Source organism: Providencia sp. PROV208 (assembly GCF_028479465.1).
Taxonomy (GTDB): domain Bacteria; phylum Pseudomonadota; class Gammaproteobacteria; order Enterobacterales; family Enterobacteriaceae; genus Providencia; species Providencia alcalifaciens.
This window is the reverse complement of the sequence record NZ_JAMPNS010000008.1, coordinates 173,014-264,641: the sequence shown is the minus strand read 5'-3', so window position 1 is coordinate 264,641 and position 91,628 is coordinate 173,014. Positions and strand designations below refer to the sequence as shown.

Sequence of the window (91,628 nt, the reverse complement as noted above, 5' to 3'; positions counted from 1 at the left end):
CTGCTGAAGAAAAAGCAGAGCGTGAGCGTCAAGAAGCGGAAGCGGCACGTCTCGCGGAAGAAGAAGCGCAAAGACAAGCGGAAGAAGCCGCAAATGCCCAGCCAATCGAACAAGAAAAACCAAAGAAAGAAGGTTTTTTTAGTCGCCTGAAAAAAGGCTTATTAAAAACGCGTCAGAATCTTGGTTCGGGTTTTCTCGGTTTATTTAAAGGCAAAAAAATCGATGACGACCTTTTTGATGAGCTGGAAGAGCAGTTATTAATTGCGGATGTTGGTGTCGAAACTACCCGTAAAATTATTGATAATTTAACCCATCATGCTTCCCGTAAAGAACTAAAAGACGCGGAAGCGTTGTATGGCAAGCTGCGTGAAGAAATGTCTGATATTTTATCTACCGTGGATAAACCATTAGTGATCGAAGGTAAAAAACCTTATGTTATTCTTATGGTTGGTGTCAACGGCGTGGGTAAAACCACCACGATTGGTAAATTAGCGCGTCAGTATCAATCTGAAGGCAAATCGGTGATGTTGGCTGCGGGTGATACCTTCCGTGCTGCGGCAGTGGAACAACTGCAAGTATGGGGTGAGCGTAATAAAATTTCCGTTGTCGCTCAACATACTGGGGCAGACCCTGCTTCGGTGATTTATGATGCGATTCAATCAGCCCAAGCAAAAGGCGCGGATGTTTTGATTGCAGACACGGCAGGGCGCTTACAAAATAAAGCTCACTTAATGGAAGAGCTGAAAAAAATCGTTCGTGTGATGAAAAAGCTTGATGAATCAGCACCTCATGAAATCATGCTCACACTCGATGCTAGCACTGGACAAAATGCGGTTAGCCAGGCGAAAATTTTCAATGACGCCGTAGGGTTAACAGGAATTACACTGACAAAGCTCGATGGTACTGCAAAAGGTGGCGTGATCTTCTCAATTGCCGACCAGTTTGGTATTCCAATCCGTTATATTGGTATTGGGGAAGGTATTGAAGATTTACGTCCATTTAAAGCCGATGACTTTATCGAGGCTCTATTTGCCCGAGAGGAATAATTTTCGATGATTCGCTTTGAACATGTTAGTAAAGCTTATCGCGGTGGCCGCCAAGCGCTTCAAGGGGTAGATTTTCATCTACGCCCTGGCGAAATGGCATTTTTAACGGGTCACTCAGGTGCAGGTAAAAGTACATTACTCAAACTGATTTGCGGTATTGAGCGCCCAAGTGCGGGTCATATTCTGTTTAATGGTCACGATATCAGCCGACTAAAAGACAGAGAGATCCCTTTTCTGCGTCGACAGATCGGTATGATTTTCCAAGATCACCATCTGCTCTATGATCGCACTGTCTATGATAACGTGGCGATGCCTTTGATTATTTCAGGTGCGAGTAGTGAAGATATTCGCCGTCGTGTTAGCGCCGCACTCGATAAAGTCGGTCTGTTAGATAAAGCGAAAAACTTTCCAATTCAGCTATCTGGTGGTGAGCAGCAGCGAGTCGGTATTGCACGCGCGGTGGTGAATAAACCAACGATGCTTTTAGCCGATGAGCCAACGGGTAACCTTGATAGCGAATTATCTGAAGGAATTATGCGTTTATTTGAAGAATTTAACCGTGTCGGCGTGACTGTCTTAATGGCAACGCACGATATTGCGTTGATTGAACGTCGTCACTTACGTGTTTTGACCTTAAGCGAAGGTCGAATGCTTGGAGGTCAACATGGCTAAGAATGTCCGCAAAGCGAAGCCTGAACGTACCATGCAATCGAAAAGCAAAGCACTCAAAGGTGGTTGGCGTGAACAGTGGCGCTACTCTTGGTTAAATGCGTTAGCTGATATGCTAAGGCAGCCTTTGGCAACCTTTTTGACGGTAATGGTGATTGCTATTTCATTAGCGCTGCCAAGTTTGTGTTATATCGTTTGGAAAAACGTTTCCCAAGCAGCTGAGCAATGGTATCCGACACCTCAGTTGACAGTCTATTTGGATAAGTCTCTCGATGAACAAGGGGGACAAAATGTAGTGACTCAGCTGGAAGCTCTGGACGGTGTCGCGCATGTGAATTACTTATCTCGTGATCAAGCGATATCTGAATTCCGTAGCTGGTCTGGCTTTAGTACCGCCTTAGATATGTTAGAAGAAAATCCACTTCCTGCCGTTGCGATCATTACGCCAAAATTGGACTTTGAAGGATCTAATGCTTTGACAACACTGCGTGACCGCGTAAGTCAAGTTAACGGTATTGAAGAAGTGCGAATGGATGATAGCTGGTTCTCTCGGTTAGCGGCACTAACGAGGTTAGTGGGGCAAGTAGCATCTGTGATTGGCATTTTGATGATTGTTTCATTGTTTTTAGTGATTGGAAACAGCGTACGGTTAAATATCTTTGCTCGTCGCGATACGATTAATGTGATGAAACTCATTGGGGCAACCGATGGTTTTATTATGCGTCCATTCTTAAATGGCGGAGTTGTATTAGGCGCCCTCGGTGCGGTCATTGCCCTTATTATGACGTTTTTGTTAGTGTGGCAGCTATCGGATCTAGTGGCGCAAGTTGCGAGTGTATTCGGGACACAATTCCACATTGAAGGGCTATTGTGGGAAGAATCCTTGCTGATTATCCTAATGTCTGCGATTGTGGGTTGGGTAGCCGCATGGCTGGCAACATTACAACATTTACGTCATTTCAGACCTGAATAATGTTATTTATTCCATCGGTGCTAACGTATTGGCACCGATGGAAAAACTGAAATTCTGCGAACTTCTTTTCTAATTAAGTGTCAGATATTGACCTGCTGTTAACTATTCTTGTATATAATTTATTTAACGGGGCTAAGCTGATAAACTACGGTTTGTCTGTATCGAATCTCTCCCATTTCAGTACAATTCATAGAGGATCTTAATGACCAAAGATATGCAATCATTAGCGCTTGTTCCACAAGGAAGCATTGAAGCTTATATGCGAGCTGCCAATGCTTACCCTATGCTGACCGCAGAGGAAGAAAAGGAACTTGCTGAACGGCTGCATTACGATGGTGACCTCGAAGCTGCTAAGCAACTGATTTTATCTCATTTGCGTTTTGTGATTCACATTGCGCGTAGCTATGCAGGTTATGGTTTGCCACAAGCTGACTTAATTCAGGAAGGCAACATCGGTCTGATGAAGGCTGTGCGTCGTTTTAACCCTGAAGTGGGTGTCCGTTTGGTTTCTTTCGCGGTACATTGGATCAAAGCTGAAATTCATGAATACGTTCTACGTAACTGGCGTATTGTTAAAGTTGCCACGACAAAATCTCAACGTAAGTTATTCTTTAATTTAAGAAAGAATAAAAAACGTCTTGGTTGGTTTAACCAAGATGAAGTCAATATGGTTGCACAAGAACTGGGCGTAAGTACAAAAGATGTACTCGAAATGGAATCCCGTATGGCAGCGCAGGACATGGCATTTGATATGTCCGACGACGATGATAGCGGTGATTTCGGCGGTCCAGTTGCACCTGTGCTTTATTTGCAGGATAAGGCTTCAGACTTTGCAAATACCATTGAAGATGATAACTGGGAAAGTCATGCAACTGACCGCTTAGCGGATGCATTAGCATCGCTCGATGAGCGTAGCCAAGATATTATCCGTGCTCGCTGGTTAGATGATGACAATAAAACCACATTGCAGGAACTTGCTGATAAGTACGGTGTATCTGCTGAGCGTGTTCGTCAACTTGAAAAAAATGCCATGAAGAAACTTCGTTTGGCTATGGAAGATGAAGACGACGAGATGTAATCCTTTCAATAGGATATCTGCATGAAAGATTATCTGCATTTATTTTTGCTGTCATTAGCATGGAATATAAATGCAGATAACTCATTCACCCACTATTCAGTCATAACGTTTATTCGCGGGAATAGAGCTCTAACGGTAGCCCATCAGGGTCTGCAAAGAAGGTAAAACGTTTCTGAGTATAAGGGTCAAGGCGTACCGCCTCACAAATCACCTGATTTTTTGCCAAATAGGCAATCCACTCCTCGATATTATCCACTTCAAACGCTAAATGACGTAAACCTGCGGCTTCTGGATAACTGAGCCTTTTTGGCGGGTTTGCAAAACTAAACAGTTCAATTTGATAATGCTCACCAAAAGCTAAATCTGCTTTCCATGAATCATTTTCTGGGCGGTAATGTTCCGAGAGTAGCTGTAGCCCAAGGATCTGACAATAAAAATGCTTACTCTGAGTAAAGTCAGAACAAATAATAGCAACGTGATGAATTTTATTAAGTTTCATATTAATGGCTCGATATGTCTCTGCCAGTTTTGATCGTTTTCTGTTGGGCGAAAACCACAGGCTGAAAGAAATTGTTCTAGGGCGATTTTGTTTTGTGGTTCGATACCTTGCAAGTTAAAGATCCAAGTGTGAATTTCAGGTAATTGACGGCAAATCTCTTGTAAAAGGTACAAACCTACACCTCGTCGGCGTGTCACTTCACGAACATTAAAATCATAAATAACCCCTTGTTGTTGATGAATAGACACTTTAGCGGCTGCGAGTAATCTTTCATTAAAACGAGCGCCATAAAATTGCACACCAGACTCAAGGTTTTGGATAAGCTGTGACCGATTCTGGTCTATCCAGATCTTCGAGAGGTCGATGTACTGTTGCTCAGTAGGATTGACCAGAGGAATGATGGTTAGTCTCATTTATTTTGATCCATTTCATGGTGCATGTTACACGCTATTCTAACAGCAGAGTGATCTGTAACCGATTTTTTAATTTTAAAGAGAAAAATTTGGTCTCTCTGCATTTTCCGAGTTTCACTCGGATTAAGCTAAATTTAACTGGAATATAACACTAGTATTTACAAAAAATACACGTTTTATCATTAGGTTTTTATTCTGTAATTGATGTAAATACCTACTCTATTCATTTGCTATTTAGCATAATTCTCTTGTTTAATGGTCTGAAATATATAGCCTTATTGGCTATGTTTTGAAATATCAGGCATTGAACCTGTCAACGATAATAATTGATTATAAATCAATCACAAACACTCACAATCATACACACAATATTGATGGCGGGGACGCACGAATGAAGAATAGTAATAAAGCATTATTAGCAGGTTGTATCGCAATGGCATTAAGTCCAGCCGGATGGGCGAAAGAGATTAAAATCGCAGTCGTGGGCGCAATGTCGGGTCCTGTGGCACAGTATGGGGATATGGAATTTACGGGCGCTCGCCAAGCAATTGCAGATATCAATGCTAAAGGTGGCATTAATGGGGATACGCTTGTTGCCGTTGAATATGATGATGCGTGTGATCCAAAACAAGCGGTTGCCGTCGCCAACAAAGTGATTAACGATGGCATTAAACACGTTATTGGGCACCTGTGCTCCTCTTCCACTCAGCCAGCTTCAGATATTTATGAAGATGAAGGCGTTCTGATGATTACCCCTGCTGCAACCAATGCTGATTTAACTACGCGAGGTTATCAGTTAATCATGCGTACCACAGGATTGGATTCTGACCAAGGTCCAACGGCAGCAAAATACATTATCGAAAAAATCAAACCGAAACGCATTGCTGTGGTTCATGATAAACAACAATATGGCGAAGGTTTAGCACGTTCAGTGCGTGAAAGTCTGAACAAAGCGGGTGTGAAAGAAGTGATGTTTGAAGGGGTTACCGCGGGAGATAAAGATTTCTCTGCGCTGGTGGCTAAGCTGAAAAAAGAGAACGTAGATTTTGTTTATTTCGGTGGTTACTACCCAGAAATGGGGCAAATTTTACGTCAATCGAAACAATCAGGTTTGAATATTCGTTTTATGGGACCTGAAGGTGTCGGCAACTCTTCACTTTCTAATATTGCGGGTGATGCATCCGAGGGAATGCTGGTGACGTTACCAAAACGTTATGATCAAGTACCTGCTAACCAACCCATCGTCGATGCGATTAAAAACAAAAAAGAAGATCCGACAGGACCGTTTGTTTGGACAACCTATGCGGCAATTCAAGGCTTAACCACGGCAATGCAGCGCACAGGAAGTCAGGAACCCGACGTTCTTGCGAAAGATTTAAAAGCAAACCCAGTGGATACTGTGATGGGGCAATTGAGCTGGCAGCCAAATGGTGACCTGAAAGGTTTCGAATTCGGTGTGTTTGAATGGCACAAAGACGGAACCTCTACTGCACAAGAGTAATTCTCATTTTTGATTGAGAAATTGAGTATTCAGTGATGAGCTGGAGGCTTGGAAACAGGCTTCCAGCTTCTGCTCTCCATAGAGGGACAGTAGTTTGAAAGGATAATCTTATGTCAGACCAAATTCTGTATTTTATTCAGCAATTCCTCAATGGTTTAACGTTAGGAAGCACTTACGCGCTGATTGCTATCGGTTATACCATGGTGTATGGCATCATCGGAATGATCAACTTTGCCCATGGCGAAGTGTATATGATTGGTAGCTACGTTTCGTTCATTGTTATCGCGGGCTTAATGATGCTCGGTATTGATGTGGGCTGGATCCTTGTTGCGGCAGCCTTTGTTGCAGCCATTGTGGTATCGAGTTCCTACGGTTGGAGCATTGAACGAGTTGCTTATCGCCCAGTTCGCCATTCTAAACGCTTGATTGCGCTGATCTCTGCGATCGGGATGTCTATTTTCTTACAAAATTATGTCAGTTTATCTCAAGGATCACGAGATCTGGCATTACCGAGTTTGATCACCGGACAGTGGATCATTGGTGAAAGCGATGGCTTCTCTGCCATTGTGACCAAAATGCAGCTCACTATCTGGATAGTGACTTTCCTTGCCATGCTGGCATTAACCCTGTTTATCCGCTACTCCCGTATGGGGCGTGCGTGCCGTGCTTGTGCGGAAGATTTAAAAATGGCGAGCTTGCTTGGCATTAACACTGACCGTGTGATCTCCCTGACGTTTGTGATCGGTGCAGCGATGGCGGCAGTGGCGGGTGTGTTATTAGGGCAATTTTATGGGGTCATTAACCCATATATTGGTTTCATGGCAGGAATGAAAGCGTTCACTGCGGCGGTGTTAGGCGGAATCGGTAGTATTCCTGGCGCAATGCTAGGCGGCTTGATTCTGGGGGTTGCGGAAGCGATGACCTCTGCATATCTAAGCACGGAATACAAAGATGTCGTTTCATTTGGTTTATTGATTGGTGTTCTGTTGATCATGCCAACTGGCATTCTGGGTCGCCCGGAGGTCGAAAAAGTATGAGAAAAGAAAATTGGATCAGCGCCATTATTGCCTCCGTCACCTTCTTTATTTTAGCGGTATTTATGATGGGGCTAAAATTAGGCCTCGATGGCACTAAGCTGATTGTGGAATCTGGGGGAGACGTTCGTTGGAATTGGATCTTCGTCGGCATCGCCATTATCTTTGTGTATCAATTAATTCGCCCCGCGTTAAGCAAAGTGTGGCAAGGCGTGCCCAAAAAATCGTGGGCGTTACCAGATTTTGACGGCGGCTCGCTCAGACAAAAAATTATCGGCATTGCCATTATTGTTGGTGCCATTATTTGGCCCTTTATGGTTTCTCGTGGTAGCGTCGATATTGCCACATTAACCTTAATCTACGTGATGCTGGGGTTAGGCTTAAACGTGGTTGTTGGGTTATCCGGGTTATTGGTACTCGGCTATGCGGGCTTCTACGCTATCGGCGCCTATACCTTTGGCTTACTTAATCACTATTATGATTTCGGTTTCTGGGAAAGCTTACCGATTGCCGGCTTAACGGCGGCATTAGCTGGGTTGTTATTGGGCTTCCCTGTTCTGAGGCTGCGAGGGGATTATTTAGCAATTGTGACCCTCGGATTTGGGGAGATTGTCCGTATTTTATTATTAAATAATACGGACATCACAGGGGGACCGAATGGGATTAGCCAACTGCCAAAACCCACCTTTTTTGGTTTAGAGTTTAGCCGTACAGCAAAGGATGGATGGGATACATTTCACCACTTTTTTGGGTTGGATTATAACCCCGGTGACCGGATCATTTTCCTCTATTTTGTCGCGTTACTGTTGGTCGTGCTCACGTTAATCGTGATAAGCCGTTTACTGCGTATGCCATTAGGGCGCGCGTGGGAAGCGCTGCGCGAAGATGAGATTGCGTGTCGATCATTAGGGTTAAGCCCAACGCGTATAAAATTAACCGCCTTTACCATCAGTGCAACATTTGCAGGGTTCGCAGGTGCATTATTTGCTGCACGGCAAGGCTTTATCAGTCCGGAGTCCTTCACATTTGCTGAATCTGCGTTTGTGTTAGCGATCGTGGTACTCGGGGGAATGGGATCGCAAATGTCCGTGATTTTAGCGGCGATCATCTTAGTGGTTTCACGGGAAATGATGCGCGATCTGAACGAATATAGCATGCTGCTACTGGGTGCATTGATGGTGTTAATGATGATCTGGCGCCCACAAGGCTTATTACCGATGCAGCGCCGCCAAATGAAGCTGAAAAGCGCACAAGGAGGCGGAGCATGATATCAACGACACCTTTATTGAAAGTAAGTGGCTTAACGATGCGTTTCGGTGGTTTATTAGCCGTGAATAATGTAGAGCTCACGCTAAACCAAGGGGAAATTGTCTCGTTGATTGGTCCCAACGGTGCGGGTAAAACCACGATATTTAACTGTTTAACCGGGTTTTACAAGCCAACCAGCGGAGCTATTTTGTATCGTGATAAACACCTAGAAGGGCTACCTGGGCAAGCTATTGCTCGCCTAGGCGTCATCCGTACCTTTCAGCATGTTCGCTTATTTAAAGAGATGACGGTCATTGAAAACTTACTGGTTGCTCAGCATCAGCATCTTAAAAATGGCATCTTTTCAGGATTACTAAAAACGCCCGCATTTCGTCGAGCAGAAGCGGATGCATTGGATAACGCGGTGAACTGGTTAGAGCGCGTCAATCTTTCCGAGTTTGCGAATCGTCAAGCTGGTAACTTGGCATATGGTCAGCAGCGCCGCTTGGAAATAGCACGCTGTATGGTGACACGCCCTGAAATTTTGATGTTGGACGAGCCCGCAGCAGGACTGAATCCCAAAGAAACTAACGATCTGGATGAGCTGATTGCCGAATTACGTAGCCACCATAACGTCTCTATTTTATTGATTGAACATGATATGAAATTGGTGATGGGGATCTCTGACCGTATTTATGTGGTAAACCAAGGTACGCCTTTGGCGAATGGTACACCCAATGAAATTCGGCAGCATCCTGATGTCATCAAAGCCTATTTGGGAGAAGCTTATTAATGTTGGAATTTAAACAAGTTTCCACCCATTACGGGAAAATTCAGGCGCTGCATAACGTCAGCTTGAATATACAAAAAGGGGAAATAGTCACCCTGATTGGCGCGAATGGAGCAGGGAAAACGACGCTACTCAGTACTTTATGTGGCGATCCTAGAGCATCATCCGGTCAGGTACTTTATCGTGGGGTGGATATTACTCAGCTACCGACGCCGCAAATTATGCGTAAAGACATTGCATTGGTGCCAGAAGGTCGTCGGGTCTTTTCTCGTATGACCGTCGAAGAGAACCTCGCCATGGGCGGTTTTTTCGCGGATCGCCAGCAGTACCATGAGCGTATCGATCGCGTTTATTCGCTATTTCCTCGGTTGCATGAGCGCCGCAGCCAGCGTTCAGGAACCATGTCGGGTGGTGAGCAACAGATGCTGGCTATTGGGCGAGCCTTGATGAGTCAGCCGGAGTTATTGCTCCTGGATGAGCCATCTCTTGGGTTGGCTCCGATTATTATTATGCAAATTTTCGACACAATTTTGCAGCTACGGGAAGAGGGGATGACCATATTCCTTGTGGAGCAAAATGCTAACCAAGCTTTGAAACTGGCTGATCGAGGTTATGTGCTAGAAAATGGGCATATTGTTCTGGAAGATACTGGAAAATCATTATTAGCAAATGAAGCCGTGCGTAGTGCATATTTAGGTGGATAATCTAATATTATTTGGATAAAAATACCCCATAAAATAGATTAGATATTTATGGGGTATTTTATTTCATAGAGATTAATTATACTTCTGAGTGATTTTTATGGTTAATAAATAATTCTTATTTGGATCTTGAGTTAATTCACCATTATTATGACTGACTAGGTAACTTTTTCTCTCGGTAAAAAGTACCGTATTTTCTAATATTTTCTCTGGTTGTATTTGCTTTAAATAATATTCATTTCTAGAAGTGATGATGTAATTATTATCTTCCGTTTTCTCGATATTAATCGTTAATTTATCATTTTCTTTTGACTGAGGAATAATATAGTCATAATTTTTATTTTTCATTGTCAGAGTAATATAAGGCTCTGCAAGATGGCCTTGATGGGCAATTTGGCACAGTTTTTCCGCGTGTGGAAATGTGACAAATTCAATCAAAAATCGCAATCTTTCTTCTTGCGTAAATTGGTTACTAAATTCGGGCATTTCTAAACCTAAACATGTCATGGTGTAGTTTATATGATTGAAATCTTTGAGAAATTGTTCTGGTAGTTTATCTGCATCTCTAGGATTATGAGTTTCAACCCGCTGGTCTGCACTGTTTGGTAGGTAGGGTTCTAGCGTTTCATTCCATTGATAAACGACCGCGCTATCTTTAGTTTCCATCTCCGCTATTTTAGGAATTTCAAAAGTTTCATTTAAAAATTGCGTAGCTTGGTATTGAGTATTGGATTGCGTTACTGCGGGTATTTCTTTTTTAAAAGAATTTTTAAATTTATCCCAAAAAGAGAGATTGCTTTGATTGGTTTTTTTTATATGGTTATTTTTAATTGTATTTTCTGATTGATTGGCGGAATAAATTGATGGGTTTGAAACTTGATTTAATTTAGACATAATTGTTCCATAGTTTATTAATTAATCATGAATTGATCGTATATTAAACGAGTTAGCTTATTAAATATTGCAAAAAAGAATGATAAGCGAATCTCTTATATCCACTATGTATAGTGATGAGTGTAGTTATATAAAAGTATAATTTATTCGCTACTAATAAGTGGTGGTAAGCATAAAAGGTGTGTATCGGCTGTAACTGCTGCGTAGTTAATGTGAGGTTTCTCTCATTTCTGTTATTTGCTTGTTTCTGCATAAAAATTTAAATGTATATACAAGTTTCTGTGTAGAAACAGCATCCTAGTTATTGTTGTCTAACTTTTCTTCATCTTCCTTCTCCACTGTTGAGACAAAAATTCAAATTTAAATGTATATACTTTGTGAACTAAATGTATATATATTTAATTATCAACTAAGCAAACCAAGCAGAAAGACAGTATCTAGCCATTATTATTTTTATTTAATTTATTGATAATAAAAGTAAGTTTTAATATTTTCACTGCCTAGAAACTGTCTGTTCGCCATGATCTCAACAATGATAAATAACCAAAATTGTTAATTTTGCGTTAAACCAAGTGGATGGATAGGGGATAAAACAATGTTAAACCGTACAGATGCAACACGTGTGATCCGTGCCCCGCACGGTAGCCAAAAGAGCTGCAAAAGTTGGCTGACCGAAGCCGTATATCGCATGATCCAAAACAACTTAGATCCTGATGTTGCCGAACATCCACAAAGTCTTGTTGTGTATGGTGGAATTGGTCGTGCCGCCCGCGATTGGGAATGCTACGACAAAATTTTAGACGTATTAAAAAACCTCGAAGATGATCAAACCTTACTGGTGCAATCAGGTAAACCGGTGGGGGTATTCCCAACGCATGTAGATGCTCCGCGAGTGTTAATTGCTAACTCAAACATCGTACCCCATTGGGCTAACTGGGATCATTTCAACGAATTAGATCGTAAAGGCTTGATGATGTACGGGCAGATGACAGCAGGCTCGTGGATCTACATTGGCTCACAAGGGATTGTTCAAGGCACTTATGAAACCTTTGTTTCACTCGCAAAACAGCATTTTAATGGCAACCCAGCGGGTCGTTGGATTCTGACGGGGGGCTTAGGTGGAATGGGGGGCGCTCAGCCATTAGCCGCAACGATGGCAGGCTTTAGCATGATAGCGGTTGAGTGTGATGAAAGCCGTATCGATTTCCGTTTAAGAACGCGTTACGTCGATAAAAAAGCGACGTCTTTGGATGAGGCTCTAGGCTATATCGAAGAAGCGAAAGCGAGCGGTCAGCCAGTGTCAGTCGGCTTATTAGGTAATGCGGCGGATGTGTATAGCGAGTTAGTTAAACGCAATATTACGCCAGATTCAGTCACTGACCAAACCAGTGCCCACGATCCCGTTCATGGTTATCTGCCTCAAGGTTGGACATTAGCTCAGTGGCGTGACAAGCAACAAAGCGCACCCGCTGAAGTGACTAAAGCGGCGAAGAAAAGTATGGCGGTGCAAGTTGATGCCATGCTGCAAATGCAAAAACGTGGCTCAGCAGCATTTGACTACGGCAACAACATTCGTCAAATGGCAAAAGATGAAGGGGTCAGTAACGCTTTTGATTTTCCAGGATTTGTGCCTGCTTATATTCGTCCTCTGTTCTGTGAAGGCATTGGTCCTTTCCGTTGGGTTGCACTGTCTGGTGATCCAGAAGATATCTATAAAACTGACCAGAAAGTGAAAGAGCTGATCCCTGATGATAAGCATCTGCACAATTGGTTAGATATGGCGCGTGAGCGTATTGCTTTCCAAGGTTTGCCAGCTCGTATCTGTTGGGTGGGTCTGAAAGATCGTGAAAGATTAGGGCGTGCATTTAATGAAATGGTGAAAAATGGCGAGCTGAAAGGTCCAGTGGTGATTGGTCGTGACCACTTAGACTCCGGCTCTGTCGCAAGCCCACATCGAGAAACCGAATCGATGAAAGATGGCTCAGATGCCGTATCTGATTGGCCATTACTGAATGCGCTGCTGAACACTGCGGGTGGTGCAACATGGGTTAGCTTACATCACGGTGGTGGTGTGGGTATGGGCTTCTCGCAACATGCTGGTGTGGTGATTGTGTGTGATGGCACTGATGCGGCAGACAAACGCCTTGCTCGCGTACTGCACAATGACCCTGCAACTGGGGTAATGCGTCATGCAGATGCAGGTTATGACATCGCTATTCATTGTGCGAAACAGCAAGGGCTTAACTTGCCGATGGTTAAGTAATGTCGAATGCCGGTTCAATAGAGTCGGCACCTTTTAGCCTCACATAAGGAATTCATGATGAATACGGCAACGACCCAAAAACCACACGGACCTTTGGCGGGGATCAAAGTGATTGATTTAAGCCGTGTACTAGCAGGACCTTATTGCACCGGAATGATGGCAGATTTGGGTGCTGAAGTGATCAAAATTGAAGTCCCTGATCACGGTGATGATAGCCGTCATTTGGGGCCTTTTATTGATGGTGAAAGTGTTTATTACGGATTGATCAATCGCGGGAAGCGCAGTATTGAGTTGGATCTTAAAGCGGATGCGGATCGTCAGATTTTATTCCAATTGATCACAGAAAGTGACGTGGTGGTGGAAAACTTCCGTCCTGGCGTGACCAAGCGTCTTGGGATCGATTTCGACAGTGTTAAACAGCTAAATCCTAATATTATCTACGCCAGCATTTCAGGGTTTGGACAAAACAGTCCTCTCGCAAGTTACCCAGCCTATGACATTGTGGCACAAGCAATGTCTGGATTGATGAGTGTGACAGGCTTCCCCGAATCGGGACCGACACGTAGCGGTGAATCCATTGGTGATGTGTGCGCAGGCGTATTTGCCTCATGGGCGATTAGCAGCGCGCTGTTTGCTCGCGAACGTCACGGTGAAGGCGCTCAATATATTGATGTGGCGATGGTGGATGTCTTACTCAGCATGCAGCTTACCGGACTGTCGAATTTATTTGCGAATGGTAAAGCCCCAAGTTTGGTGGGTAATCGCCATCCAGTTTCAACACCATTTGATACTTACCAAGCGAAAGACGGTTTAGTGGTGATAGCGATCGCGAGCGAAAAACTCTTCCAACGCTTATGTGAATGTATGGAGAAGCCGGAATTACCCCAAGATTCGCGTTATTTAAATGACCCTGTTCGTACTATTAACCAAGCCGCATTGCGCCAAGAAATTGAAGATTGGATAGGAACAAAAAGCGTCGAGGAAGTGTGCGATTTACTGCTCAATGCGGGAGTACCTGCTTCACCAATCCACAATTTACAGCAAGCCACACAAAGTGAGCATGCTCAAGTACGCCAAGTATTAACCCATTTAAACGATGGCGGTACTCCACTGATTTCTCAGCCAGTTTTCTTTAATGGCGTGAAACCGAAAGTGACCCAAAGAGCCCCAGTTCTTGGGGAAGGCAATGAACGTTATAAGCCAACAACAATGATGAAAAGTGCGGAGACGATGCAATGAGTTTTGAGATTAACGAAACGGAATACGCGATTGTAGATGCCGTGGAAAAAGTGTGCCGCGATATCCTGCAAGCGAACGCTCAACGCTATGATGAAGAAGAGATTTTCTGTGCGGAAAGCTTAACTGCATTGGGTGAAATGGGGTGTTGGGGGATTAACTTACCCGAGCAATACGGTGGTTTTGGTATCGGTAGCATTGCGATGAGCATGATCGTTGAAGCGGTGGCGGCAGCGTGTGCTTCAACATCATCAGCACTCACCGCACATTTTTTAGCCACAGACTCAATCTTGATTGGTGGCACTGAAGCGCAAAAAAATGATTGGTTACCGAAAGCAGCGAGTGGGGAATTGCTGGGTGCGTTTGGATTGACAGAACCCGCTGCGGGTTCAAACCCCGCCGACATGCGCACAACCGCCACCCGTGAGAATGGTGGTTGGCGAATTCGTGGTAATAAACACTATATTACCAATGCTAAAGAAGCTGATTTCATTGTGCTGTATGCCAAAACAGATGTTGAGGCGGGTGCCCGCGGCATTAGTGCATTTATGATCCCGAAAGGCACTGAAGGTGTGGCGTTTTCTCACCCAGAAAAAACCATGGGCCTGCGTGGTAGCACTATTTATGAGTTAGCACTCAACTGTTGGTTACCTGAATCGGCTTTATTGGGGGAGGAAGGCAAAGGATTTCACACGGCAATGGAAGTCTTGGATAAAGGGCGAGTGGAAGTGGCAGCCACCTCTCTGGGAATTGCTCGCGCAGCGATGGAGAGCACATTAGGTTGGGTGAAAGAGCGCCAAATAGGTAAGAAGCCATTGGCCGCCTACCAAGGAACACAGTGGAAGCTTGCTGATATGCACACACAATTAGAAGCTGCTCGCATGTTGACGTGGAATGCGGCTGAACTGCGTGATTCTGGGCAACGTTTTAGTTTGCAATCAGCAACGGCAAAATTGTTTGCTGCGGAATGTGCGGGTTTTGTTACCGATGCGGCCTTACAGCTACATGGTGGGTATGGTTATATTCGTGATCTACCCCTAGAGCGCTATGTACGAGATGCCCGTATTTTGCGTATCTTTGAAGGGACGTCAGAAATTCAAAAAATCATTATTTCTCGCGCCGTTCTCGACGCTTAATTTTGATAGGTTCGACCCGATAGGTAAGACAGGACTTATCGGGGTTTCTAAGTAATAACAGGAGCACTACCCTGACAACAGGATCATGGACTTAAAAACACAACAACAATCAGGTTTAAGAATGTATTTCAATTATTAATGACGGGTAGATATAACAATAAAATACCTGCATCGCGTCAAATGCCTGTGCCTAACCGCATAGAGAATCCATTGCTGACGGCTAATTGGTCCATTCTTTAAGCCAGCCTTGCTTAAAGAGGAGTTACCATGACAGTTTCCAACGATATCATCGGGCAAAAGCAGTCTCGCCAAGATAACGTTCCACTTATCGAAGCACGTTCCATTGACTATATTCCTGAATCTGAGCGACATGGCACCTTATCGAGCCAGTTTACATTATGGTTTGGTGCGAACTTACAAATCACGGCAATCGTCACCGGGGCGTTAGCGGTCGTGTTGGGTGGGGATGTATTTTGGTCGTTGATCGGTTTGTTTATCGGACAATTACTGGGAGGCGCGGTAATGGCGCTCCACGCAGTGCAGGGGCCGAAGCTAGGTTTACCGCAAATGATCTCCAGCCGCGTTCAGTTCGGGGTTTATGGTGCGGTGATCCCTATTTTATTGGTCTGTATGATGTACGTTGGGTTCTCTGCTAGCGGTACGGTATTAGCAGGGCAAGCCGTTGGGCAATTACTGAACGTTAGCGACTGGATGGGGATCGTGATTTTTGGGATAGTGATCATTGGTATCACTATCTGTGGTTACCGCATTATTCATATTTTAGGTAAAGTGGCGAGTGTCGTTGGTATTATCGCATTCTTCTACCTGTTCTTCCGTTTGTTCTATATGAATGACGTCTCTGTATTATTGGCAAACCGTCACTTTGATTGGACAAATTTTCTGCTAGCAATGTCATTGTCAGCGTCTTGGCAAATTGCTTTCGGTCCTTACGTTGCGGATTATTCCCGCTATTTGCCGACTAAAACTCCCACCATTAAAGCTTTCTTAGCGGTAGGTTCGGGTACAGTAATTGGAACCCAAGCCTCTATGATCCTTGGGGTATTTGCCGCCGCGCTGGCAGGCAACCAATTTGCAGGTCACGAAGTGTCCTACATTGTTGGACTGGGGAGTACCGGTTTAATTGCAGCGCTACTGTATATCAGTATTTTCTTCGGTAAAGTCACTATCACTGCGCTGAACGCTTACGGTAGTTTTATGTCGATGGCGGCGATTTGGTGTGGTTTCCGTGGTAAGCAGCAAATTTCCCGCGGTCAGCGACTGTTCTTTATTATTCTTATGGTGAGTTTCTCGACGATACTTGGGCTTGCGGGACAGCACTCATTCTTAAAATTATTCTCTGCTTTCTTACTGTTTTTATTGGCATTTTTTACACCATGGAGTGCCATCAACCTAGTGGACTACTACTGGGTAACCAAAGGTCGTTATGACGTACCGCAATTATCTAATCCGAATGGCCGCTATGGTCGCTGGAATAAGGTGGGGATCATCACTTATGTGGTAGGTGTGTTGATCCAGATGCCATTTATTGCGACAGGATTCTATACCGGACCGTTGGTGGAAAGCTTAGGCGGCGTGGATATTTCATGGATTGTCGGCTTAGTGGCAACCAGCATTATCTACTATGCAGCTGTTAAAATTTGGCCAATGTCAGTGGCGCCAAGTTTGATATTACCTGAAACCAAATAAGATTTATTTCTTATATAACATCTTAATTTTCCAAATATAAAAATAGTCAGTGATGGCGTCCTAGCAGTGAAAAAATTCACTGCTATGGGCTCCTTCATCCTAAAAAAATTAAATATTCAACAGATGCAACAAAGTGCGTGATAGGAGTGGTTATGAAAATTTTAGTCGCGGTGAAACGAGTGATTGACCATAACGTTAAGGTGCGTGTTAAAGCGGATGGCTCAGGAGTTGAGCTGGCGAATGTAAAAATGGCAATGAACCCATTTGATGAAATCGCGGTAGAAGAAGCAGTACGCTTAAAAGAAGCGGGTAAAGCTACTGAAGTTGTCGCGGTATCTATTGGCGAAGCCAGTGCACAGGACACCTTACGTAGTGCAATGGCGATTGGTGCCGACCGAGCTATTTTGATTCAACGGCCCGTAGATCTGGTATTAGAGCCATTGGATATCGCCCGTCTTTTACAGCAGGTTGTTAACCAAGAACAGCCGGATTTAATTTTGCTGGGTAAACAAGCTATCGATGACGATTGCAACCAAACCGGTCAAATGCTTTCAGCCTTATTAGGCTACGCCCAAGCTACGTTTGCTTCACAGGTAGTGGTTGAAGGTGCAAGGCTGCAAGTCACCCGTGAAATTGATGGTGGTTTGGAAACGTTATCCATGGGGTTACCCGCGATTGTGACAACGGATTTACGCTTAAATGAACCTCGCTATGCCACATTACCTAACATCATGAAAGCAAAGAAAAAACAATTAGATATTATTGATGTGGCGACATTGAACTTCAGCCCATTAGGGCAAGTGAAAACCTTAAGTATTACTGAACCAAAAAAACGTTCTGGGCAGTGCACTATGTTGAATGATGCCATTGCATTAGTCACTGAACTGCAAGCTAAAGAAGTGATCTAATAGGGAGCCTGAATATGAGCCAATTATCCGTTTTAGTCGTTGTTGAGCACGATAACCAAACCATTAAATCCTCAACATATAACAGCATAACGGCTGCGCGCGAAATCATTGCACAAGGAGGGGGTTTGCATGTCCTCGTGGCTGGAAGCCAAATAGCTTCTATTGCTCAATCTGCGGCGACGCTGAGTGGCGTAGAAAAAGTTATCACAGTGGATGCCGAGCCATTGAAGCATGCCCTTGCGGAACCAATGACTAACGCAGTCGCTGCGGTCGCACAAGGGTATAGCCACATCATTTTCCCTGCGACCACATTTGGTAAAAATATTGCACCACGAGTGGCTGCAACGTTAGGTGTTTCTCAGATTTCAGATATTACTCAGGTTGTGGATGCTCAAACGTTTGTTCGCCCGATTTATGCCGGAAACGCATTGGCAACGGTACAAAACAATGGTCATCAAGTTGTGATCACCGTAAGAAGTTCTGCTTTTTCTGGTGCCGTCGATACCCAATCCCCCGCAGTGATAGAACCCGTAGTGGTCACAGAATTAAATCAACTCTCAGAACTGACTAGCCAGTCATTAACGCAGATGAGCCGCGCAGAATTGAGCTCTGCCAAAGTGGTGATCTCTGGGGGGCGTGGTTTAAGTTCGGGGGAAAATTTTGCCTTATTGGAAACCATCGCCGATAAATTAGGTGCTGCGGTAGGTGCATCGCGTGCCGCAGTGGATGCGGGGTATGTACCGAATGATTACCAAGTGGGGCAAACGGGCAAAATTGTTGCGCCTGATCTCTACATTGCGGTTGGGATCTCCGGTGCCATTCAACATATTGCGGGCATGAAAGAGAGCAAAGTGATCGTCGCGATTAACAGCGATCCAGAAGCCCCCATTTTCCAAGTGGCAGACTACGGTATCGTCGGTGATCTGTTTGAGATCTTACCTGCATTTGATAAAGCGCTGGCATAAGGAAGGACACCATGACTACCGACAATAGTGCCAATATCACGGCGTCTTCGACGCGAGAATCAATGGAATTTGATGTCTTGATTGTCGGTGGAGGACCCGCAGGATTATCGACGGCAATTCGTCTTAAGCAACTCGCAAGCGAAACAGGTAAAGACCTTAGTGTCTGCTTAATCGATAAAGGCTCAGAGGTCGGCGCGCATATTTTATCGGGCGCGGTCATCGACCCGCGAGGTCTTAACGAGCTATTACCTGACTGGCAACAAACGGTTTCTGCATCACTTACGCCCGTTGGTGAGGACCGCTTCTTATGGCTCAAGGAGCATAAAGCTAGCAAGCTGCCATTAGCTTTGTTACCTGCCTGCCTGAAAAATCATGGCAACGTGATTGGTAGCCTTGGGCAAGTCAGTGCTGCACTTGCGGCAGAGGCTGAGCAGCTTGGCGTCGATATTTTTCCTGGATTTGCTGCCACAGATATCCTTTTTGATGATGCAGGACAGGTGATGGGCGTGACCACAGGGGATATGGGGTTAGACAAGCAGGGTAACCCCACTGCTATGTATCAAGCGGGAATGAACCTACTGGCAAAAATGACCTTCTTTGCAGAAGGGTGTCGAGGGCAGCTAGGTAAGCAGTTAATTGCTCATTTCGACTTAGCGGTAAATCGTGGTAAGCAGACTTATGGATTAGGTTTAAAAGAAATTTGGCAGATCCCTAAAGAGCAGCATCAAGCGGGATTAGTGGTGCACTCAGTAGGGTGGCCTCTCGATAATCAAACCTACGGAGGTGGATTTGCGTATCACTACGGGGAAAATTTGGTTGCGGTGGGGCTGGTGGTCGGGCTGAATTATGAAAATCCGTATTTGTCCCCGTTTGAGGAGTTCCAGCGTTTAAAGACCCATCCTGCATTTAGTGAGTTTCTACAAGGTGGTGAGCGAATCAGTTATGGTGCACGTACCATGGTTGCTGGGGGCTTACCTGCTCTGCCTGAATTAAGTTTCCCCGGTGGTGCATTGATAGGGGATGATGCGGGATTCTTGAATGCGGCACGGATTAAAGGCAGTCACTGCGCAGTGAAAAGTGGCATGCTAGCCGCTGAAGCACTATTTGAAGCATTTGCCGACGATCAGGTCGATTACACGCAATTTACCCGCCAGTTTCAACAAAAGTTCGAACAAAGCTGGTTATATGATGAGTTATACCAAACGCGTAATTTCAAGCCTTACATGAAAAAAGGGCTGGTGCTCGGATCATTGCTATTTGGGGCTGAGCAATGGTTATTAAAAGGGCGCACCCCATGGTCGTTAAAGCTTAAAATGGATGACCATCAAGGGCTTAAACCTGCAAGCCAATTTGAGCCAATATCTTATCCGAAGCCGGATGGTAAATTAACGTTTGATAAGCCGTCATCGGTATTTTTATCGAATACTCACCATGCGGAAGAGCAACCTTGCCATCTACGCTTGAAAGATATTGAAATACCTATTCGTGTCAATTTATCCATTTACGCTTCACCGGAAACTCGGTATTGCCCTGCGGGGGTCTATGAAGTTGTGAATATACAGCAGCAGGAAAAACTGCAAATAAATGCGCAAAATTGCCTGCATTGCAAAGCCTGTGACATTAAAGACCCTCTGCAAAATATTACGTGGACAGCACCGCAAGGGGGAGAAGGACCGATTTATCAAGGTATGTAGTTTTGTTGTGATGTTGATGTGTTGATACCACTGTAATTTCTGTGATGTGGAAATTATCGAGGTATATTATTGTGTTATCAGTCGTTTTGGGGCAGAAGTGCCCCATTTTTTATGGCAGAAAAGTTAGTTTTCAATGCGAGAATGTAATTTCAATTTATAGCGAGAACCTGCGCTGATCATATTGACGTAACTGATCAATATGTTGCCTGTCCATGTCCGGCGGCTGAGTTGTAAACAAGGGGCATTTTCTTTGATGGATAGGGCTTGAGCAAGCGTTTTACTTGCTAGGATAGCCTCAATCGTGTGCTCCATTTCACTGACAGGAAAGTGGCGTTGCAAATAGCCGCTAGGGGTTTCAGTATGACCAAACTGCTGCTGAACAAATTCAGGAACAAGTTCATGATTAACAAAGCGTTCTTCCAACATCAGTGGAATATCATTTTCAAAATGCAGCATTTTACAGTAACCAATGTTACTGCCTTCCGTGACACCGAGTTGAAAGGCTATGTCTGCTGTCGCAGGAATGACCTTTAATTGTAATTGGTGACCTGCATATTTATTTCCACTAACCGAAATTTCATCAAAAATATCAAACGCTTTGGTTACAGGAAGTTCATGTTTTTGGGTAGCGACAAACGTACCTTTCCCTGCAATACGATTCAAGATACCTTTCTGACTCAGCTCAGAAATCGCTTTATTCACCGTCATACGGCTAACATTAAATTGGGCGCATAGCTCAAGCTCTGTGGGGATTTGAGTTTCGGGTTTAAAAATCCCTAAATCAATACTCCGCAAAATGTAAGATTGAATTTGCTTGTAGGCCGGTTTTGATGTCATCACATTTATTCAAATTTGTCGTTAACGGTAGGTATAAAATAATCTATTTTTTTGGACTCATGGCATTCAAAATAACGCATAGGCGCCAGTCTAACAGTAATTATTTCCTTTACTAGAGTTGGGTCTCATTTTAAGAGTAAAACAGGTATTTACCCACTTTTTGCTGTTTTGGCTTTTAACCTGTAATTATCCGAATTGTTTTATTATAAGACAACTTTGACTAGGGCAATATACCTTTATTTATTATCATAATATTAAATTAACTATAACAAATAGGCATCATTAATGGGTGTTCAATATTTTCAGGTTAAGCTAATCCAGTGCGACTATAAACATGTTTCACCAATGGGCATGGTAAGGCTAATTACATCGGATAAAGTGTTTTTCTTCAATGCTGAGGATTTTGAAAATAGCCAAATATTTTTGGAACGATTACAAAAAGATGACACATTGATTATCTCTGCTGAACAACTGAATGACGGTAGTTATTGGCTAAATTGGGTTTATCATCCTGAGTATGGACGCTTGGAACCAGACAGAAATCTTAAGTTTGACAAAGGATTAGTGAAACAATACCTGCTGTCTTTAGGGCTTACAGCTCTCTTTATACCTGCCTATTTTTGTCTGTTTACTGATGAAGATAGTGTGTGGTTAATTGTTATTGCATCATTACTCGCGATGGCTGCCTTCACGGGGGCTGTTTTGTTGTATATGTGTATTTCACAGACCTTCACCATTTTTAGTCGAAAACGAAAAACAATTTTGCGCGCCCTAGATTTGGTGATTGATGGTAAGTTTCAGGTATTGTCTGGCGAAAATCTGATCCAGATTGAGGGAATTAAAAATCCAAAATCTAAACCACTTAAAATAAACCCAACTTTGGATAAATTGCCCCCTGAACCATCTTTGAGCGTGACAAAGGGCAACGTTAACCTCAAAAACATCAATATTATTGAATACTATTATCGTGGCAATACGACTATTCGCCATGAAGTCGAGTTGCAGGTGAATAAAAGCCATTTGAATTTAAAATTAGATGGCGCGAAACCTTTCTTTAATAATCATAGTTTTTTTCTGGCTCAGGGTGATGAGGTTGAGGTTTATCACTCTAAATTATCGGAAAACCAGCCTGATAACGTGGTGTTTGGGGTATTCAACTATCAAGATAATTTAGCCTATACCTTATCTGCTCGAAACATGGCGCAGGAGCGAGGATTGTATTTAGGATTATGGTGGATTACCGGCATTATTTTGGCATTGTTGCTGGCAGTGTTTGGGGCTATTTCCATTATGGAGATTCAAGACCGAGGTGGTCACTGGGACTCATGGGATTGGCTATATCTACTGGATAATGATTTGATATTTATCGGATTTGCTAGCTCAATAACACTTGGCATCTGCTTTTTAATCGCTTTGGGGATGGCGGCATATTATCAGTTTTCTAAACGCGGTCGTGCCTACTATCAAACTCAAGCCATTTTGAGCACATTACGTCGCCAACAAGGTAAAGATGGTTACGTTATGGAGGTACGCTAATGAATCCATTTCTGAGTTGGCGATTTCTGGTGACGGGCGCCATTTTTTTTGTGTGCTTAGGGGGGACGCTATTTTTGGTATTCCGTGGGGATGATAGCCCCTGGAGATGGAAAGATAATTACCAAGAGAGCAGTGCCTATATTGCGGATTATGATTATGCCAAAACCTATCCGGCGAAAAATGGCACGCTGATAATTACTCAGAAAAATCGTCGCTCGTCATATTATTACAATCGTCTCGATGCGTATGCGTCTGGCAGAGAAGACCGTTATCAGGTGTTATTTGCTAATCAAGAAGGTGTGCGTTTCATCACCCAAGATGACAACAGCTTTTATAATGTGGTGTGTGATGATACTCAGTGTCTGTTAATGGTGCGGGGTGGGTATCGCACCGTGAATTTATCTGACTATTCAGTGGGACCATTAACCCCTTGGAAAGAGGGTGATGGAGAATATGTTTATTCGGCAATCACTGGGAATATTTACCAAAGTAGTCCGGGTGAGCCTTACGTGCTGATAGATAGTCAAAATATTTTTACCAGTGCAGACAAAGGGTTAACATGGCAATATTTGATGAATCCTCGCGAGTTAGTGAAACGCTTTTATCCTGAAGAGATCGCTGACAACTCCACGTTTTCATATGCTGTGCATCATGGCAATGTAGTGATGTGGTATAGCTACGGTAACGAAATGGGCTCCCTTGAAGTGGTGGTCAATATTGCCCAAAAAACGGTGGTGAGCCATCGGTGGCTACCGATTCGTATCAACGAAGCCGCCCAAAATCTGAAAGGGGACATTTACCTGATTGCGCAGGAGCCTTCGCGCAGATTATTTTCTCTGTATCAGTATCAAAATGGTGATTTTAAGTTGATCAGGGAGGCGGGTTATAACCATTTGCAAGATATGAAAGTTGCCAATGATGGTTTGCTTGTGGCGGAATATGCCAGAGGTGCTCTGCAATATTTAACGCTCGACTTTGCTAGCGGTCAGTTACATCGTCGTTCTGACTTAGAATGGTATAACAAATTATTTATTCCTGAGCTGCAAGGATTTATTGAGCTATCAACCGATTATAGTGATGAATCCGCGTTGGCTGCGGGAACACAACTTCGTTATCGTACAGCGTATTAATTTAAGACGATGGAATAGGGGCATTGTGCCCCTATTGATGATAGGCAGGCTATGGTCGTTTTTTGGGAAGTAAAATCACTGCGGTGGCGGCAATCACGGCGACGATAGAAAACGCAATAAAGTTCCAACTGGTGGCAATTCCTAAGCTCGCGATATACGCGCCGAACATCGGACCGGTCATGGCACCAATGCGTGAAAAACTTAATGCCCATCCAGTGGCGGATGCGCGCGCTTTTGATGGATAGTAATTGGCAATGTAACCCGTCAAAATCAACGCTGCGGAAATACTACCAACCCCTGCAAATGCCACAAGTAGGTAGTTAATATAAATATTTTGTTTGAAAACCATGCAGCCAATTCCGATTGCCCCTAATAGGAAGAAAAAGGCAACAGACCCTCGAACGCCACGCTTATCGGCGATTTTTCCTAAGAATAACCCGCCTAATGCTGACGCTAAGCTAAATACGACTAAAAAGGTTAAGCTGGAGCCTAAGTTATAACCTTCCTTACGCATGATGGAAGGTAGCCATGTATTTAAGCCATATACCAGCAACATTCCGCAGAACAACGCTACCCAAAAACAGGCTGTTGCGCGCAAATGAGTCCACGCAAAAACCACGGAGACTATCTCTTTTAAGCGTTGAGGCTGCTGTTTTTGTTGTGCGGGCGGTGCTTGATATTCAACATCTAATGTTTGTGCTAGTGATTGTGCTTCAGCATGACGACCTTTATGGGTGAGGAATTCTAAGGATTCAGGTAGTAGGCGAGCCATGGGCCAAACGAGCAAGAGTGGTAAAGCGCCAAAGCCAATAACACTGCGCCAACCAAATTGTTCCAGTAGCCACATTGCTACCAGTGCTGCGCAGAGGATCCCAAGCGAGTAGCCAGAATACATAATGCCGTAGTTAAATGAGCGTTTTTCAGCGGGAGAATATTCGATGGTCAATGCTGCGGCGACAGGGATCACCCCTCCTAAGCCAATACCACCAATAAAGCGCATAAGCCCAAATATCCAAGGCGTAGGTGCAAGAGCCGCAGCGAGCATTGTCAGTGAAAACAAGGTAACACAGGCCAAAAGCATGCGACGACGACCATAGAGTTCACTCAGTGTTCCGATAATAAATGCTCCAAAAAACATACCGACTAAGGCGTAGCTACTGAGAGCACCAAGCTCTAACGGGGTAAGATTCCATTGTTTGTATTCTGCGAGCGTCGGTAGAACGGCGCCCATCACGCCGACATCATAACCTTCAAATAAAATACTCATCCAGCAGATCAATAACACTTTTGAGGTGGTTTTAGTGGAGCCAAAAGATTTAATGGCGACGGTCTCTGTTGTCATGCTTCACTCTCTTATTGGGTGCTTAATTTTGTCGAATGCAGAGTTGCAGGTGTTGTTATTATTTAAATTGCCACCCATACACTCATCTTTTCTGCAAAAAATGACAATTGAAAGTGTTAATAAAAGGTTAAATTAATGCAGTAAATGGATAGGGTTTGCAGTAAACATGAAATACGGGCAGAAACGGGGAATTAAACAGTGAAATGAAGCTCTAATATTACATTGCAGTTATGTTATCGATTAATAAAAGGTGTGGTATGAATTTAAAAGCAGTATGTCTCGTTGGGTTTGCGATTGCGGCATTACCGATGTTGTCGTCAGCAAAATCGACCTCAGCATTAAAATCCCCAGAAAAAAACGTACTATGCGATAAGTATGTCTGCTTTAGCGCCAAAGATGGGGTATCTACGGAGCTGACTAAGAAGTATTTAGGTGATAAACGCGCGAAAGTAATTGAGCAAGGTGGCGATTTTGATAAAACGGTCATGACGTTTACCAATGGGATTTTCTGCGATATTAATGAGCAGAAGTGCCATATCGACCGTTACTTTGACGTGGATGGAAAGCGCAGTGCGGTATCGAAAGAGTATACTCACAAGCTATTTGAAAAATAATGTTTAGAGTGAAATTATTTAATTGATATCATTAAGTAAAGCCTTTGTATAAGGCTTTACTTAATTCAAATATATTCTCAGTGAAATGACTTTTTAACGTTAATAAATTAATTTTAAAATCACTATTTATTATTTAATTATAAAACAAAATCAAATTATTAACGTTTATTTAATAGTTGTTTATCTAAATAATATTGTGACCATAATCATAGTGTGAGGGGTTATTTAACACATTTTGTGATGAAGATACAAATAACAGACAATTGCTATTAAATTCATCTGAAAATTGTTATATACCATACTCAAGGTTGTACTAATTCCTTACTGATGGGAGTCCTAGTATGTTTCTTTTAAGTGAGTTACTCATGTCGAGGCGCTTCTTCTATCTGAAGAAATGGTTCAATATTGATATTTCTTTAGCTTATTTTTTTCCGCACAAATAACCTTTCTTTTTTCTCTCTCCCAAGATCTATTCGCTTATTTTTATAAGTTCGAATTTCTGTTTTTATTATTTAATGAAAAATTAAAGGTATTATCATGGCTAAAAGAATCGTAGAACCGTTCCGTATTAAAATGGTAGAAAACATCCGTATTCCATCCAGAGAAGAGCGTGAAGCAGCATTAAAAGAGGCGGGTTATAACCCATTCTTGTTACCAAGTAGTGCGGTGTATATTGACCTGTTGACTGACTCGGGTACTAACGCCATGAGTGACCGTCAATGGGCAGCGATGATCACCGGTGATGAAGCGTATGCAGGTTCTCGTAACTATTATGATTTAAAAGATAAAGTTAAAGAAATGTTTGACTACGACTACGTGATCCCTGCTCACCAAGGTCGTGGTGCTGAAAATATGTTATTCCCTGTTTTACTGAAAGTAAAACAAGAACAGGGCGGTGCGAAAAAACCGGTATTTATTTCTAACTTCCACTTTGATACAACAGCGGCTCACGTTGAATTAAATGGTTGTAAAGCTATTAATATTGTTACCGAAAAAGCCTATGATTCTGAAACTTATGATGATTGGAAAGGTAATTTCGATATTCAAAAATTAAAAGATAATATTGCAAAACACGGTGCCGAAAACGTGGTTGCCATTGTTTCAACCATCACCTGTAACAGTGCGGGTGGTCAGCCAGTTTCAATGGATAACCTGAAAGAAGTTTATGAAATCGCGAAACAGCATAATATCTTTGTTGTGATGGACTCTGCGCGTTTCTGCGAAAACGCGTATTTCATTAAAGAACGTGATCCGAAATATAAAAATGCCACAATTAAAGAAATTATTCTAGATATGTACAAATATGCTGATGCGCTCACTATGTCAGCGAAAAAAGACCCACTGTTAAATATCGGTGGTCTGGTGTGCATTAAAAATGATGAAAAAATCTTTACGCTGGCAAGACAACGCTGTGTACCAATGGAAGGCTTCGTGACCTACGGTGGTTTAGCGGGTCGTGATATGGCCGCGATGGTACAAGGTTTAGAAGAAGGTGCAGGGGAAGATTATTTGCATTATCGTATTGGTCAGGTGAAATACCTCGGTGACCGTTTACGTGAAGGCGGTATTCCAATTCAGTACCCTACCGGTGGTCATGCAGTGTTTGTTGACTGTAAAAAATTGGTTCCACATATCCCTGGAGACCAATTCCCAGCACAAGCGGTAATTAACGCACTGTATTTAGAGTCTGGTGTTCGTGCGGTTGAAATTGGTTCATTCCTATTAGGTCGTGACCCAGAAACAGGTAAGCAAAAACACGCCGATATGGAGTTCATGCGCTTAACTATCGCACGACGTGTTTATACCAACGATCATATGGATTACATTGCAGATGCTCTGATTGGCTTAAAAGATAAATTCGCAACCTTGAAAGGTTTAGATTTTGAATATGAGCCGCCAGTATTAAGACACTTTACTGCAAGATTGAAACCTATCAAATAATAAATAGTAGTTCTGCGGGTTCCCGTGCAATGCGGGAACCTTATCCCTTATTTTTAAGGTGAACAACATGAACAATTCGGCAGCCAAGAAAGAACCCTCCATAATGGTAGGGGGTTTTGTGCTAGGCGGAGCTATGATAGGGGCAGGTATGTTTAGCTTGCCAACTATTATGGCAGGAGCTTGGTTTATTAACTCGATTGTAATATTACTGATTGTTTGTTTTTTTATGTTTCATTCAGGGATCTATATTTTAGAATGCATATCCAAATACGGAGCAGGCACCAATTATTTTTATATATCTAAAGAATTATTACCAAAATGGGCATGTTATATTGCTAACGCAGCACTCATATTTGTTTTATATATATTGATATATGCTTATATTTCCGCAGCCGGATCTGTTATTAAAGAGGCAGCTGCAATATATGGGTTTGAGATTAATTTAAGATTAATATTTGTTGTTTTCACTATACTATTAGGCGCAAGTATTTGGTGGAGTGGAATTGCAGCAAGTCGATTAACTTCATTATTCTTATTTATCAAAATTATTTTATTTATTCTCGCTTTTTCAGGGTTATTTTTAATTGTAAAAACTGATTTACTATTAAAATCGCCTGTAGGGGATAGTCAGCTATCATTACTGCCATTTGTCTTTATTATTATTCCTTACGCTATCACCTCTTTTGGCTACCACGGTAATGTATGTAGCTTATATAAGCTGTATCATGAAAATGAGCGCAAAGTGGTTAAGAGTTGTGTGATTGGTTGTGTGCTTGCCTTAATACTCTATTTCCTTTGGATATTAGGCACCATGGGGAACTTACCGCGAACAGAGTTTCTGACCATTATTAATAAAGGGGGGAACCTTGATGCATTTATTGAGTCACTGTATGCGGTGCTAAGTAGTCCACATATTGCGACTTTCTTATTATGGTTCTCGATTAGTGCGGTATTTTGTTCATTCTTAGGGGTTGCTATTGGTTTATTCGACTACATTCTTGCGTCATTAAGCTTTAAGGATAACTCCTCCGGTAGAATGAAAGCGGCACTATTATGCTTTATACCACCTCTAGTTTTATGCATGTTATTCCCAAATGGTTTCTTAATTGCTATCGCTTATGCGGGAATGGCTGCGTGTATCTGGGCGATTATTTGTCCAGCCGTTATGGCATTAAAAGTGAGAGAGCGTTTCCCTAATGCGAAATTCAAAGTATGGGGAGGCAAAGGGCTAATTTATGCCGTTATAGCCTTTGGTGTTGTGGGTATTATTTGTCAGTTGTTAGCGCAGTTTAATGTATTACCGATATACCGTTAATTTTTCAAATTAAGATGTCATCATCACTATCAAAGGTACAGCGAGGGTTTGCTGTACCTTTTTTATGACTTAGCGAAATTAATAACGATTCAATACCGACTGGCTGCCATCTTTTTTAAAGCTAACGACCGAATATGGTTGTGTAAAGCCACTTGGCTGTTCCATGCCTAAGCTGCCCGCTGGCATGCCACCTACCGCAATGCCTGCAACATCATCAGGAAGGGTACTTAGTTTGGCTAAGCTATCGAGCGGCACATGCCCAACGACCAATTTGCCATTAATTTTAGCGGTATGGCAGCTACGTAAAGAGAGGGGAAGGTTAGCTTCTTGATTTATTTTATCTATTTCTTGATAGGAGACATCGTGGATTTTTACATCGTAACCTGCAGCTTTGACAGCTTCGCCCCAAAGATGACAGCAGCCACAGCTCTCTTCTTTGTATAGATCGACAACTTGAGTTGCGGCAACAGAAGAGAAAGATGCCGCCAGTAGCGCGGTGAGTAACAATTTTTTCATATCAGTATCACTCCAAAAATAAGGCATTGTTATTTAAATAAAATAAGGGTGAGAACTAAAAAGCAGGTTTTTATTTTTCTTATTTGAGTCCTTGATCGAACCTCAGCACCATAAAGCTTCCTGTAGGGGGAAGCTCAAGTGATAAAACAGATTTTTGCGTATATTTACAGAACCTGATGATGAATGTGGCATACAGAAAACGAGGATGACTATGCGAGTTCAATCACAAACTGGAAGATAAGGTAATTGTACAAAAGTAGAACTACGATGGATAAAAAACAAACATTATGTCTCTAAAATCAAGTAGTAACCCAATTTTCAATCGGATAATTTTGTGTTTTTTGTAATGTCTAAAAGTCGGAAAGCAATTGAAAATAATTAAATTTTTCTCTTTTACCGCCGATAAATTAAACAAAGATCATTTTATTTTATCAAAAGAGAAATTCCATGCAGAAACTTCGAAATTATTCAATACGTGCTGTGATGCTCGTGCTACTTGGCATTTTATGCCTAAACCTAGGCGGAATAAGTCTGTATAGCGGCTGGTCCTTATCTCGTATTTCCGATGGTATTCAGGTTGACCGACAATTGGTTAAGCAGATGACGGTTCTGAGCCAAGGTAATGACCAGTATTTTCGTTTTGTGACTCGTCTAACTCGTGTGATGGAAACGAAAAATGAAGGGAAAGAAGGGGACTATACACTGGTTAAAGAGGCGCTAGTGAATATGGAGCGTTATCTTGAAGAGATGAAATCAATTTCACCAGGACCGATGGATAAAGCGATTTCAGACCAAGTCATTAACAGCTGGCAAGCACTCCTAGATGATGGGGTTAAACCCCAGCTTGCTGTCTCAATGGGGGATGATAAAGCGGCGTATCTGGCTCATGCCCATAATGTCACACCTGCACTAAGCCGTACATTTGGTGCCGCTATTACGCAATTTAACCAAATGGCGGATGTGATGATTGAGCACACACGAGAAGCCGTTGATGAGCATATGGACATGACGCGGATCGTGATCATTATCGCCACGATTTTTGGCGTGTTGATTTTGATCTTTACTGACCGCTATCTACTGCACATGATGCAGCGCCCACTGGAAATGATCCGTCAATATTTCGATAAAATTGCGAAAGGTGATTTAAGCCAACCAATAGCGCCATTTGGTCGTAACTGTGTCGGTAAACTTTTCCCGCTATTAGAAGAGATGCAAAACAGCTTACGTGAAGCGGTGTTGACCATTCGTAATGGCAGTGAAAGCATTTATCGCGGCGCGACAGAGATCTCTAATGGCAATAGCGACCTTTCCTCTCGTACCGAAGAGCAAGCGGCAGCGTTGGAGGAGACCGCAGCGAGTATGGAGCAAATTACCGCAGCAGTGCAATTGAATGTGGAAAATACTCACCAAGCAAACCAGCTAGCCGCAGAAGCGTTTGTAGTCGCAAATCAAGGGGATGCAATTGTTGAATCCGTCGTGAGCACAATGGATGAAATTTCTCAGAGCGCCAAGAAAATTTCTGACATTATCAGCATGATGAATGACATTAGCTTCCAGACAAATATTTTGGCATTGAATGCCTCTATTGAGGCAGCGAGAGCGGGTGTGCATGGACGAGGGTTTATGGTGGTTGCCGCTGAAGTGCGTAAGCTGGCAAGTCACAGTGCTGATGCTGCAATGGAAATTGAAAAGCTCATTGCTGAATCGACTTCGTGTGTGGAAAAAGGAACGCATTTGGTTCATGAAATGGGTTCAACGATGAGTAATATTCTGCAAGGGATCAATGACGTGACTGCGATTATGAAGCAGATTACCATCGCATCTGAAGAGCAGAGTAAGGGGATAGAACAAGTGGGTGTCGCGATTACTCAAATGGATAGCGTGACACAACAAAATGCGTCTTTGGTGGAACAAGTGGCAACCGCTGCAAGTTCGTTAGAGCATCAAACCGAAGAGTTACAAGAATCGGTGAGCAAGTTCCAGCTAACCAGCGATGGAAGTGCATTCACCGACGCCAAGGTTGTTGCCGCCTAATAGCGGCAAACTATCAAGCAACGGTAATCCATTTAGCCCAGTACAAACACAGGTTTGTACTGGGTTTTTTTATTGATAGCTCATGGTTATATTCTTGAGCCAATTTTCTGCCTTTTCTGCGGCTAAGTGTTGTGTGGGCGCTGTTGTAATCACGTAACCAAGCCGGCTATAGCTATCTTTTAGTGTATTGACATGTACAGGAGTAGGAACAAAATTAAACAGTAATGGTAGATCTAAGTGAGAGTTTGCATGGAAATCAAGGATAGTTCCTTGTTTTTCGGAGGTTAAAAATCGAATAGACGCATACTGTTTGTTGAGCGTTAATGTGGACGCATAGGTCATACCTTTTACATGTAACGCAAGATAGCATTCAATTAAATCAAACCCTGTTGATTGATAGCAAAGAGTATCAATCATCCCGCCGGCAACTCTTGGATTAATTTCAATAAGCTTTATTTCGCCATGGTTAAGTTTAAATTCAACATGTGCGACCGTGAGGGATAACCCTACCTGAGTGAGCCACTCAATGATAGTTTTCGTGACGTCATCGATATCAAGGGATTCATCTGGAAAATCATGACCGATTTCTACGGCATATTGCCCAGACGTCGTGTATTTTTTTGTGATGCCCAGTATTTTCCACTCATCGTATTGCCTATCCCAATAAGCTTCGGCGCTGTATTCATCCCCTTCAATAAATTCTTCGACAAGATATTGTGGGGAGAGCAGATATCCGCGTTGGTTAATTCTAAACTCGGTTAATGCATGGACAGCAGCACGAGTTTCTTTCTCAGAGTAACACACAGTAACTTGGCTACTCCCACTGTCATCACAGGGTTTTATGACAACAGGGTATGGCATATTGTTAAGATCAAATTTGTCATGGATATTGCAAACTTTGTAATGACAATTGGCATTCTGTTGGTGCAAATGTTGTCTGGTTAGGTGCTTGTAGCGACACATAGTTAGGGCAATTAAATTCGGAGAGGGTAAACCGAGGGCGTGAGATACCGCGGCAGCGTTGACGAGCCGATAGTCATCAAAAGCCACGATACCTTGCGGATTATACTCGAGAGCATGACTGAGTATAGCTGCAATGGAATCGGTATTAACCTCTACAATTTCATTAACATAGAGTGCTGGGTTGTCAGCTAATTGCGCATAATAATTACGTTCTTTAGTTAATAAAACGGTGTGATAACCGTTTTCTTTAGCCAGCTTAATGGCTCTGACACCTGTACCAGAGATATTACATTCGAGAAATAGGATGGTTTTCATCTGAGCGCCTTAAAGAGATAGAGTATTCAGCTGCGAATAAAGAAATAAGAAGTAAAAACAGGGTAATAGGGATATAGATGTGTATCTGGACATCGTTCGCAATAATGCCAATATAGGCACCAAGGGATTCAGCCAATCCCCAAAAAAAGAGGCAAATAGACAATGAGAGTTTCTTGCGGGTAAATGGGCACTTCTCTATTGCAAGGCTATTGTTGTAAGGGCTCCAAATCAACTCGCTAAAGGTAAATAGGATGATTAATAAATAGAGCGAGACTAATGCATTGAAGTTTAAAAATAACAGCAAGATAGCAATCAAAATAAGGCTACATTTGTAGATGATAGCCTGGTGTGATTTTTTCTGTTTATCAATGAATTGAGTTACTTTGATTTGCAGAAGAATGATCATAGATGCATTCAAAGCGAACAAATAAGCAACACTGATAGAGTTTCGAGCACCTTGGTAATGTAGCTCAAATAAGTAAGCTAAATTGCGAAAGACTAATCCCAACATAAAGAAGGGAATTGAGCTATAACAGAGGAAAAGTCCCCATGCTAAAAAGCGGGTGGTGGCTTCCGTTGGCTGATCTTGCATTGGCGAGGTATGCTTTTTATCCGTTAAGGTTAATGAGTACAGCGCAGCGACACACATAATGGCTGAAGGAAGAAATATAACGCTCGAATATGAACCATGATAAAACCATTCCCCTGCTGCACCGCCTACAGCTGACGAAATATTAACAATGACATTCAATATTGAAAAATTCTTGACTCTTTGTGAATGATGACTATTTTCTGCAATAAATAAACTTGTACCCACATTGGCAATAGAAAAGCCGGCACCAATAAAGGCTGAGGATAACAGAAGGATATAAAAGCTTGAGGTGAAATAGATAGAAATAATAAATGATGAAGAAATCAAATAACTGAAGAAAAGTGTTTTCTTATAATTAATGAAATCAATAATAAAATGAGTGAAAAGAGAGAATGAACGGCTAATAAAAAGAAATGTAAGAATGATAATAGCAACATCACTCTCTTCGAGATTTTTTTCATTAATCAGGTATAAAGAAAAAAAAGGTAGAAAACTGTAAAAAGAGATGCCCGATAAAAATCGAGTCGTCATGATTTTATTTATCATATTAAATATTTTTTATTTTTTTAAATAGAGGGTCAAGTTGATTGATCATGGCTTCCGTAATATTACTGCTGGTAACAAAACGCACAATATCGCTTGTCCAAGCGATAGCCAGTATCCCAGCGTTTTTTAATGCTTGGACAACACGCTCGGCATCTGGCGTTTTTATCATGACAATATTGGTTTCAACAGGGTAAGCGAGTTGAAAATACGTTGAAGCAATGGAGGCAAGATGTGCTGCATTTTGGTGATCTGTGCGTAGCTGGGATTCATAATGCTCTAATTTATTTAACGCAATGGCAGCAAGTAACCCTGATTGATGCAGCGCTCCGCCATACCATTTTCGATACCGTTTAGCGTTTTCTATATGGTGCTTACTGCCCACTAATACCGAGCCAAATGGCGCGCCAATGCCTTTAGAGAGACAGATATTAAGCAGGTCGATTTCTTTGACGTATTCTGCTGGGGAAAGTTTTAGAGAAATACAAGTATTGAGTACCCTTGCGCCATCTAAAAATAGAGACATGCCTTTCTCAAGACACAACTTTTTGAGCTTTTTTATTTCTAAGAGGGGGAATACCATTCCTCCGTAAGTGCTAATGCTACTTTCTATCGCAATCACTTGTGGGGTGGCATAAAGATTTGACCAACGAGCTTTACTGTTGATGGCTTGGATAACCTCGTCTTCGGTCAAAATACCATTTTGCGTTTTAATATTATTAATGATTAATCCGCTCAGTGCGGAGGTTTGTGATGATTCGAAAAAACAGATGTGGTAGCCAACTTCAGTAATAACTTCATTACCGAGTGAGGATAAAACTTTTAAACCAATCTGATTACACATGGTACCCGATGGCATAAAGAGCGCACTTTCTTTATTAAACAATTCAGATATATAGGACTCTAATTTTTTGACGTAAATATCTTCATTGTAACAATCATCACTAATATAATTATAATTTATATTATTTAAGTCTTCTTTATTTAACCTCGTTAGCGTATCACTTCTTAAATCAATCATTGTCATTTAAATCCTTTTCAATTTTCATGGTTAATTTCGAATGGTGAGAAATAAAAGGATTTTGAATTTATAAAGCTAAATAAAAAATGGCAAGATATAAAAAATAGGATTCTATGAATTGTGATGATGCTCATAAATAAAATCCAAGATTAAAACAAGGTTGATTTATTTATTAAATCAATAATTATTGTATTAAAAATAGGCGTGATTATTGAAAGGTATAACAAGATGTGCAAATCGATGAAAACAAAAAAGCCCTTTCTAAAATCAGAAAGGGCTTCTAAAAACACTGCATTAACCGACTAGGATTAGTTCATGCCGTATTTTTTCAGTTTCTTACGCAGAGTTCCGCGGTTGATACCCATCATCAGGGCAGCACGGGTCTGATTTCCACGGGTATATTGCATAACCATGTCCAACAAAGGCTGTTCTACCTCAGCCAATACCAGCTCATATAAATCATTAACATCTTGATTATTTAATTGAGCAAAATAGTTCTTCAGTGCTTGCTTAACTGAGTCACGTAACGGTTTTTGAGTTACTTGATCTTGTGAATTTACAGTTGCAACGGTTAGTACGTCAGAATTTACGCGTTGTTCGAACATAGTTCTGTCAGCTCTTATCTTTTATTTACGCAAAAATTTTCAAAAAATGCTTCCAACACCTCCAGCTGTTCGCTGGCATCCTCAATGGCGTTGAAGGAGCGCCGAAACTGGTCATCAGGTGCATGCTCTTGTAAATACCAAGAAACATGTTTGCGCGCTATACGGGCTCCCTTGCCTTGACCATAAAAGTCGTGCAGTTCCCGTACATGCCCTAGCATAATGCTTTTCACTTCTGCCATTGGCATCGGTGGCAATATCTCACCTGTGTCCAGATAATGTTGGATTTCCCGAAAGATCCAAGGTCTTCCCTGAGCTGCTCTGCCTACCATCAAGGCATCCGCCCCTGTGTAGTCTAAAACAGCCCTGGCTTTTAGCGGGTCAGTAATGTCGCCATTGGCAATAACCGGAATGGAAACAGTCTGCTTAACTGCCCGAATGTTGTCATACTCAGCTTCGCCGTTGAACAGACAGGCTCTGGTTCTGCCATGAATGGTCAAGGCTTGAATACCACAATCTTCGGCCAATTGGGCAATCTCTATGCAGTTACGCTCTTCAGGTGACCAGCCTGTGCGGATTTTTAGTGTGACTGGCACATCCACAGCGTTTACAACGGTTTCTAGGATTGATTTCACAATCTCCGGATAACGTAGCAAGGCTGAGCCTGCAAGCTTACGATTCACTTTCTTAGCTGGACAGCCCATATTGATATCAATGATTTGAGCGCCGCTCTCAACGTTAATTTGAGCTGCTGCGGCCATTTCATCGGGATCATTGCCAGCTATTTGAACAGAACGCACCCCGAGTTCATCGCGGTGAACCATCCTGAGTCTCGATTTATCTGTCTTCCAAACTTGTGGGTTGGAAGAAAGCATCTCCGATACTGTCATTCCAGCACCCATTGCATAACACAGAGACCTAAACGGCTTATCTGTGATGCCTGCCATGGGGGCAGCAATAAGACAGTTTCTCAACTGATATTGTCCGATTCGCATAACTAAATGGGGGCCATACTGTGACTGCAAGGGCGCGTATATTACGCATTTTTTACGAGATATGAAAGGACAAACTTTGAGCAAACGGTTATTTATCACTAACTTTTTTATCTTGCTTTTTAAGAAATAATAAAATTAGTGTTATTTAACAGGTTGTTAGGTGTTTTTTAACAACGAGCACTAAAAATAACGATTACAGAGAATATCCGAGACTCATCTCTCGAGCAGAACAGATTATCACCAGCTATTGAGCAATATTTGAGCTGTAAGATAATCCATTCTGCAATTAATTTCAAAGAAATTATTCTTCAATTTTTACCGCAAACCCATTAAAAATGCTTGACACCAGTGATTCGGCACCATTCATCTTTCTCTGCAACTGGGTCAATATTGAAGTCTGCACGATACGCGTCAGCCACGCTTTCAGCTTGACTCGCTAACACGCCAGAGAGACCTAAATGACCCCCGACTCGAGGTAATACACTGATCATTGGTGCAAGCTCACGTAATGGACCTGCAAGGATGTTAGCAACGACGACATCTGCTTGAAGGTCTTGGGGTTGGTCTTTCGGTAAATAGAGCGACAAACGCTCTGAGACGCCGTTACGCTCTGCATTATCGCGGCTAGCAAGGATAGCTTGTGGATCGATGTCGATCCCAATAGCGTGTGCGGCACCTAATTTCAATGCAGCAATAGCTAAGATCCCAGATCCGCAACCGAAGTCGATTACTGTTTTACCTTCAAGATCTAATCCGTCTAGCCACTCTAAGCATAAAGAGGTTGTTGGGTGGGTGCCCGTACCGAATGCCAATCCTGGATCTAACATAACATTCACCGCGGTTGGATCGGGCACATCACGCCAGCTTGGGCAGATCCATAAGCGTTGACCGAAACGCATTGGGTGGAAGTTATCCATCCATTCACGTTCCCAATCTTTGTCTTCAATTTGTTCGATTTTATGAACAAAGCCAGGTGCTAACAGTGGGCTATTTTCTAACTGGGCGATCACCAGTTTCATGTCAGTTTCAGCGTCATACAAGCCAATGACGTCAGTATCTCCCCAAAGGCGAGTTTCCCCCGGCAGTGGTTCGAAAACAGGGGTATCATGGCTATCTTGAAATGTGACAGAGACTGATCCCGTTTCCATTAATTCATCGCCAAGCGCTTCTGCATCTTTTGCGTTTGAGTTTAGTCTGATTTGTATCCAAGGCATTGTTTTTTCTCTTCTAGGATGCTCTTAATTCTTCACGCCATAGCGTTGTTGGCTGCGTTCGCTAACCCTAGTCACATACTTGTGTATGCTCCCTAGGGATTAGCTCGTTTGCCGCCTAGCTATGACGCGAATTATTTAGAGCACTAAAATGGTTTGCTATGTTTCACATCAATATTGAGAGCATTGCATTTGTTCATTTAAATTAGGTAAAGCCAAAATCAATGAGTGCTAGTTACCTGTTCGTTTGGTGCCGATTGTACTGGATTTTTGCCAAAAAGATTACCGATCAAAAAGGCAATTAAGCTGAGGATCAGCGATGGGACAATCGCGTGAAAGCCCATAATTTCAATCTTAAATGACGCAAAAATAGCGTAACAGACTCCACCCACAATCATTCCACTTAGCGCCCCAGTACCATTGGCTTTTTCCCAATAAAGTCCAAGAACCAGCGGCCACAGGAATACGGCCTCTAACCCACCAAAAGCTAGCAAGTTCAACCAGATAATCATTTGTGGTGGATTCCATGCTGCAATCAGCAGTAACGCGCCTAAAATCAAGGTTGAGAAGCTGGAGATTCGTGCTAACTTTTTCTCATTCTTAATCTGTTGAGGAGCTGCATTGAGGTAGATATCTTTCACGATCGTCGCCGAAGATTGCAGTAATTGGGCGTTAATGGTGGACATAATGGCTGCCATTGGCGCCGCAAGGAAAATTCCCGCCGCGAACGGAGGAAGCACCTGTACCATTAGGGTAGGAATAACTTGGTCTGGGATGGTTAAGTCAGGTAACACCGCCCGCCCTAAGGCGCCAGCAAAGTGCATACCAAACATCAAGATAGCCATCACAATCGTCCCAATAATGATTCCCTTATGGACGGCTTTACTGTCTTTATAAGAGATACAACGTACGGCGGTGTGTGGTAAACCAATCACACCAAAGCACACTAATACCCAAAATGATGCGAGGAAGGGACCACTGAGAATATCGTCAGCACCTTCTGGTGAAACCAGTTTAGGATCGATGGCATGCATTTTTTCTATGGCAGCCGGTAAACCTCCCGCGTGATAGATAATTGCAACCAGCAGGATGACGGTGCCTAATAGCATGACGAGCCCTTGCAAGGCATCGTTAAGGACGCTCGCCCGAAAACCACCGATAGCGGTATACAGTGCGATAGAGACACCAAAAATGAGTAGTCCGTATGTGTAGGGAATGCCTGCCGCAGTTTCAAGTAATCGTGCACCGCCGATAAATTGCACGGTCATTGCGCCAAAGAACGCGACTAATAAACTGACACTTGCAAACCAAACTAAAAAACGGCTTTGGTAGCGGGCGTACAGCATGTCGTTAAGAGTAACGGCATTATAGCGTCGTGCGAGGATTGCGAATTTTTTGCCAAGTACACCCAAAGATAGCCAAATGGCAGGCAGTTGGATCATGGCAAGGAGTACCCAGCCTAATCCATATTTGTAGGCGGCTCCGGGTCCCCCAATGAAGGAACTGGCGCTGATATAGGTCGCCGTGATCGTCATGGCTAAGACAAAGCCACCCATAGAGCGATTGCCGAGGAAATACTCGTTAAGAAACTCGCCTTTCGTGCGTTTTTTATAAGCATAGAGCGAAAGGAGAAAAACGAGGAGCAGATAGCCAACTAGGGGCAGAAGTACTTCAGTCTGCATCTTTCTCCTCCAGAGGGATATCTTTGAATACGAGTTTTACCATCATGATACATAGCACAATAAAGATGATAGGGAGAATCAGACATGACCACTCAAACCACAACGGTAGTCCTGTAACACCAAGAGTATTACTGGGTAGATAGGCGCAGAGTAACCAACCTAGCAAATAGGCAATCGTCAGATATAACGCCCAACGAGCTTCCCTGTTTGATTGAAGAAAACGTTTGTCCATTCGTTTTTCCTCCTCATGTTGACAAAAATAATCGGGGGATTGTACGACAATCTGAGTAGGGAGTGTTAAAAATAGCATAATAAAACTGATAATCTGGTTATTTATAGGCAAAAAAATACCGGAAAAAGGCTTTCCGGTATTTGTTTTGGATGATGAAAATATCGACTATTCAGCTTATTATTCTTGAATACCGAGTTTTTTCTCCAAATAGTGGATGTTGGTTCCACCTTTGGCAAAGTTTTCATCATTCATGATCATCTGTTGTAATTCGATGTTGGTTTTAATTCCATCGATGATTAATTCGTTCAACGCGTTTTTCATACGAGCAATCGCGATGTCACGAGTTTCACCATAAGTAATTAATTTACCAATCATTGAGTCATAGTACGGAGGAACAGAGTAGCCTGCGTAAATATGAGATTCCCAACGAACACCGAAGCCACCCGGAGAGTGGAAACGCGTGATTTTACCTGGGCTAGGCAGGAATGTATGCGGGTCTTCTGCGTTGATACGACACTCAATCGCATGACCGTGAACATTAATTTGATCCTGAGTCACCGATAATGGTAAACCAGATGCCACACGCAGCTGTTCTTTGATTAAGTCAACGCCGGTGATCATTTCTGTCACTGGGTGCTCAACCTGAATACGGGTGTTCATTTCGATGAAATAGAATTCGCCGTTTTCAAATAAGAACTCAAAAGTACCTGCGCCACGATAACCGATTTCAATACACGCATTTGCACAGCGTTCACCGATATGACGGCGAATTTCAGGGGTAATTCCTGGCGCTGGTGCTTCTTCAACCACTTTTTGGTGGCGGCGTTGCATTGAACAGTCACGTTCTGCTAAATAAATAGCATGACCCTGACCATCTGCCATCACTTGGATTTCAACGTGACGAGGGTTTTCAAGGAATTTCTCCATGTAAACCATATCGTTGTTGAATGCAGCTTTTGCTTCTGCTCGGGTCAGGTTAATGGAAGATTCTAAATCTTTTTCATTACGGACCACTCGCATACCACGACCACCACCACCACCAGATGCTTTGATGATAACTGGGAAGCCGATGCGTTTAGCAATTGCTTTGTTCTTTTCAGTATCGTTGCCTAATGGACCATCAGAACCCGGTACACAAGGAACGCCTGCTTTTTTCATCGCGCTAATCGCAGAAACCTTGTCACCCATTAGGCGGATGGTTTCAGCTTTTGGACCGATAAAAATGAAGCCTGATTGTTCTACTTGCTCTGCAAAGTCAGCGTTTTCAGACAGGAAACCGTAGCCTGGGTGAATCGCTTGTGCGCCTGTGATTTCAGCCGCAGCAATGATCGCAGGGATGTTCAAGTAGCTTTTTGCCGATGCGGCAGGACCAATACAAATAGTTTCGTCTGCCAGCAATACGTGTTTTAAATCTCTATCTGCCGTGGAGTGAACCGCAACAGTTTTGATGCCGAGTTCTTTACATGCACGCAGAATACGCAGTGCAATTTCTCCACGGTTTGCGATAACAATTTTTTCCAGCATGGAAACGCCTCGTTATTCGATGACAACTAATGGCTCGTCAAATTCTATTGCATCACCGTTTTGCAACAAAATAGCTTTAACAACACCAGCTTTATCTGCTTCGATTTGGTTCATCATTTTCATCGCTTCAACGATGCAAAGAGGATCGCCAACTTTGACTGTTTGACCAACTTCAACAAATGGTTTTGCTTCTGGGCTTGGTGAGCGGTAGAAGGTACCAACCATTGGTGAGCGAACTTGGTGACCAGAAACTGCCGCAGGTGCTGCTGGAGCTGCTGCTTCTTGTGCTGGAGCAACCGCGTTAGCTAATGCAGGTTGTTGAGCAACTGGTGCTGAGTAGAACTGTTGAGGTGCAGCCATCATTTGAGATGCTGGTGATACACGACTGATACGTACTGACTCTTCACCTTCAGAAATTTCCAGTTCAGAAATGCCAGACTCTTCAACAAGCTCGATCAGCTTTTTAATTTTACGAATATCCATGGATATGATTCCGTACTCTTATAATTGGATTGAATTAATTAGTTGCACACGGTTTACCGCGGCTTGTAATGCAAAACTGTAACCCTCAGCACCAAGACCACAAATAACTCCACTGGATATATCGGAGAAATAGGAGTGATGGCGAAAGGATTCTCTAGCATAAATATTAGACAAGTGGATCTCAATAAATGGGATACTCACCGCTAATAGCGCATCACGCAGAGCAACACTTGTATGCGTGAATGCGGCCGGGTTGATTAGGATATAATCAACATTACCTTGTGCTGCATGAATTCTATCGATAAGTTCATGCTCTGCATTTGACTGAAAATGGCTCAGTTTCACCCCTAGCTTTTCTGCTTCTTGCATCAGGTTCGATACAATGTCAGAAAGCGACCGCGCTCCATATTTCTCAGGTTCTCTAGAACCTAGCATATTTAAGTTCGGTCCGTTAAGGAGCAAAATATGAGTATCTTCTGTCATTGTGTTGCTAACTCCGACGATATGTCAATAATCCGACAACATAACGCGATGTTGACGGTTTGTCATCTTTTATCATAAAAATAAATAGATTTTTGACTGACAAGGAAGAGCATTATAATTATTTCGTCGCATATAGCAGCAAAATACTGGTCTTATCAGAGAAATTACCCGAATTTATTTTAGAAATTGTGCCGTAATCCACATTGTGGCAGCACAATGATGGATATTGATGATTTAATTTTGAAGGTTTACTAGGGTACGCCCAGTGACTTCATTTTTTAAGAGTTTTTTTGCATATTCCACACACTCTTCTAAGGATATCTCTCTGCTGACTTGTCCATAAAACGTGTCAGGCAAGAGTTGTGCTAATCGTTCCCACACTTTTGAGCGTTTAGCTGCAGGGTAGTAAACCGAATCGACTCCTTGTAGACGAACATTGCGTAAAATGAATGGCATAACGGTTGTTGGTAGAGTGAATCCGCCAGCAAGTCCACATGCTGCTACAGCTCCATTATAGTTCACTTGTGCTAAAATATTGGCGAGCACGTCACCACCAACGGTGTCGATTGCACCCGCCCAACGTTGTTTATCTAATGGCTTCGCGGGATGCGTAAATTCACTGCGTGGAAGCACACTTTTTGCGCCAATTTGCAGCAAATAGTCATGATTTTCTTCTCGCCCCGAAATAGCGACAACGTGGTAGCCTAATAAAGACAGTAGTTGAGTGGCAATACTTCCGACTCCACCACTGGCACCACTGACCAGAATGTCGCCACTTTCAGGGGTAATGCCTGCCTCTTCAAGCGCGTTGACACAGAGCATCGCGGTAAATCCTGCGGTACCAATAACCATGGCGTGTTTCAGTGATAATGATTCAGGAAGAGGCGTTAAATAATCAGCGGGGACTTTTGCTTGGGTGGCAAGTCCCCCCCAATGGGTTTCTCCCACTCCCCAGCCGGTGAGTAAAACATGTTGACCAATATGGAAACGGGGATCTTCACTGTGATGAACAATGCCTGAAAAATCAATACCTGGGACCATGGGATATTGACGGACAACCCCCGCCTTTCCATTAATTGCGAGCGCATCTTTATAGTTAATTGTCGACCAGTGAATATCGATGATGACATCACCCTTAGGTAGTGACTCTGGAGAAACTTGATGAATTTCAGGAACGATTTTATCGTCTTGTTGCTGTAAAACGAGCGCTTTCATGACCCACCCCTAATTTATGATTAAATAAGTGTTTTTTTAATTTACACATAGGTAAAATCGTTTTCATTGACACCAGAATGGTTTTCACACTATTACTTATGTAATTAATTTGTAAAAATGCATTTTTTTCTGGCATAACTAGGCTTTTATCATGCAAAATGTCCTACTCTGACTAATACATCAGCGTGTCGACATCGTTATAGCTTAATTTTAAGTTGATAATAGAATTAGCGACATTTAAGTTCACTTATTTTGTTGTTAAAAAGCTAGATGTATAGCAATAATTAAAATATAAAAAATTTATTTGAACTTGTAGACATAATCGCTTGTCACACTGGGAAGAACGCAAAGATGGAGTATATAACAACCAGAGGTTGTCTGTTTATTGTGCGCGAATGATGGGTTATTTTCGATGCATATGAATTAAGGGCAATTTTCGAGGTTTTTATCTGCTTCGTTTTGTTATAGAAGCATGTACGATTTTAGTATGTGAAAATAGATGAATTAACCATATTTATGAAGTGATTGATTTACGCCTTGAGGCAGCTTCAAGTGGTTGGTAGAGTAGACGGGTTTTTATTCGTCCCCAGCTTGCAGGATAATCCTTTCGTTATGTTTAAAAAATTTCGTGGCATGTTTTCTAATGACCTGTCGATTGACTTGGGTACGGCCAATACCCTCATTTATGTCAAAGGACAAGGCGTCAAATTAAATGAACCCTCTGTAGTTGCAATTCGTCAGGATCGCGCAGGCTCGCCAAAAAGCGTCGCGGCGGTTGGTGGTGAAGCAAAACAGATGCTGGGGCGTACACCGGGTAACATTTCTGCAATTCGACCAATGAAAGATGGTGTTATTGCTGACTTTTTCTTAACTGAAAAAATGTTACAACACTTTATTAAGCAAGTTCACAGTAACAGCTTCTTGCGTCCAAGCCCTCGCGTTTTAGTCTGTGTCCCTGTTGGTGCAACTCAAGTTGAGCGTAAAGCTATCCGTGAATCTGCATTAAGCGCAGGCGCACGTGAAGTATTTTTAATTGAAGAGCCTATGGCTGCGGCAATCGGTGCGGGTTTACCTGTCTCTGAAGCAACGGGTTCGATGGTTGTCGATATCGGTGGTGGCACCACTGAAGTGGCTGTTATCTCCCTGAACGGTGTTGTTTACTCTTCTTCTGTACGTATTGGTGGTGACCGTTTTGACGAGTCAATTATCAACTATGTACGCCGTAATTATGGTTCCTTAATTGGTGAAGCAACGGCTGAGCGCATTAAGCATGGTATCGGCTCTGCTTTCCCAACAGATGAAGTTTATGAAATTGAAGTGCGTGGTCGTAACTTGGCAGAAGGTGTGCCACGCGGATTCAAAATGAACTCCAACGAAATTTTAGAAGCATTACAAGAGCCTTTAACAGGTATTGTTAGCGCGGTAATGTTAGCGTTAGAACAGTGCCCACCAGAATTAGCGTCTGATATTTCAGAGCGCGGTATGGTATTAACAGGCGGTGGTGCTCTCCTGCGTAATTTAGATCGTTTATTAATGGAAGAGACTGGTATTCCGGTCATCGTTGCTGAAGATCCTTTAACCTGCGTTGCTCGTGGTGGCGGTAAAGCGTTAGAGATGATTGACATGCACGGTGGTGACCTGTTTAGCGAAGACTAAATCACGCCATAAGCAACTGGGGGTTTTAGCTCCAGTTGCTTTGACTATTTTTTTATTCTCCGACCATTAGCGAAACTTAGCCATACATGAAGCCAATTTTTAGGCGAGGTCCTTCCCTACAGTTACGCATTTTTATTGCAGTGATAATTGCATTGGTGCTGGTGGTGATTGACCATCGTTTCGAGCCTTTCAATAAAATCCGTAATTATTTAGACACGGCGGTTAGCCCATTCTATTTTTTAGCTAACGGACCTCGTCAGTTCCTCGATAATATCTCTGAAACCCTTTCAACGCGGGATCAACTCCAATTTGAGAATAAAGCCCTGCGCCAAGAGATATTGTTAAAAAAAGCAGATAACTTACTGCTTGAGCAGCTGAAACAAGAAAACGCCCGTCTGCGAGAGCTTTTAGGTTCCCCATTACGCCAAGACGAACACATGATGGTAACGCAGGTTATCTCAGGTGCGAACACACCTTATCGTGATCAAGTGGTCATTGATAAAGGAAGTAATGATGGTGTCTATGAAGGTCAGCCTGTCATTAGTGATAAAGGTGTGGTTGGGCAAGTGGTGGGAATCAGCAACTTTAATAGCCGCGTTTTATTAATTTGCGATACCGCTCATGCGTTACCGGTGCAAGTTTTACGTAATGATATTCGCGTTATCGCTGCCGGTTCTGGTTGTGCGGATGATTTACAGTTAGAGCCATTACCCGGAAATACAGATATTCGCGTTGGCGATGTACTAGTGACATCGGGGCTTGGCGGGCGATTCCCTGAAGGGTATCCCGTTGCGGTGGTTTCTGCGGTGAAGCATGATACTCAGCGTGCATATACCATCATTTCAGCTAGACCAAGCGCAGAATTACAGCGTCTACGCTATTTACTCCTATTGTGGGGTAATGAAAATGATCCTAAAACTGCGTTACAGCCATCTGATGTTTACCGAGCGGCGAATGAGCGTTTAATGAAAGTGTTGCCGCAGGTGTTACCAACGCCGAGTGAAATTCAAGGACCGCCATTGCCATCGTCCATGCAACCAGAACAAACTCAGCCACAGCCATAAGATTGGATGAGAGAGACTGTATGATGAAGATGGGAGGGGATCATAATGGATGAGTACCGTGGTAATGGGCGCATCATTATTTGGTTATCTTTTTTTATCGCACTGATTTTACAGGTCATGCCTTGGCCTGAACAATTGGCGTTTTATCGACCAACATGGTTGCTGTTGATTTTGATTTACTGGGTGATGGCATTACCACACCGAGTCAGTGTTGGCACTAGCTTTCTCTTAGGGATTATCGTCGATTCTATTCAAGGCTCGGCACTGGGCGTTCATGCCTTATCATTCAGCATCATTTGTTATCTCGTGGCTTATAAGCACCAACTCCTGCGTAATATGGCACTTTGGCAGCAATCCTTGATTATTGTTGCGCTAACGGTGGTGCAAGATCTTGCTGTTTTCTGGGCTGAATTCCTTTCCTCGCAAGTCTTATTCCACCCTCAAGTATTCTGGAATAGTTTGGTGAATGGTATTCTGTGGCCGTGGCTATTTTTACTGTTACGAAAGATTCGCCGTCAATTTTCAGTATGTTAAGATTATGGCTGTTAATAATAACGGGAATAACAATTTATGAGCTTAATTTATCTTGCATCAGGTTCACCGAGACGACGTGAATTAGTCCAACTCTTAGGTTATTCCTTTGAAATTTTGCGTCCAGAAGTGGAAGAAAAATGGCAAGAAGGGGAGTCGCCTCAAGCCTATGTGCAGCGCTTGGCGCGAGATAAATCACGAGCAGGTGTGGCTATTGCACCCGCGAATCACCCTGTTCTTGGCGCAGATACGATAGTGGTTCTCGAGGGTAAAATATTGGAAAAACCACGAGACGCTGCCCATGCTCAGCAAATCCTCAGTGACCTTTCAGGTAAAACACATCAGGTAATGACCGCCATTGCGGTGTCGAATACGGATGAGACGTTAACCTCATTGATTACGACAGATGTGACATTCCGCGAGTTATCTTTGCTGGAAATACAGGATTATATACAATCGGGTGAGCCGATGGATAAAGCGGGCGCTTACGGTATCCAAGGTTTGGGTGGGCGTTTTATCCGACGTATCAATGGTAGCTACCATGCGGTAGTGGGCTTACCATTGGTCGAAACAGAAGAATTAATACAACGATTTTTAGCGTTAGGTGATGGTAAGGGGAATTCATGACTACGGAACTATTAGTAAACGTAACACCATCTGAAACGCGCGTCGCTTACATTGATGGTGGGATCTTACAAGAAATACATGTCGAACGAGAGGCGAAAAGAGGACTGGTAGGGAATATTTACAAAGGTCGCGTGAGCCGCGTTTTACCCGGTATGCAGGCGGCCTTTGTTGATATTGGCCTTGATAAAGCAGCCTTTTTACACGCCTCTGACATTATGCCTCACACTGAATGTATCGCAGGTGATGAGCAAAAAAATTTCCATGTGAGAGACATTGCCGAACTGGTAAAACAAGGGCAAGACCTAATCGTTCAAGTTGTTAAAGACCCGCTAGGCACAAAAGGCGCGCGTCTGACTACGGATATTACTTTACCTTCTCGCTACTTAGTTTTTATGCCGGGAGCTTCTCATGTAGGTGTTTCTCAACGTATTGATAGTGAAGAAGAAAGAGAGCGCTTAAAAGAGTGTGTTGCTCAATATTGTGACGAAAACGGTGGGTTTATCATTCGCACCGCCGCAGAAGGTGTGGCAGAAGAGGATGTTAAACAAGATGCCGCATTTTTAAAGCGCTTATGGGCGAAAGTGATTGAACGTAAAAAGCGTAATGTCACACGCACTAAAATCTACGGCGAGCTTTCACTGGCTTACCGAATTATTCGTGATTTTGCGGGAGCATCATTAGACCGTATTCGTGTCGATTCTCGTTTGACTTACTCTCAGCTTGAAGAGTTTATTGCGGAATACGTGCCAGAAATGACGGCAAAACTTGAACTCTACCAAGGGAATCAGCCCATTTTTGATCTATTCGATGTGGAAAATGAAATTCAGCGGGCGATGGACAGAAAGGTTGAGTTAAAATCAGGGGGATACCTGATTATCGACCAAACTGAGGCGATGACCACCATTGATATCAATACTGGGGCGTTTGTTGGTCACCGTAATTTAGAAGAAACTATCTTTAATACCAACGTCGAAGCCACCCAAGCCATTGCGCGTCAATTACGATTAAGAAACCTCGGTGGCATTATTATCATCGATTTTATTGATATGTCTGATGCGGAGCATCGCCGTCGCGTGCTTGCGTCGCTTGAGCAAGCATTGAGTAAAGATAAAGTAAAAACCACCATTAATGGCTTCTCTCAGCTAGGATTAGTGGAGATGACGCGTAAAAGAACCCGTGAAAGTTTGGAGCATGTCCTGTGTGATACTTGCCCAACTTGCCAAGGTCGTGGCACGGTAAAATCCGTTGAAACGGTGTGCTATGAAATTTTACGTGAAATTGTCAGAGTTCATCGGACAATTGATGCAGATAGATTCTTAGTTTACGCTTCACAAGCCGTGGTAGATGTGCTGACAGGAGATGAATCTCACGCATTAGCGGAAGTTGAAATCTTTGTAGGGAAACAAGTTAAAGTGCAGACTGAGCCGTTATATAGCCAAGAACGCTTTGATGTCGTCATGATGTAGCATTTTGCTTGAAGGAGAAACTGGTGAAACGACTGCCACGCGTAGTTCTCGTGACAACCGCTGCTGTATTGTTGCTGTGTGCGTTGGTACTCACCAGTTTGCGTTTTCTATTACCTAATATTGATAATTATCGCCAAGAAATTATCACTTATGTTGAAAATCACCACGATATCTCACTGAACATCGGTAAAATCGAAGGGGCTTGGCGCTATTATGGTCCAGAGCTCATCATTTCTGATGTCGCCATTGAAAATCCGATAACAGATATTCAAGTCAACAAAGTCACCATTGAGTTAGATATTTGGAATTCCCTATTATCTCTGCGGTGGCGTTTTCGTGATCTGACTTTTTATCAACTCAATGTGAATTATAAAGTTCCGCTCAGCTTTGATGGCTCAGAAGAAACCGCCAGCTATGATGGTGTGGATGATCTCTTCTTACGGCAATTTGACCACTTTATTTTAAAAGACAGTCAGTTGACCTTCTTAACGCCATCAGACCAAACAATGACGTTACTGTTGCCGGAACTCTCTTGGCTAAATCAAGATACCCGCCATCGTGCTCAGGGCTTTGTGAGTCTTGAGACGCTAAATAAACAAAATAGTTATCTACAAGTAAAGTTGGATGTGTCGGATAAAAACGGCGTGCTCAGCGATGGAATTTTCTATGTGCAGGCTGATAACATTGATATGCAGCCTTGGCTCAGTAAATGGTTACGCGATAACACGGGGTTACGCGACGCCAACTTTAGTTTGTCTTCATGGATTTCACTCAAGAATAATCGTATTGATAACGGTCTTATTCAGCTGCGCCAAGGTGAAGCGAACTGGGGGGAAGATACCCTTGCTCAAAACCTACAAGTGAATGATTTGCTAGTTCGTATGAAGCGCCAAGGTAACGGCTGGCTGTTCAATATCCCAGAGCTCGATACATTGAAAACTAATGAGTATATCTGGCCTCAAGGTAGTGTTTCAGTCTTGTATTTACCCTCATCTGCAAAATATCAAAATAAAGATCATTGGCGCATTCGAGCAAAAAATATTGAATTAGAACGCTTGAGTGAAGTGTTACCGACATTCTCATTTGTAACCCCCGAATTGGTTCAAGATTGGCAGCATCGTCAGCCGACGGGGTTAGTCACAGAATTTGCTTTAGACTTTACGCAAGATACGGAAGAACATACGCAGATCAGTATGGATTGGCAGGATGTTAGCTGGAAAAAATGGAAAGAACTGCCATCCGTTAACCATTTTTCGGGCGTACTAGTTGGGGGTGACCAAGAAGGTGTTCTCTCGTTTATGCTCAAAGATAGCACGGTGGATTACCGTGATGAATTTAAAGCCCCCTTTGAAATTGACCGCGCTAACGGTAAATTAAATTGGGTCAACAACAGTAGCGAATTCAAATTGTGGAGCTCAGGCATTGATTTACAAGCCAAAGCGGTCAGGGCAAATGGTGACTTTAGCTATGCGAAAGCGAAGCAGCATAATATTGCCGATTTAGCTATTTTGGCGGGGATCAGTACCGATAATGCAGGAGAAGCTTGGCGCTATTTCCCACAAAAATTGATGGGGCAAGCGCTGGCAGATTACCTCACAAAAGCGATTATTGCGGGGCATGTAGATAATGCAACGTTAGTCTATAAAGGCGACCCAGCCCATTACCCTTACTATAAAAATGATGGGCAATTCCAAGTCTACGTACCGTTACGTGATGGCACATTCGAATACGATGACCAATGGCCAGCCTTACTGGATTTAAACATCGACTTAGACTTTAGCCGAGCCAGTTTGGCGATGCATGCTGATTCGGTGAAGTTAGGGGATGCAACGGCAGAAAATCTCGATGCCGTGATCCATGACTATTTTGATGAAATGTTGTATATCGATGCCGGTGTTAGTGGTACGGGCAAGCAAATTCAACAATATTTTACCCAGACACCGTTAAAGAATTCCCTTGGCGGTACCCTTGATGAGCTACAAATTGATGGCACGGTAACGGGAAAACTGAATCTCGCTATCCCATTATCAGCAGGGAAAGACGTGGTGGCAAAAGGGCAAGTTAATCTCAACAAGAATACTATTTTTGTCCGTCCTATCGACAGTACCCTACATGGACTTACAGGAAGTTTTAAGTTCACCAATGGGGATTTAGTGAGTGATAACATCACAGGTCAATGGTTAGGGCAGCCTGTTTCTTTGGATTTCACGACACTGACGGGACCAAAAGATTATTTGGTGGATATTAATTTAGGCGGAAATTGGGAATTGAATCAAATTCCAATGTTGCCAAATGATATTAAAGGAAAAGTGTCAGGTTTGAGTGATTGGAAAAGCCAAATTCATATCACGTTGCCTGAATCATCGAAGCAAGCAACAGGGCTGCAGATTGATATTACAGCGGGGCTCAATAAGTTAAAAAGCCAATTACCGGCGCTGGATACGGCATTACTGCAACAGCTCAGTAAAATAAATGTTCAAGCGAAAGGCACTACAGCGCAGTTGACCGTCAGTGGTGATATTGGTCAGCGCCTTGGATTTAATTCTCAGTGGTTGCTATCGAGTACGCCCTTACAACTGCAAAAAGCCCATATCGCGCCATGGAGTAATCAGCCGCCAATATTACCAAATGGTTCGTCAATCTTAGTGGACTTGCCTGCGGTAGAGGATGTGAATTGGGAAAAACTGGCAAGTGGATTTTTATCTTCGTCGGCTAGCTCACATGTGGGGGAAATTAGTTACCCTGACACGCTTGAAGTTAAAGCCCCCTCGGTTTATCTGGCAGGACAACACTGGAAAGACTTAAGTTTTTCCTACGACCTGTACCGTGATGAGCAGCAAATCAATGTTGATAGCACCAATTTAAAAGGACAATTACAGATATGGAAGCAGCGACCATGGGCGCTGAATATTGAATATCTGTATTACAACCCTGAAGGTTCATTGACGCCAACTGAAGCGAGTTTAAAATCGGAGACATTTGATTTCAGCCAATGGCCTAGAGTGAATATTCACTGTGCGGAATGCTGGGTGAGTGGGCAAAAATTGGGTGAAATTACGGCAAAAATTACCCCCGAAGGACAGCATACTTTGAAATTAACCGCAGGTTCACTGAAAAACAGTGCCGGTGAGTTAAAGCTGGATGCGCTATGGCACAGTAATAACGGAAATAAAACGGAGATAGCGGGTTCATTAACGGGAGAAGCTTTTGATGAAACCGCCGCTTATTTTGGTGTCTTAGTACCTATTATTGATTCCCCGTATTCCATTGAATTTGACCTTAACTGGGGGCTCGTGCCTTGGGAACCTGATTTAGCCACGCTCAATGGTAAAATGTCGATGAACCTAGGTAAAGGCGCCATCGCTCATATGGGAGGCGGTCGTGCTGGGCAGCTGTTACGTTTAGTCAGTTTTGATGCATTATTGCGTAAACTTCAATTAGACTTCCGCGATACGTTTAGTAATGACTTTAACTTTGACTCAATCAAAGGCGATGCGGTGATTAATCAAGGTATTCTAACCTCGAAGAACCTCAATATTGACGGACTCGTCGCAGATATTGCCTTGAATGGGGAAATTGACCTCGTTAAACGCCGAATTAATGCCGAAGCGGTTATTACCCCGGAAATATCTGCTACAGTAGGTGTAGCCACCGCATTTGTGATTAACCCATTTGCGGGAGCGGCAGTATTTGCCGCATCGAAAGTCCTTGGTCCGTTGTGGAGTAAAATTTCGGTTATTCGTTATCGCGTGAGCGGCAGTTTAGATGAACCGAAAATTGATGAAGTACTACGTCAGCTTAAGGAGACTCAAGAGTAATGAAAACGGGTAATGTTGCACTTTTGCAGTTATGTAGCGGTAAGAATACTAAACACAACTTGGCACAGATCGAGCAGCAAATTAAACAGTTGCCTGATACCGTGCAGTTAGTACTTACTCCTGAAAATGCATTACTATTTGCTGATGCTGCAACCTATCGTAAACAGGCTGAAGCAGAAGGAACTGGCCCATTACAAGACGCAATCCGCGCAATGGCTATCCGCTACAATGTGTGGATCCTCATTGGATCAATGCCATTGATTAGTCGTGAAGATCCTGAACGTATTACAAGCAGCAGCTTACTGTTTGATGCGAAAGGTAATATTACTGCGCGTTACGATAAAATTCATATGTTCGACGTGAACATTGAAGATGAACAAGGCGAGTATAACGAATCCGTTATTTATCAACGCGGTGAGTATCTTACCGTGGTTGATACCCCTGTTGGTCGCTTAGGGCTGACCATTTGTTATGATTTACGTTTTCCAGGCTTATTCCAAGCCTTGCGTGAACAAGGTGCTGAAATTATTTCGGTACCTGCGGCATTCACTCGTTACACTGGGCAAGCGCACTGGGAGCCTCTGTTAAGAGCGCGTGCGATTGAAAACCAGTGCTACGTTTTAGCACCTGCACAAGTTGGTGTACACGGTACTCGCCGAACATGGGGACACACTTTAGCCGTTGATGGCTGGGGTAAGGTCATGAAAAAGAATGTTGATGCCGTTTCCGCGTTGGTGGTGAATGTCCAAACAGACAGCTTAAATGTGATGCGTGAACAGATCCGAGTGGTAAAACATAACCGCTTTAGACCACAACTGACATCATTGATTAAAAAACAAACCAAATAAGAGTAATAAATATGAGTTTAGCTTCTGTCAGCGAACATTTGCTGGCTGCCAACGGTCTTAGTCAAGATAATCTGTATGATATTTTAGGGCTGCTATCTGAGCGCCGTGTTGATTATGGGGATCTCTTCTTTCAGTCTAGCTACCATGAGTCATGGGTTTTAGAAGACCGAATTATTAAAGATGGCTCCTACAATATTGACCAAGGAGTTGGGGTTCGTGCAATTACAGGAGAAAAAACAGGTTTTGCATACGCAGACCAAATTTCTCTGTTAGCGCTGACGCAGAGTGCGACCGCTGCCCGTAGTATCGTGACTGAACAAGGCTCTGGTAAGTCACAAATTTTAACGAACGTTGACTACAAAAAACTTTATTCAGACGCGGACCCTCTGCGTAGTTTACCGCGCGAACAGAAAATTGAATTACTGCATCGCGTTGACCAAGTAGCTCGTGCGGAAGATCCGCGCGTGATTGAAGTCAATGCGAGCCTGACAGGGGTATATGAACAAGTGCTGGTCGCTGCCACTGATGGCACATTAGCGGTGGATATTCGCCCATTAGTGCGTCTTTCGGTGAGTGTTCTCGTAGAACATGATGGTAAACGTGAGCGCGGAGCAAGCGGTGGCGGTGGTCGTTACAGCTATGAATATTTCCTTGAAATTCATCAAGGGCAAGTGCTCGCGGAACAATATGCTCGTGAAGCGGTGCGCATGGCATTGGTTAATTTATCTGCGATTGCAGCGCCAGCGGGTATGATGCCTGTGGTGTTAGGCGCTGGCTGGCCTGGCGTTCTACTTCATGAAGCGGTAGGTCATGGTCTAGAAGGCGACTTTAACCGTCGTGGAACCTCTGTTTTCTCTGGAAAAATGGGCGAGCAAGTTGCCTCTTCACTATGTACCGTGGTGGATGATGGGACGATTGCTGGACGTCGAGGCTCATTGGCGATTGATGATGAAGGTGTTCCGGGTCAATACAATATGCTCATTGAGAACGGAATCTTGCGTAATTATATTCAAGATAAACATAATGCCCGTTTGATGGGCGTGGCGCCAACCGGTAATGCGCGCCGTGAATCTTACGCGCATTTACCTATGCCACGTATGACAAACACCTATATGTTAGCGGGTGAGTCTACACCAGAAGAGATTATTGCCAGTGTGGAAAAAGGTCTGTATGCACCGAATTTCGGTGGTGGTCAGGTGGATATCACGTCAGGTAAATTTGTCTTTTCAACCTCAGAAGCTTACTTAATTGAAAATGGTAAAATTACGTCCCCAGTAAAAGGGGCCACCTTGATTGGCTCTGGAGTAGAGGCGATGCAGCAAATTTCCATGGTAGGTAATGACCTTGCACTGGATAAAGGTGTGGGCGTTTGTGGCAAAGAAGGGCAAAGCGTGCCAGTAGGTGTTGGTCAACCGACGCTGAAACTCGATAAAATGACCGTGGGTGGCACCGCGTAATCACACGCAAGAGAGTCTTTTTTTATTCGCCCTAGTTACGGATGTGACTGGGGCGATTGTTTATCAACACAGCAAAAATAATTGAGGCGTTATGAACAAACGTATTATTTCTTTGGTGTTAATGGCGATTTTGATTGCAATTAGCCTCTATTTTAAAGGCGGTGAGCAGACTGCGACAGAGCCTTCTATCCCTTCAACACCACCAACAACACAATCAATTCCACCTTCTCGAGAAGCGATAACGCCACAGGAAACACCAAAAACCATTGACCAATTAACGGCTCAAAATAATGTGGTGAGTTTTATGGAGAAATACCAGAAACTCCCCGCATTTTATATGACCAAAAAACAGGCAAGAGAAGCCGGGTGGGATGCTAAAAAAGGTAATCTATGTGAAGTATTACCCGGTAGAGCGATTGGTGGCGATCGTTTTTCAAACCGTGAAAAAGGGTTACCGATTGCGGAAGGGCGTCAATGGTTTGAAGCGGACATCAATTACCGTTGTGGGCATCGTGGCGCAGACCGTTTGCTCTATTCCTCTGATGGGATGATTTTCGTGAGCACGGATCACTATAAAACGTTCCAGCAAGTTAAATAATAGGGGACAGCGATGAACAAGACCGTCGTTTTTGATTTTCGTGAAATAGATAGCCTTGAGGCATTTTATCAGCAATTTCAGCAACAGTTCTCGCTTCCGAAATGGTTTGGTCACAATCTCGATGCTTTATGGGATGTGATTACGGGCGAAATTGAGTTACCCGTTACTCTGGTTTTTAGTCACCTTAAACTTCCTCAGCGTACGCAATTCTCAGCGATCATTGATTTAATGAATGAAGCTGAAACCGAGCTTGATGAAGCATTTATTTTTCTCATAGACATCACTAATAATGAGAATGATGCATCCCGAACCACATGCTAAATTTGGCGAATGGTTCTACGTTGAGCCATTTTTTGACGGTTATTTATATTGAGGGTGATTAAGTGGAAGGTAAAAAAGTTATTGTGATTCATGGTTATACCGCATCTCCGGATAATCATTGGTTTAATTGGTTAAAGGATGAATTGGAAGCTCTAGGAGCAACCGTTGATATTCCCACCATGCCGGAGTCCGATTCACCGGATCCGCAAAAATGGGAGCAATGTTTACTCGATGCGAACATCCAGTTTGATGAAAACACTATCTTAGTCGGACACAGTTTAGGGTGTATCACTGCATTACGTTTTCTAGAGAACCATGCCCCAGAAGGTGCAAAAATTGGAGGGTATGTGCTTGTGTCTGGGTTTGATCGTACTTTGGACACGATGCCTGACTTGGCGGCTCACACTCAGTTTTCATTAGATTATAGTAAGCTGATAGGGATGAGTGACAAACGCGCGTCAATTGTTTCTTCCAATGACTGGGCAGTTGATTCAGCGACGTCAATCGAGCTGGCTAAATCGTTACAAACCTCTATTACGGTGGTTGAAAATGCAGGGCATTTCCTTGATAGAGAAGGTTTTACGCGGCTGCCTGCTTTACTGAGTCTGTTAAAGTTTTGGTACTAGAAAACACCCTGTTTTTTGTATTATAGGGGGATAGCGTCGTGTTTGTAGTGAATTTTTTGGTAGCGTGATTTGTTAATACGACCATTGGCTCTACGCCAAGCTCTATTTCGGGAGTTATCCATATTTGCCTCATTCATTTATCGTGGCTCAGCAGCCGCGATAATGCGGGTTAAAATATGATGTTGATGATGATACTGTTATTTTGGATGGCGAGCAATAAGGGGATATTTTTTAAGAAAACTCCCCTAAGCCATTGCTAGCTAAGGGGAACAGTTCACTAGTGACTATCAGAAAGCTCTTTCAGATATTGGAAAATCTGACGGAATGCTTTTGGTGGTTTATTTCCATCACGCTCTTTCTTCGCATTACGTACCAATGCACGCAGTTGTTGGCGATCAGTTTGCGGGAATAAAGCGACCACTTCTTCGATGACTTCATCACCATCCGCTAATAAGCGATTACGCAGATCTTCCAGCTTGTGTAAGATCACAACCTGTTGGTTATGGCGGTTTTTCAGCTTATCAAGTGCTTCGGTGATCGGCTCAACTTCACGGGAACGTAATAGTTTGCCGATAAGTTGTAATTGACGACGACGACCTTCCCGCTTAATTTTTTGTGCTAATTCGATAGCTTCAAGTAATTGCGTGTCTAATGGGATGCGCTCAAGCTCGCTTTTACTTAAATCAACAAGTTCTGCCCCCAATTTTTTGAGGATCTCGGCATCGCGTTTAATTTCGCTTTTGCTGACCCAAATAATCTCATCGTCCTCATCATCTTGGGGCGCTGGGATATCATCCAGCCAATCTTCAGGCTGTTTGGCCATAGGGATTTTCCTTTTTACTAAACGCCGTCGTGTAATTACGAGTAATTAGCATGATTTACGGCGTTGTGAGTGTTAACATTTATAGATTAACTCTATTGTAACTGGGAAAACCCCCTTATGACTACCTGACATTGATATGTCGAGGTAGAAAATCACTTTTCCCCTCTTTATTGGACTAAATGCATGAGTGTTACTGAACAAGTTGCCGAACAACGTAAACAATTAGAACAAGCCGTCGCCCACGCATTGGAATTTGCCAAAAGCCGTTGTGATGGCGCTGAAGTTGCAGTCAATAAAAGCACTGGTATTAGTGTGAGCACTCGCCAAGGTGACGTGGAGAATGTGGAATTTAACAGTGATGGGGCGCTCGGGATCACGGTTTACCATAAACAACGCAAAGGTAGTGCATCTTCAACGGATTTAAGCGAAGAAGCCATTGAGCGTACAGTTCAAGCTGCAATTGATATTGCCAATTACACGTCTGAAGACCCATGCGCAGGTCCTGCTGAAAAATCATTACTGGCATTCGATGCACCGGATTTAAACTTATTCCAAGCTACAGAACTTTCCCCCGAGGAAGCCATTAAGCTGGCCTCGATTGCGGAAATGACCGCATTAAATGCAGATTCACGCATTGTGAATACGGAAGGCGGTAGCTTCAATGGGCACTATGGTATCCGTGTCTTTGGTAACTCTCTTGGACTATTAAAGAGCTACAGTTCTAGCCGTTATTCGATGTCGAGCTGCGTAATCGCCGAGCAAAATGGCGAAATGGAGCGCGATTATGCGTATACCATCGCACGCAGCATGCAGGCATTGAAATCCCCTGAGTGGGTAGGGCAAGAGTGTGCTCGTCGTACATTGTCGCGCTTATCCCCTCGTAAATTACCGACGATGAAAGCACCGGTTATTTTCGCTTCAGAAGTGGCGACAGGGTTATTTGGTCATTTAGTCGGTGCTATCAGCGGCAGCAGCATTTATCGTAAATCATCATTCTTAATGGATAGCCTTGGCAAACAAATTTTACCGAACTGGTTAACCATCAATGAGCAACCGCACTTAATGGGCGGATTAGCCTCCTCCCCATTTGACAGCGAAGGTGTGCGTACCACTGAACGTAATATTGTGGAAAATGGTGTTTTACAAACGTGGCTGATGACTAGCTACTCTGCGCGCAAATTGGGTCTACAAAGCACAGGTCATGCTGGTGGAATTCATAACTGGCGCATCGAGGGGCAGGGGCTATCTTTCGATGCACTGCTAAAGCAAATGGGTACGGGCTTAGTCGTCACAGAGCTGATGGGGCAGGGGGTTAGCGGTATTACTGGCGATTATTCCCGTGGGGCATCCGGTTTTTGGGTAGAAAATGGTGAAATTCAATATCCTGTCAGTGAAATTACAATTGCGGGTAATTTGAAAGATATGTGGATGAATATGGTCACTATCGCCGATGATATCGAAACTCGCAGTAATATTCAGTGCGGTTCGGTGTTGATCCCTGAAATGAGTATTGCAGGGCAATAAGTTTTAAGTATCAAAAAGGCACTCAAATGAGTGCCTGAATACCGCCTGAAGACTAACGGGAGTTTCTTGATTGAAACTTTTTTCGGCTAGTCTTTCTCTTTGTATCGAGCATCGTTATTAACGATGAAACTCGCCAGCCGCTTCAGGTTGATAAACAATCTCTAACACACGAACGCGGGTTTCTACGCCATTTGGCAATGCCCAGCTAATTTCGTCGTTAACGTGCAGACCTAACAATGCTGCGCCAATCGGTGCCATGACTGATAATTGTTCTGCACTATCTTTTAGGGATGCAGGATATACCAGTGTACGTGTGCGCTCTTCGTTGCTGATCAAATCTAAGAAACGAACAGTGCTGTTCATCGTGACCACATCCGCAGGGATCTCTTGTGGGGAGACAATGTCTGCGCGGTCTAATTCGTCGTTTAGTGCTTCGGCAACAGGTGTACCGGCATAGGCAGCCTGTTCCATCAGTGCATCTAAGCGTTCTGCATCTAAATCATTGATAATAATTGTTGGCTTTGTCATACCACACTCCAATAGGAACGTACAAAGCAAACACCCCCCACCCAGAAGGTAGGGGGTGTTTGCTAGAAAAATAAATTATATAAAATATTAGGCGCTATAGGCGTTAAAGGGAAGAGATCGAGATCACGAACTCGGTGCCTATGCGTGTAAAACCGTATATATCACTTGGTCCATCGGGATTTACTTTTATGCTACTCTTCGTCAAATCCACTTTCGAACAGGTTAATGATTGCGGATAATGCCGATTCTTCATCGGGTCCGCTAACCTCAATATCAATTTTACTGCCTTGCTCCGAGTCTAACATCAACATCGCAATAACGCTATCCGCCTCAGCCTCAATTTGACTGTCATTTTTTAAAACGACTCTAGAGTTAAATTGTTTAACTAAATCATAGAGAAGCATCGCTGGTCTGGCATGCATACCAAGGCGGTTTTTTAGTGTGATCGTCGCTTTGACGGTCATTACTTACGTTTTTCCAGTGTTCTGTGGCGTGATTGCACGTTTTTTCCACGAGAGCGGAAGTAATCGGCAAGTTGTTCTGCGACGTAAACTGAACGGTGTTTTCCTCCTGTACAGCCGATGGCAACAGTCAGATAACTACGATTATTGGTTTCTAACATCGGTAACCATAACTCTAAATAGCTACGAGTTTGGTAAATAAAGTTATGAACTTCAGTGTGCCTATCTAAGAAGGCGGCCACAGGTCTATCTAAACCCGTCATAGGACGTAATTTGGGGTCCCAGTGTGGGTTTGGTAAGAAACGCACGTCGAAAACGTAGTCTGCATCGATAGGAATACCATGTTTGAAACCAAAGGATTCGAACACCATGGTCAATTCACGTTCACGTTTGCCCATTAAGCGAGTTCTGAGCATTTCCGCTAATTCGTGCACTGACATCTCAGAGGTATCAATCACTAAGTCAGCACGGGAGCGTAGAGGCTCTAGTAGCTCATTTTCTTCATCAATAGCACTTTCTAGGGATAAATTTTTACTCGAAAGTGGGTGTAATCTACGAGTATCACTGTAACGACGAATTAAAGTGTTACGGTCTGCATCCAGAAATAGCAGTTGTGGTGAGAAGGTTGATGGTAATTTATCAATGGCTTCTTCGAATACTTCTGGATTGTCGGGCATGTTGCGCACATCAATGCTTACAGCCGCAGAAATATTGCGATCGGCGAGTGAATTAGCTAACTCCGGCAGTAAAACTACCGGCAGGTTATCCACACAATAGAAACCCATATCTTCCAGCGCGCGTAAGGCAACGGATTTTCCCGAACCGGAACGGCCGCTGACAATCATCAGCACCATGAGCTAACTCCCTTCTATATCTTAAGGATTTATATCTTAATGATCGATTTCTGACTGATCACCCATTTCTGACTGTTCACCCATTTCTGGCTTATTCGTGGTGATCCTCTAGCTGGTCAGATTATTTTGTCATTCGCCGTGTTTCGCGATGCCGAACATAAGAAATCATAACAATATCATTAGGCTGGCATCAACACATATTCATTATTACTTACTCGATGATGATCTTGTATAACTCTTCATCACTTTGTGCTGAGCGAAGACGCTTACATAATGACTTATCGGCTAACTTTTTAGCGATAAGGGACAGGGTATGTAAGTGAGTTTTACATTGATCCGAGGGAACAAGTAATGCAAAAAGTAGATCAACAGGTTGGTTATCAATTGCATCAAACGCAATTGGCTCTTCCAAATGCAAAAATACGCCTGCAGCACGAGCACTTTCGCCTTCATTGAGCTTGCCGTGGGGGATTGCAATCCCGCCACCAATACCTGTCGTGCCAACTTTTTCTCTGGTTAGTAACGCTTCAAATACCGTATTTTCCGGTAATCCCAACTCGGCGGCCGCTAACTCACTAATAATTTCTAATGCTCTTTTCTTGCTGGTGCAAACTAAATTATTACGTGTGCAACTGGCGGATAAAACATCGCTTAATTGGATTTCTATATCACTATTCATTTTATTATTCACTTAGGACTACAAAACCAGATGATGTATCCCACCATCTGGTTTAGAACATTAATCAGTCAAGGACTGGCTAAATGTATTAGTGTTGTCTCAGTTTTTCTTTATGTTTGGTTAATTGGCGTGACAGCTTATCAAGGAGTAAATCAAGTGCCGCGTACATGTCGTCATCTTCCGCTGATGCGTGAAGCTCTGCACCGTTGAGTTGCAGGGTGGCTTCAGCAATTTGCTGAACTTTTTCCACTTTCAGAACGACTTGGATACTGTTAATACGATCAAACAATTGCTCTAATTTCTTGAGTTTTTTCTCAACCGTTTCGCGCAATGCCGGTGTAACTTCAATATTGTGTCCAGTAATCTGAAATTCCATACAATCTTCCTTATCTTATTGGGTTAAACCAACTGTTTACGTTGATTTGATGGCGGAATAGATAATGACTCACGATACTTAGCAACAGTTCGACGAGCAACTTGTATACCTTGCTCTGCCAGCATACTCGTCAATTTACTGTCACTCAATGGTTTTGCTGGGTTTTCCGCAGCAATCAGCTTCTTCACCAGTGCACGAATAGCAGTGGAAGAGGCTTCTCCTCCGGTGTCTGTACTGACGTGACTGGAGAAAAAATACTTCAATTCAAAAATGCCTCGCGGGCAGTGGAGGTATTTTTGGGTTGTCACACGAGAGATAGTCGATTCGTGCATATCCACCTGATAAGCAATATCTGCCAAAATCATCGGTTTCATGTACTCTTCACCTAACTCAAAGAATTCTTGTTGTTGCTCAACAATACAGGTCGCCACTTTTAGTAGTGTTTCATGGCGGCTCTCTAAGCTTTTAATCAGCCACTTCGCATCTTGTAAGTGACTACGAATATACTGAGAGTCACTTTCACTGGCTGAATCATTTGCCATTGAAGCATAATGATTGTTAATGCTTAACTTAGGAATGCTATCTGTATTTAACTCAACTTGCCAGTGCCCACCGACTTTTTTCACCAATACATCGGGAATAACATATTCCGATTCACCAGTATTGATGGATTGACCGGGCTTAGGATTCAGCGTGAGAATCAGATCAATTGCCTTTTTTAATGCATCTTCTTTTAAACGTGTCAGTTTGCTCAACTGACGAAAGTCGCGATTTGCTAGTAAATCAATATGATGACTAATAATTAGTTTAGCTTCTTGTAGCCCTGCTGTCTCTTTTGGGTATAAAGAGAGCTGGATTAGCAAACACTCTTTTAAATCCTGAGCTGCTACGCCCAAGGGATCAAAATGTTGAATACGTTTTAAAACAGCGATGACTTCTTCTAAGGTAATATCGGGATTATCGATACCTTCATGGATTTCGCTGATTGGGCTAGTGAGATAGCCTGAATCATCAATAGAGTCAATAATCGAGGTGGCAATTGCACGATCAGTATCGGTAAATGGGGTCAAATCCGCTTGCCAAATCAGATAGTCTTGCAGCGTTTGGGTAGTTTCCCCTTGATATACTGGAAGCTCATCAAAGCTGTAATCGTTGCTGGTTCCTGAAGGCGTTCCCGCGGTATAGATTTCATCCCAATCAGCATCCAATGGTAGCTCATCAGGCATATCTTCTTTTTCTAGCGCATCTTTGGTATCAATTTCGCTGCTGTCCGCTTCGTGGCTCTGATTATCTACACTATCTTGTTCCGAAGATTGTTCTTCTTGCTCAAGTAGCGGATTGGTTTCAAGTGCGAGTTGAATTTCTTGTTGAAGCTCAAGGGTGGATAATTGCAACAAGCGGATTGCCTGCTGCAATTGGGGAGTCATTGCAAGTTGTTGACTGATTCTGAGCTGCAAACTTTGCTTCATGAATGTGCTTTATTCTCCATTACCACTAACACAACCAATATCATGACAACCAACAAGACAAAACTACAGTCTAAAGCCTTCACCTAAATAAACACGTTTAACTTGTTCATTTTCAAGGATCATTTCAGGAGAACCATGTGCAATCAGGTGTCCTTGGCTAACGATATAGGCTCGCTCACAGACATCAAGCGTTTCACGTACGTTATGGTCGGTGATTAAAACACCAAGACCATAGTCACGTAGATGTTGGATGATCTTTTTGATATCCAAAACGGAGATCGGGTCAACCCCTGCAAATGGCTCATCTAACAGAATAAACTTAGGGTTGGCAGCAAGGGCACGTGCAATTTCGACACGGCGGCGTTCACCACCAGAGAGTGATTGACCAACATTGTCGCGCAAATGGGTAATACTAAACTCTTCCATCAGTTCTTCTGCACGTTCTTTACGCTGCTCTGAATTCAAGTCATGACGAATCTCTAAGACCGCCATCAGGTTGTCATAAACGCTTAAACGACGGAAAATAGACGCCTCTTGAGGAAGATAGCCAATGCCACGGCGAGCACGCTCATGCAGAGGTAATAGACTAATATCTTCCCCATCAATTAAAATTTTACCTGCATCCCGCTGAACAATGCCGACTACCATATAAAAAGTGGTCGTTTTACCCGCACCGTTGGGACCTAAGAGACCAACAATTTCCCCTGATTTGACTTCAAGGCTGACGTCAGTCACTACGCTGCGTTTTTTATAGGATTTCGCCAGATTCTCTGCGGTTAGTGTTGCCATAACAATTATTTACTCTTACTAGTTGATGAACCCTGTGCGGCTGGGCCTTTCTCTTGTAACTGTGCTGGTAATAAGACGGTGGTCACGCGTTTACCTTTATCGCTAAATGCTTCCATTTGCTGGGTCGGAACCACATAGGTGATCTTATCGCCTTTGATATTACTGTCGAGCTGTTCAAGGTAAGCATCACCCGTTAATGTGACCAGTTGCTTATCAACTTCATAACGCGCTTTGGATGCGTGACCTTTAATTGGTTTGCCATCGTCCTGTAACTGATAGAAGGTGACGGGGGTACCAAATGCTTCAATGACAATTTTATCGGAATCGCTGCTTGGACGTGTCACGATAACTTTGTTCGCTCTGATATCAATGGAACCTTGTTTAATCACAACGTCATCTGTAAATGTGGTGACATTTTTTTCTAAATCAAGAGATTGCTTCACCGAGTTAATGGTCATCGGTTGTTGGGTATCTGTTTTCAGTGCCATTGCCGGTAGGCTAAGAGCCAAAATTGCACTTGCAACAGCTCCTTGAATAAAACTTTTCTTAGTTACTTGATTCATTTTGTTGCTCTTTTGGTTGTAACTCATAGTGAGTTTTAACATCTTCAATTAATTCAGCGGTTCTTGTACGAAGGTTTCCCTTCATTTTTAAGCCCGTAGAATTTAGCCCGTGTCCGATAATGGTTACTTTATCGTCAGATGAGACATCTTGTGTGACTAGATTGACCACCGCATTATCTGTTGTAATGCGCTGAATTTGAGGCTCTGGAGTCAAACTATCAACTTGAACATCGCTGTACAGATAGAGCACTCGCTCTTTGGTTAACCTTGCTTTAATGGACTTTACCGTCCAAGTTGGCGAGCCTGCGTCGTTATAGGTTGTTAATACCGGGTTGGTAAACCAAGTGATTTTTCCATCGGTATAATTATCTACTTTAGTTGCAGCAAGTTTATAGGCTAAATCGCCTGCTGGATTATAGACGAAAGTCACCGAATCATCAGTTTGATAATTGGGTTTGCCATCATTGATTTCGGTTGCTAATGTTTTGGAGTCATCGTAAACCGAAAAGTTCCAACCAATCAGCCCCAGTACAATGAGGGATAAAATAATGATTAACCACTTTTTTGCATTGCTCATGAATGATATCTGTTCTTTAAATCGACAAGCCTTTAGCTTCTTCCAGTTTATTTTGGGATAACAGAATCAGGTCGCAAAGTTCACGTACTGCGCCTTTCCCGCCACCAATGTGGGTTACATAGTCTGCTTTTGGTAATAGCAGAGGATGTGCATCAGCCACCGCAACAGATAACCCCACTTTTGCCATGACAGGCCAATCAATAAGGTCATCACCAATGTAAGCTGTTTGCTCTTCTGTTAGCTGTAGTTTATCTAACAGTTCGCGATACGCCAAAAGCTTATCGCTTTGTCCTTGGTAAAGATATGTAATACCTAAAGTCTGGGCTCTATCTTCGAGCAATTTGGCTTTGCGACCCGTGATAATTGCGACTTCAATACCGGAGGTTAATAAGCAGCGAATGCCATATCCATCACGGACATTAAAGGCTTTTAATTCTTCGCCATTATTCCCCATATAAATTAAACCGTCAGACATCACACCGTCGACGTCACAAATCAGTAGTTTAATTTTCGTCGCTTTTTCTATCACAGAATTCTCGACAGACCCATAGCAAGTATTCTGATAATTAGGGTTCATTCTATTTCCTTTATGTATACTTTTCGACTTATACCACACCAGCTTGCAGTAGGTCGTGCATATGTAGAACACCCACTAATTGATCGCCATCGGCCACCAATAACGAGGTAACATGGCGAGATTGCATCAGGTTTAGTGCTTCAACCGCTAACATACCTGGTGCGACTCGAATACCGCCTGGCGTCATTAAATCAGCGATTTTTGCATTGTTCAGATCAATACCCATATCAAAGATGCGACGTAAATCTCCATCAGTAAAGATCCCTTGAATCTTCATATCATCATCACAAATGACCGTCATACCCAGTTTTTTACGGGTAATTTCGACGAGAGCTTCACGTAAAGAGGCACTTTTCGGTATATGGGGAACGTCGTCACCTGTACTCATTAAATCACGAACTAAGAGTAAAAGTTTGCGTCCAAGTGCGCCACCAGGATGCGATAGCGCGAAATCATCAGCGGTAAAGCCGCGAGCGGTGAGTAACGCAATGGCTAAAGCGTCTCCCATGACCAAGGTTGCTGTTGTACTTGTTGTCGGTGCTAAGCCCAATGGGCACGCTTCTTGCGGGACTTTGATGCATAAATGAACATCTGCATATTTGCCCATATTACTGTCAGGATTATTGGTCATGCAGATCAGCGGGACTTTAATACGTTTTAAGACGGGCAACAGGGCTAAAATTTCCCCTGACTCGCCAGAGTTTGAAATCGCTAATACGATGTCTTTATTGGTGATCATCCCTAAATCGCCATGACTGGCTTCTCCAGGATGCACGAAAAATGAAGGCGTTCCTGTGCTAGCAAGCGTGGCCGCAATTTTTCGTCCTATATGCCCTGATTTTCCCATTCCCATAACGACAACCTTGCCTTGGCAAGTAAAAATTTGCTGGCAAGCGCGGTCAAAGTCATGATTGATATATTGTTCTAGGTTTTTCAGACCTTCACGTTCGATATGGAGAACTTCTTTACCTACTTTCTGAAAATCGATGTTTGACATGTCTAATTCCATGGATGTTTTCGGGTGAATCAAAAGTGTCGGTTGGATCCAAAGTTTCGGTTAGATCAAAAAAGCGAAATCGGATTGTATAACGAATACTTAGTATCGGTAAGTATTTTGTACCTAAGCTTTTATGAATGTCATGGTTATGGGGATTTGTTAGCGATTTGAGCTCAAAATAGTGTTTTACCGTTTAACCGCACCGATGCCCAAAAAAAATTTTTTTAATTCTCTTACCCTTATGGTTGGATATATAAATTTCTAAGAGCTATCTTCTATTAATTAGGTAAAATATTAGTTAATACTATTTGGTTTATGTTTCTGTAAAACCCTGACTTATTTGGGGCAGAATCATAGTTTGACCTATAACGAGCGATTAAACGATGCAAGCACAGACAGAGAACTTAATCGAAGTCAAAAACATGTCATTTACGCGAGGAAATAGGAAAATATTTGAAAATATTAACCTAACTGTGCCTCGTGGTAAAATTACTGCGATTATGGGACCTTCAGGGATTGGTAAAACAACATTACTTAGACTGATTGGCGGACAACTGCGCCCAGAGGAAGGGGAAATCTGGTTTGATGGGGATAATATTCCTGCACTGTCTCGTTCTAAGTTATATCAATCACGTAAAAAAATGAGCATGTTATTCCAATCAGGTGCCTTGTTTACTGATATGGACGTTTTTAATAACGTGGCTTTCCCTCTACGTGAACACACGAATTTACCGGAGTCGTTGATTCATACAACTGTGATGATGAAATTAGAAGCGGTGGGATTACGCGGTGCGGCAAAATTAATGCCTTCAGAGCTTTCTGGGGGAATGGCACGTCGTGCGGCACTTGCACGTGCGATCGCACTGGATCCTGATTTGATTATGTTTGATGAGCCATTTGTGGGGCAAGATCCCATTACAATGGGCGTTTTGGTTAAATTGATTGACGAACTTAACCAAGCACTTGGGGTTACCTGTGTGGTGGTTTCCCATGATGTTCCAGAAGTGCTGAGTATTGCCGATAAAGCCTATATTGTGGCGCAGCAGCATGTTATTGCGAAAGGAACAGGGGAAGAGTTACGTGAAAACCAAGACCCTCGTGTTAGACAGTTTATGGATGGTATTGCTGATGGTCCGGTGCCATTCCGCTTTCCTGCCAATGACTATTCGGCTGATTTATTAGGGTAAATGAACATGATAATTAAGGCGATTGCTGCCTTCGGACGTCGATGGATTGAAACATTTGCGGCTTTTGGTCGAGCAGGCTATTTATTATTTGGCGCACTATTTGGCAAACCTGAATTTGGTAAACAGTGGCCGTTATTAGTGAAACAGCTTTATTCAGTTGGGGTTCAATCCTTGCTGATTGTCGCCGTATCCGGTCTGTTTATCGGCATGGTGTTAGGTCTACAAGGTTATTTGGTACTGACGACGTTCAGTGCGGAAGCGAGTCTTGGCATGATGGTGGCGCTCTCATTATTGCGCGAGTTAGGTCCTGTCGTTACGGCATTGCTGTTTGCAGGGCGAGCGGGATCCGCATTAACAGCCGAAATTGGTTTGATGAAAGCCACGGAGCAAATTTCCAGCTTAGAGATGATGGCTGTCGATCCTCTGCGTCGCGTGGTTGCCCCTCGATTTTGGGCTGGGTTTATTAGTATGCCACTGTTATCACTGATTTTTGTCGCTGTTGGAATTATCGGTGGTGCTATTGTTGGCGTTGATTGGAAAGGAATTGACCCCGGTTTCTTCTGGTCATCGATGCAATCATCTGTGGAGTGGCGATTAGATTTAGTCAACTGCTTTATCAAAAGTGTAGTCTTCGCGATCACGGTAACGTGGATTGCACTATTTAATGGTTATGATGCCATTCCAACCTCGGAAGGAATTAGCCGCGCAACAACGAAAACTGTTGTGCATGCATCATTATCGGTTCTAGGGTTGGATTTCGTACTGACAGCACTGATGTTTGGGAACTAAGTCATGCAAAGTAAAAAAAGTGAAATATGGGTAGGTTGTTTTATGTTGCTGGCGATTGCCGCAATTGTGTTTCTCTGCTTAAAAGTCGCCGATTTACAATCGATTGGTAGTCAGTCAACTTACCGAGTTTCTGCCTCTTTCGAAAATGTGGGTGGCTTAAAAGTCGGCTCTCCAATCAAAGTCGGTGGTGTTGTTGTAGGGCGTGTGGCGGGGATTTCTTTAGATAAAAAGAATTATGTTCCGGACGTTCAAATCGATTTACTCAGTGAATATGACAATATTCCTGATTCTAGCTCGCTTTCAATCCGTACTTCTGGTCTGCTGGGTGAACAGTACATTGCGATGAATATTGGTCCTTATGATGAAGATATGGGGATCTCAATGTTAAAAGAAGGCGGTCGTTTGGAAGATACGAAACCGGCGATGGTACTGGAAGATTTAATTGGTCAATTCTTGTATAAGAGTGGCGACAGCCAAGGCGGGTCTGCACCAGAAGCACCATCTACAGCACCCGCATCAGCCCCAGCACAACATGTTGCGGCACCTGCGGAGCCCGCTGCTCACTAAGTTGTTATTCCCTGTGAATTTGAAAGGAATGAATTATGTTTAAACGTCTCATAATGATAGCTATGTTAGTGGTTGCACCATTTGCGATGGCGATTGACCAAACTAACCCGTATAAGCTTATGGAAGAAGCCGCAGCGAAAACATTTGATCGCTTAAAAGCGGAACAGCCTCAAATCAAGCAAAACCCAGATTACTTACGGACTATCGTGCGTGAAGAATTATTGCCATATGTGCAAATCAAATATGCTGGCGCATTGGTGTTAGGGACATATTATAAAGACGCGACCCCTGCCCAACGTGATGCCTATTTTAAAGCGTTTGAGTCCTATCTTGAGCAAGTTTACGGTCAAGCGCTGGCGATGTATCACGGTCAAACGTACACCATTGCTCCTGAACAACCCATTGGTGATAAAAATATTGTGGCTATCCGCGTCACCATCAATGATACCAACGGTCGCCCTCCGGTACGTTTAGATTTCCAATGGCGTAAAAATAGCAAAACCGGTTACTGGCAGGCGTATGACATGATTGCTGAGGGGGTCAGCATGATCACCACTAAACAAAACGAGTGGGGCGACATTTTACGCAAGCAAGGTATTGATGGATTGACGGCTCAATTACAACGTAGTGCTCAGGTACCGATTACGTTAGAAGAGAGCAACTAGCATGAGAAGCCAGTTATCTTGGACGCAAAATCGTGTCATGCTGGCACTTTCCGGTGTTTTGGACAGAGATTCACTGGTCGAATTTTGGGATAAGCGCCAAACGCTGTTATCTCAAATTGAGCGAATTGATGTCTCTGCGTTAACCCATGTGGATTCTACTGGACTTGCCATGCTGGTGCGTCTAAAAGGGGAATATCAGTCTCAACAGCGCCATCTCAGCATTCTTGGCGTGAGCGATAATCTCAATACCTTGATGGAATTATACGGGGTGAAGCCCCTACTGATGGATTAAGTCAAGTTATGTAAAAAATAGCGCTTCTGAGTGTTTTTATGCATCAGAAGCGTTTTCTTTAGTTTAAGTGTTAAGCTGAATCCTTTAGGATAGATGGCTATATTTATTATCATAATTAATCACAAAATTGAGTCATTATGGATACCAACGAAATTAAACAAGTCTTAATGGAAAAGCTGTCACTGGAAGAAGTGATAGTGAATGGCGATGGCAGTCATTTTCAAGTTATCGCTGTTGGCAGCCTTTTTGACGGCATGAGCCGTGTTAAACAGCAACAAGCAGTGTATGCGCCGTTAATGGAATATATTGCGGACAACAGAATTCATGCGCTTTCAATTAAAGCTTATACCCCAGCGCAGTGGGAGCGTGACCGTAAGCTGAGCGGCCTATAAGTTTGAAAATGTAAGCGAACAGTTTGTAAAAATCTGACACACGAGAATACCAGAATGGATAAATTTTTAGTTAAAGGACCTACCCGCTTAGAAGGGGAAGTCTCTATTTCAGGCGCTAAAAACGCTGCATTGCCAATCCTGTTCGCTGCTTTATTGGCTGAAGAGCCAGTTGAATTACAGAATGTCCCTAAGCTGAAAGATATCGACACAACCATTAAGTTACTTAGCCAACTTGGCGTCAAAATCGAACGTAATGGTTCGATTTTTGTTGATGCTAGCAATGTGACTGAATATTGTGCACCGTATGAACTGGTGAAAACCATGCGCGCATCGATTTGGGCGTTAGCGCCTTTGGTTGCTCGTTTTGGTCACGGTGAAGTTTCTCTTCCGGGCGGTTGTGCAATCGGTGCTCGTCCTGTGGATTTACACATCAGCGGCTTAGAAAAACTCGGCGCTAATATTGTTCTGGAAGATGGTTATGTTAAGGCGACAGTAAATGGTCGTCTGAAAGGCGCTGATATCGTGATGGATAAAGTGAGCGTCGGTGCCACTATCAGTATCATGACAGCCGCTGCATTAGCGGAAGGTACAACGTCTATTGAAAACGCAGCACGTGAGCCTGAAATTGAAGATACCGCTAATTTCCTGAATGCGTTAGGTGCGAAAATCACCGGTGCAGGAACTGACCGTATTGTCATTGACGGTGTGGCTCGTTTAGGTGGTGGTGTTTATCGTGTTCTGCCTGACCGTATTGAAACAGGGACTTTCTTAATTGCTGCGGCAGTTTCTCGCGGTAAAGTGGTTTGTCGTGATGCCTGCCCTGATACCTTAGATGCGGTATTAGCAAAATTACGAGAAGCGGGTGCCGATATTCAAACTGGTGAAGATTGGATCAGCTTAGATATGCATGGTAAGCGTCCAAAAGCGGTTACACTGCGTACGGCACCACATCCTGGCTTCCCAACCGATATGCAAGCTCAGTTTAGCTTATTGAACTTAGTCGCTGAAGGTGCAGGCATGATCACCGAAACGATTTTCGAAAACCGTTTTATGCATATCCCTGAGTTAATTCGTATGGGTGCTCACGCGGATATCGAAAGTAATACAGTATTATGTCACGGCGTTGAAAAACTGACTGGCGCACAAGTTATGGCGACGGACTTACGTGCTTCAGCAAGCTTAGTCATTGCTGGCTGTATCGCGGAAGGGACAACAACCGTTGACCGTATTTATCATATCGACCGTGGATATGAAAATATTGAAGCAAAATTAAATGCGCTAGGGGCGAATATTCAACGCGTGAAATCTGACGAGTAATTTCAGATTGGGTTAATCCTATCGTAGAAGTAAGAAGGTTGCTCTTAGCTTGGGCAACCTTTTTTATTGGGTAATGATTGGACTTAGTTAGCTTGCCCTTCAGGAAGCTCTTCAATAACTACATCCATATTTTTCACGTCCCCATCACGTAAAATTTGCACCGGAATTTTAGTTCCAGGGCGAATTTCAGCGACATAGTCCATCGTCTCAGCCGCGGAGATAGCGGGCTTGCCATCTAAAGACAACACAATATCCCCTTGTTCAATGCCTGATTTTGCAGCAGGTCCATTAGGTGATACTTGGAAAATCCGTAATCCTTGCATTTGATTGATATTATTATTGTTTGTGCGAATCTGAGGTAATTCACGAGCGGTAATACCAATGTAACCACGAACAACTCGACCATCACGGATGAGTTTTTCCATAATTTTGGTTGCAAGAGGGGTTGGAATTGCAAAGCTGAGTCCTTCGGAGCTGACGCCTTGACCCGCACTGAACGAAAGTGTGTTAATGCCAACCAGTTCACCTTCTGTATTAATCAGCGCACCACCAGAGTTACCGGAGTTAATTGAGGCATCGGTCTGGAGGAAATTTTGGCGTCGTGTCGAACTTAGTCCTACGCGCCCTGTGGCGCTAATAATTCCTTGAGTGACGGTTTGCCCGAGGTTATAGGGGTTTCCAATAGCCAGAACAACGTCTCCAACATGAGTCACGCGTTTTGTATTAATTGGGATCACGGGGAGATTTTCAGCATCGATTTTTAAAACGGCAAGATCAGTCAGTGGATCTGAGCCCACTAACAGTGCGTCGAAAATCGCACCATCTTGTAAAGCCACAAGAATTTGGTCTGGATTATCCACCACATGTTTATTCGTGAGAATGTAGCCGTTGGCGCTTAAGATTACACCAGAACCGAGGGATTGGAGCTCACGACCTGACTGCGAGAAACTGCCTTTGGAACTACTGTAAACATAGACGACGGCGGGGGCAGCACGGCGTACAGCTTTGTTATAGCTCACAGGTTCACTATTGGTTTTTCCATACAGTAAGTCAGCAAGTCCCTGAGGGCGTAACGAGGGGACAGCCACAATAATAATTGAGGCAGTGACCAATCCTAGCAGGACAGACACAAGCAGCTTTTTGACCATATTAAAGGTTACCAAGTTCGCTATGATGGATATGACAGACAGAAAGATGTTTTGAGCATACCATAAAAAAACAGGTACAGCAGAGTGATACTGTACCTGTTTTATTGATTTATCTATGCTGAATTAATGAATTAGTTTTTCATTAATAAGTAGAGTGTTTCACCGCCACGAAGGACTTTCATTGCCAATACTGGTGGCTTGCTCTCGATAATTTTACGGAACTGATCGATACTTTCAACGCGTGTATCGTTCACGCCAAAGATCAAGTCACCTTTCGCTAAACCGACTGCCGCAGCAGGAGATTTAGGCGCGACGCTGTCTACTTGAACCCCTTTCGTGTTGCTCACAACCGCATTAGAGATAGTTGCACCTAACAAAGATTCAGTCAGTTTTTCAGCGTTAGTGGCAGAACCCTCATCACTTTCTAAAACGACTTTCACTTCCATTGGCTTGCCTGAACGGATAAGACCAAGAGTGATTTCTTTGCCTAATTGGCTAGTCCCAATTTTGGCTCTTAATTCAGCGAAACTATTAATACGTTTACCATCAACAGAGACTAAAACATCACCGGATTTGATGCCCGCTTTTGCTGCTGAAGATTTTGGAATGACTTCACTGACAAAGGCGCCACGTTGTGCATCAATGTTAAAGGCTTTGGCAATGTCAGAGTTCATCTCTGTGCCTTTAATTCCTAAGATACCGCGCTTAACTTCACCGTGTTTGATTAGCTGTTCACTCAGGCTTTTCGCCATATTACTTGGGATAGCAAATCCGATACCGATATTTCCGCCACCCGGCGCTAAAATCGCGGTGTTAATCCCGATTAGCTCACCATTTAAGTTAACCAGGGCGCCCCCTGAGTTACCACGGTTGATGGATGCATCTGTTTGGATAAAGTTCTCTAATCCTTCCAGATTTAATCCACTACGACCAAGCGCAGAGATAATTCCCGATGTCGCTGTTTGTCCTAAACCGAATGGGTTACCAACAGCGACCGCAAAATCACCAACGCGCAGTTTGTCTGAGTCAGCAATAGAAACCGCAGTTAAGTTCTTAATATCTTTAGCATTGCTGATTTTTAATAACGCAATGTCAGTTTGTGGATCTTTACCAATCAGCTTGACGTCAATTTCCCGACCATCATTCAGCTGAATTTGGATTTTATCCGCGCCATCAATAACGTGGTTGTTGGTTAAAACGTAACCTTGTGTCGCATCAATGATGACACCAGAACCTAAGCCCTCAAAAGGGCGCACGCTTTGTTGCTGTGATGGCGTATTAGGACCAAAGAAGAATTTCAGTTCTTCTGGAATTTGTTGATTTTGTACTCGAGTGCCTGAAACATGGATATTCACGACCGCAGGCAGCACTTTTTCTAGCATTGGCGCTAAGCTTGGCATGTTTTGGCTTTGCGCTGTCACCGGTAATGTCGCGGGTAGTGCGGCGCTACTAATTGTAGGGATCGTGGATAGTGTTAAACCTAAACTCATTGCAACTGCTGTCAGAAAGAAATTTTTTCTTTTCATCATTCCGTAGATTCTCTCAATAGAAAATATCAACTCATGTGGATGGACTTATCAATGGATCATTAAGGACACATGAGCTGAGGTATTTGTTGGTCTCAAATAATGATTTACTGATGACTATGACCATGGATTATGCGGAAAAGTTCCCGATGCGGATAGTACTTATCCACAATTTTACATCCATTTACATGATGTTGAGATGAAGTATTCACTTCTATACAGTAGCTAAACTAACTCTAAGATTTTATTCGGAATTAGAATGTTTTGGTAGGATGAATAACACCACCAGTAACGGATGCTACTGGTGGCAGAATCAACGAATTATTTTTCTTTTTCTTCGAGAGGGCGGAATAATCCTGAAGCACCCTCGGAGTAATCTCTCGGTGGCATTTTAACCGGAGCTTGGTCATTATCAGCTTCAGACTCAGTCAAACGATAATGGAATGGATTATCTTGCATATCAGGCATTAACTCAGAAGAGCTTTGTGCCATATGTTGGTACAGTTGGCGATAATCGCGTGCCATTTTATCTAATAACTCTGCGCTGCGAGCAAAATGGCTAACGAGTTCTTTACGATACTCTTCTAGCTCAGTGCTTTTTTTATCTAATTCAGCTTGTGCCGTTTTTTGTTGACGAAGTTTTGGATTGCCATAACGCACAACCAATGCGCCGATGATAAAGCCAACAACTAATCCTATTAGTGCATACTCCCAAGTCATGCTAACTCCTTCGTTTACTTCAATCAAAATTCACAGAAAATGGTTGCCAAAATTTAGCTCGATTACCCTAACTATACCTGTTAATAGCACGTCTGTTAATGCTAAAGAGTGGAATAATAAAGCGAAATTCCTTACTCTATGTTGAATAGTTAATCGAAAGTTAAATGCTAACAGAATCTGGTTATAATAGAGGCAGTGTATATCATATAACGGTAAAAAAAACCGAAAATTTTAAGGATTACTCAGTTGATGTCGCCGATGACCCCTACTATGCGTTACCAACAAGCTCTAGAGCAAGGCAATTACCAGCCTGATGACGTACAAAAACAAGCCGTAGAGCGATTAGATAAGATTTATCAGCAATTTTGCAGCGCGACACCTTGCTTCCCAAATGAAAAACCGACCGGACTTAAACAACGCTTTGGACGCTTATTGGGCAATAAACCAGCAGTAAAAAATTGCCGCCCTGTTCAAGGTCTATATATGTGGGGGGGCGTTGGGCGAGGTAAAACGTGGTTGATGGATATGTTTTACGATAGCCTACCGGGTGAGCGAAAACTGCGTCTGCACTTTCACCGTTTTATGAAGAAAGTACAGGAAGATTTAATGTCACTGCAAGGACAAGAAAATCCACTTGATATCATCGCTGATGAATTCAAAAAACAGACGGATGTTTTGTGTTTCGATGAGTTTTTTGTTTCAGATATTACTGATGCGATGATTCTAGGAACCTTATTAGAAGGACTGTTTGCTCGCGGAATTACGTTAGTTGCCACCTCCAACATCATCCCTGACAATCTTTACCGCAACGGGTTACAACGTGCTCGATTCTTACCCGCAATAGAACAAATTAAAACCTATTGCGATGTGATGAATGTGGATGCGGGTATTGACTACCGCTTGAGAACACTGACACAAGCTCACCTATTTTTATCACCGATTAATGAGCAAAATCGCCATCATCTAGATGAAGTATTTGTGAAACTCGCTGGCAAAGAAGGGCAGCAAAATCCAGTATTGGAAGTTAACCATCGGAAAATGCAGGCAATTCGCTCCGCGGAAGGTGTATTAGCGATTAGCTTCAAAGTATTGTGTGAAGAGCCTCGCAGCCAAAATGATTATATTTACCTCTCAAATTGTTATCACACAGTGCTTCTTTACGATGTGCCCGTGATGGGGCTGAAAGACGAAAACCCAGCCAGACGTTTTCTCGCGCTTATTGATGAGTTCTATGAACGTAAGGTAAAATTGATGATCAATGCACAGGTGTCGATGGATTCACTTTATCAAGGGCAACTTTTGGCGTTTGAATATCAGCGCTGCCTTTCTCGCTTGCAAGAAATGCAAAGTGAAGAATATTTGAAAATCCCGCATTTATCATAGAAGCCAAAGAGGAAATGAGTCTCAAGGACGTCGTTTTCTCTCCAGATTTATGCGTGCTTTTTGAACACGCGGTACTAATTGTTTATTTGAACGTAAAAAAAATGCATTTGGGGTCGATTTTTGTTGCTGACTTCTCTATAATCTTGCGACCCCACGTTACGGCGTTGTTTTTTATTTCCCAAAAAATAACGCATTAATGCCAGCTAGGCTGCTCGAAGGGGTGGGTTTGCTGGACAATGAGTCGCGTGAACCTCGCTATATTTTACGAACATGAGTGTTCACACAACGTGTAACTTCAATATTGGGTAAGTTTTAATGAAAACTTTTACAGCTAAACCAGAGACCGTAAAACGCGACTGGTATGTTGTTGATGCAGATGGCAAAACTTTAGGCCGTCTTGCAACTGAAATTGCTAGCCGTCTGCGCGGTAAGCATAAAGCGGAATATACTCCGCATGTGGATACTGGTGATTACATCATCGTTCTGAATGCAGAAAAAATTGCTGTTACCGGCAAAAAACGCGAAGACAAAATCTACTATCGCCACACAGGCCATATTGGTGGAATCAAGCAAGCAACTTTCGAAGAGATGATTGCTCGTAGTCCTGAGCGTGTGCTTGAAATCGCGGTTAAAGGCATGTTGCCAAAAGGACCTCTGGGTCGTGCAATGTACCGTAAACTGAAAGTTTACGCAGGTAATGAGCACAACCACGCGGCACAACAACCGCAAGTTCTTGACATTTAATCGGGATTATAGCAATGGCTGAAAATCAATACTACGGCACTGGTCGCCGCAAAAGCTCATCTGCTCGTGTCTTTATTAAGCCGGGTAGCGGTAACATCACAATCAATCAACGTACACTGGAACAATACTTTGGTCGCGAAACTGCGCGCATGGTAGTTCGTCAGCCGTTAGAACTGGTTGAAATGTTAGAAAAACTGGACCTGTACATCACTGTTAAAGGTGGTGGTATCTCTGGTCAGGCAGGCGCAATCCGTCACGGTATTACTCGTGCACTGATGGCTTATGATGAGACTCTTCGTTCTGATCTGCGTAAAGCTGGTTTCGTTACCCGTGATGCGCGTTCTGTTGAACGTAAAAAAGTGGGTCTGCGCAAAGCACGTCGTCGTCCACAGTTCTCAAAACGTTAATTTATTGCCCTCTGGGCATAAAATTGATGAAAAAACCCGCCTTTATGGCGGGTTTTTTATTGCCTGTAATAAACAAAATATTGATTCATCGTGATTTAATTAAAATAAAGATAGGTGAAAGGAATTATTTTACTATTTCTCCCTCTTTTTGCGCTATATCGCAAATCTGGTAAAAATATAATCAAGTTAAGTGTGGAGTTGGCTTTAAGCTTTTTAATCTTAATAAATAATAATTTATAGTGAATCATTCTGATTGTTGCTGTCCGATACCGCCTCTAATAAAATTAACCGATGATTTTCTCAGGGTTAGCCCCCTAAGCTGTACAAAATCTGTTAGACTATGCCCCAGTTTTTTATTTGATTATTTCTCGCTTCCATGAAGCGAGAGGGTTGTGCTGACTTTCAAAATGGATTTGGAAGGTTAAGTACATGGGATTTTAAAAATGAAAATAATGAATTAATCCTTTAATTAGGGATCATTATTTTTATCATTTGGAGGTTTTAATGGCTGTTGCTCCTAATAAACGTTCGGTAATGACATTGTTTTCAGGCCCAACTGATATTTTTAGCCATCAAGTACGTATCGTACTCGCTGAAAAAGGTGTTAGTGTTGAAATTGAACATGTCGAGCCAGGTCATATGCCTCAAGACCTTATTGATCTTAACCCGTATCAAAGCGTACCAACGCTGGTGGATCGTGACCTGACTCTGTATGACCCACACATCATTATGGAATATCTCGATGAGCGTTTCCCGCATCCACCATTAATGCCAGTTTATCCAGTGGCTCGTGGTACAAGCCGTCAGCTGATGCACCGCATTCAGAGAGACTGGTATTCACTAATGACTAAAATCGAGAAAGGGACTGCACAAGAAGCAGAAACCGCTCGCCGTCAATTAGCCGAAGAGTTGATCGCAGTTTCTCCAGTATTTGCTGAGATGCCATTCTTCATGAGTGATGAATTTAGCTTAGTAGACTGCTACTTAGCACCACTCTTATGGCGTTTACCTGTATTAGGTATCGAATTAAAACCATCTAGCAGCAAGCACTTACAGATGTATATGCAGCGTGTATTTGAACGTGATGCATTCTTAGCGTCATTAACTGAATTAGAGCGTGAAATGCGCCTATCAGCACGAGGCTAAGTAGGATGATGGAAATGGCACCAATGACACCACGTCGCCCTTATCTGCTGCGCGCCCACTATGAGTGGTTGCTGGATAATGATATGACTCCGCATTTGGTGGTTGATGTCACTCTTCCAGCGGTGAATGTTCCGATGGAATTTGCTCGTGATGGGCAAATTGTTTTAAATGTTGCCCCTCGTGCAGTGGGTAACTTTGAAATTACCAATGAAGAAGTGCGATTCAATGCACGATTTGGCGGCGTACCTCGCCAGGTATATGTGCCAATGGCTGCCATCATGGCGGTGTATGCTCGCGAAAATGGCGCGGGCATGATGTTTGAACCTGAAGCGGCTTATGATGAGCACTTTGATGGTGAAGATGATGCAGCTGATGAAACACTGTCGGACAACATCGTGTTGGTTCACGATGAGGTACCTCAAACTGAAGATCCTTCATCTCCAGATGATGAACCACCAAGACCCCCGAAAGGTCGTCCTGCGTTACGCGTCGTAAAATAAGCGTGAGACCTAGTAGGTAATTGAATAAAAAGAGGAAGAAATTCCTCTTTTTTTATATCTGAAGAAACGTCAGTATCCCCTCTGCGGCACCTCGTCCTTCGGCAATCGCCGTGACGACTAATTCAGAACCATGCACAACATCTCCTCCGGCAAAAATTTTCGGGTTTGAGGTTTGATAAGCATAGCGATGATGGCGTGGCGCAATAATTCTTCCATCCTTATCATATTGAACGGCATGCTCTTTAAGCCAAGGTAGTGCCTCTGATTCAAAACCGAACGCCATAATAACCACATCGGCAGGGTATAGGACTTTTTTCGTGGCTATCGCGTTATTCTCAGTATTAACAAAACTGATGCTAATCACGTGATTTTCAGAATTGGTATTGATGCTAACGGGCTGTAAATGAAAGTGGAATTGTGCGCCTTCTTCTTGCGCATGGATAACTTCCCTTGTTGTCGCTGACATTTCATTCATGCTACCACGGTAGATACAATGAACTTGGTTCGCACCTTGACGAATAGCGCTACGTACACAATCCATCGCGGTATCCCCAGCACCCAACACCACAACATTTTTATGAGCAAGCGAAATATAAGGAAACTGCGGATCATCAGGGTAGCCTAGTAAATGGTGCGTATTACCCATTAAATAAGGGAGCGCCTGATAAGCGCCTATAGCGCTCTCGTTGGGTAGGCAACCAGAGACGGGCTTATGGGTGCCTGTACCCACAAAAATCGCATCAAACTCATTGGCCAGCGTTTCTAATGGGATATCTTTCCCAACCTCGGTATTCAATTTAAACGTAATGCCCATCTCTTCGAAAATATGTCGACGACGCTGCATTATCTGTTTTTCCAACTTAAACGCAGGGATGCCAAAAGTGAGTAACCCACCAATTTCAGGGAATTTATCAAAAACCGTGGCTTGAACACCATGACGAGCCAAAATATCGGCACAAGAAAGCCCCGCTGGACCTGCTCCAATGATGGCTACACGCTTGCCTGTACTGCGAACATGGGAAAGGTCAGGGCGCCAGCCTTGTTCAAAGGCACTGTCTGTAATATAACGCTCCAAATGACCAATAGTGACGGAGCCAAACGTTTCATCTAGGACACATGCAGCTTCACATAATCTTTCCTGAGGGCAAATTCGCCCACAAATTTCAGGCAGGCTATTGGTATGATGACAAAGCTCTGCAGCTTCGATAATTCGCCCTTCACCTGCAAGTTTTAACCAGTTGGGAATAGGATTGTGTAATGGGCATTTCCACTCACAATATGGGCTTCCGCAAGACAAGCAGCGTTGAGCTTGATGCTGCGCTTCGAGGCCACTCATTGGCTGATAAATTTCCACAAATTCAATTTTGCGAATAGTTAGCGCTTTTTTATTGGGCTCACGACGGGGCGAACCTCTATTTGAAGAGGACATAGTCACCTTTTCAGCCAAATTCTTTTATGGGAATGACACAAATTGAAGTTTACTTTGATAGCATTGATATAAATAGTGATTATCGTAATAAAGTTGCTAATACAGGGATGAATATCTCATTGTGACCGGCGATTTAATGAGCAGGATCGATATTTCGTATGAAACCCCATCCGAAACAGCCCTGTTTGATATATGATTCAGTGAGAATTTAACTAAGGGGTGGTTATGAAAGTACTTCGCGGTCTAGCACAATACTATGTTGACCTGATGATGAAACTGGGCTTAGTGCGTTTCTCTTTGCTTCTCGCATCAGCGTTAGTTGTGCTCGCCATGATAATGCAAATGGCGGTAGCGATTTTTCTTCGTGGGCAAGTTGATAGCCTCGATATGGTCGGTTCGATTTTCTTTGGGTTAATTATAACGCCATTAGCGGTTTATTTTCTTTCGGTGGTGGTTGAGCAATTGGAGGAGTCTCGCCAGCGTTTAACTCGGATGGTGGACAAACTCGAGGTTATGAGAAAGCGCGATTCAGAACTCAATACTCAATTACAGGGCAATATTGAGCAACTGAATCTCGAAATTTTAGAGCGTGAAAAAGCCGAAAGTGCCCATCTTGAGTTGTTAGAGCAACTCAAACAAGAAATGAAATACCGCGAACAAACACAAATTGAATTTGAACAGCAGTCCGTTTTACTACGCTCATTTCTCGATGCTTCCCCTGATCTTGTTTATTATCGTAATGAAAATAATGAATTTTCCGGTTGTAACCGTGCAATGGAGCTGCTCACGGGTAAAAGTGAAAAACAGCTGGTCGGCTTAACGCCATTAGATATTTATGATGAAGAAATTGCGGCTAAAGTGATGGAAACGGATGAGAAAGTTTTCAGACACAATGTCGCGCTAACTTATGAACAGTGGTTGGTTTACCCTGATGGGCGTAAAGCGTGTTTTGAACTACGCAAGGTTCCATTTTATGACCGAGTGGGTAAACGTCACGGGCTGATGGGCTTTGGACGGGATATTACCGAGCGTAAGCGCTATCAGGAGGCGTTAGAGAACGCCAGTAGAGAGAAGACTACCTTTATCTCAACGATCAGCCACGAGCTTCGTACGCCGCTTAATGGCATTGTAGGGCTTAGCCGTATTTTATTAGATACCAAACTAACCAAAGAACAATCAAGCTACTTAAAAACAATTCATGTCAGTGCGGTGACGTTAGGGAATATTTTTAATGACGTGATTGAGATGGATAAAATCGAGCGTCGCAAAGTTCAATTGGATAACCAACCTGTGATGCTGCCTGAATTTGTCAATGATTTAGAAAATCTCAGTGGATTACTGGTTCAGCCGAAAGGTCTGAAGTTTGTCATGGATGTCGCGCACGGTCTGCCTAAAACAATTCTGACTGATGGCACTCGTTTACGCCAAATCTTGTGGAATTTGATCGGCAATGCGGTGAAATTCACTCAAAAAGGTGAAGTGAAACTGAGCATTTGGCGAGAAGCTGACAATAAACTGATTTTCCAAGTGAAAGACAGTGGAATTGGTATTCCAAAAGATGAATTAGATAAAATCTTTGCGATGTACTATCAAGTGCGAGATTCTGCTGGCGGACGTCCAGCAACGGGAACGGGGATTGGACTTTCTGTATCCCGTAGGTTAGCACAAAGTATGGGTGGCGATATTCGCGTAGAAAGTGACATAGGGCAAGGTTCCACATTCACACTGTCGATTATCGCCCCTGAAGTTGAGGCTGAAATCGAAGAACAGCAACAGGATAATGATGATTATCCGTTACCAGCCCTTCATATCTTACTAGTAGAAGATATTGAACTAAATGTGGTTGTGGCGTGTTCTGTGCTAGAGAATCTTGGCAATACGGTTGATGTTGCAATGACAGGTAAAGATGCCTTAGAGATGTTCGCACCTGGAGAATATGATTTAGTCCTATTAGATATTCAACTCCCAGATATGACTGGATTCGATATCTCTAAACAGCTTAAACAACAATATGATAAGGAAGATTTACCGCCATTAATTGCGTTGACAGCTAACGTACTCAAAGACAAAAAAGAGTACTTTGACGCAGGAATGGATGGCGTTCTGAGCAAACCATTATCAGTACCTGCACTGACTCACGTGATTGAGCAGTTCTGGGGTGAAAATGCATCTTCAAATGATCAGCATGAGGAGCAAGTGGATATGGCAGAGGTTGATGAATCTATTTTAGATTGCGAAATGTTAGAGCAATACATTGAATTAGTGGGACCAAAACTGATTTATGACGGCTTAGAAGTGTTTGAAAAAATGCTGCCGGGATATTTAGCCATTCTCGATTCTAATATGGTGGCTAAGGATCAGAAGGGAATTGTTGAGGAAGCTCACAAAATTAAAGGCGCGGCAGGTTCGGTTGGACTCAAAAATTTACAGAAACTCGCTCAGCAGATTCAATCCCCTGAATTACCAGCGTGGTGGGACAACGTGCAAGAGTGGGTGGATGAGTTAAAACAGGATTGGAAGTCAGATATAGAAACATTAAGAAACTGGGTGGATGGTCGTACAAAAAAATAACCCCAACCTAAGTTGGGGTGCGCGAATACTGCGCCAACACCAGGGAAATCATTGATTCGCTTATAATTTTTATCTTAGGCGAATCATTAAAATCTATTTGTCACGACTCAGACGTTATCAAGATACCAAAATTTAGCGAACCTGTTACAAGATTCATTAAAATCTGTGATGAAGATTGATGTTTGTCTGCTTTCGCTCTGGGGAGTAATTTACTACAAAAGGACGAAGATATGAAATCAATTGCGGTAATTTTAAGTGGCTGTGGTGTTTTTGATGGAAGTGAGATTCATGAATCAGTGCTAACTATACTTGCTTTAAGCAAAAATAATGCAGAAGTTCACTTTTTTGCGCCAGATGAAGGCCAAGCTACTGTAATTAATCATGTTAATGGTGAATTAAAAACAGAAACTCGTAACCAAATTGAAGAGTCTGCGCGTATTTCTCGTGGGAAAATAGCGCCTTTATCATCAGCTGACCCCTCTAAGCTAGATGCCCTTATAATTCCTGGTGGTTTTGGTGTGGCGAAAAATTTATGTAATTTTGCGACCAAAGGCAGTGAATGTGAAATTAATAAACAACTATTAAGTTTAGTGCAGGTCATGCACCAACAGAAAAAGCCGCTAGGGCTGATGTGTATTGCTCCTGTCATGCTACCAAAGATGTTAAATACATCAGTGAAACTGACAATTGGCAATGATACTGAAACGATTGCCCAAATTGAAAAGATGGGGGGGCAGCATGTGGAGTGTACCGTTGATAACATTGTGGTAGATGAAAATAACAAAGTTGTTACAACACCTGCTTATATGCTGGCTCAATCTATTGCTGAGGCAAATGTCGGTATCAATAAGCTGGTTGAGAAAGTATTAGAAATGGCGTAGTTAATCCAATGCAAAAGTTTGTTTCTCGCTTGTGGTATTGGTTAAAGAAGATCACACTTTCATTACTTGCCCTCTGGTTAGTCTCTGTTGTGATCTTCAAATTTATACCCGTCCCCTTTTCTGCAGTGATGGTCGAAAGACAACTTTCTGCATGGCTAAACTTTAATTTTTCTTATGTTTCTCATTCGGCTTGGGTTGGTGAGAAACAGATATCTCCCTATATTTATCTCGCTGTCATTGCCTCAGAAGATCAAAATTTTCCACATCATTGGGGATTTGATTTGAATGCGATTGAACGTGCATATAAGCATAATTCGAGTAATAAACAGACAGTTAGAGGGGCTTCTACAATCTCTCAGCAAACAGTGAAAAACCTATGGTTATGGGATGGAAGGAGCTGGTTAAGAAAAGGGATTGAGACAGCTATGACACCTATTATGGAGTTGATGTGGTCAAAAACCAGAATACTGACTGTTTATCTTAATATTGCAGAGTTTGGTGAGGGTGTTTTTGGTGTGGAAGAGGCTGCAAATAAATTCTTCAATAAGCCTGCTAGTAAGCTTTCTCGGCAGGAGGCTGCACTTTTAGCTGCCGTTTTACCTAATCCTCATAGATTCCATGTAAAAAATCCATCTTCGTATGTTTTGAGAAGGCAGGCGTGGATACTGAATCAGATGAGCTTATTAGGAGATAGGAATTATCTGAAAAATAACGATATCGGTGAGGAATAAGAAAAAAGCCATGAATTTGACTTCATGGCTTGGCTTTTTGTCACAATAGGTTACTAATTATAATCAATTGAGATAAGTAAATGCTGTCGTTACTCGACGAACGCCATCTGTTTCACTTGCAATTTTTGCCGCTGCAGCACCTTCTTGTTGAGTGAGTACGCCTAATAAGAAGACTTCCCCATTCTCAGTAATCACTTTAACGCTGCCAGATTTCACCTCATCACTGGCTAAAATCTTGGATTTCACCTTTGTGGTTAACCATGTGTCTTTAGACGCTGTACCTAAGTCAACAGGCTGACCTTGACGTACCTCGTTATAGACTTTTTCAGTACCATCAACGTTGCTGGCGATTTGTTTGGCTTTGTCTGCCAATGACATATCGGGAGATTGACCCGTCAACAACACATTGCCTTTATAGGCTGTTGCGATGATGCGGGAATTATTGGTGATATCTTTATTTTTATTGAGCTGACCGCTGACACGAGCTTCTAACGTACCATCATCAACTTGTTGACCAACAGAGCGCGGGTCTGTCGCGCTTTTGGTCGCAACTGCTGCCGTACCTACGACGGCTGCACCAATACAACCTTGTAAAAGAACTGCACTAAACATTATGGCAAAAATCGGGAGTAATCGCATTTTGTCTCCTTAGTCGTTCTGATGAGGAAAGAGCGTGTTATCGATAAGGTCACACAGACAATTGACAGTGAGTAAGTGCACCTCTTGAATTCTGACACTATGCTGGGATGGAATACGAATTTCAACATCTTGTGGTCCTAAAAGACCAGCAAGCTCACCACCATCATAGCCTGTTAGCGCCACGATAGTCATATCGCGAGTCACTGCGGCTTCTACGGCTTTAATAATATCGGCGCTGTTACCGTGGGTTGAGATAGCCATTAGCACATCACCATGCTGCCCCAGAGCTCTTACTTGTTTCGCATAGATTTCGGTGGGCTGTTTACTGCCTGAAATTGCAGTCAGTACCGTATTGTCTGTATTTAGCGCGAGTGCGGGCAAGCTTGGGCGCTCAGTTTCAAAACGGTGGATCATACTGGCAGCAAAACGCTGTGCTGTTGCTGCGGATGCGCCATTACCACAACACAAAATTTTATTACCATTAAGCAGTGACTGCACCATCATCATCGCAGCTCGAGAAATAGCATCAGGCAGGGCTTCTGCAGCAGCAATCTGAGTTTGAATGCTTTCAGTAAAGCAAACTTTTATTCTATCTAGCACTTACTTATATTCCTGTTCACTGAGATTAAATGCGTTTTGAATCCACTGAAACTGTTTGCCGGTGATCGCACAGATATCAAAGCGGCAAGGTGTTGTTTCAAAACTTTGTTGTTGTTGAGCAAGCCAATATTGCGCGGTTGCCAATATTTTTCTGCGTTTGTGCCAGTTTACTGATAAAAGTGCATCTCCGTAATGACTATTCTTGCGAAAACGGACTTCTACGAATACCCAGCTCGATTTATCTCGCATGATTAAATCGATTTCGCCTGCACGATTTCGGACATTACGTGCTACAAAGGTCAGTCCTTGCTGTTTTAAATAGGAGAGCGCTTGGTTTTCGTAGTATTTACCAGTTAACCATTTTAATGATTTTTCTACTGTTTTCATGACATCCTTGTCTGAAAATTAGGCAGCGGTAAGGCTGCCTAGTTCATGTTATTGTGCCGGCTTAACTTGTCCTTGCTTGAATTGCAACCAAGGTAATTCGCGGTAAATCACACAGTTTTCGTGCACACTTAACATACCTGATGCCCCATTAACACGGAACTGACCATTGTTTTGTAGGTTATCGTAGTTATTTGCCAGTGACCATGCATCAATCCCCATTGCATACAGGCGGAATAGAGAATAGTCATTATTCACTTTACCTTGTGCTTGTTTGCGTAGATTGTTGTTTGCACCTGCGAGTAATGGCACTTCACTGAATTTCACACCTTCCATCTCAAAGCGGTAATCCGCGTTCGAATTTCCTTGGTTACTGCGTGAACTTGCATATAAAGCCGGGCGCTGGCGAGAGCTAATTGCCATTTCTATCATCGGTTTGACAAGGGTTAACTCATCGCGTGTTGCCACGATATAGACCGCATCAATGCTACCGTTTTCTTGTTCCACGCCTTGCGTAGAAACATTAATTGGGGTTCCCGTCATGCGGATCCCTTGACCTCGGTTGATCGATTCTTTTAAAGATGCAGTAGAACCAAATGTTTGCATTAATGCAGTCCCGCCACCTTTTGCTTGCCACTCTTCGGCAAAGGCTTTTGCGATACGGTCACCAAATGGTGACGCGGGCACTAAGACTAAAGGCATTTGTTTACCCTCTAATCTCATTTGGTTAGCGGCATTTTTCGCTTCATCTTCAGGGGATAAAGAGAAATAACAGAGATTGGCACGAGGCTGTAATTGGTTTGCGTCTAATTCATTCAGTGCCAAAATATTTACTGGCGCGTTCATTTGAGCAATAGCTTGAACGTCTGATTTCAGTAATGGACCAACAATTAAGTTATAACCTTCAGAGGTCGCTTGAGCGACTAACTGCGGCATAGCCTTACCTTGAGTATCAAAGACTTTAACGCTTTGAGTATTGGTCGGAACTGCGTCAATACTGACGGTTGATGAAGCAACTTCAGTATTCGCATTTTCATTCACCGTAGCGGCAACTTCTTGGTAAATCTGATCGAGCACATCATTCCCTGAGCCTTGTGATGCGGCAGGTGCAGTAGACTCTTGAGAGATTGGGGATGACGGCAGGCCTTTTTGTGCATCAAGGAAGCCTTGCATGATAGCTTGACCAAAAACTTGCCCTTGTCCGCTCATTGGCAAAAATAGTGCAATACGTGGATTGGCGCCGACTTTAGTAATAGTACCTTGCACTAATGCTGTCGGGAGATTTTTTGCCCCAGGGTTATGTGGGTAACGGGTTTTCCAATCGTCGATGCCAGTGCGTAGTGCTTCTGGGTCATCTTTATTATTTTGGTAGATATCCAGCAGGTCGACCCAACCCAGTAGAATATTTTCGTCAGCTTCGATTCCTTGAATCTGTTCTGGCTTTATTTGTGTTAACATCAGCCACAGAGAATCAATATTCGCTTGATGTTGTGCCGGATCGGTTAATAAAGGCTCTTGGCTAATATAAACGCGCAGGACATCCATTGATGGTTTGCCTTGAGCAGCATCGATAATGGACTGGTAATGGCTGGCGTCAGAAACACTAGGCTGCTGAGTTGCGGTCGTGGTTGTCGAGGATTCGATTTGGCATCCAGTTAATGCCAAAGTCGACAACATCGCAGTGCAGAGTAATCTTTTTTTCAAATGCAAAAAAATTGAAGGACGCATACTGTATCCAATGGTGTATTTTTCAATTGCTTAATTTTAAACCGGCTATTCGGATGAAACAATGAATCAACCTAATCAAGCAGTGGTTATGGCATCCACGCTTTACATTGTGCCTACCCCAATTGGTAACATGGGAGATATCACGCAACGTGCGTTGGATGTGCTTAAACATGTTGACCTAATTGCTGCGGAAGACACAAGGCATTCAGGCATTCTATTACAGAATTTTGCCATCAATGCGCGCATGTTTGCGCTACACGATCATAACGAGCAGCAAAAAGCAGATCAATTAATTAGTAAGCTTCAACAAGGAGATAGTATCGCATTAGTCTCGGATGCAGGTACACCTTTAATTAATGATCCTGGCTATCATTTAGTCAACCGCTGCCGTGAAGCTGGTATTCGAGTTGTCCCTCTACCGGGGGCGTGTGCGGCAATTACGGCGTTGTCAGCCGCAGGTTTACCTTCAGATCGTTTTTGCTATGAAGGTTTCTTGCCCGCCAAAACCAAGGGACGTAAAGACGTTCTGCAATCTTTAGAGCAAGAAACTCGCACGCTGATTTTTTATGAATCCACTCACCGTTTATTAGACAGTTTAGCAGACATGGTGGAAGTATGGGGACCAGAGCGTCGCGTGGTTTTAGCGCGAGAATTGACCAAAACATGGGAGTCTATTGAAGGGCGACCTGTTGGGGAGTTACTTGCATGGGTCAAAGAAGATGAAAATCGCCATCGCGGTGAGATGGTGCTGATAGTAGAAGGGTATAAGCCCCAAAATGATGAATCAGCGATTACGCCAGATGTTCTTCGTACTTTAGGTTTGCTACAAAAAGAGTTACCACCGAAAAAAGCAGCGGCAATTACCGCAGAAATTTACGGTCTGAAGAAAAACCAGTTATACAAATTGATGCTTGACCAGCAAGACGACGAGTAAATTTTATTCAAGTGTAGGTTTTGACGTAAATTGCCTGCTATAGAGTCTGTACAAGCTATCACAAAGTGCCTATAATTCGCCGCGGAGTTGGTCAGACAACCGCTGCTTTATCGTAGTCCCTTCGGGAGACGGGTAGAGGGGAGGAAAGTCCGGGCTCCATAGGGCAGGGTGCCAGATAACGTCTGGGAGGCGCGAGCCTACGACAAGTGCAACAGAGAGCAAACCGCCGATGGCCTGTTTACAGGATCAGGTAAGGGTGAAAGGGTGCGGTAAGAGCGCACCGCGCGACTGGCAACAGTTCGTGGCATGGTAAACTCCACCCGGAGCAAGACCAAATAGGGGTTCATATGGTGCGGCCCGCATTGAACTCGGGTAGGTTGCTGGAGCCAGTGCGCAAGTGCTGGCCTAGATGAATGGTTGTCCACGACAGAACCCGGCTTACCGACCAACTCCCATTTTTTCGTCATACTTCAAGTTGTGACTGCGTTGGCTTCACTCGTCAACCCAAGTCACATACTTGTGTATGCTCCTAGGGGCTATCTTTGTGTGAAAATGGCTCATTTTGCCGCCTTGGCACACCTTGAATTATTTAGAAAAAATTTTCATGTCATATTTGATGATGTAATGGTGTTGGCTACCCCCACTAATCCTAGTCACATACTTGCGTATGCTCCCCGCGTTGTCTTCATTTTGCTGCCTTGTTACTACACTAACTATTTAGAAAAAATCTGAGCTTATTATCTTTCATTTGCACATTTTCCTATCAATACGCCATATCCACCGTCAACATCGCAAGGCAGTGATACAAATCAATATGTGTGCTGGGGACTTAAATACAATAATAGTATTTAAAATGCATGTTAAAGAGCTGGGCGGAAATGATAAAAAAAACATCAATACGATATCCACGTCGTTCTGGTACCGTTGGCGGAAAACTCCCTTGGAATGATTGGCGTAATGCGTCGACGTGGCGGAAAGCTGTGCAAATCACGCTATTGGCGATCAATATTTATATTGGCATCACGTTCTATTATTGGGTGCGTTATTACGAAACCGGAGGAATGACATTTTACCTTCCTCGCCCAGGCGGTATTGAAGGTTGGCTGCCTATCGCGGGATTAATGAACTTAAAATACACTATCGAAATGGGGGGATTACCGCCAATTCATGCCGCATCGATGTTTCTTTTGGCTTCTTTTATTATCATTAGCTTATTACTGAAAAAAGCATTCTGTTCATGGATGTGTCCAATAGGAACGATATCGGAATACACGGGGAAAATAGGGCAGAAACTTTTTCGTTTTCAAATCAAAGTCCCTAAATGGCTCGATATTCCCCTAAGAGGATTAAAATACCTATTATTAGTCTTCTTCCTCTATATCTCGCTATCAATGCCTGCACAGATGATCCAATACTTTATGATGTCACCTTACGGGATCATTATTGATGTCAAAATGCTCGATTTCTTTCGTTATATTAGTAGTGCTTCCCTTATCACTGTTTGCGTTCTTGTGGTGATTAGCTTATTTATTCGTAACGCTTGGTGCCGTTATCTATGCCCTTACGGCGCATTATTGGGGCTATTCTCTTTATTCTCACCGTTTAAAATTCACCGCAATGCGGAAAGTTGTATTGATTGTGGGAAATGTGCCAAAAATTGCCCATCACGGATCCCTGTTGATCAATTAATTAAGGTCAGAACGGTCGAGTGTACGGGATGCATGACATGCGTTGAATCATGCCCTGTTGCATCAACATTGACTTTTTCACTACACACTCCGACTCAAAAACATCAACGTTCATTATCAGGAGTGTTAATGGCCGTTTTGACGCTCAGC

Annotated in this window: 89 protein-coding genes and 1 other RNA gene (1 of these 90 running past the window's edge); 52 read left to right on the top strand and 38 right to left on the bottom strand. The window is 43.1% G+C overall.

Annotation, left to right across the window (positions count from 1 at the left end; all coding sequences use genetic code 11):
• From ftsY to rpoH, 4 genes are all read left to right on the top strand, one after another.
• On the top strand, window positions 1–1,046 hold a 1,046-nt coding region (gene ftsY, locus PR766_RS07690), incomplete at its 5' end, for a signal recognition particle-docking protein FtsY (RefSeq protein ID WP_272518474.1).
• 6 nt (window positions 1,047–1,052) lie between these two features.
• A complete protein-coding gene (gene ftsE / locus PR766_RS07685) occupies window positions 1,053–1,718 on the top strand; it encodes a cell division ATP-binding protein FtsE (RefSeq protein WP_006659030.1) in 666 nt (221 codons plus the stop codon).
• A complete protein-coding gene (ftsX, locus tag PR766_RS07680; protein WP_006659031.1) occupies window positions 1,711–2,688 on the top strand; it encodes a permease-like cell division protein FtsX in 978 nt (325 codons plus the stop codon). The genes ftsE and ftsX overlap by 8 nt, the downstream gene beginning before the upstream one ends.
• Window positions 2,689–2,890: 202 nt before the next feature.
• Entirely contained in the window at window positions 2,891–3,766 is an 876-nt protein-coding gene (gene rpoH / locus PR766_RS07675) for an RNA polymerase sigma factor RpoH (protein ID WP_006659032.1), read from the top strand.
• A 109-nt stretch (window positions 3,767–3,875) separates the two neighbouring features.
• On the opposite strand, the gene gloA2 is transcribed toward rpoH, so the two are convergent.
• Window positions 3,876–4,265 (bottom strand): SMU1112c/YaeR family gloxylase I-like metalloprotein, encoded by a 390-nt coding sequence (gloA2, locus tag PR766_RS07670; RefSeq protein ID WP_006659033.1) that lies wholly within the window; start codon window positions 4,263–4,265, stop codon window positions 3,876–3,878.
• Window positions 4,262–4,678, bottom strand: coding sequence for an aspartate 1-decarboxylase autocleavage activator PanM (gene panM / locus PR766_RS07665; RefSeq protein ID WP_006659034.1), 417 nt, complete (start codon window positions 4,676–4,678; stop codon window positions 4,262–4,264). The genes gloA2 and panM overlap by 4 nt, the downstream gene beginning before the upstream one ends.
• A gap of 391 nt (window positions 4,679–5,069) precedes the next feature.
• Between panM and PR766_RS07660 the strand changes: the two genes are divergently transcribed.
• The 5 genes from PR766_RS07660 (at window position 5,070) to livF (ending at window position 9,955) form a co-directional block, all read left to right on the top strand.
• Complete coding sequence (locus PR766_RS07660) at window positions 5,070–6,179, top strand: branched-chain amino acid ABC transporter substrate-binding protein (RefSeq protein ID WP_006659035.1); 1,110 nt, start codon at window positions 5,070–5,072, stop codon at window positions 6,177–6,179.
• A gap of 110 nt (window positions 6,180–6,289) precedes the next feature.
• Window positions 6,290–7,216, top strand: a complete 927-nt coding sequence (gene livH / locus PR766_RS07655; RefSeq protein WP_006659036.1) for a high-affinity branched-chain amino acid ABC transporter permease LivH — start codon at window positions 6,290–6,292, stop codon at window positions 7,214–7,216.
• Complete coding sequence (locus tag PR766_RS07650; protein ID WP_006662879.1) at window positions 7,213–8,481, top strand: high-affinity branched-chain amino acid ABC transporter permease LivM; 1,269 nt, start codon at window positions 7,213–7,215, stop codon at window positions 8,479–8,481. The genes livH and PR766_RS07650 overlap by 4 nt, the downstream gene beginning before the upstream one ends.
• Complete coding sequence (gene livG, locus PR766_RS07645; protein WP_036976082.1) at window positions 8,478–9,254, top strand: high-affinity branched-chain amino acid ABC transporter ATP-binding protein LivG; 777 nt, start codon at window positions 8,478–8,480, stop codon at window positions 9,252–9,254. The genes PR766_RS07650 and livG overlap by 4 nt, the downstream gene beginning before the upstream one ends.
• Window positions 9,254–9,955, top strand: coding sequence for a high-affinity branched-chain amino acid ABC transporter ATP-binding protein LivF (gene livF, locus PR766_RS07640; protein WP_006659039.1), 702 nt, complete (start codon window positions 9,254–9,256; stop codon window positions 9,953–9,955). The genes livG and livF overlap by 1 nt, the downstream gene beginning before the upstream one ends.
• 72 nt (window positions 9,956–10,027) lie before the next feature.
• On the opposite strand, the gene PR766_RS07635 is transcribed toward livF, so the two are convergent.
• On the bottom strand, window positions 10,028–10,846 hold the full coding sequence (locus PR766_RS07635) for a hypothetical protein (RefSeq protein WP_154636097.1): 819 nt from the start codon (window positions 10,844–10,846) through the stop codon (window positions 10,028–10,030).
• 595 nt (window positions 10,847–11,441) lie between these two features.
• Here PR766_RS07635 and hutU point away from each other — a divergent pair.
• The 7 genes from hutU to PR766_RS07600 all read left to right on the top strand — a co-directional run bounded on the left by hutU (window position 11,442) and on the right by PR766_RS07600 (window position 20,755).
• On the top strand, window positions 11,442–13,109 hold the full coding sequence (gene hutU, locus PR766_RS07630) for a urocanate hydratase (RefSeq protein ID WP_006659041.1): 1,668 nt from the start codon (window positions 11,442–11,444) through the stop codon (window positions 13,107–13,109).
• Window positions 13,110–13,166: 57 nt separating this feature from the next.
• Window positions 13,167–14,348 carry a CaiB/BaiF CoA transferase family protein gene (locus PR766_RS07625; protein ID WP_154636130.1) on the top strand — a complete coding sequence of 394 codons (1,182 nt, stop codon included), beginning with the start codon at window positions 13,167–13,169 and terminating at the stop codon, window positions 14,346–14,348.
• Window positions 14,345–15,481 carry an acyl-CoA dehydrogenase family protein gene (locus tag PR766_RS07620; protein ID WP_036959938.1) on the top strand — a complete coding sequence of 379 codons (1,137 nt, stop codon included), beginning with the start codon at window positions 14,345–14,347 and terminating at the stop codon, window positions 15,479–15,481. Before PR766_RS07625 ends, PR766_RS07620 begins: the two co-directional genes overlap by 4 nt.
• A gap of 267 nt (window positions 15,482–15,748) precedes the next feature.
• Window positions 15,749–17,188 carry a purine-cytosine permease family protein gene (locus PR766_RS07615; protein WP_006659044.1) on the top strand — a complete coding sequence of 480 codons (1,440 nt, stop codon included), beginning with the start codon at window positions 15,749–15,751 and terminating at the stop codon, window positions 17,186–17,188.
• A 152-nt stretch (window positions 17,189–17,340) separates the two neighbouring features.
• Complete coding sequence (locus tag PR766_RS07610) at window positions 17,341–18,096, top strand: electron transfer flavoprotein subunit beta/FixA family protein (RefSeq protein ID WP_006662884.1); 756 nt, start codon at window positions 17,341–17,343, stop codon at window positions 18,094–18,096.
• Window positions 18,097–18,110: 14 nt separating this feature from the next.
• Window positions 18,111–19,061: an electron transfer flavoprotein subunit alpha/FixB family protein gene (locus PR766_RS07605; protein WP_006659046.1), complete on the top strand. Its 951-nt coding sequence runs from the start codon at window positions 18,111–18,113 to the stop codon at window positions 19,059–19,061.
• An 11-nt stretch (window positions 19,062–19,072) separates the two neighbouring features.
• The gene (locus PR766_RS07600) at window positions 19,073–20,755 is read left to right on the top strand and encodes an electron transfer flavoprotein-ubiquinone oxidoreductase (RefSeq protein ID WP_154636098.1); all 1,683 of its coding nucleotides are present in this window, start codon (window positions 19,073–19,075) and stop codon (window positions 20,753–20,755) included.
• A 123-nt stretch (window positions 20,756–20,878) separates the two neighbouring features.
• Here PR766_RS07600 and PR766_RS07595 read toward each other — a convergent pair whose 3' ends face one another.
• Window positions 20,879–21,592, bottom strand: a complete 714-nt coding sequence (locus PR766_RS07595) for a UTRA domain-containing protein (RefSeq protein WP_036976076.1) — start codon at window positions 21,590–21,592, stop codon at window positions 20,879–20,881.
• Window positions 21,593–21,877: 285 nt separating this feature from the next.
• On the opposite strand from PR766_RS07595, the gene PR766_RS07590 reads away from it, so the two are divergent.
• Entirely contained in the window at window positions 21,878–23,128 is a 1,251-nt protein-coding gene (locus PR766_RS07590; protein ID WP_154636099.1) for a hypothetical protein, read from the top strand.
• Entirely contained in the window at window positions 23,128–24,258 is a 1,131-nt protein-coding gene (locus tag PR766_RS07585; RefSeq protein ID WP_154636100.1) for a hypothetical protein, read from the top strand. Before PR766_RS07590 ends, PR766_RS07585 begins: the two co-directional genes overlap by 1 nt.
• A 49-nt stretch (window positions 24,259–24,307) precedes the next feature.
• Here PR766_RS07585 and PR766_RS07580 read toward each other — a convergent pair whose 3' ends face one another.
• Window positions 24,308–25,600 carry an MFS transporter gene (locus PR766_RS07580; RefSeq protein WP_006659052.1) on the bottom strand — a complete coding sequence of 431 codons (1,293 nt, stop codon included), beginning with the start codon at window positions 25,598–25,600 and terminating at the stop codon, window positions 24,308–24,310.
• A gap of 257 nt (window positions 25,601–25,857) precedes the next feature.
• Here PR766_RS07580 and PR766_RS07575 point away from each other — a divergent pair, with 257 nt between their 5' ends.
• The 3 genes from PR766_RS07575 to PR766_RS07565 all read left to right on the top strand — a co-directional run bounded on the left by PR766_RS07575 (window position 25,858) and on the right by PR766_RS07565 (window position 29,470).
• Entirely contained in the window at window positions 25,858–26,214 is a 357-nt protein-coding gene (locus PR766_RS07575; RefSeq protein WP_036959944.1) for a YcgJ family protein, read from the top strand.
• A gap of 537 nt (window positions 26,215–26,751) precedes the next feature.
• Complete coding sequence (locus PR766_RS07570; protein WP_006659054.1) at window positions 26,752–28,155, top strand: tryptophanase; 1,404 nt, start codon at window positions 26,752–26,754, stop codon at window positions 28,153–28,155.
• Between the two features lie 67 nt (window positions 28,156–28,222).
• Window positions 28,223–29,470 (top strand): aromatic amino acid transporter, encoded by a 1,248-nt coding sequence (locus PR766_RS07565; RefSeq protein ID WP_006662888.1) that lies wholly within the window; start codon window positions 28,223–28,225, stop codon window positions 29,468–29,470.
• A gap of 78 nt (window positions 29,471–29,548) precedes the next feature.
• Here the strand turns inward: PR766_RS07565 and PR766_RS07560 are convergent, their stop codons facing one another.
• Window positions 29,549–29,986 carry a DUF411 domain-containing protein gene (locus tag PR766_RS07560; RefSeq protein WP_006662889.1) on the bottom strand — a complete coding sequence of 146 codons (438 nt, stop codon included), beginning with the start codon at window positions 29,984–29,986 and terminating at the stop codon, window positions 29,549–29,551.
• A gap of 447 nt (window positions 29,987–30,433) precedes the next feature.
• On the opposite strand from PR766_RS07560, the gene PR766_RS07555 reads away from it, so the two are divergent.
• The gene (locus tag PR766_RS07555; RefSeq protein ID WP_154636101.1) at window positions 30,434–32,020 is read left to right on the top strand and encodes a methyl-accepting chemotaxis protein; all 1,587 of its coding nucleotides are present in this window, start codon (window positions 30,434–30,436) and stop codon (window positions 32,018–32,020) included.
• A 69-nt stretch (window positions 32,021–32,089) separates the two neighbouring features.
• Here PR766_RS07555 and PR766_RS07550 read toward each other — a convergent pair whose 3' ends face one another.
• The 12 genes from PR766_RS07550 to acuI all read right to left on the bottom strand — a co-directional run bounded on the left by PR766_RS07550 (window position 32,090) and on the right by acuI (window position 43,881).
• Window positions 32,090–33,298, bottom strand: a complete 1,209-nt coding sequence (locus PR766_RS07550) for an ATP-grasp domain-containing protein (protein WP_154636102.1) — start codon at window positions 33,296–33,298, stop codon at window positions 32,090–32,092.
• Window positions 33,270–34,436: an MFS transporter gene (locus PR766_RS07545; RefSeq protein ID WP_230086773.1), complete on the bottom strand. Its 1,167-nt coding sequence runs from the start codon at window positions 34,434–34,436 to the stop codon at window positions 33,270–33,272. Before PR766_RS07545 ends, PR766_RS07550 begins: the two co-directional genes overlap by 29 nt.
• 1 nt (window position 34,437) lies before the next feature.
• A complete protein-coding gene (locus PR766_RS07540; protein ID WP_258526512.1) occupies window positions 34,438–35,454 on the bottom strand; it encodes a threonine aldolase family protein in 1,017 nt (338 codons plus the stop codon).
• A 308-nt stretch (window positions 35,455–35,762) separates the two neighbouring features.
• Window positions 35,763–36,059 (bottom strand): DNA-binding transcriptional regulator Fis, encoded by a 297-nt coding sequence (fis, locus tag PR766_RS07535; protein WP_004258438.1) that lies wholly within the window; start codon window positions 36,057–36,059, stop codon window positions 35,763–35,765.
• 14 nt (window positions 36,060–36,073) lie between these two features.
• Window positions 36,074–37,051: a tRNA dihydrouridine synthase DusB gene (gene dusB / locus PR766_RS07530; RefSeq protein WP_006659064.1), complete on the bottom strand. Its 978-nt coding sequence runs from the start codon at window positions 37,049–37,051 to the stop codon at window positions 36,074–36,076.
• 329 nt (window positions 37,052–37,380) lie between these two features.
• The gene (gene prmA, locus PR766_RS07525) at window positions 37,381–38,265 is read right to left on the bottom strand and encodes a 50S ribosomal protein L11 methyltransferase (protein WP_006662894.1); all 885 of its coding nucleotides are present in this window, start codon (window positions 38,263–38,265) and stop codon (window positions 37,381–37,383) included.
• A 218-nt stretch (window positions 38,266–38,483) separates the two neighbouring features.
• Window positions 38,484–39,944: a sodium/pantothenate symporter gene (gene panF / locus PR766_RS07520; RefSeq protein ID WP_006659066.1), complete on the bottom strand. Its 1,461-nt coding sequence runs from the start codon at window positions 39,942–39,944 to the stop codon at window positions 38,484–38,486.
• On the bottom strand, window positions 39,934–40,176 hold the full coding sequence (locus PR766_RS07515) for a YhdT family protein (RefSeq protein ID WP_006662895.1): 243 nt from the start codon (window positions 40,174–40,176) through the stop codon (window positions 39,934–39,936). Before PR766_RS07515 ends, panF begins: the two co-directional genes overlap by 11 nt.
• A gap of 177 nt (window positions 40,177–40,353) precedes the next feature.
• A complete protein-coding gene (gene accC, locus PR766_RS07510; protein ID WP_006659069.1) occupies window positions 40,354–41,700 on the bottom strand; it encodes an acetyl-CoA carboxylase biotin carboxylase subunit in 1,347 nt (448 codons plus the stop codon).
• Between the two features lie 12 nt (window positions 41,701–41,712).
• Window positions 41,713–42,183, bottom strand: coding sequence for an acetyl-CoA carboxylase biotin carboxyl carrier protein (gene accB / locus PR766_RS07505; RefSeq protein ID WP_006659070.1), 471 nt, complete (start codon window positions 42,181–42,183; stop codon window positions 41,713–41,715).
• An 18-nt stretch (window positions 42,184–42,201) separates the two neighbouring features.
• Window positions 42,202–42,666 (bottom strand): type II 3-dehydroquinate dehydratase, encoded by a 465-nt coding sequence (aroQ, locus tag PR766_RS07500; RefSeq protein ID WP_006659071.1) that lies wholly within the window; start codon window positions 42,664–42,666, stop codon window positions 42,202–42,204.
• 234 nt (window positions 42,667–42,900) lie between these two features.
• On the bottom strand, window positions 42,901–43,881 hold the full coding sequence (gene acuI, locus PR766_RS07495; protein ID WP_006659072.1) for an acrylyl-CoA reductase (NADPH): 981 nt from the start codon (window positions 43,879–43,881) through the stop codon (window positions 42,901–42,903).
• Window positions 43,882–44,493: 612 nt separating this feature from the next.
• Here acuI and PR766_RS07490 point away from each other — a divergent pair.
• The 11 genes from PR766_RS07490 to PR766_RS07440 all read left to right on the top strand — a co-directional run bounded on the left by PR766_RS07490 (window position 44,494) and on the right by PR766_RS07440 (window position 56,893).
• Window positions 44,494–45,537 (top strand): rod shape-determining protein, encoded by a 1,044-nt coding sequence (locus PR766_RS07490; RefSeq protein ID WP_006662897.1) that lies wholly within the window; start codon window positions 44,494–44,496, stop codon window positions 45,535–45,537.
• Between the two features lie 86 nt (window positions 45,538–45,623).
• Window positions 45,624–46,601: a rod shape-determining protein MreC gene (gene mreC / locus PR766_RS07485; protein ID WP_006662898.1), complete on the top strand. Its 978-nt coding sequence runs from the start codon at window positions 45,624–45,626 to the stop codon at window positions 46,599–46,601.
• Between the two features lie 45 nt (window positions 46,602–46,646).
• Window positions 46,647–47,135, top strand: a complete 489-nt coding sequence (mreD, locus tag PR766_RS07480; protein ID WP_006659075.1) for a rod shape-determining protein MreD — start codon at window positions 46,647–46,649, stop codon at window positions 47,133–47,135.
• Between the two features lie 36 nt (window positions 47,136–47,171).
• Window positions 47,172–47,759 carry a Maf family protein gene (locus tag PR766_RS07475; protein ID WP_006662899.1) on the top strand — a complete coding sequence of 196 codons (588 nt, stop codon included), beginning with the start codon at window positions 47,172–47,174 and terminating at the stop codon, window positions 47,757–47,759.
• Entirely contained in the window at window positions 47,756–49,225 is a 1,470-nt protein-coding gene (gene rng, locus PR766_RS07470) for a ribonuclease G (RefSeq protein WP_006659077.1), read from the top strand. Before PR766_RS07475 ends, rng begins: the two co-directional genes overlap by 4 nt.
• 23 nt (window positions 49,226–49,248) lie before the next feature.
• Window positions 49,249–53,043, top strand: coding sequence for an AsmA2 domain-containing protein YhdP (gene yhdP / locus PR766_RS07465; protein ID WP_230086774.1), 3,795 nt, complete (start codon window positions 49,249–49,251; stop codon window positions 53,041–53,043).
• Window positions 53,043–53,891: a deaminated glutathione amidase gene (gene nit1 / locus PR766_RS07460; protein ID WP_006659079.1), complete on the top strand. Its 849-nt coding sequence runs from the start codon at window positions 53,043–53,045 to the stop codon at window positions 53,889–53,891. The genes yhdP and nit1 overlap by 1 nt, the downstream gene beginning before the upstream one ends.
• A gap of 11 nt (window positions 53,892–53,902) precedes the next feature.
• The gene (gene tldD / locus PR766_RS07455; RefSeq protein WP_154636105.1) at window positions 53,903–55,348 is read left to right on the top strand and encodes a metalloprotease TldD; all 1,446 of its coding nucleotides are present in this window, start codon (window positions 53,903–53,905) and stop codon (window positions 55,346–55,348) included.
• A 91-nt stretch (window positions 55,349–55,439) separates the two neighbouring features.
• On the top strand, window positions 55,440–55,946 hold the full coding sequence (locus PR766_RS07450; protein ID WP_006659081.1) for a ribonuclease domain-containing protein: 507 nt from the start codon (window positions 55,440–55,442) through the stop codon (window positions 55,944–55,946).
• A 12-nt stretch (window positions 55,947–55,958) separates the two neighbouring features.
• A complete protein-coding gene (locus PR766_RS07445; protein ID WP_006659082.1) occupies window positions 55,959–56,267 on the top strand; it encodes a barstar family protein in 309 nt (102 codons plus the stop codon).
• Window positions 56,268–56,329: 62 nt separating this feature from the next.
• Window positions 56,330–56,893, top strand: a complete 564-nt coding sequence (locus PR766_RS07440; protein WP_006662903.1) for an RBBP9/YdeN family alpha/beta hydrolase — start codon at window positions 56,330–56,332, stop codon at window positions 56,891–56,893.
• Window positions 56,894–57,170: 277 nt separating this feature from the next.
• Here PR766_RS07440 and yjgA read toward each other — a convergent pair whose 3' ends face one another.
• Window positions 57,171–57,716, bottom strand: coding sequence for a ribosome biogenesis factor YjgA (yjgA, locus tag PR766_RS07435; RefSeq protein WP_006662904.1), 546 nt, complete (start codon window positions 57,714–57,716; stop codon window positions 57,171–57,173).
• Window positions 57,717–57,899: 183 nt separating this feature from the next.
• Here yjgA and pmbA point away from each other — a divergent pair, with 183 nt between their 5' ends.
• Window positions 57,900–59,240 (top strand): metalloprotease PmbA, encoded by a 1,341-nt coding sequence (pmbA, locus tag PR766_RS07430; protein WP_006662905.1) that lies wholly within the window; start codon window positions 57,900–57,902, stop codon window positions 59,238–59,240.
• A 117-nt stretch (window positions 59,241–59,357) separates the two neighbouring features.
• On the opposite strand, the gene rnk is transcribed toward pmbA, so the two are convergent.
• The 11 genes from rnk to kdsD form a co-directional block, all read right to left on the bottom strand.
• Window positions 59,358–59,768: a nucleoside diphosphate kinase regulator gene (gene rnk, locus PR766_RS07425; RefSeq protein ID WP_006659086.1), complete on the bottom strand. Its 411-nt coding sequence runs from the start codon at window positions 59,766–59,768 to the stop codon at window positions 59,358–59,360.
• A gap of 191 nt (window positions 59,769–59,959) precedes the next feature.
• Window positions 59,960–60,232: a PTS phosphocarrier protein NPr gene (npr, locus tag PR766_RS07420; protein ID WP_006659087.1), complete on the bottom strand. Its 273-nt coding sequence runs from the start codon at window positions 60,230–60,232 to the stop codon at window positions 59,960–59,962.
• Complete coding sequence (gene rapZ, locus PR766_RS07415; protein ID WP_006659088.1) at window positions 60,232–61,083, bottom strand: RNase adapter RapZ; 852 nt, start codon at window positions 61,081–61,083, stop codon at window positions 60,232–60,234. The genes npr and rapZ overlap by 1 nt, the downstream gene beginning before the upstream one ends.
• A 211-nt stretch (window positions 61,084–61,294) precedes the next feature.
• Window positions 61,295–61,762 carry a PTS IIA-like nitrogen regulatory protein PtsN gene (gene ptsN, locus PR766_RS07410; RefSeq protein WP_006659089.1) on the bottom strand — a complete coding sequence of 156 codons (468 nt, stop codon included), beginning with the start codon at window positions 61,760–61,762 and terminating at the stop codon, window positions 61,295–61,297.
• A gap of 88 nt (window positions 61,763–61,850) precedes the next feature.
• The gene (hpf, locus tag PR766_RS07405) at window positions 61,851–62,138 is read right to left on the bottom strand and encodes a ribosome hibernation promoting factor (protein WP_006659090.1); all 288 of its coding nucleotides are present in this window, start codon (window positions 62,136–62,138) and stop codon (window positions 61,851–61,853) included.
• A gap of 23 nt (window positions 62,139–62,161) precedes the next feature.
• A complete protein-coding gene (gene rpoN, locus PR766_RS07400; RefSeq protein WP_036976056.1) occupies window positions 62,162–63,607 on the bottom strand; it encodes an RNA polymerase factor sigma-54 in 1,446 nt (481 codons plus the stop codon).
• A gap of 63 nt (window positions 63,608–63,670) precedes the next feature.
• A complete protein-coding gene (gene lptB, locus PR766_RS07395) occupies window positions 63,671–64,396 on the bottom strand; it encodes an LPS export ABC transporter ATP-binding protein (RefSeq protein WP_006659094.1) in 726 nt (241 codons plus the stop codon).
• 5 nt (window positions 64,397–64,401) lie between these two features.
• Window positions 64,402–64,959, bottom strand: coding sequence for a lipopolysaccharide ABC transporter substrate-binding protein LptA (gene lptA, locus PR766_RS07390; RefSeq protein WP_006659095.1), 558 nt, complete (start codon window positions 64,957–64,959; stop codon window positions 64,402–64,404).
• A complete protein-coding gene (gene lptC / locus PR766_RS07385) occupies window positions 64,943–65,536 on the bottom strand; it encodes an LPS export ABC transporter periplasmic protein LptC (protein ID WP_154636106.1) in 594 nt (197 codons plus the stop codon). Before lptC ends, lptA begins: the two co-directional genes overlap by 17 nt.
• Window positions 65,537–65,552: 16 nt before the next feature.
• A complete protein-coding gene (gene kdsC / locus PR766_RS07380) occupies window positions 65,553–66,113 on the bottom strand; it encodes a 3-deoxy-manno-octulosonate-8-phosphatase KdsC (protein ID WP_006662906.1) in 561 nt (186 codons plus the stop codon).
• 28 nt (window positions 66,114–66,141) lie between these two features.
• Window positions 66,142–67,110 carry an arabinose-5-phosphate isomerase KdsD gene (kdsD, locus tag PR766_RS07375; protein ID WP_006662907.1) on the bottom strand — a complete coding sequence of 323 codons (969 nt, stop codon included), beginning with the start codon at window positions 67,108–67,110 and terminating at the stop codon, window positions 66,142–66,144.
• A 383-nt stretch (window positions 67,111–67,493) separates the two neighbouring features.
• On the opposite strand from kdsD, the gene mlaF reads away from it, so the two are divergent.
• From mlaF to murA, 7 genes are all read left to right on the top strand, one after another.
• A complete protein-coding gene (mlaF, locus tag PR766_RS07370; RefSeq protein WP_006659099.1) occupies window positions 67,494–68,297 on the top strand; it encodes a phospholipid ABC transporter ATP-binding protein MlaF in 804 nt (267 codons plus the stop codon).
• A 6-nt stretch (window positions 68,298–68,303) separates the two neighbouring features.
• Complete coding sequence (gene mlaE, locus PR766_RS07365; RefSeq protein WP_006662908.1) at window positions 68,304–69,086, top strand: lipid asymmetry maintenance ABC transporter permease subunit MlaE; 783 nt, start codon at window positions 68,304–68,306, stop codon at window positions 69,084–69,086.
• Between the two features lie 3 nt (window positions 69,087–69,089).
• A complete protein-coding gene (mlaD, locus tag PR766_RS07360; protein WP_006662909.1) occupies window positions 69,090–69,653 on the top strand; it encodes an outer membrane lipid asymmetry maintenance protein MlaD in 564 nt (187 codons plus the stop codon).
• 35 nt (window positions 69,654–69,688) lie between these two features.
• Window positions 69,689–70,318, top strand: coding sequence for a phospholipid-binding protein MlaC (mlaC, locus tag PR766_RS07355; protein ID WP_006659102.1), 630 nt, complete (start codon window positions 69,689–69,691; stop codon window positions 70,316–70,318).
• A gap of 1 nt (window position 70,319) precedes the next feature.
• Complete coding sequence (gene mlaB, locus PR766_RS07350) at window positions 70,320–70,610, top strand: lipid asymmetry maintenance protein MlaB (RefSeq protein WP_006662910.1); 291 nt, start codon at window positions 70,320–70,322, stop codon at window positions 70,608–70,610.
• 137 nt (window positions 70,611–70,747) lie between these two features.
• Window positions 70,748–71,002 carry a BolA family iron metabolism protein IbaG gene (gene ibaG / locus PR766_RS07345; protein WP_006659104.1) on the top strand — a complete coding sequence of 85 codons (255 nt, stop codon included), beginning with the start codon at window positions 70,748–70,750 and terminating at the stop codon, window positions 71,000–71,002.
• A gap of 54 nt (window positions 71,003–71,056) precedes the next feature.
• The gene (murA, locus tag PR766_RS07340; RefSeq protein WP_006662911.1) at window positions 71,057–72,319 is read left to right on the top strand and encodes a UDP-N-acetylglucosamine 1-carboxyvinyltransferase; all 1,263 of its coding nucleotides are present in this window, start codon (window positions 71,057–71,059) and stop codon (window positions 72,317–72,319) included.
• An 83-nt stretch (window positions 72,320–72,402) separates the two neighbouring features.
• Here the strand turns inward: murA and degS are convergent, their stop codons facing one another.
• The 3 genes from degS to zapG all read right to left on the bottom strand — a co-directional run bounded on the left by degS (window position 72,403) and on the right by zapG (window position 75,713).
• On the bottom strand, window positions 72,403–73,467 hold the full coding sequence (degS, locus tag PR766_RS07335) for an outer membrane-stress sensor serine endopeptidase DegS (RefSeq protein ID WP_006659106.1): 1,065 nt from the start codon (window positions 73,465–73,467) through the stop codon (window positions 72,403–72,405).
• Between the two features lie 131 nt (window positions 73,468–73,598).
• On the bottom strand, window positions 73,599–74,993 hold the full coding sequence (locus tag PR766_RS07330; RefSeq protein WP_036959955.1) for a Do family serine endopeptidase: 1,395 nt from the start codon (window positions 74,991–74,993) through the stop codon (window positions 73,599–73,601).
• A 321-nt stretch (window positions 74,994–75,314) separates the two neighbouring features.
• Window positions 75,315–75,713, bottom strand: coding sequence for a Z-ring associated protein ZapG (gene zapG / locus PR766_RS07325; RefSeq protein ID WP_006659109.1), 399 nt, complete (start codon window positions 75,711–75,713; stop codon window positions 75,315–75,317).
• Between the two features lie 249 nt (window positions 75,714–75,962).
• Here zapG and zapE point away from each other — a divergent pair, with 249 nt between their 5' ends.
• The 5 genes from zapE (at window position 75,963) to sspB (ending at window position 79,893) form a co-directional block, all read left to right on the top strand.
• Window positions 75,963–77,096 (top strand): cell division protein ZapE, encoded by a 1,134-nt coding sequence (gene zapE / locus PR766_RS07320; RefSeq protein WP_154636107.1) that lies wholly within the window; start codon window positions 75,963–75,965, stop codon window positions 77,094–77,096.
• 315 nt (window positions 77,097–77,411) lie between these two features.
• Window positions 77,412–77,840 carry a 50S ribosomal protein L13 gene (gene rplM, locus PR766_RS07315; RefSeq protein ID WP_006659112.1) on the top strand — a complete coding sequence of 143 codons (429 nt, stop codon included), beginning with the start codon at window positions 77,412–77,414 and terminating at the stop codon, window positions 77,838–77,840.
• Between the two features lie 14 nt (window positions 77,841–77,854).
• Window positions 77,855–78,247: a 30S ribosomal protein S9 gene (gene rpsI / locus PR766_RS07310; RefSeq protein ID WP_004258235.1), complete on the top strand. Its 393-nt coding sequence runs from the start codon at window positions 77,855–77,857 to the stop codon at window positions 78,245–78,247.
• Between the two features lie 504 nt (window positions 78,248–78,751).
• Window positions 78,752–79,393 carry a stringent starvation protein SspA gene (sspA, locus tag PR766_RS07305; RefSeq protein WP_006659114.1) on the top strand — a complete coding sequence of 214 codons (642 nt, stop codon included), beginning with the start codon at window positions 78,752–78,754 and terminating at the stop codon, window positions 79,391–79,393.
• A gap of 8 nt (window positions 79,394–79,401) precedes the next feature.
• Window positions 79,402–79,893, top strand: coding sequence for a ClpXP protease specificity-enhancing factor (gene sspB, locus PR766_RS07300; RefSeq protein ID WP_006662914.1), 492 nt, complete (start codon window positions 79,402–79,404; stop codon window positions 79,891–79,893).
• Window positions 79,894–79,945: 52 nt separating this feature from the next.
• On the opposite strand, the gene PR766_RS07295 is transcribed toward sspB, so the two are convergent.
• Window positions 79,946–81,322, bottom strand: a complete 1,377-nt coding sequence (locus PR766_RS07295) for an FAD-dependent oxidoreductase (protein ID WP_154636108.1) — start codon at window positions 81,320–81,322, stop codon at window positions 79,946–79,948.
• Between the two features lie 225 nt (window positions 81,323–81,547).
• Here PR766_RS07295 and arcB point away from each other — a divergent pair, with 225 nt between their 5' ends.
• From arcB to mtgA, 3 genes are all read left to right on the top strand, one after another.
• Complete coding sequence (gene arcB / locus PR766_RS07290) at window positions 81,548–83,893, top strand: aerobic respiration two-component sensor histidine kinase ArcB (RefSeq protein WP_036959958.1); 2,346 nt, start codon at window positions 81,548–81,550, stop codon at window positions 83,891–83,893.
• A 230-nt stretch (window positions 83,894–84,123) separates the two neighbouring features.
• Complete coding sequence (gene elbB / locus PR766_RS07285) at window positions 84,124–84,774, top strand: isoprenoid biosynthesis glyoxalase ElbB (protein WP_154636109.1); 651 nt, start codon at window positions 84,124–84,126, stop codon at window positions 84,772–84,774.
• Between the two features lie 8 nt (window positions 84,775–84,782).
• On the top strand, window positions 84,783–85,505 hold the full coding sequence (gene mtgA, locus PR766_RS07280; protein WP_154636110.1) for a monofunctional biosynthetic peptidoglycan transglycosylase: 723 nt from the start codon (window positions 84,783–84,785) through the stop codon (window positions 85,503–85,505).
• 63 nt (window positions 85,506–85,568) lie between these two features.
• Here the strand turns inward: mtgA and dolP are convergent, their stop codons facing one another.
• From dolP to PR766_RS07260, 4 genes are read right to left on the bottom strand one after another with little or no spacing between them, the layout of a single operon-like run.
• Complete coding sequence (gene dolP, locus PR766_RS07275; RefSeq protein WP_006659120.1) at window positions 85,569–86,144, bottom strand: division/outer membrane stress-associated lipid-binding lipoprotein; 576 nt, start codon at window positions 86,142–86,144, stop codon at window positions 85,569–85,571.
• A 9-nt stretch (window positions 86,145–86,153) separates the two neighbouring features.
• Window positions 86,154–86,744, bottom strand: coding sequence for a DnaA initiator-associating protein DiaA (gene diaA / locus PR766_RS07270; protein WP_006659121.1), 591 nt, complete (start codon window positions 86,742–86,744; stop codon window positions 86,154–86,156).
• Complete coding sequence (locus PR766_RS07265; protein WP_006659122.1) at window positions 86,745–87,131, bottom strand: YraN family protein; 387 nt, start codon at window positions 87,129–87,131, stop codon at window positions 86,745–86,747.
• A 48-nt stretch (window positions 87,132–87,179) separates the two neighbouring features.
• Window positions 87,180–88,856 carry a penicillin-binding protein activator gene (locus PR766_RS07260; protein ID WP_154636111.1) on the bottom strand — a complete coding sequence of 559 codons (1,677 nt, stop codon included), beginning with the start codon at window positions 88,854–88,856 and terminating at the stop codon, window positions 87,180–87,182.
• 61 nt (window positions 88,857–88,917) lie between these two features.
• Between PR766_RS07260 and rsmI the strand changes: the two genes are divergently transcribed.
• The 3 genes from rsmI to PR766_RS07245 all read left to right on the top strand — a co-directional run.
• Complete coding sequence (rsmI, locus tag PR766_RS07255; RefSeq protein ID WP_006659125.1) at window positions 88,918–89,790, top strand: 16S rRNA (cytidine(1402)-2'-O)-methyltransferase; 873 nt, start codon at window positions 88,918–88,920, stop codon at window positions 89,788–89,790.
• 83 nt (window positions 89,791–89,873) lie between these two features.
• Window positions 89,874–90,247, top strand: an RNA gene (gene rnpB / locus PR766_RS07250) — RNase P RNA component class A.
• A 421-nt stretch (window positions 90,248–90,668) separates the two neighbouring features.
• Window positions 90,669–91,628, top strand: the 5' portion of a protein-coding gene (locus PR766_RS07245; protein WP_006662919.1) for a 4Fe-4S binding protein. Its footprint extends 111 nt past the window's final position; 960 of the gene's 1,071 nt are visible here — the first part of the coding sequence; it begins with the start codon at window positions 90,669–90,671; its stop codon lies beyond the right edge, outside the window.

What these genes read in the sequence shown, in the direction of transcription:
- ftsE (WP_006659030.1), top strand. Translation starts at nt 1,053, where the DNA reads ATGATTCGCTTTGAACATGTTAGTAAAGCTTATCGCGGTGGCCGCCAA.
- ftsX (WP_006659031.1), top strand. Translation starts at nt 1,711, where the DNA reads ATGGCTAAGAATGTCCGCAAAGCGAAGCCTGAACGTACCATGCAATCG.
- rpoH (WP_006659032.1), top strand. Translation starts at nt 2,891, where the DNA reads ATGACCAAAGATATGCAATCATTAGCGCTTGTTCCACAAGGAAGCATT.
- gloA2 (WP_006659033.1), bottom strand. Translation starts at nt 4,265, where the DNA reads ATGAAACTTAATAAAATTCATCACGTTGCTATTATTTGTTCTGACTTT.
- panM (WP_006659034.1), bottom strand. Translation starts at nt 4,678, where the DNA reads ATGAGACTAACCATCATTCCTCTGGTCAATCCTACTGAGCAACAGTAC.
- PR766_RS07660 (WP_006659035.1), top strand. Translation starts at nt 5,070, where the DNA reads ATGAAGAATAGTAATAAAGCATTATTAGCAGGTTGTATCGCAATGGCA.
- livH (WP_006659036.1), top strand. Translation starts at nt 6,290, where the DNA reads ATGTCAGACCAAATTCTGTATTTTATTCAGCAATTCCTCAATGGTTTA.
- PR766_RS07650 (WP_006662879.1), top strand. Translation starts at nt 7,213, where the DNA reads ATGAGAAAAGAAAATTGGATCAGCGCCATTATTGCCTCCGTCACCTTC.
- livG (WP_036976082.1), top strand. Translation starts at nt 8,478, where the DNA reads ATGATATCAACGACACCTTTATTGAAAGTAAGTGGCTTAACGATGCGT.
- livF (WP_006659039.1), top strand. Translation starts at nt 9,254, where the DNA reads ATGTTGGAATTTAAACAAGTTTCCACCCATTACGGGAAAATTCAGGCG.
- PR766_RS07635 (WP_154636097.1), bottom strand. Translation starts at nt 10,846, where the DNA reads ATGTCTAAATTAAATCAAGTTTCAAACCCATCAATTTATTCCGCCAAT.
- hutU (WP_006659041.1), top strand. Translation starts at nt 11,442, where the DNA reads ATGTTAAACCGTACAGATGCAACACGTGTGATCCGTGCCCCGCACGGT.
- PR766_RS07625 (WP_154636130.1), top strand. Translation starts at nt 13,167, where the DNA reads ATGAATACGGCAACGACCCAAAAACCACACGGACCTTTGGCGGGGATC.
- PR766_RS07620 (WP_036959938.1), top strand. Translation starts at nt 14,345, where the DNA reads ATGAGTTTTGAGATTAACGAAACGGAATACGCGATTGTAGATGCCGTG.
- PR766_RS07615 (WP_006659044.1), top strand. Translation starts at nt 15,749, where the DNA reads ATGACAGTTTCCAACGATATCATCGGGCAAAAGCAGTCTCGCCAAGAT.
- PR766_RS07610 (WP_006662884.1), top strand. Translation starts at nt 17,341, where the DNA reads ATGAAAATTTTAGTCGCGGTGAAACGAGTGATTGACCATAACGTTAAG.
- PR766_RS07605 (WP_006659046.1), top strand. Translation starts at nt 18,111, where the DNA reads ATGAGCCAATTATCCGTTTTAGTCGTTGTTGAGCACGATAACCAAACC.
- PR766_RS07600 (WP_154636098.1), top strand. Translation starts at nt 19,073, where the DNA reads ATGACTACCGACAATAGTGCCAATATCACGGCGTCTTCGACGCGAGAA.
- PR766_RS07595 (WP_036976076.1), bottom strand. Translation starts at nt 21,592, where the DNA reads ATGACATCAAAACCGGCCTACAAGCAAATTCAATCTTACATTTTGCGG.
- PR766_RS07590 (WP_154636099.1), top strand. Translation starts at nt 21,878, where the DNA reads ATGGGTGTTCAATATTTTCAGGTTAAGCTAATCCAGTGCGACTATAAA.
- PR766_RS07585 (WP_154636100.1), top strand. Translation starts at nt 23,128, where the DNA reads ATGAATCCATTTCTGAGTTGGCGATTTCTGGTGACGGGCGCCATTTTT.
- PR766_RS07580 (WP_006659052.1), bottom strand. Translation starts at nt 25,600, where the DNA reads ATGACAACAGAGACCGTCGCCATTAAATCTTTTGGCTCCACTAAAACC.
- PR766_RS07575 (WP_036959944.1), top strand. Translation starts at nt 25,858, where the DNA reads ATGAATTTAAAAGCAGTATGTCTCGTTGGGTTTGCGATTGCGGCATTA.
- PR766_RS07570 (WP_006659054.1), top strand. Translation starts at nt 26,752, where the DNA reads ATGGCTAAAAGAATCGTAGAACCGTTCCGTATTAAAATGGTAGAAAAC.
- PR766_RS07565 (WP_006662888.1), top strand. Translation starts at nt 28,223, where the DNA reads ATGAACAATTCGGCAGCCAAGAAAGAACCCTCCATAATGGTAGGGGGT.
- PR766_RS07560 (WP_006662889.1), bottom strand. Translation starts at nt 29,986, where the DNA reads ATGAAAAAATTGTTACTCACCGCGCTACTGGCGGCATCTTTCTCTTCT.
- PR766_RS07555 (WP_154636101.1), top strand. Translation starts at nt 30,434, where the DNA reads ATGCAGAAACTTCGAAATTATTCAATACGTGCTGTGATGCTCGTGCTA.
- PR766_RS07550 (WP_154636102.1), bottom strand. Translation starts at nt 33,298, where the DNA reads ATGAAAACCATCCTATTTCTCGAATGTAATATCTCTGGTACAGGTGTC.
- PR766_RS07545 (WP_230086773.1), bottom strand. Translation starts at nt 34,436, where the DNA reads ATGATAAATAAAATCATGACGACTCGATTTTTATCGGGCATCTCTTTT.
- PR766_RS07540 (WP_258526512.1), bottom strand. Translation starts at nt 35,454, where the DNA reads ATGATTGATTTAAGAAGTGATACGCTAACGAGGTTAAATAAAGAAGAC.
- fis (WP_004258438.1), bottom strand. Translation starts at nt 36,059, where the DNA reads ATGTTCGAACAACGCGTAAATTCTGACGTACTAACCGTTGCAACTGTA.
- dusB (WP_006659064.1), bottom strand. Translation starts at nt 37,051, where the DNA reads ATGCGAATCGGACAATATCAGTTGAGAAACTGTCTTATTGCTGCCCCC.
- prmA (WP_006662894.1), bottom strand. Translation starts at nt 38,265, where the DNA reads ATGCCTTGGATACAAATCAGACTAAACTCAAACGCAAAAGATGCAGAA.
- panF (WP_006659066.1), bottom strand. Translation starts at nt 39,944, where the DNA reads ATGCAGACTGAAGTACTTCTGCCCCTAGTTGGCTATCTGCTCCTCGTT.
- PR766_RS07515 (WP_006662895.1), bottom strand. Translation starts at nt 40,176, where the DNA reads ATGGACAAACGTTTTCTTCAATCAAACAGGGAAGCTCGTTGGGCGTTA.
- accC (WP_006659069.1), bottom strand. Translation starts at nt 41,700, where the DNA reads ATGCTGGAAAAAATTGTTATCGCAAACCGTGGAGAAATTGCACTGCGT.
- accB (WP_006659070.1), bottom strand. Translation starts at nt 42,183, where the DNA reads ATGGATATTCGTAAAATTAAAAAGCTGATCGAGCTTGTTGAAGAGTCT.
- aroQ (WP_006659071.1), bottom strand. Translation starts at nt 42,666, where the DNA reads ATGACAGAAGATACTCATATTTTGCTCCTTAACGGACCGAACTTAAAT.
- acuI (WP_006659072.1), bottom strand. Translation starts at nt 43,881, where the DNA reads ATGAAAGCGCTCGTTTTACAGCAACAAGACGATAAAATCGTTCCTGAA.
- PR766_RS07490 (WP_006662897.1), top strand. Translation starts at nt 44,494, where the DNA reads ATGTTTAAAAAATTTCGTGGCATGTTTTCTAATGACCTGTCGATTGAC.
- mreC (WP_006662898.1), top strand. Translation starts at nt 45,624, where the DNA reads ATGAAGCCAATTTTTAGGCGAGGTCCTTCCCTACAGTTACGCATTTTT.
- mreD (WP_006659075.1), top strand. Translation starts at nt 46,647, where the DNA reads ATGGATGAGTACCGTGGTAATGGGCGCATCATTATTTGGTTATCTTTT.
- PR766_RS07475 (WP_006662899.1), top strand. Translation starts at nt 47,172, where the DNA reads ATGAGCTTAATTTATCTTGCATCAGGTTCACCGAGACGACGTGAATTA.
- rng (WP_006659077.1), top strand. Translation starts at nt 47,756, where the DNA reads ATGACTACGGAACTATTAGTAAACGTAACACCATCTGAAACGCGCGTC.
- nit1 (WP_006659079.1), top strand. Translation starts at nt 53,043, where the DNA reads ATGAAAACGGGTAATGTTGCACTTTTGCAGTTATGTAGCGGTAAGAAT.
- tldD (WP_154636105.1), top strand. Translation starts at nt 53,903, where the DNA reads ATGAGTTTAGCTTCTGTCAGCGAACATTTGCTGGCTGCCAACGGTCTT.
- PR766_RS07450 (WP_006659081.1), top strand. Translation starts at nt 55,440, where the DNA reads ATGAACAAACGTATTATTTCTTTGGTGTTAATGGCGATTTTGATTGCA.
- PR766_RS07445 (WP_006659082.1), top strand. Translation starts at nt 55,959, where the DNA reads ATGAACAAGACCGTCGTTTTTGATTTTCGTGAAATAGATAGCCTTGAG.
- yjgA (WP_006662904.1), bottom strand. Translation starts at nt 57,716, where the DNA reads ATGGCCAAACAGCCTGAAGATTGGCTGGATGATATCCCAGCGCCCCAA.
- pmbA (WP_006662905.1), top strand. Translation starts at nt 57,900, where the DNA reads ATGAGTGTTACTGAACAAGTTGCCGAACAACGTAAACAATTAGAACAA.
- rnk (WP_006659086.1), bottom strand. Translation starts at nt 59,768, where the DNA reads ATGACAAAGCCAACAATTATTATCAATGATTTAGATGCAGAACGCTTA.
- npr (WP_006659087.1), bottom strand. Translation starts at nt 60,232, where the DNA reads ATGACCGTCAAAGCGACGATCACACTAAAAAACCGCCTTGGTATGCAT.
- rapZ (WP_006659088.1), bottom strand. Translation starts at nt 61,083, where the DNA reads ATGGTGCTGATGATTGTCAGCGGCCGTTCCGGTTCGGGAAAATCCGTT.
- ptsN (WP_006659089.1), bottom strand. Translation starts at nt 61,762, where the DNA reads ATGAATAGTGATATAGAAATCCAATTAAGCGATGTTTTATCCGCCAGT.
- hpf (WP_006659090.1), bottom strand. Translation starts at nt 62,138, where the DNA reads ATGGAATTTCAGATTACTGGACACAATATTGAAGTTACACCGGCATTG.
- rpoN (WP_036976056.1), bottom strand. Translation starts at nt 63,607, where the DNA reads ATGAAGCAAAGTTTGCAGCTCAGAATCAGTCAACAACTTGCAATGACT.
- lptB (WP_006659094.1), bottom strand. Translation starts at nt 64,396, where the DNA reads ATGGCAACACTAACCGCAGAGAATCTGGCGAAATCCTATAAAAAACGC.
- lptA (WP_006659095.1), bottom strand. Translation starts at nt 64,959, where the DNA reads ATGAATCAAGTAACTAAGAAAAGTTTTATTCAAGGAGCTGTTGCAAGT.
- lptC (WP_154636106.1), bottom strand. Translation starts at nt 65,536, where the DNA reads ATGAGCAATGCAAAAAAGTGGTTAATCATTATTTTATCCCTCATTGTA.
- kdsC (WP_006662906.1), bottom strand. Translation starts at nt 66,113, where the DNA reads ATGAACCCTAATTATCAGAATACTTGCTATGGGTCTGTCGAGAATTCT.
- kdsD (WP_006662907.1), bottom strand. Translation starts at nt 67,110, where the DNA reads ATGTCAAACATCGATTTTCAGAAAGTAGGTAAAGAAGTTCTCCATATC.
- mlaF (WP_006659099.1), top strand. Translation starts at nt 67,494, where the DNA reads ATGCAAGCACAGACAGAGAACTTAATCGAAGTCAAAAACATGTCATTT.
- mlaE (WP_006662908.1), top strand. Translation starts at nt 68,304, where the DNA reads ATGATAATTAAGGCGATTGCTGCCTTCGGACGTCGATGGATTGAAACA.
- mlaD (WP_006662909.1), top strand. Translation starts at nt 69,090, where the DNA reads ATGCAAAGTAAAAAAAGTGAAATATGGGTAGGTTGTTTTATGTTGCTG.
- mlaC (WP_006659102.1), top strand. Translation starts at nt 69,689, where the DNA reads ATGTTTAAACGTCTCATAATGATAGCTATGTTAGTGGTTGCACCATTT.
- mlaB (WP_006662910.1), top strand. Translation starts at nt 70,320, where the DNA reads ATGAGAAGCCAGTTATCTTGGACGCAAAATCGTGTCATGCTGGCACTT.
- ibaG (WP_006659104.1), top strand. Translation starts at nt 70,748, where the DNA reads ATGGATACCAACGAAATTAAACAAGTCTTAATGGAAAAGCTGTCACTG.
- murA (WP_006662911.1), top strand. Translation starts at nt 71,057, where the DNA reads ATGGATAAATTTTTAGTTAAAGGACCTACCCGCTTAGAAGGGGAAGTC.
- degS (WP_006659106.1), bottom strand. Translation starts at nt 73,467, where the DNA reads ATGGTCAAAAAGCTGCTTGTGTCTGTCCTGCTAGGATTGGTCACTGCC.
- PR766_RS07330 (WP_036959955.1), bottom strand. Translation starts at nt 74,993, where the DNA reads ATGAAAAGAAAAAATTTCTTTCTGACAGCAGTTGCAATGAGTTTAGGT.
- zapG (WP_006659109.1), bottom strand. Translation starts at nt 75,713, where the DNA reads ATGACTTGGGAGTATGCACTAATAGGATTAGTTGTTGGCTTTATCATC.
- zapE (WP_154636107.1), top strand. Translation starts at nt 75,963, where the DNA reads ATGTCGCCGATGACCCCTACTATGCGTTACCAACAAGCTCTAGAGCAA.
- rplM (WP_006659112.1), top strand. Translation starts at nt 77,412, where the DNA reads ATGAAAACTTTTACAGCTAAACCAGAGACCGTAAAACGCGACTGGTAT.
- rpsI (WP_004258235.1), top strand. Translation starts at nt 77,855, where the DNA reads ATGGCTGAAAATCAATACTACGGCACTGGTCGCCGCAAAAGCTCATCT.
- sspA (WP_006659114.1), top strand. Translation starts at nt 78,752, where the DNA reads ATGGCTGTTGCTCCTAATAAACGTTCGGTAATGACATTGTTTTCAGGC.
- sspB (WP_006662914.1), top strand. Translation starts at nt 79,402, where the DNA reads ATGGAAATGGCACCAATGACACCACGTCGCCCTTATCTGCTGCGCGCC.
- PR766_RS07295 (WP_154636108.1), bottom strand. Translation starts at nt 81,322, where the DNA reads ATGTCCTCTTCAAATAGAGGTTCGCCCCGTCGTGAGCCCAATAAAAAA.
- arcB (WP_036959958.1), top strand. Translation starts at nt 81,548, where the DNA reads ATGAAAGTACTTCGCGGTCTAGCACAATACTATGTTGACCTGATGATG.
- elbB (WP_154636109.1), top strand. Translation starts at nt 84,124, where the DNA reads ATGAAATCAATTGCGGTAATTTTAAGTGGCTGTGGTGTTTTTGATGGA.
- mtgA (WP_154636110.1), top strand. Translation starts at nt 84,783, where the DNA reads ATGCAAAAGTTTGTTTCTCGCTTGTGGTATTGGTTAAAGAAGATCACA.
- dolP (WP_006659120.1), bottom strand. Translation starts at nt 86,144, where the DNA reads ATGCGATTACTCCCGATTTTTGCCATAATGTTTAGTGCAGTTCTTTTA.
- PR766_RS07265 (WP_006659122.1), bottom strand. Translation starts at nt 87,131, where the DNA reads ATGAAAACAGTAGAAAAATCATTAAAATGGTTAACTGGTAAATACTAC.
- PR766_RS07260 (WP_154636111.1), bottom strand. Translation starts at nt 88,856, where the DNA reads ATGCGTCCTTCAATTTTTTTGCATTTGAAAAAAAGATTACTCTGCACT.
- rsmI (WP_006659125.1), top strand. Translation starts at nt 88,918, where the DNA reads ATGAATCAACCTAATCAAGCAGTGGTTATGGCATCCACGCTTTACATT.